Genomic DNA, 111227 nt, shown 5'->3' with positions numbered 1-111227 from the left:
CGCCTACGAATGGCAGCACGTGCTGGTGATGCGCGCCGAGCATCCGCTCGCGCAGCTCGAGCGCATCGACCTCGAGCACCTGGCCGCGCAGCCGCTGGTGTCCTACCACCCCAGCTTCACCGGCCGCACCCGCATCGACCGCGCCTTCGCGCAACGCCAGCTCAAGCCCAACATCGTGCTCGAGGCGATCGACTCCGACGTCATCAAGACCTATGTCCGGCTGGGTCTGGGCGTAGGCATCGTCGCCGAGATGGCCGTGCGCGAAGATCCGCCCGGCGGCGAGCTGGTCTCGCGCCCGCTCGGCCACCTGCTGGGCCAGAACGTCGCCCGCATCGCCTTCAAGCGCGGCGCCTACCTGCGCAACTACGTCTACAGCTTCGCCGAACTACTCTCCGACCGCCTCAACCGCACGCTGCTGCAGCGCGCGATGAGCGGCGAGGCCAGCGACTACGACCTCTGATTTCCGGCGTCGTCCAGCGCCTCCCCCGCACACGACCCGCCCACTCATCGATCTCCGTCGATCCTCATCGATACCGACCATGCGCGTTCACACTCCCCTTCCCGCGAGCCGCCTGCCCCAACTGGGCGTGACGGTATTCAGCGTCATGTCGGCGCTGGCGCAGCAGCACCAGGCGGTCAACCTGGGCCAGGGCTTCCCCGACTTCGAAGGCGATCCGGCGCTGCTGGATGCCGTGGACGCCGCGATGCGCGCCGGACACAACCAGTACCCGCCGATGCCCGGCGTGCCGGCATTGCGCCAGGCGATCGCCGCCAAGATCGAGACGCTCTACGGCCACGCGTACAACCCCGACACGGAGATTACCGTCACCGCCGGCGCGACGCAGGCGATCCTGACGGCGCTCCTCGCGATCGTGCATCCGGGCGACGAGGTGGTGGTGCTCGAGCCCGCCTACGACAGCTACGCGCCCAACATCGCGCTGGCCGGCGGCGTCATGGTGCCGGTGCCGCTGGACCCGTCGAGCTTCCGTCCCGACTTCGACCGCATCCGTGCCGCGCTCACGCCGCGCACCCGCGCGATCATGATCAACAGCCCGCACAACCCCAGCGGCGCGGTGTGGAGCGCGGACGAACTGCGCCAGCTCGCCGAGCTGCTGGACGGCACCGAGGTGCTGGTGATCAGCGACGAGGTCTACGAGCACATGGTCTACGACGGCCAGACGCACCAGAGCGTGTCGCGGCTGCCCGAGCTGGCGGCGCGCAGTTTCGTCGTGTCGAGCTTCGGCAAGACCTACCACGTGACCGGCTGGAAGGTCGGCTACGTGACCGCGCCCGCGCCGCTGATGGCGGAGTTCCGCAAGGTCCACCAGTACAACGTGTTCACCGTGAACTCGGCGATGCAGCACGGCATCGCGGCCTACATGCGCGATCCGGCGCCCTACCTGGGCCTGAGCGACTTCTACCAGCGCAAGCGCGATCGTTTCCGCGCCGGGCTCGCGGGCTCGGCCTTCGTGCTGAGGCCCTGCCCCGGCAGCTACTTCCAGTGCGTCGACTACAGCGCGCTGCCTGCGGCGCAGGCCGCGATGGGCGACATGGAGATCTGCCAGTGGCTGACGCGCGAGATCGGCGTCGCGGCGATCCCGCTGTCGGCGTTCTATACCGGTGGCAGCGACGCCAAGGTCATCCGCTTCTGCTTCGCGAAGAAGGACGAGACGCTGGATCTGGCGCTGGAGCGCCTGAAGAAGATCTGAGTCACTCGCACTCCCCAGGCCCGCGAACAGCGAGTGCTTGTGGGGCCGGAATGAGGCTGGGGGTTCGCGGACGCGATGCCCCCTGCCTCGTGGAGTGCCCGCGCCTGGCCACACGCAGGCCTGACGGCCGACGCCTGACCGCCCGCAATCACGATCACCGCCCTTTGGGTGTACGCGATGTCTCGTCGTCCTCGACGAGCGACAGATCCAGGTCCACCGACTGCGTGAGCGGCGTCCGCGACGGTGCCGGCGACTGCCACACCATGGTCGCCATCTGATCCGTCGGCGCGGTCGCATCCAACGGCAGCACGACGTCGATCGAGTTGCCGTCGATCTCATGCTCGGCGCGGTCGCGCGCCACCGCGTACAGCAGCAGCAGGTCGCGGTAGGCCGGCAGCCCCAGATCGCCGCTGTACTCCTGATGGTTGGACAGCAGATCCTGCAGCAGGCTCATGCTGCCTTCGGGATCGGACCAGGCGGCTTCGAGCCGCTCCATGAGTTCCGCGTGGGTCTCCAGGGCGTCGCCCTCGTTCAGGTCGTCGCTCCACGACGGCGCCCGGGCATGGAACTGCTCGGTAAAACGCGTCCCGATGCGATCGAAGGATTCCCGGTCACCGCGGCGCTGATAGAGCTCCATCAGCTTGAGGAACGGCAGGCCGCTGGCCGCGTCGCGATGATTCAGACGAGAGGACAGCAACTCGATCGCCGCATCGTCCTGGCCCAGCACCATGAAGAAGTCGACCTGCTGCTCGAGGTCGATGAGTTCCTCGACGGTCACGGTGACACCGCCGCCGCCCAGGTCGGCGGACAGCGGCGCCGGCCGCGTGTCGCCGCGTTCGAACTGCAGGGTCAGCGGCTCCAGCGCATCGAGCGCCGCCAGGGCGTCGAGCGCGTCGTCCGCGGCCGTCGTCGGCGCGCGGGCCGGCAGGCGTGTCGCGGGCGGCGCGGGCGGCGTGGCCGACATCAAGGGCGCGGGGCGCGTCGGTTCCTCGTTGAGGCTCAACGGCATCGGGATCGTCGACGGCGCGAGCGACGCCACCGGACCGTCGCTCGACAGGTGCGACATCAGCGGCGCCGGCGAACTGTGCGGATCCGTGGGCGTGAACGGGGACGGCCCGGTCGGCATGGGCGGCAACACCGTCTCGGCACCCTCTCCCTCGTGGCGGGAGTCGCCCAGCCAGTGCTGGCCGGCCTCACGTTTCTGCACGCGGTTGCTGCGCCACAGCAGCAGGCTGCTCGCGGCCAGCGCCAGGCTCAGCAGGCTCAGGCCCAGCACCCAGACCGACGAGGCGCTGCTGCCGTTCGCGGCCTGCTCGCGCGCGGCCTGCAGTTCCTGGCGCAGCGTGGTCATCGCGGCCAGGGTGCGCTTCTGCTCGGCCTGCATCTCGGCCAGCTGCTTCTGCATCGCCAGCATCTGCTGACGCGCGTCTTCAGCGGCACTCGCGGCACTGGCGGCGGCCTCGGCGGCCAGCAGCGCCTGCGCGGGCGCCTGCAGCACCTCCATGGGCTCCAGCGACAGGCGCGGCGTCGGGGCCCGCGTCACCCGGCTCTCGCGGTTCTCGCGCGTCGGGGTCCGGCTCTGGACCTGACGCGTCTCGCGCGACGCGCCGGAGCGGCCACCGTCGGTGCCAGGGCTTGCCTCGACCGTCCGACGCTGCCGTTGGCGCGGCCGCTCCGCGCTGCCGTCGGCAGCGCCGGGCGTGGCCGCGGCGGCGATCGCCAGGTCGTTGCCGGCGCGCGGCGCGGAGGATCGATGGTTCGGCGTCTCCGCCGGGCGCGGCGGCTGCGACTCCTGCAGCGCCTGCAACGCGGGCGACACGGCCGCCGCGGGCGGTGCGCCCGGATCGGCGATCGGCTCGCCGTTCAGGCCGGGCGGATCGATGAACGCGGTGTACTGGCGCGTCAGCCGCGCGGGGCAGCCCACGCTGAGCTGCACCGACACGATCGGCTCGTCGATGCGCTGCGCGCTGCGCAGCCGCACGCCGGTGACGCGTGAACCGTCGCCCTCGACCTGCCAGTGCAGGCCCGACGCGGCCAGCGCGTTCTCGCCGGCGCTCACTTCGGCGCGCACGCACTCGGGCGTGACGGTCTCGCCGGGATTGAGCTGGACGGGGAACAGCAGGTTCAGCGGCTGACCCAATGACGAGGCCGCCTGCGGGCGGCCGACACCAAGGCCCCAGGCCGGCGTCGACATCATGAGGATGGCAAGCACAAGAACGCTGGGCGGCGGCAGTGCGCCGCGCGGGTCGTGAAGATCTCGATCCATTCCCGCTGTTGTTGCTGTTGGTGTGCGTTTCACTCTAGCACGGCGCTTACAGGGACAAACCCGGAAAAGCGCCCTTCCTTCCCCCGGATACGCATCGCCCACGCATCATGCGCGCATCGTCGCGGCACCCGCGGGCACGGCGTGGGTCCCTCACAATAGGCCAGAAATCACCCGGAAGACGCCGCCACGCACGCGGTCTCTCCCCACAATTCAGGAGACGGCTGGCCTGTCACGCCAGCGACAAAGCATGAACAGCTCGGTTCTTACAATTTCCGAACGCAACAGCATCGAGACGGGCCCGTGGTTTTCCAAACTGTCACTGCCGCTGCGCAGCGACATCCTGGCGCGTGCCACCGTGAGACGCCTGTCCGACGGCGCGCTGATGTCGGTGCGCGGCGAACCGGCCGAGGAATGGATCGGCGTGGCCAAGGGCGCGGTGCGGGTGAGTTCGGTCTCGCTGTCGGGCAAGCAGGTCACGCTGACCTATGTCGAGCCGGGCATCTGGTTCGGCGACATCGCCCTCTTCGACGGCCTGCCGCGCACGCACGATGCCAGCGCGCACGGCGAGACCACGCTGCTGGTCATCCGCAAGCCCGACTTCCGCGACCTGCTGCAACGCCACACCGAGCTCTACGAGGCGCTGCTGCGGCTGAACTGCCGGCGGCTGCGGCTGATGTTCGACCAGGTCGAAGACCTCAACACCCGGCCCCTGGCCTCGCGCCTGGCCAAGCAGATCCTGCTGCTGGCGCGCAGCTACGGCGTGTCGCAGGGCGAGGAGGTCCGCATCGGCCTGCAGCTGGCGCAGGAAGACCTGGCGCAGCTGCTGGGCGCCTCGCGGCAGCGCGTGAACCAGGAGCTCAAGGGCTTCGAGCGCGAAGGCGCGGTGCGCGTCGAGCCGACCCGGCTGGTGGTGCTGAGCAAGGAAAAGCTGTTGGCCATCGCCAACCGCTGAGCGTCCCGGGATCGTCGCCGCCTGCGCAGGGCGGCGGGCTCCGGGGACGCGTCGATCACGAATCACGACAACTCCAGGAGACCTTGTGGACGATGCTTTCACCGGCACCCGCGCCCCGTCGCAGACGATGGACGCCGAGGCGCTCGCCGCCTGGCTGGCGCGCGAGATCGAGGGCTTCGCCGGCCCGCTGACGATCGAGCAGTTCAAGGGCGGCCAGTCCAATCCCACCTACAAGCTGATCACGCCGGGCGCGACCTACGTGATGCGCGCCAAGCCGGCGCCGGTGGCCAAGCTGCTGCCGTCGGCGCACGCGATCGAGCGCGAGTTCACCGTGATGCGCGCGCTCAGCAACACCGACGTGCCGGTGCCGCGCATGCTCGCCCTGTGCGAGGACGAATCCATCGTCGGCCGCGCCTTCTACGTCATGGAATTCATCCAGGGCCGGGTCTTGTGGGACCAGACGCTGCCGGGTGCCTCCAACGAGGAACGCACGGCGATCTACGAGGAGATGAACCGCGTCATCGCCGCGCTGCACCGGGTCGACTTCCGCGCGCTGGGGCTGGAGGGTTACGGCAAGCCGGGCAACTACTTCGAGCGCCAGATCGGCCGCTGGAGCAAGCAGTACCAGGCGACGATCACCGGGCCGAACGAGGCGATGGACCGCCTGATCGAGTGGCTGCCGGCGCACATCCCCGACTCGGCGCGCGACGAGCGCGAGGTCGCGATCGTGCACGGCGACTACCGGCTGGACAACCTCGTCTTCCACCCGACCGAACCGCGCGTGCTGGCGGTGCTGGACTGGGAGCTGTCGACGCTGGGCCATCCGCTGGCGGACTTCAGCTACCACTGCATGTCGTGGCACATCCGCAAGAGCGGCGCCGCGCGCGGTCTCGGTGGCGTGGACCTGGCGCCGCTGGGCATCCCGAACGAGCTCGACTACGTGCGCCGCTACTGCGAACGCACCGGCCGCGGCGATGCGGCGACGGTGATGAAGGACTGGAACTTCTACCTCGCCTACAACCTGTTCCGCATCTGCGCGATCCTGCAAGGCATCGCCAAGCGCGTCGAGGACGGCACCGCCTCCAGCCAGCAGGCCCGCGAGGCCGGCGCCGGCGCGAAGCCGATGGCGGAACTGGGCTGGCAGTTCGCGCAGAAGCTGTCAGGCTGAGGCCGGCCGGGCGGCGATCACGGCATCCCAGGGGGACGGTGTCGGGAACACCTCCTCCAGGAAGGCGACGAAGGCCTTCACGCCAGGATTCGCCCGCCGGCTCTCCGGCCAGACGGCGGTGATCGTCGTGCGGTCGACCGCGCATTCGCTCAGGACCGGCACCAGCAGGCCGCGCTCCACGTAGGGCGCCGCGATCCATGAGGCCGCCATGCCGACGCCGCCGCCGGCAGCCAGCACTTCCACCACCGCATCGCTGACATCCAGGACGATGGCCGCCTCGGGGGTGAACTCGACGATGCGTTGTCCGACCTTGAACTGCCAGACCAGCGTCTGGCCCGTGGTCTGGTAGCGGAAGTTCACGCAGTCATGATCGCGCAGGTCCTCGGGCCGGCGCGGCGTGCCCGCGCGGCCAGATAACCCGGTGAGGCGAACGCGCTCAACCGGACCGGCGACAGGCCGCGCGAGATCAAGGTGGAGTCCGGCTGGCTGCCGATGCGGATGGCGACGTCCACCCCCTCCTCGATCAGATTGACGTAGCGGTCGCCGAGGCGCAGGTCGATGTTGAGCTTCGGATGGCGTCGACGGAACTCCGGGAGCGCCGGCGCCAGCAGACGCGTGCCGATCGGCAGCGGCGCGGCGATCTTCAAGGTGCCTGCGGGCTCGGCTTTGGCCGCGACCGCCGACTGCACCACGTCGTCCGCCGCGCGCAGCAGCTCGAGCGCGCGCTGGTGCAGATCCCGCCCCTCCGGCGTCAGCACCAGCGAACGGGTCGTGCGGGTGAACAGGCGCAGGCCGAGCTGCTGCTCCAGCCGCTGGATCGTCTTGCTCACCGCGGACGGCGAGACGGAGAGCGACTGCGCCGCTGCGGTGAAGCTGCCATGGGAGGCGGCCCGCGCGAACGCGACGATGCCGGTCAGGCGCTCCAGGGTGATTTGTTCCGTCATGGCACTTAACAAGTGATCGGTGCCCGGATTATCAAACCGGCGGCGAATATTCACACTGCGACTTCGGGACACCCCAGCGGTGTCGTCCCTCCCCATTCAAGAAGGAAGCAGTGATGACCCAAGACACGATGAAGGCCGTCCGGATCCACGCATTCGGTGGCCCGGAGGTGCTGCGCTACGAAGACGCACCGAGGCCGACGCTCAAGCCCGGCGAGGTGCTGGTCCGCGTCCATGCGGTGGCGCTCAATCCGCCCGACTGGTATCTGCGCGACGGCTACCGGAGCCTCCCCGCGGACTGGCGCCCCCCGGTCGACCTGCCGGTCATCCCCGGGTCGGACGTGTCAGGCGTCGTGGCGGCCGTGGCGGCGGACGTCACGGCGCTGGCCGTCGGCGACGAGGTGTTCGGCATGGTGAAGTTCCCCAGCTTTGGCGAGAGCGCCGCGTATGCCGAGTACGTGGCCGCGCCGGTGACGGACCTGGCGCGCAAGCCCGCCGCGGTCGATCACGCGCACGCGGCCGGCGCGGCGATGGCCGGCCTCACGGCCTGGCAGTTCCTCATCGAGCTGGGCCATGACGAGCCCAACCCCTTCCAGCCTGCGTCCCATCGGCCCGTGCCGCTCTCCGGCCAGCAGGTCCTGATCAATGGCGCGGGCGGCGGCGTGGGCCACCTCGCCATCCAGTTGGCGAAACGGGCCGGCGCGGAGGTCATCGCCGTGGCATCAGGCAGGCATGAGCAGTTCGTGCGCGACCTGGGCGCCGACCGTTTCATCGACTACACGGTCACGCCGCCGGAGACCGTCGCGCGCGATCTCGACCTGGTCCTGGACACCCTCGGCGGGCCGACGACGGCAAGGTTCCTGCGCACGCTCAAGCGGGGCGGCGCCCTCTTCCCGGTGTATCCGCTGGGGTTCGATGGGGCCGATGAAGCAGCGAGACTTGGGATCACCGTGTCATCGACACAGGTGCGATCGAGCGGCTCGCAACTGGAGGCGTTGAGCCGGCTCCTCGCCGAGGGCCGGCTGCGGGTCGCCATCGACACCACGTTCGCGCTGGCGGACGCACGGCAGGCCCATGAGCGCGCGGCACGCGGCGGGATCCAGGGCAAGATCATTCTCAAGGTTGCATGACGTCGGGCGTGACGTCGGGCGTGACGTCGCGCGTGGCGCCGGGACCTACCTGACGGGCAGCCCTTCCGCCTTCAGGGCGGCGCGGACCGCCGGACGCTGCGCCATGCGGTCCATGAACCGCTTGATCGACGGGTAGGCCGACATGTCGATGTTCACGCGCACCGGCCAGCGCAGCACGTTGTACAGGTAGGCGTCGACGACGGAGAACTCGGCGCCCAGCACGTAGTCGCTGCCGGACAGGTGCTGCTCGATGTAGTCGAACCGGCTGGCCAGGTTGCCTTCGGCGAACCGGGTCTTCGACGCCTCGTCCACGAACGGCGAGAACATCACCGCCATGCCCTTGTGCAGGTCGGTCGCGATGTAGTTGAGCCATTGCATGGCGCGATAGCGCTCCCGGGTCCCGAACGCGGGCAGCAGCCTGAACTGCGGATGCTGGTCCGCGATCCATTGCAGGATGACGGCGCCTTCCGTGAGGACCTCGCCGTCATCCAGCCTCAATGCGGGAATCAGCCCCTTCGCGCTGACCTGGAAATAGTCGCCGTCGACCGTCGTCTTGGTGGCGAAATCGACCTTGATCAATTCGACGTCCTGTCCGGCCTCCCGCAATGCGATCTGGGAAGCCAAGGCACAGGAACCGGGAGAGAAATAGAGTTTCATGGCTGAAAGAATCGTCTGGTGAATGAAGGGAGATCACGTGACGAGCAGTCTATGAATGGCAATGCGCGCCACCAATGGCCGCGGAGCGAATTGATCATTCAGCCGGCTGAACAATGAAGGCCTGACAAGGCCCTGTCCAAGGACTTCCTGGACAAGCGACCATCACGCGATCTGCAACGATGACTTGCAGGCCACGGCGTTTCCGCGAATGGGCGTCTTCCCTACGATTCCGTTCGTCAGTTGCCACTCATTCGACTGTCGATTCCGGTCATCACTCAAAGGAACTCCCATGAAAGTCGCCATCTTCATCTTCTCGGACGCCAATGGCGGAGAAGAAGCCCTGGGCCGCCTGTTCAACGGCCTGGCCACCGCCTACGACTTCAAGCAGCGCAAGACGGACGTCGCGATCTACTTCCAGGGCACCGGCACCCGCTGGGCCGGCGTCGTGAAGCAGCCGGACCATCCGGTGCACGGCCTGTTCGCCGCCGTCGAGGACAAGGTCGCCGGCGTGTCCTGCGGCTGCGCGGACGTGTTCGGCGCGCGCGACGCGGCGATCAAGAACGGCTTCGACCTGATCTCCGTCAACCAGGTGCCCGGCACCTCCGGTCTGCCGAGCATCGGCGAGCTGATCGCCGACGGCTACACGGTCCTGACCTTCTGATCGGTCCGTACCCGGTCGTTATCCGGTCGTTATCCGGCCGGGACGCTCACCCGCTCAGCACGACAGCCGCTCCGCGCGCAGTCGCTCCGCCAGCAGTTCGATGAAGTGGCGGACCCTGGATGAGCCGAACCGGGTTTCCCGATGGAGCAGATGGATGGGCACGGTGTCGCCGGCGAAGGCCGTCAGCACCGGCGTGAGCGCGCCGCTCGCCATCTTCTCCTTCAACTGATAGGTCGGCAGGTACACGATGCCCAGACCGAGCTCAGCCGCGGCGATGGCCGCATCGCTGCCGGTGAAGCCGCAGACGGGCTTGAGCTTGACGGCGATCGATGACTGCCGTGATCCGAATTTCCAGACGAGTTGCTGGGCCGAGACGTCGATCGCGAGGGTCCGGTGCTGGTGGAGGTCCGTGGGATGTCGAGGAACACCGTGACGGGACAGGTAGTCGGCGGACGCGCAGGCGGTCCGTCCCACTTCGCCGACCTTGAGGGCCTTCATGCCGGAGTCCGGCAACTGGCCGATGCGGATCGCGAGGTCGAATCCCTCGTCGATCAGGTTGACGGTCCGGTCCACGAAGGTGGCGGACACCGTCATCTCGGGATACCGCCGCAGGTAGTCGGCGATCCCGGGAACGACGAACAGCCGCCCGAAGACGACCGGTGCCGTCACGCGCAGGTGGCCCCGGGTCACCACGTTCGCGTCCGAGGCCCCGGCTTCCGCCTCGGCGATCAGGCGGAGGATGGTGCGCGCGTCCTCCAGGTAGCGCCGGCCAGCCTCGCTCAGCGTCACGCGTCGCGTGTGCCGCACGAGCAACGCCACGCCGCGACGGCGCTCCAGCGTCTGGATCGCCCGCGTCACGGCGGCGGCGGACAGGTCCAGCGTCCGGGCCGCGCCCGCGAAGCTCAGTCCGTCGCAGACGGTGACGAACACCGTCATCAGATGGATGTCGTCCATGCGTGGACCTCCGATTCCCTGGCGCGCCGCCCGGCGGCGCGCCTCCCGTCGATCTCATCGAGGAGCACCCCATGACCGCCGCCCGATTCCATGAAGGCGAACTGATCGCCCAGCGCAAGGCCAACGAATCCGACATCGCCGCCAGGAACGGGGCGACCGTGGGTCCGACCATCGTGCGCGGCGCGTTGCCGTTCGTGCGTCAGCAGAAGACGCTGTATGTCGGCAGCGTCGACCTCGACGGCCGCGTCTGGGCGTCGATCCTGATCGGCGAGCCCGGATTCCTCGAGCCCGGCGACGATGCAGCCACCTTGACCATCGACCTCTCGAGGGTCGCGAGACAGCCACACGATCCGCTGTGGGAGAACCTCCGGCTCGACGCCCGGCTCGGCTTCCTGCTGCTGGACCTGCAGACGCGCAAGCGCCTGAAGGTCAACGGCGACGCCCATCTGCAGGGCGATCGGCTGGTCGTCGACGTGACGGAGTCGGTGCCGATCTGTCCGCGCTACATCCAGCGCCGCACGATCGCGCTGCCCGATCCCGGCCACCAGCCGATGCCGTCGACGATGCGGCAAGGCGGCGACATCGGCGACGCGCAGATCGACCTGATCGCGCGGGCGGACACCTTCTTCCTCGCCTCCGTCCACGAGACGCACGGCGCCGACTGCTCGCATCGCGGCGGGCCGCCGGGATTCGTGCAGGTACTCCCCGGCAACGTGCTGCGTATCCCCGACTACAACGGGAACAGCATGTTCAACAGCTTCGGCAACTTCCTGCTGAATCCGCAGGCGGGCCTGGTCTTCCCCGACTACGAGCAGCGTCGGATGCTGCAGCTGAACGGCACGGTGGCGATGTTCTGGGACCAGCCGGACCCCGACGGATCCACCGGCGGCACCGGCCGGTTCTGGGAATTCACGATCGAACGCTGGATCGAGACCGGGCTTCCCGACGGGCTCGATGCCCGCTTCCTCGACGCCTCCCCTTTTCTTCCCCACGGAGTCTGATCCATGCTGCTGCGCGTCATCCATGCCCAAGCGCTCACCCCGTCCATCCGATCGATCCGGCTGGCCAGCGTCGATGGCACCCTGCTGCCGGGCTTCGAGCCCGGCGCCCATGTCGAGGTGCGCCTGCCGCTGGGCGACGACGTCGTCTTCCGGAAGTATTCGCTGATCTCCGACGGCGCGGACGGCGCGTCCTACGAGATCGCCGTCAAGCGCTCGGACCACGGACGCGGCGGCTCCCTGTTCATGCACGACCGGCTGTCCGTCGGAGACACGTTGGACGTGTCCGCGCCGGTCAACGAATTCAGCATCGCAGCGCAGGGCGCGCATCACGTCCTCATCGCCGGCGGCATCGGCATCACGCCGATGCTCGGCATCGCGGCGCGGCTGAAGCAGTCCGGCGCGTCGTACGAGCTGCACTACGCGAGCCGGAGCGCCGCCGACATGGCCTTCCACGACCGGGTGACGCAGACGCACGCGGCGCAGGCCCAGCTGTACTTCACGCGCGTCGACGGCGCGCGGCGCCTGGACATCGAGGCCCTGCTCGCCCGTCATCGGGATCAGGTCGACACCCACCTGTACGTCTGCGGCCCCGCGCCGTTGATCGACGCGCTGCGTCTGGCCGCGGAAGCGCACGGCGTGAACCGGCGACGGATCCATTTCGAGAGCTTCGGTCCGAGTTGGGCGGCGACGGACGGGACCGTCCGCGTCGCGATGTCGGAGTCCGCGATCGAGCTCGACGTCGCGCCCGGCACCACGCTGCTCGACGCGATGGAGGCGGCCGGCGCGTGGATCCCCTCCGACTGCAAGCGCGGCGAATGCGGCGCGTGCATCGCCAGCTACAGCGGCGGACGGCCGATCCACCGGGACAACTGCCTCACCGAAGCGCAGCGGCAGCATTCGTTCTGCCCCTGCGTGTCCTGGGCCTCGTCCGACGAGGTCCTGACCTTGCAGCTCTGACATCCGGCTCAAGCGGCACCCGATGGCGTCAGGTGCCGCACGAGCAGGTCGACGAAGGCCTGGACCTTGGACGACGTCCCGCCGGCGCCGCCGTGGACCAGCTGGATGGGCCACGGCGCCTCCTCATGGTCGGCGAGCAGGATCTCCAGATGGCCGTCGGCCACCTGCGACGCGACCTGATAGTGGAACAACCGGGTGATGCCCGCGCCCATCGTCGCGGCGGCCACTGCGGCGTCATTGCTCGTGACCGTGAGCGTCGGATTCACCCGCACGCTCAGCGGCCCTGCCGCCGTCCGGAAGGACCAGTCCGGATCGGGCGACACGTTCTGCGCCGTGATGATCGAGTGCCCGGTCAATCCGGCCGGATGAGCCGGACGGCCGCGCGCCGCGAGGTAGTCCGGCGAGGCGCAGAGGACGCGCCGCATCGAGCCCACGGGGATGGCCTGCACCTGCGCCTGTACCTGCGCGAATGGCCCACCGCCGATGCGCACGGCGACATCGATGCCCTCCTCGACCAGGTCGACGACCCGGTCGAGGAAATAGCCGGACACCGTCATCGCCGGGAATTGCGCGAGGTACGCCGCGATGCAGGGCATCACATGCGAGACGCCGAACATCGCCGGCGCCGTCACGTTCAGGTGGCCGCGCAGGTCGGTCGGATGACCGGAGGCCGACTCATGCGCCTCGCTGACCTTGGCCAGGATGAGGCGGACGTCGTCCAGATAGCGATGGCCGACGTCGGTCAGCCGCACGCTGCGGGTCGTCCTCAGCACGAGCTTGACGCCGAGCCGTTCCTCCAGACCCGCGATGGCGCGGGAGATCGTGGCCGGCGAGGTGCCCAGCCGCCGCGCCGCGGCGGCGAAGTGCTGTTCCTCGGCCACCGCCACGAAAGCGTTCATGGCTTGCAGGCGGTCCATGGTCGACGCCTCAGCCGGTGCGACGCGGCCTGGACTGCGCCGGGGGAAGGAAGTTCTCGAGCGCGCGGTGGAAGCGGTCCGGCGATTCGAGGTACGGCAGGTGGCCGCATTCTTCGAGCACGATGGACGAGCAGTCCGGGATCAGGGCCCGCAGCTCGTCGTGGCAATACGCCGGCACCAGCCCGTCCCGGCCGCCGCGGATCAGCAGCGTCGGACTGCGGACCGTCCGGACCTCCTCGCGCTGGTCGGCGTCCATGATCTGCTGGAACAGCGCGCGGATCCAGGGTCCGTCCAGGGTGTCCAGCGAGCGCATGAATCCTCGATGGATCCGGCTGTCGGCCGCAATGGCCATCTGCGCGAGCAATCGCGTGGCCCACGCGATCTTTCCTTCGTCGCCTTGCAACAGCCGGTCGTACAGCTCGAAGCGGGCGGCTTCGTCCGAGGGCGAGAGATGCAGGAACGCGTTGACGGCGATCACCGCGCTCACACGGCCGGGCGATCGCGCGGCAAGCTGGAGTCCGACGCGAGCCCCTTTCGAGAGCCCGCACACGGCGCTTCGATCGATGCCCAGGTGATCGAGCAGTCCCTCGACGACCCGCCCGAAATCGACGAACGCGAGGTCCTGGCCTTCCGACTTGCCGTGCCCCGGCAGATCGAGGCAGATCACACGGCGGCGGGACGCGAAGTGCTGTCGTTGATAGGTCCAGTTGAGCGCATTGCCGCCCAGGCCGTGGAGGAACAGCAGGGCATCGCCCTCGCCGTCGTCGGTGAAATGGATCCGGTGTCCGTCGTGCAGGAAAAACATGGGGGCTCCAGCGTCAATGCATCAGCGGGTGTCCGGCGAGCAGCTCGGCGATCCATTCGACGAACACGCGCACCTTGGCCGACAGGTGCCGGTTCTGCGGGTACACCACCTGGATGGGCAGCGGATCGCTGACCCATTCCTCGAGGACCGGGACGAAGCGTCCCTGCGCGACCAGCGGCGCCATCAGGAAATCCGCCATCTGCACGATCCCCAGCCCGGCCAGCCCCGCTGCCGTGTAGGCGCCGCTGTCGTTCAGCGCGATGACACCGGGCAGCGAGACCTGGAGGCGCTCGCCGCCGCGCGTGAAGTCCCAGTCGAACACCCGGCCCGTGCGCGCGCCGAAGTAGTTCACGCACTGGTGGTGGACCAGCTCGTCGGGATGCTGGGGACGTCCATGACGTTCGAGGTAGGCCGGCGAGGCGCAGGTCATGTACCGCATCAGGCCGATGCGGCGGGCGATCAGGCTGGAGTCGTCGAGGTCCCCGGCCCGCACGGCGCAGTCCACGCCCTCCTCGATCAGATCGACGGAGCGATCGCTGCAGCCCAGCTCCAGCCGGATGTCCGGATAACGCGCATGGAACACCGGCAGCGCGGGGATGATCACCTCGCTGGCCAGCCCGGTGGGTGCATCGATGCGCAGGCGTCCCGAGGGGCTGCGGCGCGTGCGGGTCAGGGCCTCCTCGGCGTCGCGCACGTCCGCGAGGATGCGCAGGCAGTGCTCGTAATACACGGCGCCTTCCGCGGTCACGCTGACCTGGCGGGTCGTCCGGTGCAGCAGCTTGATCGACAGCGCCGATTCCAGCGACTGGATGAGCGTGGACACCCGTCGCCTTGGGCAGCTTCATGTGGTCCGCGGCGCGGGTGAAGGCGCCGGCATCGACCACCTGGACGAACACCTCCATCGCTTGAAACTTGTTCATGCCGCATCGTCCCGCGCGGCGTCGCCGAAGGGAATGCGTGGCTCGCGAAAGACTCAATTTCCAGATCCGGAAAGATCGTCGAAATTCCAGGATAGAATGCAAGGCTCAGTCGGGGCGTAGCGCAGCCTGGTAGCGCATCTGCTTTGGGAGCAGAGGGTCGCGAGTTCGAATCCCGCCGCCCCGACCAACCAACACGAAAGCCGCAAGGAGTCCTGCTCCTTGCGGCTTTTCATTTGGGCTCGCCGCTTTTCATCCGGGCTTGCCGCTCGTCTTGCCGCTTTTCACTTGGGCGAACGCAACTGGCGCGCCGCGCGGTCGATGAACTCCGCGACCTCGCCGGGGTGCGACAGCATCGGCACGTGGCTGGCCGGCAGCGTCAGCGTGCTGGCGTTCAGCCGCTCGACGAACTGGCGCTGCAGCGCCGGCAGGATCATGCGGTCCTCGGTCGCGACGACGTACCAGTTGGGCCGCGTCTTCCACGCCGGCTGACCGGTCGGCGCGCCGAAGGTCGCGCCATGCGTGGGCGTCTGGACCGCGTGCATCAGGCGGCCCTCCTCGGCCGGCAGATCCTGCGCGAAGTTCTCGAGCACGCCCTGCACCGTCATGCTCAGGAAGCCATGGGCGTCCGGCCGGAGTTCAGCCAGTCCCGGCGGCGGCGGGAACTCCTTGCCCAGTTCGCCGACCGCTTCGCCCTCGTCCGGCGCAAACGCGGCGACGTACACGAGGCCGACCACCTTCGCGTCGTTGCCCGCGTTCGTGATCACCGCCCCGCCGTAGGAGTGCCCGACCATCAGCACCGGTCCGTCCACCAGCGCCAGGGCGCGCTGCGTGGCGGCGACGTCGTCGGCGAGCGAGGTCAACGGCAGTTGCACCGCCGTGACGCGAAGGCCCTGGCCGAGCAGGATGGGAATGATCTTGCGCCAGCTGGAGCCGTCGGCCCAGGCGCCGTGGACCAGCAGGAGGTGAGGTGCGCACATGGCGGTGTTCCTTGTTGAGTTGAAGGGAAGTCGTGGAAAGGCTCAGGGACCTCGCGCGATGAACCGGTCCGTGCCCTACTGTCGAAGTTCCGCGTCGCCGGCGAATCCTCCAGAGGGGAGGCGCCGCATTGGCCTTAAGACGGCATCGCCGCTGCCCCCATCGAGCGAGTCGACTGCCCAATGACGACCCGATGACGTCCCATCACGGTCCATCACGGTCCCGCGACGGCCGCTCAGTCCTTGCCCGCGAGTTCAGGATGGCTGCCGATCAGGTGCCGGCGCGTCAGCGTCCGCGCGCGGTGCAGGCGGCTCTTCACGTTCGCGAGCGTCAGCCCGCAGCGCGAGGCGATCTCGGACAGCGCGAATCCCTCGACGTCGCGCAGCAGCAGCACCTCGCGGTAATGCGCGGGCAGCGCGTGGAGCGCCGTGGCCAAAGCTTCGAGCAACGCGTCCCCTCCGTCCGACCGCTCCTGCAAGGATCCGTGCGGCGCGTCATCGTCGTAGACCTCATGGTCCGGCCGCCTGCGGGCGAGGCGACAGCACTCGCGCTTGATCACCCGGATCAGCCAGCCGGAGTAGGCCGCGACGACGCGCAGCGAGGGCAGCTTCCTCGCCACGATCAGCAGCGCTTCCTGCACGGCGTCGTCGACGTCGTTGGCGTGGCAGTGCTGCGTCGCGTAGCGGCGCGCATCGGCGCGCGTCCACCGCAGCAGCCGGTCGAGCGCGTGGCGATCGCCCGCGTGGGCGGCCGTGAGGAGGGTGTGCCATTCAGAGCGACGCATGGTCGTCACCTTAATCGCCGACGCCTGCGCCGGCCCCCGAAACGAGTCTCATGCGACCCGGTTTTCACCACGTTTAACCAGAGCCAACGCCGCGATGCGGCGCGAGGCGATACCTTGGCCGCGCCACGCCGATTCCGATGCGGCGATCGAAAGGACTCCCTCATGCGCGCGATCACGCTCCGCTCTCCTGTTCACCTGTCTCGTCCTCTTTCTCTTCTTCTTTCAGCGGCCCTGCTGCTCGGCACGAGCGTCAGCGCCATCGCGTCGCCACCGACGACCGAGCCGCCCGCTGCCGCTTCCGGCGCCAAGACTGCAGCCCCCACTGCGACTCCCACTGCTGCTTCGTCGATCGTCGTCCGCCACGACTTCGCCGACGTCGACGGACACCGGGTCTTCTACCGGGAAGCCGGTCCAGCCGATGCGCCGGCGATCCTGCTGCTGCACGGTTTTCCCACCTCGTCGCATCTGTTCAGCGCGTTGATCCCCAAGCTCGCGCAGCGCTACCGCGTCATCGCACCGGACATTCCCGGCTACGGCCTGACGGAAGTGAAGGCGGGCGCCCCGTTCGGCTACACCTTCGACGAGCTGACGCAGGTCATCGCCCGCTTCGCCGAGGTCCGGCAACTCAAGCGCTACGCGCTCTACGTCTTCGACATCGGCGCGCCCATCGGCTGGCGCCTGGCGGTCGCGCACCCGGAACAGATCACGGCGATCGTGTCGCAGAACGGCAATGCCTACGAGGAAGGCCTCAGCCCCGGCTGGGCGCCGATGCGCAAGTACTGGGCCGACCCCTCGCCCGCCAACCGCGAGCCGCTGCGCGGGCTCTTCAAGCGGGAGACGACGAAGTGGCAGTACCTCGAAGGCGTGAAGCCGCCCGACCGCGTCGCGCCCGAGCACTACCTGCTGGACCAGTCCTTCCTCGACCGCCCGGGACAGGAGGACATCCAGCTGGCCGTGCTGCTCGACTACCGCTCCAACCTGAAGCAATACCCGGCCCTGCACGACTACTTCCGTCGTCGCCAGCCGCCGCTGCTCGCGATCTGGGGCGCCAACGATCCCTTCTTCCTGCCCGCGGGCGCGAAGGCCTTCCTGAAGGACCTGCCGCGCGCGGAGGTCCATCTGATCGAGGGCGCCGGCCACTTCGCGCTGGTCTCGCATGGCGACGAGGTCGCCAGCCGGATGCTGGACTTCCTCGATCGCCAGGTCCCGCGACCGTCGCCGGCCCCGTCACCGCGATGAGGCGGATCCGACCGGGGCCGGACGCGGGTTCAGCCCTCGCTCACAGCGACGCGAGGAAGCGCAGCAGGTGACCGAAGTACACGGCCTGGTCGTCCCACATCGCGAGGTGGCTGCCGTCCGGGCAGATGGCCGCCTTCGCGTTGGGCATCAGCGTCGCCATGCGACGGATGTCCTCGGGATCCATCGTGTCGTGCCGCGCGCCCAGCAGCAGCGTGCGGGTGCGGATGTCCTTGAGCCGGTCCCACAGCTCCCAGCCCTTCAGGCTGCCGCTGACCTCGAACTCGCTCGGCCCCTGCATCTGCACGTAGATGGCCTTGTTGAGGTGCTTGAAGCTGCGCATCAGCGCGTCGGGCCAGGGATCCAGGCGGCAGATGATCTTCGTGTACAGGTGCTCGAGGATGATCTGCTCGTACTCCGGGTTGTCGAAGTCGCGGGCAGCCTCCAGCGCGTTGAGCCGCGCCAGCAGCGGCGCGGGCAGCAGCGTCTCCTTCAGGTGGTTCACGTGCTTGAGGTAGGCCTGCATGCCCGCGACCATGTTGGAGACGACCAGGCCCTTCAGCACCTTCGGATGCTTCAGCGCGTACTCCATCGCCAGCACGCCGCCCCACGAGTGGCCGAACAGCACGAACTGCTCCAGGCCCAGCGCACGCCGCACCTCTTCCACTTCCTCCAGGTATCGCGGCAGGGTGCAGAGCGTCGGATCTTCCGGCTGATCCGAGTTGTTGACGCCGAGCTGGTCGTAGAAGTAGATCTCGTAGCCCGCCTCCGGCAGGAAGGCCGCCATCGCCTCGAGGTACTCGTGCGAGAACGCCGGGCCGCCGTGCAGCAGCAGGATCTTGGTCTTGCCGCTGCCCACGCGTTTGGTCCACACCTTGTACTTGCCGCCGACGACCGGCACCAGCCGCACGCCGGCCGTGCGCACGCCGACGGGATTGATCCCGTCCGGCACGCGGGCCGCGATGTCGGAGGTGCTCGCCGCGTTTTTGGCCACGCTCTTGCCTGCGCCCGTGGCCGCGTTCGCGCCGGTCGGCGCGAGCAGCGCGCCGGCGGTCGCCGTGGCTGCGGCAGCAGCGGCTGCAGTCGCGGCTGCGGTGGCCGCACCGGCGGCCAGGAAACTTCTTCTGTCAGTCATGAATGTCTTTGCTCCGAGGAAAATTCCTCGGAGCAAAGAGGCGCCGTCGACGCCGAAGGATTCGCGGCCTCGCGTCGACTGTGCGCAGCACGCCCCGGGGCACCGGAGCGCCTCACTCCACGTGAGGGTCCGGCCGCGCGTCGGACGCCGCGCCGCCTGCCTGCAGATCGGCCAGTTGCGCCTTCAGCGCCTGCACCTGCGCGCGAAGCGGCGCCATCTGCGCCTCGATCTCGGCTTCGGTGAATCGGCGCGTGATGTGCTGCGGGCAGTTCCAGTCCCAGCCCTCGATGCGGATGAGGAAGGCGCGCTCCACGTCCGCCGGATAGCGGGGATCGCTCACCGCGTCGATCGCGGCGTCGCCGTGCTCGCTCGCGCCGGCTTCCACGAGCTCCACCCGTCCCAGCAGCTTGAGCCGGCGCCGACGCGCGTAGTCGACGACGATGATCGAGATGCGGTCGTCCCGGCGCAGGTTGCCCACGCTCAGGTACTGCACGTTGCCGCGGAAGTCGGCGAAGGCGATGGTGCGCGCGTCGATGACCTTCAGGAAGCCCGGGGGTCCGCCGCGGTGCTGCACGTAGGGCCAGCCCGTCTCGCTGACGGTGGCCTGGAAGAAGTGGTCGGCGTCCTTGATGAACTGCGCCTCGCGCGGCGTCAGCGTGTCGCCGCGGTCCTGCATCGTGTCGAGGAACTCGTACTGCGCGCGGCTCCCCAGCTCGGTCTGCGTCTCGCGCACGCCGGGCGTGAACATGAGGTCTGAATAGGCGCGGCCCATGGCGGTCTCCGGTGATGGCTGGAAGCGCGCCCGTCGGACGACGCCTCGCGATGACGATCTCAGTTCAGCGATCTCAGTTCAGCGATGCGAGCTCGAAGCGCGGCGAGCGCGTGAACTCGACGATGCCGAGCTCGGCGGCGATGCTGGCGGCCTCGGTCCGCGTGGACGCGGCGAGCTTGCCGAGGATGGCCTTGACGTGGCTCTTGACGGTGCCCGGCGCGATGCCGAGGTTGGTCGCGATGGACTTGTTGCACTGCCCGCGCGCGAGCAGCTGCAGCACCGTCTCCTCGCGCGTGGTCAAGGGCTCGCGCGAGAAGTTCGCGGCCACCCGCTGCGCCACCTCCGCGCACACATAGCTGCGACCGGCCGCCAGCGCGTCCACCGCGAGCAGCAGCTCCGATGCCGTGCAGGACGCCAGCAGCACGCCGCCCAGGCCGCGGCGCAGCGCGGACAGCATCGGCTGCTCGCGCGCCTGCGACGAGACGACCAGCACGCTGGCGGCCCGCGACGGATCGGCCCGGTCCGCGGACAGCCAGCGCATGCCCTGCGACCAGTCGGTCACCAGCACCTGTACCTGCAGCGGAACGCCGAAGGGCGCCTCGTCGTGCCTCACGAGCTGGAGGTGGGGCGCCCGCTGCAGCGCGGCACGCAGGCCCATCGCGAGGAGCGGCTCCTCGTGATCGATGAGGACTCTCGGCAGGGCGGAGGGGACACGAACCATGACTTGCTCCTGAACGTGCACCGGCACGACTGGCGGTCATGGTCCGTCCCGGGCCGATGCGCCGTCGAGTTAGTTCCGGTTAAGAACCATAAGGCGTTGTGCCTCCTCGCGCCAGCCCGGCGGGCCGCCGGTTAATCGTGGTGAAACGGGGTGAGAAGCGGCTGCCGAGCCGCGTCGATCGGGTCCGCGACTTCCATACTCGTCTCACCGCAACGTGCTGGAGCCGCTTCATGGAACAACGCCCGCCCTTCCCGCCCTACACCCTCGAGACCGCGCTGCAGAAGGTGCGCGCCGCCGAGGATGGCTGGAACTCCCGCGACCCCGCGCGCGTCTCGCTCGCCTACACGGTCGACACCGTCTGGCGCAACCGGGCGGAGTTCCCGCGCGGACGCGACCAGGTCCAGGCCTTCCTCACCGCGAAGTGGCAGCGCGAGCTCGACTACCGGCTGATCAAGGAGCTGTGGGCCTTCCACGAGCACCGCATCGCCGTGCGCTTCGCCTACGAATGGCGCGACGTCCACGGCCAGTGGCATCGCAGCTACGGCAACGAGAACTGGGAGTTCGCGCCCAACGGGCTCATGGCCCATCGCCACGCCAGCATCAACGACCTGCCCATCGCCGACAGCGCGCGGCTGTTCCGCTGGGACCTGGGCCGCCGGCCCGACGAACACCCGGGCCTGTCGGAGCTCGGGCTCTGACCCCGCCCCGCCACCGCCACTGGAGAACCGCGATGTCCCTGAGACCCACCGTGATCGAGCTGTCCCACGAGCTGCCGGTCGTCGAAGCGGGGCTTCGACAGATCCTCGGCGCGTGGCCCGACTTCGAGCTGCGGCCGTCGTCCCACGACGACGCGCCGGCGAGGTCGCCGCAATGGCCGCAAGGACTGCAGCCGGCGCCGGACCTGCTCGTCTTCGACCACGACCGCGCGCTGCGGCACGCCTCGTCGCCGCCCGGCAGCCCCGCCAGGCACGCACCGGTCCTGGTCGTCGCGATGGACGACCCGGCACCCGACGTGCGCGCCGCCTTGTCGGCCGGCGTGCGCGGCTACGTGATGGTGAGCTGCGGTCGCGAGGAGATCGTGCGCGCCGTCCGATCCGTCGCGGCGGGCCTGCGTCATCTCTGCGCGGCCGCGTCGCTGCACCTGGCCGACAAGCTCGGGCAGCCGGCGCTGACGCTGCGCGAGGGCGAAGTGCTCGCCCTGGTCCTGCGCGGCCAGAGCAACAAGGAGATGGCGCGCTCGCTGACGATCTCCGAGGGCACGGTGAAGGCCCATCTGCGCACGCTGTTCTCCAAGCTCGGCGCGCGCTGCCGGACCGAGGCGCTGTGGATCGCCTCGGAGCGCGGACTGCTCACGCGGCCCACGCCCGCCGACGGCGCACCTGTCCGAATGGGCGAGCGGCCCATGACCGCAAGTGCGTTGGCGCGGCACCCGCTTGTTCCGAGACTGGGGGCTCGTCACGCAACCCCGACTTTCCCAGAGGAGGCCCCATGCCCATCACCGCCACCGTCCGCCCTGCATCTCGCCTGATCACGCCGACCGACCACACGCTGGTGCTGATCGACTTCCAACCCCAGATGGCTTTCGCCACGCAGTCCATCGACGGCGTGAGCCTGCGCAACAACGCCGCCATCGCGGCCCGCGCCGCGGCCGGGTTCCAGGTCTCCACCCTCCTGACCACCGTCTCGGCGCGCAGCTTCTCCGGCCCGATGTTCGACGAGGTCACCGACGCCTTCCCCCAGCACGAGCTGATCGACCGCAGCACCATGAACTGCTGGGAGGACGCCAACGTCGTCGCCGCCGTCAACGCGATCGGCAAGCCGCGCGTGGTCCTCGCGGGCCTGTGGACCTCGGTGTGCATCGTGGGTCCGGCGCTGTCCGCGCTCGAACAGGGCTACGACGTCTTCGTGCTCACCGATGCCTGCGGCGACATCACCTCGGAAGCTCATGAACGCGCCGTCGCCCGCATGGTGCAGGCGGGCGCGCAGCCGATGACCTCGCTGCAGTACCTGCTCGAGCTACAGCGCGACTGGGGCCGAGCCGACACCTACGAGCTGACCACCGGCATCGCCCGCGACCTGGCCGGCGCCTACGGCGTGGGCATCGCCTACGCCACGGCGATGTTCGGCGCTTCGGAGGGCTGAGGCGCCCCGCCCCTGCCTCCACCCCGCCCTTCCCTTCTTCACCTTTTCACCATGTCCCGCCCCGCTCGCGGGGCTCCTTCCCTTCTTTCCTCCAACCCCAGAAAGGGTTTCCCATGAAGCACTCCGCCTCCGCGTGGGTCCTCGCCTCATCGCTGCTGCTCGCGTTCGCGCCGCACGGCGTGCAGGCCGGTCCCGCCGCCACCCAGGACGCGACGAACGTCGCCAGCACGGCCGCCGTGAGCTACCGCACCGTGAAGGTCGACGGCCTCGACATCTTCTACCGCGAGGCGGGTCCGAAGGACGCGCCCGTGCTGTTGCTGCTGCACGGCTTCCCGACCTCGTCGCAGATGTTCCGCAACCTGATCCCGCGCCTGGCCGACCGCTACCGCGTGATCGCGCCGGACTACCCCGGCTACGGTCGCAGCGAGATGCCTCCGATGGACAAGTTCCAGTACAGCTTCGACAACCTGGCCAAGGTGGTCGACAAGTTCACCGAGGTCGTCGGCGCGAAGAAGTACGCGATGTACGTGCAGGACTACGGCGCGCCCATCGGCTACCGCCTCGCGGCCGCGCATCCCGAGCGCATCACCGCGATCGTGGTCCAGAACGGCAACGCCTACGACGAAGGACTGGACAACGAGTTCTGGGTGCCGGCCAAGGCCTTCTGGGCCGACAAGTCAGTGGCCAACGGCAACAAGCTGCGCCCGCTGTTCGAGCTGCCCGCGACGAAGTGGCAGTACTCGGAGGGCTACCGCGACGCGACCCACATCAGCCCGGACGCGGCGGCCACGGACCAGTTCTACATGGACCGCCCGGGCAACAAGGACATCCAGCTCGAGATGTTCTACAGCTACGGCACCAACCCGCCGCTGTACCCGTCGTGGCAGGCCTACTTCCGCAAGCACCAGCCGCCCATGCTGATCGTCTGGGGCAAGGGCGACAAGATCTTCCCGCCCGCCGGCGCGCACCCCTACCTGCGCGACCTGCCCAAGGCGGAGCTGCACCTGCTCGACACCGGCCACTTCGCGCTCGAAGAGGAGAGCGAGAAGATCGCCGGCCTGATGCGCGGCTTCCTGCAGCGCAACGTCAAGGCGTCGAAGTAGTCGGCATCGTCTACGCGGCCGGCCGGATCGGCCCGGCCGGCCGCGTCGACGGGCCGTCATGGCGGTCAGCACCGTCAATGCCGCCGGCGCTGCCGGGGTCGTCGAGCGCGTCGAGCAGCTCGGCGGCCCCGAGCAGATCCCGGGTCTCGAATCCCTCGGTGAACTCGTCGAGCACGGACCGGAGCAGTCGGCGGGCGTCTTCCGCCTTCATCAGATCCCGCCACAGCGCCGCGAGATCGCAGGCGGCGCGCAGACGCCAGGCCAGGGTACCGGAGGCCAGCGCGAGGGCCATGGACTCGACCAGCAGCGCCTCGGCCGCATCCGTGCGTCCTTGGGCCCACGCGAGGGCCGCCTGGATGCGGACGACCTCCGGCAGGCACCAGCCCTCGTGCTGCGACTGCGCGATCGCGCGCGCGGTCGCGATCGTCGTCGCCGCCTCGTCCAGTCGCCCGCCGTCGAGCAGGGCCTGGGCGAGGACGCTCAGGTAGTACGGCATCCTCGCCAGATGATTGACGGCGCGGAAGTCGTCGATGGCCGCCTCGATCGCGGCCACGGCCTCGACGGACGCGTCGCCTCGCGCGTGCCGGAGCGCGGCCCGGAAGAAGCGGGCCACCGGCCGCCGGGCGACCAGCCCATGCCGGGTCACCTGCTCCTCCAGCATCGACACGCAGCGCTCGCAACGCTCGTGCTGCCCGCTCCAGAAATAGACCGGGCAGAGATAGGACAGCACGTTGTTCAGCGACAGCTCATGCCCCAGCGCCCGCGCGTTGTCGAGCGCGGTCTCGGCCACGCGCATCGCCGTGTCGGCGGCGCCGCCCAGCCAGCGGACCTGACTCAGCACGCTGCGGACCAGGATGACGGGGTCGGACAGGTAGCGCACGCCGTAGGAGCCGAAGTAGCGCAGGTCGCGACGCTCCAGGCACGCCAACCGGCGCCGGGCGCTGGCGATGCGCCCGAGGAAGAGTTCGCCGATGCCGACGTGGACCTCGCCTTCCGGCAGCACCGACGGATCGCATCGCGCGGCCAGCGCCGTGAACTGTTCCAGCGTGCGCAGTCCTGCCTCGTGATCGCCGGTGAACAGCTGGTGGATCCCGATCATCATGAGGCAGCGCAACTGGTAGTCCTCGTCCCCGATCCGCCGCGCGATGTCCAGCGCCCGATGCGACGCGGCCATGGCCTGAGGATGCAGGCCCCGCGTGAACATGGTGGATCCGCCCAGCCACAGCTGGAGCTTCATCTCAGGCGCGGTACCTGCCTGGCCCGCCGCATCCAGCGCCTCGACCGCCATCGACACGTGCCCGCCGCTCTCCGCGGTGAGCGAGAAGTGATTCCAGAGCAGCAGCCCCGAGACCGTCAGGCGGATGTGCAGCGCCCGGTGGGTCTCGTCCGCGGCCAGCCAGGCCAGGGCCGCCCGCAGATCGTCGAGGAAGCGGCCGTAGACCGCGGCCCATTCGTCCGCGGGCCGTCGGGCCCACTCGGCGCCGGCGCGCTCGAGCGTGCCGCACAGGTACCGCGCGTGGCGCCCGCGCACGGCACCGTCCTCCGCCGCGGCGCGCAGTCGTCCGGCACAGTAGCTCCGCGTCGTCTCGAGCAACCGGTAGGTCGCGCCGGACGCATCCAGGTCGGTCGCCAGCAGCGACTTCGCGGCGAGCTGCGACAGCCCTTCGGCCGCCTCCCCGCGCGGCAGCGCCGCGACGGCCGCCGCACCGTCGCTGTCGAAAGTGCCCGCGAACACCGACACGGCCCGCAGCAGCGCGGCCTCGTCCTCCGACAGCAGCCCGTAGCTCCAGTCGAGCGTGGCGGTCAGCGTGCGCTGCCGCTCCGGGCCGGCACGCCGACCGTGCAGCAATCGGAACCGGTCGTCGAGCTGCTGCAGCAGGCCGCCGATGCTGAAGGTGTCGACCCGCGTCGCGGCGAATTCGATCGCCAGCGCCAGGCCGTCCAGCCGGCGGCAGATCTCGGCGACCCGCGGCGCGTCCCCGTCGCTGAGCTCGAACGTTTCCACCCGCTCGGTCGCACGCTCCACGAAGAGCTGGATGGCGGGGAACGCGAGGGACTGCGCCGCGTTCAGACCGGCGGACGCGGCCGGTGCCGCCAGTCCTGGCAGCCGACGCACGCGCTCCCCTTCACCAGGAGGGGCTCGCGGCTCGTGGCCAGGATCTTCACGCCGGCCGCCTCCGCCAGGAGCCGGTTCGCGCAGGTGGCGACCGCGTCGATGACGTGCTCGCAGTTATCGATCACGAGCAGCAGCGACTGGTCGCGCAGGAAGGCGCACAGCGGCGCCAGCATGTGCGCCGAATGCACCGTGAGCCCGATCGCCGTCGCCACCGCATCGGACACCAGGGCCCCGTCCTTGAGCAGCGCGAGGTCGATCAGCCAGACGCCCTGTGCGAAGGCGTCGAGTTCGCGCTCGGCCACCGCGAGCGCGACCGTCGTCTTGCCGATGCCGCCCGGCCCCACGACCGACACGAGCCGCGACGCCTGCAGATCCTGCTGCAAGGCGGCGATGACCTGCGCCCTGCCGACGATGCGTGTGGTCCCGGTCGGCAGGTTATGGCGGCGTGCGGGCCGGCCGCCGTCGGCCGGCGACCCGGCCGGTCCGGTGTGTCCGGCGTCCGACGCCGATCCCGAGAGCCGGACCTCGGCGACGAAGCGATACCCGCGGCCGACGACGGTGGCGATGTACTGCGGATCGCCACCACCACCGCCACCACCGCCGTCCCCGAGCACGCGCCGCAGACCGGCCATGTTGACCTTGAGGTTGCTCTCGTCGACGACGGTGTTCGGCCAGGCGCGGGCCATCAGTGCCCGCTTGCTCACCGTTTCCCCGGGCCGTTCGACCAGCGCCGTGAGCAGGTCGAGCGCCCGTCCGCCGACGCGCAGCGGCGTGCCTTCCTTCAGCAGCAGCTGCCGTTCGGGCAGCAGGGTGAAAGGCCCGAAGGAAAACGCCCTGCGTGGCCACTCCGCAGCATTCATGATCAACTCCTCGGACCGGTGGCCGGAACGGCCCGGTGTGCGGGCACTCTAGGGCGGCGGTGCCGCTCCCACCAGCCGCGACGCAGGGATGGCCGACTCACTCGATCGAGTGAGTGCGCGGCCGTTTTCCTTGACCCCGCCGCGAACGCGGCGTTAACGTTTCCCGCTGCTGCCGAACAGCGCCTCGCGCGCGCCGCCCATGTCCCTGTCCCCCGAGCCTCCGATCCGACTGCTGGTCGTCGACGACCATCCGATGGTCCGCACCGGCATCGGCGCGGTGATCTCGGGGCAGCCGGACATGACGCTGGTCGCCGAGGCGGAGGACGGCCTCGAGGCCGTCGCGATGTTTGAGCGGCACCGGCCGGACGTCACGCTGATGGACCTGCAGATGCCGCGCATGAACGGGATGGTCGCGATGGGCGAGATCCTGCGGCGGTGGCCCTCGGCGCGCATCGTCGTGCTGACCACCTACCGCGGCGACGTGCAGGCCCTGCGCGCGCTCAAGATCGGGGCCTGGGGCTACCTGCTGAAGAACACCCTGCGCAAGGAGCTGGTGAACGCCGTGCGCGAGGTGCATGCCGGCCGCCGCTACGTCGCCGCGGAAGTGGCGCTGGAGCTGTCCCGCCGGGTCGCGGACGAGGCGCTGTCGGCCCGCGAGGTCGAGGTGCTCGCGGAAGTCGCCGCGGGCGGCGCCAACAAGCAGGTCGCGGACCGGCTGGGCGTATCGGAGGAGACGGTCAAGTCCCACATGAAGAACATCCTGGTCAAGCTCGGTGCCAGCGACCGGCTCCAGGCCGTCGTCATCGCGATGCGACGCGGGATCCTCAACGAGGAGCTCTGAGGGACCGGCCGGTCGATCGCGCCTGCGCCTGCGCCTGCGACCGCGACGCGGCACCGGTCAGCCGCTGCAGCCAGCTGCGACGCGGCCGCCGGTAGGCCAGGCGGGCCGGCACCCGCAGGCGCACGGTGGTGCCCCGCGTGCCGGAACGGATCTCCAGCGTCGCCCGCAGCCGGGCCGCTCGTTCGCGCATGCCGACCAGGCCCCAGCGGCCGCTGTGCCTGTGCGCCGTGTCGAAGCCGCGGCCGTCGTCCGACACCTGCAGCGTGAACGCCCGCGACGCGTGGACGATGTCCAGCCGCACCGTCGCGGCCTCGGCGTGGCGGAACGCGTTGTTCAGGGCCTCGGTGGCCAGGCGCTGGCATTCCTGCAGCACGATCGGATCGAGCGCCCTCGCCTCGCCCTGGACCTCAGCCACGAAGGCAATGCCCGTGTCCAAGGACCAGCGTTCGCCGATCAGGTGCAGGTCGGCGGCCAGATCGATCGACTCGTCCGCCGGCTCGCGCAGGTTCAGCACGGCGTCGCGGCCCAGCGCGGTAACCTCGTCGGCGCTGTCCAGCGCCTGCTCCATCAGCCTGCGCGCGGGCTCGTGCGCCGGGATGACCTCCATCGCGGAATGGAAGCGCAGCATCAGGCCCTGCACGGCCTGCAGGAAGGTGTCGTGGAGCTCGCGCGCGATCCGTTCGCGTTCCACCATGCGTTCCTCCAGCCGCAGCCGCAGCCGGTCGTTGACCGCGCGCAGACGCATCACGGACAGCCACCACAGCAGCGCGAGCGCCACCATCACGCACAGCACGAGGAACCATGGCGTCTGCACGAAGGCGGGCGGGATCACGACCTCGACGCCGGCGCCGGCGTCGCTCCACAGGCCATCGTTGTTGGAGGCCCCGACTTCGAACCGGTACCGTCCCGGTGCCAGGTCGCGGAAGTACACCTCGCGGTGATTGCCGATGTCCTGCCAGCCGGCGCTGGCGGCGCTGGCAGCGCTGCCGGTGTCTGCCGCGTCTGGCTGGGCGTCCGCGTCCACCAGGCGATAGCGGAAGCGCACCCGCTCCGGCATCGTGAGGCTGGTCGCGGTGAAGGTGATCTTGAGGTCGCGCGTGCGCAGCGGCAGTCGCGTCGGTGCCTCCGGGGAGAAGGGATAGACCGCGCCGTCCGCGAGGACCGACTTCAGCACCACCGTCGGAGCGACCGTGTTGCGCGGCCGTCGGGAGGGGTCGATCCACACCACGCCGTCCACCGTCGCGAACCAGATCCGCCCGTTGTTGCCCACGGCCGCATCCGGCACGCCGGGCAGTCCGTCCAGGTGATCGAGCAGCTCATGACGAACGCGACGGCCCGGCTCCGCGCGGGCCTCCCGCAACGCGTCGGCGCCCAGGCGGACCGCGCCCTCGACCGTGCTCAGCCACAGGTCGCCCGCGGCGGTCGGCACGATCCCCGTGACGCCGGTGAACGCGCCCTGCAACCCCTCGACGGCATGGAGCGCGCCGGATTCCTCCAGGCGCCACAGACCCTTCTGGCTGCCGATCCAGAGGGTCCGGCCCTGCTGCTCGAACACGGAGACCTCCCCGAGCGCGGGGACCCGCGGCGCAGGGGCGCTGGACGCGCTGGACGCGGTGGATGCGCCGGATGCCGCGGATGCTGCCGGCCCGGCGGCGACTGCGGTCGTGAACCGGTCCCCGTCCAGCACCTGGACCAGCCCGTCGTCGTAGCCGAACCAGACCCGTCCTGCGGGATCGGTGAACAGCGCGGTGACGTTGTGGCGGGGCATGTCGGTGCGTCCACCCCACAGCGTCCACTGATCGCCGATGACGCGGTACACGCCGACCCGCAGCACGGACACCCACATCGCGCCGTGCATGTCCTGCGTCATCGCCTCGATGCTCGAATAGGCGTAGCCGCCCGTGGCCACGGCGGCCGCGCCGCGCACCGACCGGCGCCAGCGCCCGTCGGGCCGTCGCTGCCAGATCGAATCGCCCGCCGCGATCCACAGTGTGCCCGCCGGGTCGGTGTAGACGACGTCGATGCCGATGTCGAAGTGCGGGTCGGTGGCGATGCGTTCCTCGATGCCCGGATGGGCGCGGGCGATGCGACCGGTCGAGGCCCCGATCCAGACGCCGCGATCCCCCGCCGGCGCGAGCGCGAATTCCATGGCCGCGGGCTCGAAGGGCAGCTTGCGCAGCGCGGGCGTGCGGATCCGCTCCAGGCCGCTTCGGGTCGCGAACCAGAGGTTGCCTTCGAGGTCCTCGAGGACCCGGCTGGTGAGCCCCGCGGGCAGCGAAACCGGTTCCGGCTGCTCCAGACGCGTCCCTGAAGGCGCGGTGCCGACCGGCCGCGGCGCCGGCGGGAAGCGCCCGCCGCCCTTGGGACCGCCGAACCACAGCTGCCCCGAGCGGTCGAAGCCGCAGCGGTTGTCGCCGAGGTCGACCGGACGGTCGACCCATGCGGGCACGCCTTGCATCGCCGACGGCGTCAGTGGTGGCGTCAGGGCCTGCACGCGGGCCGCCTGGCAGACCATGGCGGCGCCGTCGGGATGCAGCACCAGGTTGGAGAAGTTGCTCCCGCGTATCGTCACCGGCGACTGCTCGAAACGGCTGACGCCGTGCCGGAGCTGGTAGACGTGGTCGTTGCCCATGACCCACAGCGTGCGGTCGCGGTCCAGCACCATCGCATCCACGGGGTCGGCAGGCACGTTCCAGGCTGTGTTCACCGCCGTCCAGCGTCCGTGGTCGAGCCGGTACAGGCCGCGGGTGGTGCCGGCCCAGGGCACGCCGTCGCCGTCTTCGGCCAACGCGGTGAGGGACGCGCGGGGCAGCCCCTGCTCCGGGCCGTAGTTGACGAGCCGCCCCTGGTGCAGCCGGCTCACGCCGCCGAGGTGGTGCCCGATCCACAGGGCGCCGTCGGCGGTGACGTTCAACGCGTAGATGTCCTGCGACAGGAGCGGGACGCCGCCGGCACCCGTGAAGCGCTCGAACGCCACGCCGTCGAAACGGAACAGTCCGCCCGGCGAGCCCAGCCACAGGAAGCCGTCGGGCGTCTGGACCATGGCGGCGATGCCGGTGGGCACGCCTTCACGGACGGTCCACCGCGTCTGATAGAGCTCGGCGACGCTGTAATCCGCCGGCAGGGCCCAGGCCCCGGCGCAGTGCAGTGACGCCGCCACGACGACGGCGACCGCCTGCATCAGCCGGGTCCAGGCCTGGCTCAGGCGCCAGCCGAATCGTGGGCGGTCTCTGTTCACTCGCTGGTCTGTCGATGGCTGGCCCGTTGTCGGGAAGGACGCTCAAGGAGCGGGCGGATTATGGACGCGCAAGACCTGACCCCGCCGCGGGTCGTTTCGTACTCGTCGCCTTCGCACTCGTCGGCTTTGTGCCCGCCGGTTTCGTGGCTGCCGTCTTTGTGGCTGCCGTCTTCGTGGGCTCCTGCTTCGTCGTTGCCGGCTTCGGACTCGCCAGCTTGGGCGCCATCGCGCCCACGGTCTTGCGCAGGTGCTCCACCACATGCTGCGCGCGCGCCGACAGCGGCCATTCGGCGCGATGGATCATCCAGAGCGTGTCCACCACCGGCGAGCCGCAATCGAGCACCCGGATCTCGTCCTGACGGGGAAGGCGCGACGCGCGTGCTGCGTCAGCACGGTGAACCCCAGTCCGCGCGCCACCGGCTCGAGCAGCAGCCCGATCTGGTTGCTGAAGCCGCGCACCGGCAGGTCGCGCACGCCCGGCGAGCCGGGGAAATGCCGGCTCAGCAGGCGGTTGGCCATCGCCTGGCCGTCGGGGTGATCGATGAAGCCGATGCGGCGCAAGTCGTCCCATGACGCGCATTTCTCCGAGGCAGGCAGCACCAGCTCCAGCGGCTCCTCCAGGAAGGCGCAGCTCGCGAGCCGCGCGTCGTCCGGCCGCAGCGTCACCAAGCCGAGTTCGTAGCGGTTGTCCAGCACCGCCTGCAGCACGTCCGGGTCGGGCGCGAACCGGTGCCGCACCACCAGCCCCGGGCGCTGCGCCTGCAGGTCCAGCAGGTGCGGATACACGAACAAACCGATGCCGCCCGGCGTGATCATGCCGACCTCGCCCTGGCAGGCGTCCTCGTCGGCAAGACGGCCGCGCAGGCGCTGGTCGGCCTCGTCCAGCTCGCGCCAGTAGTCCAGCGTCGCCTGGCCCGCCGGGGTCAGTTCGATCGCGCGCGGGCGCCGGATCAGCAAGGGGCCCAGCGAGCCCTCCAGATGCCGCACGTGCTGGCTGACCGCCGCCTGCGTCAGGTCCAGCGCCTCCGCGGCACGCGTGAAGCTGCCCAGCCGCGCCAGGGTGGCGAAGCTCCGCAGCCATTGGGGATTCAGCATGGACGGCTCCCGTCTTTCATAAGCAAGTCTTATCACGGCAATAAGGCCACATCGCTTTTCATTATGGTCCGCAGTTCCTAGACTGCCGCCTCCGCAGGTCTTTCCCGCCTGCCCTGTCCCCTTCCCTGACCCCCTTCCTTCCCCCTCTCCTCCTCAAGGTCCCCATGTCCAGCTTGTTCTCCCCGTTCACCCTCAAGGACGTCGTCCTGCGCAACCGCATCGCCGTGCCGCCGATGTGCCAGTACAGCGCCACCGACGGCCTGGTCAACGACTGGCACCTGACGCACTACGCCGGCCTGGCGCGCGGCGGCGCGGGACTGGTGATCGTCGAGGCCACCGGCGTCGCCCCCGAAGGCCGCATCACGCCGGCCTGCCTGGGCCTGTGGAACGACGAGCAGGCTGCCGGCCTCGCCCGCGTCGCCGCCGCCATCGCCTCGTTCGGTGCGGTGCCCGGCATCCAGATCGGCCACGCCGGCCGCAAGGCCAGCGCCCACAAGCCCTGGGAGGGCGACGACCACATCGCCGCCGGCGATCCGCGCGGCTGGGCCACGCTGTCGCCGTCGGCCGTGCCCTTCGGCAAGGGCCTGCCGCAGGTGCCCAAGGCGATGGACAAGGACGACATCGCCCGCGTCCAGGCCGACTTCGTCGCCGCCGCGGTGCGCGCCCGCGACGCCGGCTTCCGCTGGCTGGAACTGCACTTCGCCCACGGCTACCTGGCGCAGAGCTTCTTCTCCGTCCACGCCAACCAGCGCGACGACGAGTTCGGCGGCAGCGCCGAGAACCGCGGCCGCTTCCTGCTGGAGACGCTGCGGGCCGTGCGCCAGGTCTGGCCGGAGCACCTGCCGCTGACGGCGCGTTTCGGCGTGATCGAGTACGACGGCCGCGACGAGCAGACGCTCGCCGAAGCCATCGGCCTGACGCGCGCGATGAAGGCCGAGGGACTCGACCTGCTGAGCGTCAGCGTCGGCTTCTCCACGCCCGAGGCGCAGGTGCCCTGGGGCCCGGCCTTCCTCGGCCCGATCGCGCAGCGCGTGCGCCGCGAGACGGGACTGCCGGTCGCGTCCGCCTGGGGCTTCCACACGCCGCAACTGGCGGAACAGGCCGTGGCCGACGGCCAGTTGGACCTGGTGATGATCGGCCGCGCGCTGCTGGCCAATCCGCACTGGCCCTACCAGGCCGCGCAGGAGCTGAAGAAGGACAAGCCGACGTGGGTGCTGCCCGCGCCGTATGCGCACTGGCTGGAGCGTTATCAGCCGCAGCGCGGCTGAAGCCCTCGGGGCACCCCGCCGCCACGCGACGGGGTGCGGTCACAGCGGATACGAATAGCCCTGCTGGATCGCGCGCTCGTAGGTGCAGACCTCGATCGCGTCCCGGCGGCTGTCGAGGTAATCCAGCAGGCCGGTGAACTTCGCGAACTGCGCCGCGTTGCCCGACGGGATCACGTGGAAGACGAAGATCGCCAGCCCCCGGCTGGCTGCCGCGTAGCTGGCGAAGTTGATCAGGTCGGCGCCGGTGTTGACGTTCAGGTCGATGCCCAGCGCCGTCACGTAGTTCGGATCCGCGATCGGGAAGGTTTCCGGCAGCACGACCTTGGCCGTGATGGAGCCGCTCGCGCCGACGTTGAACCCGCGCATCCCCATCGGGAAGTTGGTCCGGCGCGCGGCCTTCCAGTCCAGCGCATTGGGCGAGTTGTTGGAGAAGTAGGACCCCATCCCGCCCCCGTTGACCCCGAGCGCCACCCACAACGCGCGTTGCGAGGCCATCTCCGACATCGCCTGATCGCCGCCGAAGGGCGGGTTCTCCGTCGACCAGGCCTGGGAGGCCACCTGCCAGCCGTGCAGCCGGCAGAGCTTCTGCATCTGCGCGACGCTCATCTGGAACTGGTCCGGACCGGCGCGCAGCATCGCGGCGACCGCGCCCGGGAACAGCGTGCCCGGGAAGCCGCGCTTCGCGAGTTCGAAGGAGGCGTCGGTCCAGGTGTCCGCGCGGCAGTCGTCGAAGGCGATCACCGCGGCCGCGCGGTTCAACTGCTTGGGGCAGACGAAGACGCCGCCCAGCAGGATCTGGGTGCCGACCGACACGCCGCCGAGCCGTGCGCCCGCATGCGTGATCGCCGCGATGTCGCTCAACTGCGCGTTACCGAAGGCCGTGAAGTCCTCGATCGCGAAACCGAGCACCTGCCATTCGAGCGTGGCGTTCCAGTTCACGCGCGTGCATTGCAGGTAGTTCCCGCCGCTCGCATTGACCGTCCCGCCGGTGTAGAGCCGGATGCCCGCGGTGATGCTGCCCGGGCCCGAGGCGCCGCCCGGCAGCACCTTGAAGGCGAGGTAGACGTTGCAACCCGTCAGGTTGAGGGCGGGCAGCGGCGCGCCGGCCGGGATCGCCGTGACGGCGGCGCCCGATCCCAGCGTGATGCGCGGACTCGTGCCCATGTTGGCCGGGTAGGCGCTGGACGCGGTGTTGCCGATGTACGGGTCGGAGGTGTCGTCGGCCTTGGTCGCGCCACCGGTCAGCGCGGTCGGCGTGGCGGCGGCCGTCGTGAACAGGCCCAGGTTGCGACGCTTGGGCCAGAAGGTCGGCGGCGGCGCCGATGGGCCGGAGATCAGCGGCAGGTCGAAGGCGCCGGCGACGACGTCGGGCGGCGTCACCAGGGTCGAGGTCGACACCTCGGGATCTAACGCCGCCGCGTTCGGCGGCTGGAGGGGATCCGGGGTGTCGTCGATCATGGGTCAGTGCCTCGCTACATCCAGCGGCACGGCCGCGGTCTCCACGAAGATCGAGGGACGGAAGCCCTCGGTGGTCTGGCCGCTGGCCGCCTTGCCCGAATCCGAGGCAAGGATCTCGATCGCCAGCGCCGACATCGGCTTCGCGAACAGGTAACCCTGCAGTTCGTCGCAGCCCATCGCGACGAGCTGGTCGCGCTGTGCCGGCGTCTCCACGCCCTCCGCCACGACCTTCAGCTGCAGCACCCGCGCCATCTCGATGACGGCGCGCACGATGGCCTGCGCCTCGACGCTGGTCGCCACGTCGGCGACGAAGCTGCTGTCGATCTTGAGCTCCTGCGCCGGCAGCTGGCGCAGCGAGGCCAGGCTCGAATACCCGGTGCCGAAATCGTCGATCGAGATGTGCACGCCCAAGGCGCCCAGCCGCTTGAACGCGCGTCCGGTGACGGTGGCGTGTTCCATCGCGACGGACTCGGTGATCTCGACGGTGAAGCGCTCGGGCCGCAGGCGGTGTTTCTTCAGGCCCTTCTCGAGCCGGACGATGAAGTCGTCCGACCGCATCTGGTAGCCCGACACGTTGATCGCCACGCGCATGCGCAGGCCCATCTCGCGCCAGCGCGCGGCCTGGGCCAGCGCCGTGTCCGCCACCCAGTCGCCGATCGCGTCGATGACGCCGTAGCGCTCGGCGATCGGGATGAAGCGCGACGGGCTGACCATGCCCAGCGTCGGATGCCGCCAGCGCAGCAGCGCCTCCACGGCGGTGACCTGCAGGGTCTGGGCGTTCATCTTCGGCTGGTAGACCAGCTCGAGTTCCCTGTTCTTGATCGACTCGCGCAGCTCGCGCGCCAGCGTCAGTTCCTCGCGGAGCTCCTCTTCCTGCACCGCGTCGAAGAACGCATGGCCGTTGCCGCCCAGGCGCTTCACCGAGCGCATCGCCGTCTGCGCGCGCCGGATCAGCCGGATCGAGCTGCCGTGTTCGGGCGACATCGCCACGCCCACCGACAGGCCCACGCGCAACGGCGTCGTCCCGATCAAGGCGGCGGCGCCCAGGCTTTCGAGGACCTGGCGCACGAGCGCATCGGTCTGCGCCGGCGGCACTTCGCTCCAGAGGGCGAACTCATCCCCCGCGAGCCGCCCGATGAGGGCCTTCTTGCCGCCGATCTGCCGCAGCCGTTCGGCGGTGCGCACCAGCAGCTGGTCGCCGAACTCCTTGCCGTGTTCGTCGTTGACGAGGCGGAAGCCGTCCAGTCCGATGTACAGCAGGCAGCCCTTGCCTTCGCGGCGTTGGAGCCCGTCCAGCGTGGCGGCGAACTCGTCCTCGAAGCGGCGGGCCAGCAGCAGCCCCGTGAGCCGGTCCCGTTGACGCCGGCGACCGACGCGACCGAACCGCCCCTGGGCCGCCATCAGCAGGCCCAGAGTCAGTGCGACGCCCAGCAGGACGCCCAGCAGAACCCACATCAGCGTCAACAACAACTCCGGAAGCACGGGGAGGAAGTTCACATGCTAGGGGCTGAACGCGCTTTCGTGGGCGCCCGTTCGTCTTCAGCACCGGAATGCGGGGGCAGGTCTGACCAGCGGGCCTCGCGTGGCGTGAAGAACTCGGCGTGACCCGGGCGATCGGCGCCGGAGCACCCCGTCAGGCGAGGCGTGCGCGCGACACCCCACCCTTTGGGGCGATAGGCAAGCGCCGATAGGTGGAAACCCCATGCGCACGGTCATGTCAGCACGATGTCAGGCAGAGACAATGCGCGCTGTTTTTTTGTTTCAAAACTGCGCCTTTTCCTGGTCACGAGCCGGGTGGCGGGCGCGACAACGGACCAACCCGGAAAGATCGAGCACAGCATGGCGCTACAGCATTTGACCGACGAGCAGGTGCAGACCTGGTCGCGCGCGCAGAAGGACGAGTGGTGGTTCAAGAACGTCTTCCGCGGCGACATGGCGCAACTCTCGCTGCGCTCCGGCTTCACCGGCTTCCTGCTGGGCGGCATCCTGGCGGCGACCTCGCTGTACATCGGCGGCAAGACCGGCATCAGCGTCGGCGTGGGGCTGACCTCGGTGATCCTGGCCTTCGCGATGTTCCGCATCTTCGCGACGCTGGGCTGGGCGTCCGACTACACGATCCTGGAGAACAACTGCACCCAGTCGATCGCGACGGCCGCGGGCTACGTGGTCTCGCCGCTGTTCTCGTCGCTGGCGGCCTACATGCTGGTGGTGGACCGCATCGTGCCGTGGTGGCAGATGATCATCTGGATGGTCGTGATCGCCGTGCTGGGCGTGCTGGTGGCCTTCCCGATGAAGCGGCGCTTCATCAACGAGGACCAGCTCCCTTCCCTGAAGGCCGCGCCTGCGGCGTGGTGCTGGACTCGCTGTACACCGGCGAGGGCGGCGAAGGCATCTACAAGGCCAAGCTGCTGGCCAAGGTCGCCGGCGCCGCCGCGCTGTACCAGGCCATCGTGAGCGACGGCTGGATGAAGCTGCTGCAGTTCAAGATCCTGCGCATGGACAAATGGGCCGGCATGACCGAGCCCTGGACCTTCCATGAGCGGCTGGACCAGTACTACTACGGCCTGGCGGCCAAGGCCGAGATCTGGATCCCCAAGATCCTGGGCACCGACATCCGCGCGCTGGGCCTGCGCCTGACGCTGGACGCGGCGATGCTGGGCGTCGGCGGCCTGATGGGCATCGCGGTGGCGACGAGCTGCCTGCTGGGCGCCTTCGTCAACTTCGTGGTGCTGGCGCCGATCATGATCCAGGCCGGCGACATCGTGCAGCGCGTGGGCCCGACCGGCGCGCTGATCCCGATCTCGCGCGTGGAGATCGTCAACCAGTGGTCGATGTGGTGGGGCGTGGCGATGATGGTCGCGGGCTCGCTGACGACGCTGCTGGCCAAGCCCGACCTGTTCCTGGCGGTGTTCAAGGTCTTCAAGAAGAAGCCCGAAGGCAAGAGCGAGGGCAGCGACCTGCTGAACCACATCGAGGTGCCGCTGTGGATCTCCTTCGTGGGCGTGCCGGTCTTCGGCGTGCTGGCGGCGTGGACCTCGCACGCGTTCTTCGGCGTGCCCTTCCTGATGGCGCTGATCTCGCTGCCGCTGATCTTCGTGCTGACGGTGATCTGCACCAACTCGATGGCGCTGACCTCGTGGACGCCCACGGGCGCGCTGTCCAAGATCACGCAGTTCACGATGGGCGCGATCGACCGCTCCAACCCGGCGTCCAACCTGGTGCCGGCGGGGATGACGGCGGAGATCGCGTCGAATGCGGCCAACCTGCTGAGCGACATCAAGCCGGGCTACATGCTGGGCGGCAAGCCGCGCCATCAGGCGATCGGCCATGTGATCGGCATCGTGGCGGGCGTGCTGTTCTGCGTGCCGCTGTTCTTCCTGCTGTTCGTGCCGAAGAACGCCGATGGCGTGCGTTCGACGTCGACCATCCTCTCGGAGCAGTTCTCGATGCCTGCGGCCGTGCAATGGCGCGGTGTGGCGGAGATCATCGCCAACGGCCTGCACAGCCTGCCGGCCTCGGCGCTGATCACGATGGCGATCGCGGCGATCTGCGCGGTGGTGATCGAGGTCATCAAGATGGCGACCAAGGGCAAGTTCCCGCTGTCGTCGGTGGCGATCGGCCTGGGCGTGGTGCTGCCGCCGGAGTCGACCTTCGCGATGTGGGTCGGCGCCATGATGTTCTTCGTCATGGGCAAGCTCTACAAGACGCCGGGCACCAAGGGCTGGAAGCGCTGGGTGGACGGCTGCGAGCCGATCTGCGCGGGCCTGATCTCGGGCGCGGCGCTGATGGGCATCGGCAACGCGATCGTCAACGTGCTGATCTGAGTTTGAGCTTATCGACAGTCGATCGGACAAGGATCGACTTGGAACCTTTCCACGCCCGGCGTTGACGGCGGATCGCGTGGCACAATTCGGGCCCTTCGGCAGGCGTGGGAACGCCTTCCAAGGGCCCGAAGTCTTTTCTGGACGCCGGGCGGTCGTTTACCGATTTCAGTCTGCCCGTAGCTCAACTGGATAGAGCAGCTGCCTTCTAAGCAGCAGGTCGGGGGTTCGAGTCCCTCCGGGCAGGCCACGCCCAGCGCGTCCAGCCGCGCCGATCCGTGCCGGCTCGCGGCCTGCCGCCGCTCACCGCGTGCCGGCGCTGCAGCAGTAGGCCAGCAGGAAGGTGTCCTTGCTGCCGTTGCCGCTGACCGACGCGCGCATCTCCTGGTTCAGCTTGGCCATCGCCGCCGTGACCGGATCGGGATCCGACAGGCCCGCGGTGTTGAAGTCGTGCACGACCAGCTGAACCACCTTGCCGTCCACCGTCTTCGGCTTGGCCAGCGCACGATCCTCGTTGGCGAACTTCTCCTCGCGCGTCGCGACCGCGCCGACCTTGCCGCGGCAGTAGCCGTGCGTGCCGGACATGATGTGGAGGGTGTGCCCCTCCCCGCGCAGCTGCGAGGCGATGGTCTCCAGGGCCTTGGCCACGTCCTTGACGCTGCAGGGATCGTGGAAGCCCCAGATCTGCACGGCGGCGGGCGTGGCGGCGGTGATGTTCACAAGGGTGGGCATCTGTCTCTCCTTTGAAGAGGTGGAAGGAAACGCATCCGGGATGGATGCGCCTTCATTCGATGCCGCCGCCGTCCGGCGCAGAACCGGCGCGGCGCCGAGGCGCACCTTCCAAGTTGCCGAGCCCGCCTCGGCCATTGCCACCCTCGGCTCGCGGCACCGCGCCGCTGCCCCGCGAGGCCTCCTCTGCCGACGATGCGTCCCATGCCGCCGGGCCCCGCAGCCCTCGCGGCGACGCCGGCCGCTCCGGTCCGGACCTTCCTTCGTCGATCCCAACCCCGAGGTGTCACGCCATGGCCGTGTTCAACGATTACCTGCCCACCCTGCTCCGATTCGAGGGCGGCTACGTCAACGACCCCGACGACCCCGGCGGTCCGACCAACATGGGCATCACGCTCAGGAGCTTCGAGTCGATAGGGCCGTCGCTGGGCTTCACCGACACCAGCCTGGAGGCGCTGCGCCGCCTCACGCCCGACGAGGCCGGCCGCTTCTACAAGCCCAAGTACTGGGACGTGGTGGACGCCGATGCGATTCCGCTGCAGGCGCTGGCCGAGATGCTGGTCGACTTCCACGTCAACGCCGGCGGCAACGCGATCCGCGAGCTGCAGCAGCTGCTCAACGAGCACGGCGCGTCGCTGCGCGCCGACGGCGCCTGGGGACCGATGACCGCCGGCGCCCTCGCCCGGCTCGATCCCGTCATCGCCTACCGCGGACTGCGCGCGCGCCGCGTCGCGTACTACGAGCGCCTCGTCGCGCAGCGCCCCGTGCTGGGCAAGTACCTCAAAGGCTGGCTCCGGCGCGTCGACACCTTCCCGGTGCTCTGACGCCTCGCCACAGCCCGCCGATCCCGCCACTCCGCCACACATCCCCCAGGGAAGGACCCTGCCATGAGCTCACGTGTCGACTTGAAAGACCTCATCGAGGCGCTCGCCGGCGCCGTCATCGATGCCCAGGACCGCATCGAGCAGCACCAGATCGCCAAGCTGGGCCAGTACTTCGACGACGACAACCGCCCGCGCACCGTCGTCATGCGGCTGCCGTCGATGCAGCCGGACGCGGCGCCGGGCACCGAGGACCTGTACCGCGCGCCCCTGCTCGGTCTGGTGCCCGCCAACGCGCTGAAGATCAAGGACGTCGAGATGCGCTTCGACGTCGATCTCGGCGTGCTCTCCGACGACGCGTTGCCGGACGCCCGCCCCTCCGCCACCGGCAGCGACTGGCAGGGCGCGTCCGGTCCTGTCCGCAAAAGCGTCCAGGTGCACACCCGAGGCCCGCTGGTGGGCAAGCGCAGCACCGCGCACGTGGTGCTGCGCGTCGAGGGCTGCGAGCCCACCGAGGGCCACGCGCGCCTGGTGGGCCAGCTCAACCAGGTGCAGGGCGTCTTCGACACGCAACAGCCGCAATGACGGCGCGGCCGGCGTCCCGCCGGCCCGCCCACGGATCGGCGGGCGGCACCGCCGATGCCGGCGCCGCAGCGGTTGCGGCGTCGCAATGATCCTGCCGATTCAAGGAGAAACGAATGGCTACCGATCTCATCAACATCGCCGACCAGTACAAGGGCCTGCCCATGGGCGAGCTCATCGGCTCGCCGCTGACGGCCGCCTGCGACGCGCAGATCCGGCTGGCGAAGGCGACCGCGGACTTCATCCAGACGGTGGGCTTCGACCTCGACGCCAGCGGCAACCCCGGCGCCACGCGCCAGGTCAACTTCAACTTCAAGCGGCCGACCGCCAACACCAACACGCCCGACGGCAAGTTCTACGAAGAGCAGGTCGAGCTCAGCGTGCCGCTGCTGGCGATCGTGAAGGTGCCCAACCTGAGCATCACCAAGGTGGACATCGTTTTCGACATGGAAGTGAAGTCGTCCTTCGCGTCCAAGGAGGCCACCTCCGCGCAGGGCAGCATGACCGCCAACGCGAGCGTCGGCTTCGGCCCCTTCAAGGCCTCGGTGACGGTCAGCGGCTCGGTGTCCTCGCACAAGGAGAACACGCGCACGTCGGACAACTCCGCGAAGTACCACGTCGAGGTCCATGCGGTCGACGACGGCATGCCTGAAGGGCTGGCCCGCGTGATGGACATCCTGCAGTCCGCCGTGGCCCCGCGCAAGGTCGGCACGCCGACCGAAGTCACGCCGTGATGCGGCGCGCCTGAGCGTCCAGGAACCGTCGCGCACGGGCCGGCGCCGGCCTGTCCGCGACGTCACGCGGGCCCGTCCGGACGCCGGAACGGGCAGGCCCGCCCCCGCCCTTCGGAGCCGTCATGTTCGATCAAAGCAACGTCAAGTACATCAAGCGCATCGTCGTCGGCAGCGACAACCCCGCGCGGATCTGCACCCGCGAAGAGACCGAGGCGCAGATGGCCGAGCTCAACGACTGCCTGACCGGTGCCGTGCATCCGCGCGGCACGCTGCTCGCGGTGGAGCGCAGCTTCACGCTGGTGCGCATCGGCGAGCACCAGGTCGTGCTGGAGTGGCTGGCCTATCACGTCGGCTTCCCCGCCAACCGCCACCGAAGGCCGCCCGGCCGGCGGCGCCCCTCGCCCGCCGCACACGCCGCGCCCGCGCAGACGTCCCATGAAGCCGGAGCCGGAGCCGGAGCCGGAGCCGGAGCGGACAACGTCGACGCCGCCTCCGGGGTCCGCACCGAGCCAGACGCCGAGGTCATCGACGCTGCCCCTCATCCCAACGTTTCACCCGTGCCGCATTCCGCGGCCTAGGAGTCCTCATGTCCACATCCCTTCTCCATCGCCGTGCCGCCGCGGCCCGCGCCACCGTTGCCGCCACCGTTGCCGCCTCGGGGTCCGCCTTCGCGGCCACGCGGACGGCCTGGCGGTTCGTCCCGCTCGGCGTCTCTCTGATCGGCGCCGCCGTGCTGGTGCTGGCCCCGCTGCTGCCGGCCGACGCCGCGGCACAGACCGGCGCCACCGCCGCCGTCGCGGGCACCTCCGCCGCCGAACCGTTGCCGCCCTCGGTCCGGCTCGCCGGAAAGATGGTGCTGGCAGCCAAGACCGGCACGCCGCCCCGCGTCGTCCCTGTCACCTTGACGCCACGGCCCGGCGGCGCCTACCAGGTGCGCTACGACGAGTCGCTGCGCTGCGACCTGGTGCTGAACTACAACGGCTACGTCGCCGGCACCGGACACCTGTACACACCCGCCTTCGTCAGCGGCGGCTCCGGCGGGATGGCGTCCTACTGCAACTCGGTGGGTGGCAAGCCCCGGACCGTCGTGCTGAACCCGCGCAAGGACGGCCCGGGCTTCGACTACGAGGACTACGCGCCGACCGGTGCGAGGGCGGTGGTGACGCCGTCGGACTCGGCCAAGCCCGCGCCTTGAACGCCAGGCATCGAGCCCGACGCAGGGAAGCCGGAGGACTGACGCCGTGGCCGGATCGCGAGAACCCTCGATGCCGCCGCCCGGGTCCGGCAATGGCGGGCCAGCGGTGCCGCGCGGCACCGCTGTGCTCGATCAGTTGCGCGCGGAGATCGCCGCGATGCTGCGTCATGCGCTGGCGACCGGGCGGGAGGTACCGCCCGTCCTGATGCGCAGGGCGCTCGCCTCGCTGGAGGTCTCCGGCGATCCGGCGATGCTGTCCGCCGTGCACGCGCAGATGGCGGCCCGAGTCGCACCGGCGCGACCCGGCACGCTCTGCTTGATGCAGGCGGCCGGCAATGCAGGCCCGCTCTCACTGCTGGGTCCGGTGCGCAATGTGCGCTGGTTGACGCTGGCCGCCCTGTTCTGCCTGATTGCCTTCATGTTGACCACCCTGTCGCCGCTCATCGACGGCGATGCACTCACGAAAGAACTGTTCGAGCTCGACGGCCTGCAGCAGTTGACAGTGACCACGCTGCTGCTGACCTCGGCGGGGCTGGGCGCGACCTTCCAGGCCCTGTTCACCGCGCAGACCTACATCTCGCGGGCCACCTACGATCCGCTGTACGACGCCTCCTACTGGGTGCGCATCGGTCTGGGCCTGGTGGCCGGCCTGATGCTGGCGATGCTGATCCCGATGGAGAAGGTCGATCACGCCGGCTCGCTCCAGCGCCCGCTGCTGGCGTTGCTGGGCGGCTTCTCGGCGCGGCTGACGCACCGCGTGCTGCAGCGGCTGGTGGACACGGTCGATTCGATGTTCGACAGCGACCGACGGCAGCTCGTGGAGCAGACGCAAGCGCAGTCGCAGTCCGAGGCCCGCCAAACGGCGATGCGCACGCGCATGGCGCTGGCCCGGCAGTTGATGGGCGTGCAGGGCGAGATCCTGGCGGCCGCGCCCGATGACGCGGCGCGGCAGCGGCTGGCGGCGATGCTTGACGACCTGCTGGCGGGGACGCCCCCGCCGGACGATCCGGGCGGGGCGACGCCATCTGGCGAGTCCGTCACGCCCGGCAGCGAGAGCGTCACGCCCGGGCCAGCCCCTCCCTGATGGCGTAGCGGGTGATGTCGGCCACGCCGCGCAGTCCGAGCTTGTGCACCGCGTGCTCGCGGTGGGAGGCCACGGTCTTCTGGCTCACGCCGAGCTGCGCGGCGATGTGCTTGGTCGACAGCCCCTCCGCCAGCAGCTGCACGATCTCGCGCTCCTTCGGCGTCAGCCGGACGAAGGCGCTGGGCGCGGCCGTCGGATGCACGCAGGCGATGACGGCGGCCTCGGTCAGCGACGGGCTCAGGTAGAACTGGCGCCGGCCGAGCGCGCCGATCGCCCGCACCAGTTCGTCGACGCCGCTGTCCTTGGCCAGGATGCCGCTGGCGCCGGCGTCCAGGGCGGCACGCATCCGGTGCGGGGGTTCCTCGTCGGCGAGACACAGGACGCGCGTGACCGGCGACGCCGCCACGATGCGCTGCGTGGTGTCGACGCAATTGAGTCCCGGCAGTTCCATGTCCATCAGGACAACCTCCGGCCGCAGCCGGGTGGCCAGACGCACGGCCTCCTGGCCGTCGCCTGCCTGGGCCACCAGTTCCTGGCCGCCGTGCTCCTGGATCAGGGAGGCCAGTGCCTCCCGCAGCAACTGGTGACGCGCGATCACCATCAGTCGAGTTCTCATGCCTGTTTTCTCCCTGTTGATCGAGCCCCTGCGACAGAGGCTTCATCGACGATTGCAAACAGGAACAGGCGCATCCGCAATCGAGACGATGCCGCGAATGACATCGGCGATTCGCCGAGATCGGTCTCGGATTGCGGTCACTGCGCGGTGCGACGGGCCGGCAAGGCCTGGCACCGCAGGGAATCGGGCGCGCGCAACTGTAATGTCTTGCAGGGCGCGCCGTTGCGATCGCACGACTGCGGCTTGCGAGCCGCCGAAGCGACGTAGGGGCGCAAAGGCCGCGATGTCGTGCAACATGCGGCCATCGATGCGGCGCGTGCCGTTTGTCGAGACAGCGGAGAGCCCAAATGACACCGATTCGATGCTTCACGTTCGCGGCCCTGCTGAGCGTTGCCTTGACCGCTCGTGCAGAGCCCGAGATCCAAGTCGGCTTCTCGCCCGAAGGCTCGGCGCGGCAGCTCGTGCTCGAGACCATAGCCGGCGCGAAGGAGCGCATCCAGATCCTCGCCTACGCCTTCCAGGCGCCCGACATCACGCAGGCGCTCGTCGACGCCAGGCAGCGCGGCGTGCAGGTGCAGGTGGTCGTGGACAAGAAGCGCAACCAGAATAGGCCGAGCAAGCAGGCGATGGACTTCGTGACGAGCAAGGGCGTGGAACTGCGCACCAACGACCATTTCCACATCCACCACGACAAGACGATCATCGTGGACGGCCACACGGTGGAGACGGGCTCGTTCAACTTCGCGCCGTCGGCGGAGACGCTCAACTCGGAGAACGTCGTGGTGATCCGCAACGCGCCGGCGATCGTACGGCAATACCTGGCCCACTGGCAGTCGCGCTGGGACCTCGGCAAGCCCTACGTCTCCGGGTCCCTGCCCGACAAGGCCGCGGCGGCGCCCCTGCCCTGATCCGCAGCGCCGGACCCGTGCCGCACGCGACGGGAGCGCGCGGTCAGCGCGACTCGTCGAGCAGGCGGGACAAGGTGGGCTGCATCGCCTGCGCCCACAGGCGGTAGCCCTTCTCGCTGAGGTGCAGCTGATCCGGCATCACCTCCGGCGAGAGCGAGCCGTCCGCATTCATCAGCGATGCGCCGATGTCGAGGAAGTGGACGCTGCGGCCATCCGCGAACGCGCCGATCCGCGCGTTGATCCGGGTGTTGACCGCGCGCATCGCATCGTCCGGCCGGGCGCCGCGCGGGAAGATCGCCAGCAGCAGGATCTTCGTCGTGGGCAGGCGCAGGCGGATCTCGTCGACCACACGACGCACGCCGGCCGCGGTGACGGCCGGATCGTCCCTGCGGTCGCCGGTGTTGTTGGTGCCGATCATCAGCACTGCCACCTTCGGCGCGATGCCGTCGATCTCGCCCTGCTGCAGGCGCCACAGCACGTTCTCGGTCTTGTCGGCGCTGAAGCCCAGGTTGAGCGCGTCATGGCGCGCGAAGTGCTCCGCCCACACCGGCTGGCCGACGGCCTCCCAGCCCTGCGTGATCGAGTCGCCGATGAACACGAGTTGCGGCGACCTGCCCGCCGCGCGCATCGCGCGGACCTCGGCGAGCTTGGCCTCGTGACGCGGTCGCCACCAGGGCAAGGTCCAGGCGAGCGTCTGCGCCGCGGGGGTTTCGGCGGCGGACCTGTCCGCAGCCGATGCGGCGGGAGCTTCCGCGACGGGCGCGGCCGTCGCCGCCATCGACGTGGCGCCGATCGCGACCGCCATCAGCAGACGCCGGGACTCAAGGAGGAAGGTGGTGCGGTTCATGGGCGACGAGCTTAGCGCGTGGGCGCTGGTCGCGCGTCGCTTCAATCCCTGACCGGCCGAGGCGATGAGTGGATCCGTGGATACTGCCTCCTCGCCTTTCGATCCACGCCCTCCTCGACGTCCTCGATGCTGTTGTCCGCGCTCCGCAAGCTCTTCAAGTTCCTGCTCTTCCTTTTGCTCGCCCTCGCCTTGCTGGCGGTCTGGGGCCTGCTGATCGAGCCGCGTTGGGTCGCCCGCCGCGACATCCCCGTCGAGGTGCCCGGCTGGCGCGGACCGCCGGGACTGAAGGTCGTGGTCGCGTCCGACTGGCACATCACGCACGAGTTCAAGCATGTCATGACGATCGCACGCGCCAACGCCATCGTCGATGAAATCAACGCCGCCAAGCCGGACGTCGTGCTGCTGCCGGGCGACTTCATCTACGGGCGCGGCGAGGACGGCACCACGCCGGAAGACGTCGCGGCCGTGCTCGGCCGGCTGCGCGCGTCGCGCGGCGTCTACGCGGTGCTGGGGAATCACGACTGGTGGACCGACGGCCCGAGGTTCAACCGGGCGCTGGGCGCGGCCGGCGTCAAGGTGCTGCTCAACGAGGCGGTGCCGCTGCCCGGCATCGACGTGTGGGTGGTGGGCATCGGGGACCGGACGTCGATGCAGAGCGACCCGATCCGCGCGGCGCACCAGCTGCCCGCCGGCGCCCAGGCGCTCACGCTCATGCATGACCCGGCCAGCGCGCTGGACATGCGGCCTGCGCCGGGCCTGGCCGTGGCCGCGCACACGCACGGGGGTCAGGTCTGGATCCCCTTCCACGGCTCCGCCGTCGCGCCGCACGGCTGGCCCAAGGACAAGACCCACGGCTGGGTGGACGTCGGCCGCCGGCCGGTCTACATCACCAGCGGCCTGGGCGTCAGCATCTATCCCGTCCGCATCAACATGCGGCCGGAGTGGGTGATGTTCACCATCGGCGCCCCGGCGCATCGGCCCTGACCCAACGACATCCACGATGGACCTCGCCGCGCCCACCCTCGCATCCCTGCTGGCCCTGCTCGCGCTGAACACGTCCGCGCACGCGGCGTGCGACCGCGGCCCGTGGACGGGCACCATCGGTGCCGTTCCGATTTCGCTGGTCTTCGGCGATCCGGAGAACGGTGGTACGACGGCATCGGCCCGCTACTACTACCGCCGATCGCTGAAGGAGCTCTACCTGCGCGCGACAAAGGCGGATCCGAGGACCTGGGAAGAGTCCGATGAGGACGGGAAGATCACGGGCAGCGTCCAGCTGGCGTGCGAGGGCGACAGTCTCAAGGGCACCTGGCACTCGCCCGACCGTCGACGCGCACTGCCGGTGTCCGCGCGCCCGGCGCCGGCCCTGGACGCTTATCACGCCGAGCACCTGAGCGACCTGAAGGTCGACCGCGAAACCGCTCAGGTCTTCGAGGGCCATGCTTACGGAAAGCGCGAGGTCTCGGGCATCCGGTCGGTATCGACGATCGTGCTTCGAGGCGACAACCCGGCCAGCACCACCATCAATGCGCAACTCTGGCATGAGGCGAAGCAGGCATTGGGCGACGCGCTCGACTGCACCGGCGAAGGCCGGATGCGACGCGGACTCAATCACGGCTACGAATACGGCTGGGATCAATCGCCCGTGGCATGGAACGACCGTTACGTCGTCATCATGACCAGCCATGAATACTATTGCGGCGGCGCTCATCCGTTCTGGGGCCGATACGCCACCGCGTACGATCTGACCGGCGGCAAGGCGGTCGACACCGCCCTGTGGCTGATACCCGCCTACCGCAGGGAGATCGACCTCACCTCCCCGTTGGGCCGCCTCCTGACCGGACGCTATCTCTCCGTCGAGGACGGCGAAACCGAGTGCCTCGACAAGGTCGCCGCCAGTGGCGCCTTCATGCATCCCACGCGTGAAGGTCCCGTCTTCAGGATCGCCGCGGGTGCCTATGTCTACAGTCCCTGCATGCGCGACGTGACGGTCCCTTGGGAACAGGCCACACCATTTCTGACGCCGGAGGGTCGCCAGGCTGCGAAGGCCTTTCGCTAAAGACCAGCTTGCCCTGCCTGTGATGCGTTGCTGACCGGTATCGGGATCGGACCGGGGTGACCCCGTGATAGCCTCGCGCCCCATGTCCCAAGAGCGCCAAGAGTCCCAAGGGCCCCTAGAGCCCCCGTCGACGACGCCCCCGCGCGTGCCTCGCTGCCCGAGGTCCTGCTGCTCGCCAGCGTCTTCGTCATCGCCGCCTGCGGCCTGGTCTACGAACTCGCCGCCGGCGCGCTCGCGAGCTACCTGCTCGGCGACTCCGTCCTGCAGTTCTCGACCATCATCGGCGCCTACCTCTTCGCGATGGGCGTGGGCTCCTGGCTGTCGCGCTACATCGACCGGCAACTGGTCGCGCACTTCCTGCGGCTGGAATTGCTGGTCGGCGTCGTCGGCGGCCTGATGCCGGCCGCGCTCTTCACCGCGCACAGCCTGCTGCCGCCCTCCCAGGTCGCCGCCTTCCGCGTGCTGCTGTACGGGCTGGTGCTGCTCGTCGGCACGCTGGTCGGACTCGAGATCCCGCTGGTGATGCGCATCCTCAAGCGCCACTTCCGCCAGCGCTACGCGCTCAAGGAACTGGTGTCGCAGGTGCTGACCTTCGACTACCTCGGCGCGCTGCTGGTCGCCGTCGCCTTTCCGCTGCTACTGGTGCCCAACCTCGGCCTGGTGCGCACCGGCCTGTTCTTCGGGCTGTTGAACGTCGCCGTCGCGGTCTGGGCGCTGTGGCTGTTCCGCGCGGAGCTGCGCGGCTGGCGCTCGCACGCGCTGACCTGCGCGGTCTCGATCGGGATCCTCGCCGCCGCGATGGCCGGTGCCGACCGGCTCAGCACGTGGGCCGAGGACCGCTTCTACGGCGAGCAGATCGTCTTCAAGGAAAGCAGCAACTACCAGCGCATCGTCGTCACGCAGGGGGCGGCGGGCACGCGGCTGTTCCTCAACGGCAACCTGCAGTTCCACTCGCGCGACGAGTACCGCTATCACGAGGCCCTCGTGCACCCCGCGATGGCCGCGCAGGGCGCGCCGCGCAAGGTGCTGGTGCTGGGCGGCGGCGACGGCATAGCCGTGCGCGAGATCCTGCGCTACCCGTCCGTCGAGCAGATCACGCTGGTCGAGCTCGACCCGCACATGACGTCGCTGTTCTCGACGATGCCGCTGCTCAAGGGACTGAACAAGGATTCGCTGCTGAGTCCGAAGCTCCGCATCGTCAACACGGACGCCTTCGGCTGGCTGGAGACGACCGACGAGATCTTCGACGTCATCGTCATCGACTTCCCCGATCCGAGCAATTTCGCGCTCGGCAAGCTGTACACGGCCAGCCTCTACAAGATGGTCGACCAGCACCTGAGCGCGTCCGGCTACGCGGTGATCCAGTCGACCTCGCCGCTGGTCGCGCCGCGCGCGTTCTGGACCGTCGTCAACACGGTGGAGTCGGTCGGCCTCATCGCGACGCCGTACCACGCGCATGTGCCGAGCTTCGGCGAATGGGGCTTCGTGCTGGCGAGCCGGCGCCCGTGGGCCATGCCACGCAAGCTGCCGGACGGTCTGCGTTTCCTGAGCATCGACGGCATGCCCGCGCTGATGAGTTTCCCGCCGGACATGGCGCGGCCGGAGCACCTCGAAGTGAACCGGCTCTCCAACCAGGTGCTGGTCCACGAGTTCGAGCGCGAATGGGGCAAGCTGCATTGAAGCGCCGCGACCTGCTGACGCGCACGCTGGCGGCGTCGCTGTTGCCGATGCTGTCGGCCTGCGGGCGCGAGGCGCGGCCGCTCGCCGACCGGCTGGCGGAACGCATGGCGGAGCTCCCCGGCGGATGGACCGGCGCGAACTGGGAACGCGGCCATCGGCTGCGCGGCGCCCTGCCCGCCTGGTCGGCTGCCACCGGTACGACCCAGCGCGCACAGGTGCTGGTGCTCGGCGCGGGGATCGCGGGACTGGCCTGCGCGCGCCGGCTGCGTCTGCAAGGCGTCGACGTCGCGCTGCTGGATCTGGAGGACCGTCCCGGCGGCAACAGCCGCGGCCATCGCATCGGCGCGGGACCGACGCTCGGCGAGGGCCTGCGCTGCCCGCTCGGCGCGCACTACCTGCCCACGCCGGGACCGGAGGCGGTCGAGGTGCGGGCGCTGCTGGAGGACCTCGGCCTCGCGCGCCAGGAGCACGGCAAGACCGTCTATGAGGAGCGCTGGCTCTGCCACAGCCCGCAGGAGCGGCTCTGGTGGCAGGACCAGTGGGTCGACGGCCTGCTGCCGCCGGCGGAGTCACCGGACGTGCAAGCGCAGTACCGCCGCTTTGGCGAGCTGGTCGATCAGGCGAGGCACGAGGTCGGCTTCGCGATGCCGAGCACGCATCATGCGTGGACACCCGCGCACCAGGCGCTCGACGCGAAGACCTTCGCCGCGTGGCTCGACGAGCACCAATTGACCGCGGCGCCGCTGCGCTGGTACCTCGATTACTGCTGCCGCGACGACTACGGCGCCGATGCGACGCAGGTGTCCGCGTGGGCGGGGCTGCACTACTTCGGCAGCCGTCACGGTTTCATGAGCGGCGAGGAACGCGAGGCCGTGCTGACCTGGCCGCAAGGCAACGGCTGGTTGTCGGAGCGCCTGGCCGCGCCGCTGGCGGACGCGTTCCACGGCGGCCGCATGGCGCTGCGCGTGCGCGAGGAACGCCACGGCGTGCAGGTGCTCGTCTGGAACGACAAGGATCAGGTGGCGGAGCGCTGGGACGCCGATCAGGTCGTGATGGCGATGCCGCTGTTCATCGCATCGCGGCTGCCAGAACAACCGCCGACCGCGTTGACCGAGGCCGCACAAGGCATGCGCTACGCGCCGTGGCTGGTCGCGAACCTGCTGCTCGACGCGCCACCGCTGGAGCGGCTCGGTGTGCCGATGTCCTGGGACAACGTCGCCTACGGCGGCGAGGCGTTGGGTTACGTCAACGCGAACCAGCAGGACCTCGATCCCAGCCGCGGCCCGATGGTGCTGACGGCCTACCGCTCACTGCGCGAATCGCAGCGCAAGGACCTGCTGCAGGACGACTGGCGCGCCTGGAGCGCGCGCGTGCTCGCCGACATGGCACCCCTGCATCCCGATCTGCCGGAGCATCGAGCTCATGCGTTACGGACACGCGATGAGCATCCCGCACCCGGGACTGCGCGGATCGCAGGCGCTGGCCGTGCTGCGCGAGCGCGCGCACGGTCGGCTCCACTTCGCGCATGCGGACCTGACGGGGTACTCGGTGTTCGAAGAGGCCTTCACCCAAGGTGAAGTCGTCGCGGCGCGCCTGCTCGGCAGGAACCGGGGCCGCCCATGAGCACCGCCAACGGTTTCATCGCACCACCGTTCAAGCGCTACACCGCGTTCTTCGTCGATGCGGTCGCGGTGCTGCTGATCTTTGCCATGGTCGTCGTACTCGGCGCTGCGGTGGAGCGCAACCTGCAGCGCTGGGACGTCTTTGCCATCGTCTACGCGCTGTATCAAGGCGGCATGGTTGCGCACCACACCGACCAGACCTTCGGTCGCTACCTGACCGGCGTGACGGTCATGACTCGTGAAGGCGGGCGGCTGCTCGCGGCCCAGTCGTACTACCGCGCGATGGTCCGCGCGATGCCGCTCGCGCTGGTCGAATCCGATGTCCTCCCAGGCGAATGGACCTTCGGCGCCTGGGCCATCCTGATGAGCATCGAGTACCGCCGGATCGCCACCGCGCCGCAACGGCGGACGCTCGCGGACGTCCTGGCACAGACCCTGGTCATCAATCTGCCGCCCCCGCACACGCATCGCGCCCCTGCGGGTCCGATGTTCAGCAAGGAAGACCGGGAGTTCGGCGTGCCGCCCAAGAGTCCACCACGGAATGACGGCGGCTGATCAGGCGGGGGACTGACCGCACCACCCTGTCGCTTCACGGGAACACCGCATCGACACCCCGGTCCTGCATCATGCGCAGCAGCCTGAGCTCCGCACCTTGTGGCTTGCCCAGTCCCTGCTCCCACCGACGCAAGCGCTTGGCGCTCGTGTTGAGCATGCCCGCCAGCGTGTAGACACAATAGCTCGACTGTTCCCGGATGGCCCGGATCTCATCGGGGGTCAGCGGTTCGGGCGGCATCATTCCGGCATGCTCAATCCGCCGAATCGCATCGTCATCGAAGGCACCGCAGGCGTGGAGGTCACGACTCATCTGCAGGAGTTGCTTGATCGTCTCGTTCTTGCGTTTCCGAATCACAAATCACCTCTTTCAATTTTCGCTCGGGGGCCTCGTCGGCCAAGGCATCGGCTGACATGGCGAACAGTTCCCGGGAGGCCACGCGGCACATCTTCAACGTCACGGAATCAATGTTCACCGTGGCGCTCTTCGCAAATCCCATGATGAAGAACCAGGGGCCGCCAGGTCGGTTCGCGACGAGCGCCCGGAACCCGCCTCGCTTGCCTGCCCCAGATCGTGCGATCCGCTTCTTCACGAGTCCACTACCCAGATCTGCGTCTGATCAGTCCCCGTGCCATTTCGGCCACAGCGCGGCACAGGTCGCGCTCGCTCAAGACCTGCTTGCTCATCCATCGGCGAAAGCCTTCCGTCACGTGCACGGGTCCAATCACGTCGACCTCCCGCGAAGCTGCGATGACGATCAGTGCGGCGTCTTGCGCTTGGGAATCTCGTCCTGAAGGTGGCCGTCTGTTGGGGGAGCGAATGGACGCTCCGTGGACACGACTCGCTTGATCCGGTCGTTGAGGTGACAGCGCCGAATTCATTCCGTGCACAGAATGTGGTCACCTTTGCCGTTCAAGGAACCTTCCGATGCCGCACGACCTCGACCAGGCCATCCTCCTCGCCCCCGCCGGCGGACACCGCTTCGCCGGCGCGACGAACCCGGCCTACGCTAACATGGTCGGACCGTTCGGCGGCACGACCGGGGCGGCGATGCTCAACGCCGCGTTGCTGCATTCGGAGCGCATCGGCGAGCCGATCGCGCTGACGATCAACTTCTGCAGCCCGCTCGCCGACGGCGCCTTCGAGGTCGAGGCCCGCCCCGCCCGCACGAACCGGTCGACGCAGCATTGGGTGTTGGAGCTCACGCAGAACGGCGAGGTCGCCGCCACCGGCAGCGCCGTCTTCGCGCAGCGTCGCGAGACCTGGTCCGCGAAGGAAGCCGAGCTGCCGGCGGACGTCCCGCCTGCCTCAGAACTGACGCCGCTACCGAAGGTCGGCTTCCTGCCCGCCTGGGTCTCGCGTTACGACATGCGTTTCCTGCCCGGCTTCGGGCCGGGCCCGTTCGACGGCCAGGAACAGCCGCATTCGATCAGCCGCTACTGGGTCCGCGACGAGCCCGCACGACCGATGGACTTCCCGTCGCTCGCCGCGATCTGCGACAGCTTCTTCCCGCGCATCTTCGTGCGCCGCCGCAAGCCCGGCGCGATCGGCACCGTGACGCTGACCACCTACTTCCATGCGGACTCGGTCCTGCTCGCGCAGCAGGGCGACCGCCACGTGCTGGCGATGGCCAAGGCGCTCAACTTCCGCAACGGCTACTTCGACCAGACCGCCGAAGTCTGGAGCGACGACGGCCACATGCTGGCCAGCACGCACCAGATGGTCTATTTCAAGGAATGAGGGGCGGCAGGCCCGCTGCCGCGCACGTCGCGAGCTTCGGTGCCGGGATCAACCGCCCGTGACCGGCGGGAAGAACGCCACTTCCGCGCCGTCCTCGACAGGCGTGTCCTCGGGCAGGATCTGCTGGTTCAGCGCGCAACGGATCGCGCGGCCGCGCGCCAGCGCCTCCGCGTGCGCCGCGTCGCTGGCGATCAGCGCGTCGCGGATCGAGCCCAGCGTCGCGCCGGCATGGTGCGGGAAACGCTCGTCGGTCCCCAGGGCCTCGCGCAGCGAGGCAAAGTAGCGCACGGTGATCGTCATCTCGGGTCCATTCGTCAGAACAGCGGTCAGAACAGCGGTCAGAACAGCTCGTTGAACGGAATGAAGCGCAAGACCTGACCCGGCGTCACCGTGCTGCCCGGCAGCAGATCGATCAGGCCGTCGGCCCAGGCCGCCGAGCTCATCACGCCGGAACTCTGGTTGCCGAACAGCTGCAGCCCCCGCATCGCTCAGCTTCGCGCGCAGGAACTCGCGGCGCTTGTCGGCCTTCGTCCAGGTGAACTCGGCCGGCAGCGGCAAGGCGCGCGGCGTCAGCTGCGTCGCGCCCTGCATGCGCAGCAGCACCGGCCGCACGAACAGCAGGAAGGTCACGAAGCTCGACACCGGATTCCCCGGCAGTCCGATGAACCAGGTGCGGCCGCCGGTGCTGGTGACTTCGCCGAACGCCAGCGGCTTGCCCGGCTTGATCGCGATCTGCCACAGGTCCAGCCGGCCTTCGTGCTCGAGCGCGGGCTTCAGGTGGTCCTCCTCGCCGACGGACACGCCGCCGGAGCTGAGGATCAGGTCCGTGTCCTTGGCCGCCTCGCGCAGCGCCGCGCGGGTCGCCTCGAGCGTGTCGGGCACGATGCCCAGGTCGCGCACCTCGCAGCCCATCGCCAGCAGCAAGGCGTGCAGCGTCGTGCGGTTGGAGTTGTAGATCTGGCCGGGGCCGAGCGGCTGGCCCGGCAGCACCAGTTCGTCGCCGGTCGAGAAGAGCGCGACGCGCGGCTTCGCCGCCACCGTCAGCGCCGCAGCGCCGGCCGTCGCGGCCAGGCCCAGCGAGGCCGCGTTCAAGCGCATGCCGGCAACCAGCACCGGTTGACCGACGCGCAGGTCCTCGCCGCGCCGGCGGATGTGGAGACCGACCGTCAGCGGCCCGTTGATGCGCACCTGGCCGAGTGCGCCCGCCGTGCCCGTGGCATCGGCGATCGCCTCGCACTGCTCCTGCATCAGCACCGAATCAGCGCCGTCCGGCACCGTCGCGCCGGTGAAGATCCGCGCCGCCGTGCCCGGCTGCAGCGGCTGGGGCACCGATCCCGCGGGCACGCGCTGCGACACCGGCAGCACCGCGCCCTCCCCGCCCAGCGCGGCGACGTCGGCCGCGCGCATCGCGTAGCCGTCCATCGCGCTGTTGTCGTAGGGCGGCACGTCCAGCGGCGACACCAGGTCCTGCGCCAGCACGCGGCCGCGCGCCAGCGGCGTCGTCACCGATTCGGTCCGGCCCAGCGGCCCGACCTGCGAGAGCAGGCGCTCCAGCGCCTCCTCCATCGGCATCATCGGCGCGCGCGGTGCAGCAGCACCCGGAGCGTTTTTCAGGTCAGACATGGTCGACGATGAACTGCTTGACCTGCTCCACCGAAACCGGCATCACGCTGACGCGCTTGGGGCGCGTCTCGAGGTCGGCCAACGCGGCCGGGCGCGGCGGCACGATGCCCAGCGCTTCCTCGATGGTGACGGCGAACTTGGCCGGGAGCGCCGTTTCCAGCACCAGCATGGTCACGCCCGCTTCGCGCTTGGCGAGCGCGACCTTCAGGCCGTCCGCCGTGTGCGTGTCGATCACGACGCCGTACTGCTGATGGCACAGGCGGATCGTCGCCACGCGATCTTCATGCGTGCTGCGGCCGGAAACGAAACCGTAGCGCTCGCCGATGCGGGCGCGTTCCTCGGCGGTGATCTCGAAGAATCCCTTCGAGGCCAGTTCCTCGCCGAACAGCCGCTTCACGCGGTCGCCGTCGCGGTCCAGCAGGTCGAACACGAAGCGCTCGAAGTTGCTCGCCTTGGAGATGTCCATCGACGGGCTGGAAGTCTCCAGCGTGTGCTCGGCGCCGCGCGGGCGGTAGACGCCGGTGCGGAAGAACTCGTCGAGCACGTCGTTCTCGTTGGTCGCCACGACCAGGCGCGCGATGGGCAGGCCCATCATGCGCGCCACATGGCCCGCGCAGACGTTGCCGAAGTTGCCCGACGGCACGGTGAAGCTGACGCGCTCACCCTCGGTCTTCGTCGCCTGGAAGTACGCCGCGAAGTAGTAGACGACCTGCGCCAGCAGCCGCGCCCAGTTGATCGAGTTGACGGTGCCGATGCGGTGGCCGCGCTTGAACGCGAGGTCGTTCGAGACCGCCTTGACGATGTCCTGGCAGTCGTCGAACACGCCCTGCACGGCGATGTTGTGGATGTTGGGATCCTGCAGGCTGAACATCTGCGCCTGCTGGAACGGGCTCATGCGGCCGTGCGGGCTCAGCATGAAGACCTGGATGCCGGCCTTGCCGCGCATCGCGTACTCGGCGGCGCTGCCGGTGTCGCCGGAGGTCGCGCCCAGGATGTTGAGCGTCTCGCCGCGGCGCTGCAGTTCGTACTCGAACAGCTGGCCGAGCAGCTGCATCGCCATGTCCTTGAACGCCAGCGTCGGCCCGTTGGACAGGGCCACCAGCGCAAGACCTGGCTCCAACGGCTTCAGCGGCGTGATCTGCGGCGTGCCGAAGACGGCTTCGGTGTAGGTCCGGTGTGCGATCGCCTTCAGGTCGGCGGCGGGGATGTCGTCGATGTAGAGCGACAGGATCTCGAACGCCAGGTCGGCGTAGGAGAGGCCGCGCCAGCGCGCCAGCGTGGCGCCGTCGATCTGCGGGTACGACGTCGGCAGGTACAGCCCGCCGTCGGGCGCCAGGCCCTCCAGCAGGATGTCGCAGAAGTGGCGCTCGGTCTTGTCGCCGCGGGTGCTCAGGTACTTCACGCCAGCTCTTCCTTGCGCAGCTTCACGATCGGTGCCAGCACCGTCGTCAGCGCCTGCATCTTCGCCAGCGCCTCGCTCATGCGGCCTTCCTGCGTGTCGTGCGTCAGGATGATCAGGTCGGTCTGGCTTTCGCCTTCGGCCGACTCGCGCTGCAGCACCGCGTCGATGCTGATCTCGTGCTCGGCCAGGATGGTCGTGATGCTCGACAGCACGCCCGCCTGGTCCGCCACCCGCAGGCGCAGGTAGAAGGCCGTCTGCACCTGCGCCATCGGCAGGATGGGCGTGTCGTTCATCGCGTCCGGCTGGAAGGCCAGGTGCGGCACGCGGTGGTCCGGATCGGCCGTCGCCAGGCGCGTGATGTCGACCAGGTCGGCGATCACCGCCGAGGCCGTCGGCTCCGCGCCCGCGCCCTTGCCGTAGTACAGCGTCGTGCCGACCGCGTCGGCCTGCACCAGCACCGCGTTCATCGCGCCCTCGACGTTGGCGATCAGGCGTCCCGACGGGATCAGCGTCGGGTGCACGCGCAGCTCGATGCCCTTGTCTCTTCTGCGGGCGATGCCCAGCAGCTTGATGCGGTAGCCGAGCTGCTCCGCGTACTTGATGTCGGTCGCCTGCAGCGCGGTGATGCCCTCGACATGCGCCTGCTCGAACTGCACCGGGATCCCGAACGCGATCGCGCCCATGATCGTCGCCTTGTGCGCGGCGTCCACGCCCTCGATGTCGAAGGTCGGATCGGCCTCGGCATACCCCAGCCGCTGCGCCTCCTTCAGCACCGTCGCGAAGTCCAGCCCCTTGGAGCGCATCTCCGACAGGATGAAGTTGGTCGTGCCGTTGATGATCCCGGCGATCCATTCGATGCGGTTGGCCGTCAGGCCTTCACGCAGCGCCTTGATGATGGGGATGCCGCCGGCCACCGCCGCCTCGAAGGCGACCATCACGCCCTTCTCGCGCGCCGCGGCGAAGATCTCGCTGCCGTGCACCGCCAGCAGCGCCTTGTTGGCCGTCACCACGTGCTTGCCGGCCTTGATCGCGTCCAGCACCAGCGTCCGCGCGATGCCGTAGCCGCCGATCAGCTCGACGACGATGTCGATCTCCGGATTCGCGATCACCTCGCGCGCGTCGGACACCACCGTGCAGGCGTCGCCGACGATGCTGCGGGCGCGTTCGACGTCCAGGTCGGCCACCATCGCGATCTCGATGCCGCGGCCGGCACGGCCGCGGATCTCCGCCTGGTTGCGGCGCAACACCTGGAACGTGCCGCTGCCCACGGTGCCAATGCCCAGCAGGCCAACTTTGATCGGGTTCATCGTCTTGTCTTTCAGGAAGTCGGGAGGTCAGCGTCCGTGGCGTTTGCGGTATTGCGCCAGGAATCGCTCGATGCGGCCGATGGCTTCACGGAGATCGTCCGTGTTGGGCAGGAACACGAGCCGGAAATGATCGGGGGCCTGCCAGTTGAAGCCCGTCCCCTGGACGATCAGCACCTTCTCTTCGGCCAGCAGTTCGTAGGCGAACTGCTGGTCGTCCTCGATCGGGTAGATCTTGGGGTCGAGGCGGGGGAACATGTACAGCGCGGCCTTGGGCTTGACGACGCTCACGCCGGGGATCTGCGTCAGCAGCTCGTACGCGAGGTCGCGCTGGTGGCAGAGCCGGCCGGTCGGCGCGACCAGGTCCTTGATGCTCTGGTAGCCGCCCAGCGCCGTCTGGATCGCGAGCTGGCCCGGCGTGTTGGCGCACAGCCGCAGCGAGGCCAGCATGTTCAGGCCCTCGATGTAGTCGCGGGCATGGCGCTTCTCGCCCGACACCACCATCCAGCCGGCGCGGTAGCCGCAGCTGCGGTAGTTCTTCGACAGGCCGTTGAAGGTCACGAACAGCACGTCGTCGGCCAGGCTGGCCATGCTGGTGTGGGTGTTGCCGTCGTAGAGCGTCTTGTCGTAGATCTCGTCGGCGAAGACGATCAGCTCGTGGCGGCGCGCGATCTCGATGAGGCCCAGCAGCACGTCGTCCGGGTACAGCGCGCCGGTCGGGTTGTTGGGGTTGCAGACCATGATGCCGCGGGTGCGCGGCGTGATCTTGCTTTCGATGTCCGCCAGGTCGGGCAGCCAGCCGCTGCCCTCGTCGCACAGGTAGTGCACCGGTCGGCCGCCCGACAGGCCGACCACCGCCGTGTACAGCGGGAAGTCCGGCGACGGGATCAGGATCTCGTCACCGTCGTTGACCAGCGCGTTGATCGCCATCTGGATCAGCTCGGACGCGCCGTTGCCCAGGTAGACGTCGTCCACCGTGACGCCGCGGATCCCCTTCTCCTGCGTGTAGTGCACCACCGCCTTGCGCGGGGCGAAGAGGCCCTTGCTGTCGGTGTAGCCGCCGGCGTCGGCCAGGTTGCGGATCATGTCCTGGACGATCTCGTCCGGCGGCGTCAGCCCGAACACCGCCGTGTTGCCGATGTTGAGCTTGATGATCTTCTGGCCCTCTTCCTCCATCTGCCGCGCCTTGTCCAGCACGGGCCCGCGGATGTCGTAACTGACACTGGAAAGCTTGCTGGACTTGGCGACGGTTCTCAAGATGACTCCGGGCGAGGTTTCATGGGTTCCACCGGGGGAACGCACAGGGGAAAATCGGGCCATCGATTTAAACACAGGGTTATCGCGGGTAATCCCACGCCCGCGGGGACACACCCTCCGTCGCTGCCAGAATCACCCTCAATGAAATTTCAACCCGACCAGCCGCTCGGCGGCAACATGATTTCGGCCCACGACCTGAACCACGTCTGGGTCAACGGCGTCGAGCAGGCCCACAGCGTGCTGGTGCCGTGGCAGGGCCAGCCGGAGAACTGGGACGTCAGCCGCTTCGAGGACCTCGGCGAGGCCCACTTCGAACGCATCCTGAAGCTCAAGCCGGAGCTGGTGATCTTCGGCAGCGGCTCCAAGCTGCGCTTCGTCCGGCCCGCGCTGTACCGGGGGCTGATCCAGGCCCGCATCGGCATGGAGACCATGGACATCGGCGCCGCCTGCCGCACCTACAACGTGCTGGCGAGCGAAGGCCGCGCGGTGCTGGCGGCCCTGCTGATCGAGGCATGATGTCGACCTGAATGTGGGCCTCAGGCGCCCGCGAACCGCGCCGCGACCGCGCTCCGCCCCCTCTCCCAGGGAGGCTGCTGACTCGTCCATGTCAGAGGGGGCGAGGCACGACCCATTCAACGTATAATCGCTGGCTATGCCCACCCGGGCACATCTCTCTGAAGAACGCCACATGACGCCAGCGCTCAACAAACCCCTCCCGGACATTGAAGCTCTTGCCACGGGAGGCGTGAAGTTCACTCCCAAGGAATTCCTGGGACGGGTCGTGGTGCTGTACTTCTACCCGAAGGACAACACCCCGGGCTGCACGACAGAAGCGATGCAGTTCCGCGATCATCACAAGGAATTCGTCAAGGCCGGTGCCGTCGTGCTGGGAGTCTCCCGCGACAACATGGCCTCGCACGACAAGTTCAAGCAGAACCTGGAACTGCCGTTCGAGCTGATCGCCGACACGGAAGAGAAACTCTGCCACATGTTCGGCGTGGTCAAGAACAAGATCATGTACGGCAAGAAGGTCAAGGGCATCGAGCGCTCGACCTTCCTGATCGACGCCCAGGGCATCCTGCGCGAAGAGTGGCGCGGCCTGAAGGTCGCCGGCCACGTCGAGGAAGTCCTGAAGGCCGTCAAGGCCCTCAAGAAGGAAGCGGCCTGATCCGTCCGATCCGCGCCTGATCTTCTTCTTGCGCCCGTCATGGGCGCGGGCCGGGAGTTGTGCATAATCGGTCGCATGCCCCTGTGCCTGATCGCAGCGAATGACCTCCCGAAGACGAGCCGCACCGGCCCCGGTGCGGCTTTTTGTCTTCTGGGATCCGCACGCGAGTTCGAGGCCACCGATGCCGCCGACACCTCCGGCATCGCCAGCGCCCGTCAGGCCCGGGGCATGACCCCTGGTCCGCATCGACCCAGGCTCACCACGCAAGCCCGTCACCCCCGCACATGCCACTGCCCAAGCCTCCGACCAAGCGCGCCAGCCGCCTAGATTCCGACGCCTTCGCGACCGACCTGTCGCCCAGCAAACGCCCTCCCGCGCTCGAGGCCAGACCGTCCGCCCCCATCGCCGCCCCTCGCGCTGAACCAGCGCTCCGGGCCGATGCGCGCGCGGAGCTGCCAGCCCCGGCCACTTCAACGGCCAGCACGGCCGCCCAGGCGCCGGCGTCCAACGCCCGCCCCCGTAGCGAGCCCGTGGAAGCCCGCGGCGGCCAGTCGCCCTCGCTGGCGCTGGTCTCTCCCGCCCCGTCCAAGGCCCCGGCGAAGAAATCCGCCCCGACCCGCTCGAAGGCGCGCAAGCCGGTGGGCGATCCCAAGCTGTTCGTGCTCGACACCAACGTGCTGATGCATGACCCGATGTCGCTGTTCCGCTTCGAGGAACATGACATCTACCTGCCGATGATCACGCTCGAGGAGCTGGACGGTCACAAGAAGGGCATGACCGAGGTCGCCCGCAACGTGCGCCAGGTCAGCCGCGACCTGGACGCGCTGGCCGGCAGCCTGAAGTCGAGCACCATCGAGGAGATGTCCAAGGGCCTGCCGCTGGACCAGACCGGCCACCGCGAGGCCGGCGGCAAGCTGTTCTTCCAGACCACGCTGTTCGAGACCCCGCTGCCGCAAGGCCTGCCGCAGGGCAAGGCCGACAACCAGATCCTGGGCGTCGTCCAGGCGCTGAAGCAGCAGCAGCCGGGCCGCGAGGTGGTGCTGGTGTCCAAGGACATCAACATGCGCATCAAGGCCCGCGCGCTGGGCCTGCCGGCGGAGGACTACCGCAACGACAAGACGCTGGAAGACTCCGACCTGCTCTACACCGGCGTGCAGGCGTTGCCGGCGGACTTCTGGGAGCGCCACGGCAAGACGATGGAGAGCTGGCAGCAGGGCGGCACCACCTTCTACCGGATCAGCGGCCCGCTGGTGCCGACGCTGCTGGTGAACCAGCTGATCTACCTGGAAGCGCCGGGCGCCGCGCCGCTGTATGCCAAGGTGCAGGAGATCACCGGCAAGACCGCCGTGCTGCGCACGCTGAAGGACTTCGGCCACCAGAAGCATTCGGTCTGGGGCGTCACCGCGCGCAACCGCGAGCAGAACTTCGCGCTGAACCTGCTGATGGATCCGGACTGCGACTTCGTGACGCTGACCGGCTCGGCCGGTACCGGCAAGACGCTGATGACGCTGGCCGCCGGCCTGTCGCAGGTGCTCGACGACCGCCGCTACACCGAGATCATCGTCACCCGCGTGACGGTCCCGGTGGGCGAGGACATCGGCTTCCTGCCCGGCACGGAAGAGGAAAAGATGGGCCCGTGGATGGGCGCGCTCGACGACAACCTGGAAGTGCTGGGCCGCGGCGAGAGCGGCGCCGGCGAATGGGGCCGCGCGGCCACCAACGACCTGGTGCGCAGCAAGATCAAGATCAAGAGCCTGAACTTCATGCGCGGGCGCACCTTCCTGAACAAGTACGTGATCATCGACGAGGCGCAGAACCTGACGCCCAAGCAGATGAAGACGCTGATCACGCGCGCGGGTCCGGGCACGAAGATCGTCTGCCTGGGCAACCTCGCGCAGATCGACACGCCCTACCTCACCGAGGGCAGCTCGGGCCTGACCTTCGCGGTCGACAAGTTCAAGGGCTGGGCCCACAGCGGGCACGTCACGCTGGCGCGCGGCGAGCGTTCGCGGCTCGCGGACTTCGCTTCCGAAGTGCTCTGAGCGTCGGGCCTCCCGGCCTTCCGCGCACTCGCAAAGCCACCCTTCGGGGTGGCTTTTTCGTTGCGGCGCCCCGTTCCGCTTCACCCCCAATTTCGGGCGACAGCGCCCTACTCTTCGGGGGTCAGCTTCGACTGGACGGTTTCCTCGGCGGCGCCCTCGTCGCGGCGCAGCTGGTAGAAGATGAACGCCGCCATGGCGGCCATCGCGCCCAGCGCCAGGTAGGTGCCGTGGAACGCCGGCACGATCGCGGCGCCTTCGGTGCGCGGCAGCCCATGCGAGAACAAGAGCAGGAAGGCGCTGGACGTCGCCACGCCCAGGCTCATCGACAGCTGCATCACCACCGCCAGCAGGCTGTTGCCGGGGCTGGCAGTGCGCTCGTCGAGGTCGCCCAGCGTCAGCGTGTTCATCGCGGTGAACTGCATGCTGTTGACCATGCCGAACAGCCCGAGGTGGATCGCCAGCCACACATGCCCGACGCCGCGCGGGATCAGCGCGAAGCTGGCGATCAGCACGCCCAGCAGCAGCGTGTTGACGATCAGCACGCGGCGGTAGCCGGCGCGCTTGATCAGGCGGATCGCCAGCGTCTTGGTGAACATCGCGCCGAGCACCGACGGGATCATCGACAGCCCCGCCTCGCTCGGCGAGAACCCCAGCCCCACCTGCAGGAACAGCGGCGTCAGGAACGGCGTCGCGCCGCTGCCCAGCCGCGCGAAGACGTTGCCCAGCAACCCGATCCGGAAGGTCGGCACGGCGAAGAGCGCGGGCGTGAAGAGCGGCTCGTCGGTACGGGGCGCATGCAGCCAGTAGGCCATCATGCAGGCCACGCCGGCGATCAGCATCACGAAGCACACGGCGACGCTGACCATGTGCTCGCCGAAGCCCTGCAGCGCCAGCGACATCAGCATCAGCCCGACGCTGAACAGCCCGTAGCCGCCCCAATCGAAGCGCTTGCCGATGGGGCCCTTGATCTCCGGCATGAAGCGCCGGCAGGCGAAGGCGCCGGCCAGGCCCACCGGCAGGTTGATCAGGAAGATCCAGTGCCAGCTGACGAACTCCACCAGCACGCCGCCCAGCGTCGGCCCGAGCAGCGGCCCGAGCAGCCCCGGCAGGCTGATGAAGGTCATCACGGCGAGGAACTCGGCCTTCGGGAAGGCGCGCAGCACGACCAGCCGCCCGACGGGCACCAGCAGCGCGCCGCCGACGCCCTGCACCACCCGCGACGCGACCAGCACATGCAGGCTGGGCGAGACCGCGCAGGCCAGCGACCCGGCGCTGAACAGCCCGATCGCCCACAGGAAGACGGTCCTCGTGCCGAAGCGGTCCGCCAGCCACCCCGAGGCGGGGATCAGCAGGGCCACCGTCAGCAGGTAGGCGACGACGGCGGACTGCATCCGCAGCGGATCCTCGCCGAGGTCCCGCGCCATGCCGGGCAGCGCCGTGTTGAGGATGGTCGTGTCCAGCGTCTGCATGAAGAACGCCAGCGCGACGACCCAGGGCAGCCAGCGGCGCGTGGCATCGTCGAGGATCGGACGGCCGAGCACGTCGAGCGGCGTCGTCGAGGAGGAAGGCATGGGCGGCATCCGGCAAGTATCGGACCCCGGCGGCGTAGGATGTGCGCCTGTCGCGGCACGCGGTGGCGCCCCGCCACCGATCCCCTTCCGCGCGACGCCCAGGACCCATGCGCTTCTACGTTTCCGATCTCGACGGCACCCTGCTCGACCCGCAGGCCCGCCTCTCCGACGCCACCCGCGCCGGCCTCACCGAACTGCTGGCCGAGGGTCTGGCCTTCACCGTCGCCAGCGCGCGGCATGTGGTGTCGATCGCCCGCATCCTCGAGGGCCTGCCCATCTCACTGCCGGTCGTGTCGTCCAACGGCGCCTACATCAGCGACCTGCGCACCGGCCGCCACGAGCTGGTCAACGCGATGGAGCCGGCGTTGGGCCAGGCCATCTTCGCGCTGGTGCGGCGACATGGCCTGATGCCCTTCATCGCGACGCACGGCGCCAAGGGCGACCAGCTCTTCTGGCAGGAGGTGCAGAACGAAGGCCAGCAGCGCTTCGTCACCGAGCGCCAGCGCAACGCCGATCCGCGGCTGCGCCACGTCGACCGCCTCCAGGACCAGCTGGACGATCCGCTGGTCACGCTGCTGGTGGTCGGCCTCGCCGAGCCGCTGGAAGCGCTGCAGGCCGAGATCCTGGCCACCTGCGGCGACCTCGTCACCACGCATCTGGCCGAGGACCTCTACATGCCGGGCTGGCCCTGGCTGAACGTGCACGACCGCCGGGCCAGCAAGGACCAGGCGATCGCCACGCTGGCGCAGCGCTACGCGCTGCACGAGCGCGAACTCGTCGTCTTCGGCGACCAGGTGAACGACCTGACGATGCTGAAGTCCGCGCATCACGCCATCGCGATGGCCAACGCCAGCGACGACGTGAAGCAGGCCGCGCACCGCATCATCGGCTTCCACCATGAGGACGCCGTGGTGCAGTTCATCCGCGACGACTGGCGGGCGACCTACTTGCGCAAGTAGTCGTAGAACGCGTTGGCGTTGGAATCGCGGCCGAGGAAGTCGCGCACCAGCTCCGGCGCCGGCTTCTCCGCGCCGCGCGACAGCACCGCATCGCGATAACGACGGCCGACAGCGGCGTCGAGCTTGTCCGCCGCGAACGGCGTGCGCAGGTCCATCGCGACGACCAGGCTCCACAGGTAGCCGTAGTAGCCCGCGCCGTAGCTGCCCGCGATGTGCGCGAAGCGCGACGGGAACATCGTGCCTTGCACGTGGCCCAGCGGCGTGTCGCCTTCCATCTTCGCCCACAGCGCCAGCGGATCCTGGATCGCCGCGCCGTGCAGCGCGAGGTCATAACTCGCGTACAGATGCTGGCGGCCGAACTTCGTGCCCTTGGCGAAGTCGCGCGCCTCGCGGGCCTTGCCGACGAGCTCCTCCGGCACCGGCTTGCAGGACGGGCAGACCTCGGCCATCAGCTGGAGCACCTTCGGGTCGTAGACCCAGTCCTCGAGCATCTGCGACGGCGCCTCGACGAAGTCGTGCATCACCGCCCACTGCCCCAGCGACACGTCGCGTGTGGTGGCGAGGTTGTTGTGGACCGCATGGCCGAGCTCGTGCAGCAGCGTCTCCAGCTCGTCCAGCGACAGCCCGCCGCGATCGAGGTTCACGACCAGCGCCGCGGCCGGATGGCGACCCAGGCGCGTGCTGCTCGATCGCAGCGGCCAGACCGCCGCGTGGTTGTATTTTCCGTCGCGCGGGAACGGGTCGACGTAGAGCGTGCCGAGCGCCTTGCCCGTGGCCGTGTCGCTGACCACGTAGGCCTTGACGTCGGGATGCCAGAGGCCGGGCTGCGACACCGGCGTGTGGGTCACGCCGAGCAGCCGGTCGACGACGCGCAGCGTGAAGGCCAGGCTCTCCGCAGGCGGGAAGTACGGCCGGAAGGCTTCCTGGTCGACGGTGAAGCGCTGCTTGCGGATGCGCTCCGCGTAGTAGACGCCGTCCCATTGCGTCACCGTGGTGGTCTCGACGGCGGTGCCCAGGTGCGTCGCCTTCGCGCGGCGGAGCTCCTCCAGATCGGCGCGTTCGCCCTGCTGCACGGTGCCCTTGACCTCGGCGAGGAAACGCGTCGCTGTCGCGGCGTCCTTGGCCATCTGGCGGCGCAGGTTGAAGTCGACGTAGTTGTCGTAGCCGAAGAGCCCCGCGTATTCCTTGCGCAGCGTGATGACCTCGGTGAGCAGCCGGAGGTTGCCCTCGCCGCCCTCGTTGGTCTTGGCGCGCCAGATGCGCTCGCGCGCGGCGCCGCTCTCGGCGGTCTGCATCAGCGCGGTGTAGGTCGGGTTGTCGACGCCGAGCAGGTAGCGCCCCTGCTCGTCCTTCGGCTTGTCCTTCCAGACGCCGTCGGGCACGCCGCGCAGTTCCTCGGCGGTGAACGCGACGCGGATGTTGGCGTCACGGATGGCCTTCGAGAACTGCTGGTCGAGCGCGGACAGCCGGTCCAGGATCTGCTTGGCGCGCGCCCGCTTGTCCTTGGACAGGCCGACGCCGCTGTCCTCGAACATCCCCAGCGCGTTGCGCTTGAGTTCGCGGTCGATCGCGTTGGCGGCGGGCGCGGTCTTCAGGCCGCGATAGAGCTTCTCGTTCTGAGTCAGCGCGGTCTGGAAGTCGGTCCAGCGCAGCGCGCACGCCTGGGCGGCATCGCGCACGGACTTGTCGGCGTGCACGTTCTGGACGAAGTCGATCGGGAAGCGCGCGTCCTCGTGATGCGCGATCACCAGGTCGTAGGCCGCGAGCCAGCCCTTGTCGACCTTGCGCTTCGCCAACTGCGCGACCTCGCGATTCAGCACCTTCAGGCCGGCGTCGCAAGCCCGGTCGACGGCCTTGCCGTCGGCGAAGCTGGGGAACGCGGGCGTGGGCAGCGCGGGCGGACGCGCTTCGGATTGAGCGAACGCCGGCGCGGCCAACAGCGCGCAGGCAGCCAGGATCAACGCATTCGCTTGCCTCATCAGGACGTCCCCTTCATCAGGTCGTGGATCTGTTGCAAGGCGGCCGGATCGTCGAGGGTGATCAGGTCGCCGGGATCGCGATGTTCGCAGACGGCCTGGATGGCGCGCCGGAGCAGTTTCCCGGAGCGCGTCTTCGGCAGCAGCGCCACGAAGCGCACCCGCGACGGCCGCGCCACCGCGCCCAGGCGCTGGTCGACGCGCTTCAGGATCTCGCCCTCGAGCGCCAGCGCGTCCTGCGTCGTGGCGGCACGCGCGGGATCCTTCAGCACCGCGAAGGCCATCGCGACCTGACCCTTCAACTGATCCGCGACGCCGACCACGGCCACCTCCGCGACCGCCGGATGGCCGGCGATGCACTCCTCGATCTCGCGCGTCCCGAGCCGGTGACCGGCGACGTTGATGACGTCGTCGCTGCGGCCCAGGATGAAGTAGTAGCCGTCCTCGTCGCGCAAGGCCCAGTCGAAAGTCGAGTACACCTGCCGGCCCGGCACGCTGTCCCAATAAGTGCGGACGAAACGCTCGTCGTCGCGCCAGACGGTCTGCATGCAGCCGGGCGGCAGCGGATAGGCGATCGTGAGCAGGCCCTTCTGGTTGGGCGCCTCCAGCACCTCGCCGGTCCGTTCGTCCAGGAGCTGGACGCGGTATCCGAACATCGCCACGCCGGGCGAGCCGAACTTCGGCTCAGCGGGCTCGACACCGCGCGCCAGCGTCAGGATCGGCCAGCCCGTCTCCGTCTGCCAGTAGTTGTCGACGATGGGCTTGCCGATCGCATCGGCGATCCAGCGCGCGGTCGGCTCGTCCAGCGGCTCGCCGGCGAGGAACAGCGCGCGCAGCGACGACAGGTCGTGCCGCGTCAGGCAGGCGGGGTCCTGCTTCTTCAGCACCCGCACCGCGGTCGGCGCGCTGAACATCACCGCGACACGGTGCCGCTCGACGAGCTTCCACCAGATCGCCGCATCGGGGCTCACCGGCGTGCCCTCGTACATCAGCGTCGCCATGCCCGCGATCAGCGGGCCATAGACGATGTAGCTGTGCCCGACCACCCAGCCGATGTCGCTGGTGGAGAAGAAGGTTTCGCCCGGATGACCGTCGTAGATGTGCTTCATGCTCGCGGCCAGCGCGACCGCGTAGCCTCCGACATCGCGCTGCACGCCCTTGGGCCGGCCCGTCGTGCCGCTGGTATAGAGCGTGTAGCTGATGGCGTCGGACGGCAGCCACTCGCAGGGCACGCGGGTGCCGAGCAGACGCTCGCGCTGAGCGGCATAGTCCAGGTCGCGCCCCTCCACGCGCTCGAACGCGCTGAGCCCGCGGTCGACCATCAACACCTTCGCCGGCTGGTGCGCGGCCAGGCGGATCGCCTTGTCGAGCAGCGGCTTGTAGGGCACGACCTTCCCGTTGCGGCTGCCGGCATCGGCGCTGACGATCAGCACGGGCTCAGCGTCGTCGATGCGGTCGGCCAGCGCATGGCTGGCGAAGCCGCCGAACACCACCGAGTGGATCGCCCCGATCCGCGCGCACGCCAGCATCGCGAAAGCCGCTTCGGGAATCATCGGCAGGTAGATCAGCACACGGTCGCCGACGCCGACGCCCTGCTCGCGCAGCATCGCCGCCATGGCTTCGACCTCCTCCTTCAGCGCAGCGAAGCTGAACACGCGCTCCTGGCCGACCTCGCTCGACACCCAGATCAGCGCCGCATCGTCCGGCCGCGTGGCCGCGTGACGGTCGACCGCGTTGTGGCACAGGTTCGTTCGCCCACCGACGAACCAGCGCGCGAACGGCGGACGGCTCGTGTCGCAGACCTGATCGAACGGCTGCGACCAGTCGATCAGCGCCGCTTGTTCGGTCCAGAAGCCTTCCGGGTCGTCGATCGAACGCCGGTACATCGCCGCATAGCTGTCGGTCATCAGGGTCTCCTTGGATCTCAGGATTGAATGCGCGAATTCCGCACGGATCCTCGCATCGGGTGCTGTTCTGAAACTTTCGTTCACAGCCTCGCGCCCAGGGGCTGTGGTCCAATCCGGGTTTTCCTGGGAAGGGTCTCGTGGCCACGCCCGGACTTTCCCTAGCCAAGCGCGGTCCTGCGGGGATTCGCGCTTGACCGGTACGGAGATGGTGCCTAGTCTCCGCGCCCAAGAACGATGACAACTGCTCGCCCTTCCCGCTCCGCCCCCGACACAAGAAGCTCCAGCGCGCCATGGCCGCACTGGGGCTGATTTGCGTCTTCGCGGGTGGTAGTTGCTGGGCGCAACAGTCGACCTCGTCCACCAACGAGCCGCACGACAAGCCGAAGGCGCAGGCCAAGGCCGCGCCGTCGAAGGCCGCCGCCAAGCCGGCGGCGAAGAAGTCCGCGGACGCGAAGCCGGCGGCAAAGGCCTCGAAGGACGCGAAGTCCTCGAAGCCGGTCGCGGCCAAGGACGCCGGCAAGGACAAGAAGGCCAAGGCCGACGAGGACAAGTCGCCGGCGGCCGAGACCGTCGCCGAGAAGTCCGTGTCCGACAAGGGCGTTGCGGACAAGGGCGCCACCGACAAGACCGTGTCCGACAAGGCGATCGCCGACAAGGTCGCTTCGGTCAAGCCGGAGGCCAAGGCCGCCGACAAGCCGGCGAAGGCCGACGCGAAGGTCGCGGACACCAGGGCCGAGGTCGCGCCGCCTGCCGGCACGATGATGGGCGCCTACGGCCAGAGCCTGATGCGCTCGCCCGCCGGCGCCGCGGCGGTCGCGACGACCGTCGCTGCCGCGGGCACCGCCGCCGCGCTGGTCGCGCCGGCCTCGCCCGCCACGACCACGCCCCCTCGCTGCCGCCGACCGCCCTGATGGGTGCGGCCGCCGGCAACGCGAACGCCAGCGAATCCGTCGCCCGTTTCCTGCAGCAGCGCGGCATCGTCGCGCAGGCTCAGCAGTCGCCGGCCTCGCCGGACGCCGCTGCGCCGGGCCTGCTGAACCGGGTGCGCGACAACGCCTCGGACCTGGTCCTGTCGGCGATGAACTTCCTGGGCGTGCCGTACAAGCGTGGCGGCAACTCGGTCAACAACGGCTTCGACTGCAGCGGCTTCACGCGCCACATCTTCGAGATGAGCGTGGGCCTGGTGCTGCCGCGCCGTGCCGACGAGCAGGCCAAGCTGTCCAGCCTGGTCCCGATCAAGAAGGAAGACCTCAAGCCCGGCGACCTGGTCTTCTTCAACACGATGCGCGCGACCTTCTCGCACGTCGGCATCTACGTCGGCGAAGGCAAGTTCATCCATTCGCCGCGCGTCGGCGGCGCGGTGCGCGTCGAGGACATGCGCGAAGCGTACTGGGCCAAGCGGTTCACCGGCGCGCGTCGCGCCGATCTGAACCAGGCCAATCCGGGCACCTGATCCAGGATCCGGCGCGGGCCACCGAGCCCGCCGACGCCACCCTGCCACGGGCCTCGCACGCCGCACCGATGCGGCCCTCATGAAGACAAGCCCTGACACGGCCGCCGGTTGATCCCGGCTATGCTGCGCCCCAGCGCCGTCCGTCGCGATCTTCCGCGATCCACCTTGTCCGCCGTCCTCGATCCCGCCCAGACACCGCTGCACCGCGCCCCCGACCAGATGGGGCAAGCCCTGCTGCTGGCCGTTCTGCTGCACGTGCTGCTGCTCGTGGCCATCGGCAACGCGCCCGGCGGATCGGCGAAACCCGGCGAAGGCGCCTGGGGCCCGCTGAACGTGAGGCTCCAGGGCGATCGCTACGAGCCCGGCTCCGGCGAACCGGCCGTCGTGCTGCCCGAACGGGGACCGGTCGGCGAGGCGAAACAGCCGCGCTCCGGCGGCGCGGTGCGCGAGCGCCCGCCGACGCCGGAAGAACAGAAGACGCCCGGCGCCGCGCGCCAGGGGCAATGGCGGCAGCAGCCCGGCGACGAGTTGACCGGCGATGCGCCTGCCGATCGCAGCGCGCCACCGGCCGCCGCGACGCCGGCCCCCGCGCCGAATCCCAAGCCAGCGCCGCCTGCGCCGACACCCGTCCTCGCGCCGACGCCGGCACCCACACCGGCGCCGACCGCAGCGCAAACGCCCTCGCCTCTGCCTGCGCCGGCACCCGCCGTCGTGGAGCCAGCGCCGGCAGTCACGACGCTGACCACGCCTGTCGAATCGACAGTGGCAGCGCCGACGCGCATCGCTCCAACCGCTCGCGAGACGGCCCCCGCGCGTCCCACGGTGCCGACGGAGGCCTTGCAGGCGCCGTCGCCGACGCTGCAGTTGCCGGAGCGTCCCGCGCCCCTCCTGAGCGAGACGCCGACGACGGTGAGACGCATCGACCGCTCGCCGATCGAGCGGACGCCGACACCGCCCGTCCCGACGGAACTCAAGGCCCCCGCCGAGCTGCCACCGCTGACCGCGGCGCCCGCGGTGGCCCCTCAACCTGCGCCGACGCCGACACCCGCGCCTCCGGTGGCATCACCTGCCCCCACGCCTGCGCCCAGCCTGGCGCCGACGCCGCCTGCCGCTGCGACACCGGCACCCAGCCCCACGCCTGCGCAGCCTCGGGTCTCCACGACGCCGTCCCCGACGCCGACACCCGCCAATCGGATTTCGCTCGACGGCTCGACGACGCCCACGACGACGCAACCCAGCGTCGGCGCCCCCGACGCGGGCGCGCGCACCGGCCACGACGTGGCCACGCCCGCCTCGACGCCGCCGAACGCACCCAAGCTGAACCTCGACATGAACGCCGCGCGTGGTCCGATGCGGCCCCGCGGGACGCCCTCCGGGGTGATCTCTGCGGTACCCAAGCCGCCCGAGGACAAGGACGCGCTGGCCGAGAAGATGCGCGAGGCCGGTCAGCAGGAATGCCGCAAGGCCTACGCGGACAAGGGTCTGCTGGCGGTGGTGCCGCTGGTGCGCGATGCCGCGCGCGACAAGGGCTGCCGCTGGTGAGTCCGGCACGCGCCGCCGCCGGTGCCAGGTGTTGCGCGAACTCCATGCCCGCCGCCGACTTGGCGTTTGCCGTGAAATCTCTGCTATAGTCGATGTCTTCGTTGGGGGGTAGCTCAGCTGGGAGAGCGTCGCGTTCGCAATGCGAAGGTCGGGAGTTCGATCCTCCTCCTCTCCACCAACAGATCCGGAAGGGGTCGCACCGAAAGGCGCGACCCCTTTCTCTTTGGTGCGCCCTCTTTGGTGCGCCCTCTGGTGCGCCAGCTTCAGGATCCGACCGTTCCCTAGAGAACCGCCGGCGCGCACCGGGCTCGACAGCCGAACTTCCTTTCGCGCACCCGACGCCGCCGGCTCGCGGTAAAGCCCCAATCGCCATCCGGCGCACCGCTCAAGACAATCCACGCCTCCCTGCAGCTGGCGGCGTCCTTGAGTCACACAACATTACAGCGGTCGTACAAAACGCAAGGTTGGCCCTGCCGTGCCACCCGCAAGATGCGACGCATGGTGGCGTTGGCGGTGTTGCCCTGGAGTTGCGCGGTCCTGGCGGCCGGACCGACCGCGCCCGCCCCTTCGGCGGAGGGCGCCGGTGAACTGAACGTGCTGCACTGGTGGACGTCCGCCAGCGAGCGCGCCGCGGCCAACCACGTCGCCGCGCGCATGGCCGAGAACGGCCTGAGGTGGGTCGACGGCGCCGTCGCGGGCGGCGGCGGCGGCCCGGCCATCAAGGTCCTGAACGAACGCATCCTGCGCCGCATGGCGCCCCAGGTGGCCCAGCTCAACGGCGCATCCATGAACGAGTGGGCCGACATGGGCCTGCTGCTGGAACTCGACGGCGTGGCGGCCCGGCGCAACTGGTCCTCGGTCATGTTCCCGCAGGTCATGGCCCAGGTCACCGTGCGCGGCCACATCGTCGCGGCGCCGCTGGGCATCCAGCGCATCAACAACCTCTATCTGAACAAGGCGCTGCTGAAGCGTCACGGCATCGAGCCGCCCAACGACTGGGACGGCCTGGAACGCGCCGCCGCCAGGCTGCGCGCGGCCGGCATCACGCCGGTCGCCTTCAGCGACGAGCCCTGGCAGGTGGCCACCGTCTTCGAGGCCCTGCTGCTCAGCGAGGCCGGCCCGGCGCTGTACCGCCGGATGCTGGAGCAGCGCGACCTCAGCGCCTTCGACGATCCGGCGCTGGAGCGCGCGCTGAAGCGCCTGCGCAACTGGCGCAACCTGGCCCTGCCCGCCAGCGGCGCGGCGCCCGGCGAGCGGCCCTGGACCGAGGTCGTCGCCGACTTCGCCAACGAGCGCTCCGCCATGATGATCATGGGCGACTGGGCCCGCGGCGAGCTGGGCACGATGGGTCTGGAAGGCGAGCGCGACTTCACCTGCAAGGCCGTGCCCGGCACCGCCCAGGTCCATCTCTACAGCATCGACACGCTGGCCATGCTGGCCGGCAACGGCGGCAGCCAGGCCGACCAGGAGAAGATGGCCGAGCTGCTCGGCAGCGCCACGCTGCAGCTGGGCTACAACCGCATCAAGGGCTCCATCCCCGTGCGCCGCGACGTGCCGGTGGACGAGCTGGACCCCTGCGCGCAGGCCTCCTTCCACCTCTTCGCCAACCCCGCCACGCCGCGCGTGCCCAGCCTCGTGCACCGCATGGCCTTCGGCGAGATCGGCAAGAACGCCATCATCGAAACCGTCCACCGCTTCGCGCTGGACCCCAGCCAGACGCCCGCCGCCGCCCAACGCAAGCTGCAGGGCCTGCTGCGCGCGCTGAGCCCCAGGAAAGCCGCCCCATGACCCCGAGAAAAATCCTGATCGTCGACGACGACCAGAAGATCCGCAGCCTGCTGAAGACCTACCTCGAGAAGAACCAGTACGAGGTGCTGCTGGCCCACGACGGCGCCAGTTTCATGGCCGAGTTCGAGCGCCACCGCGACGAGATCAGCCTATGCATCCTCGACGTGATGCTGCCCGACACCGAGGGCTTCACGCTCTGCCAGTCGGTGCGCCGCCGCTCCGAGGTCGCCGTCATCATGCTGACGGCCAGCGCCGACGAGACCGACCGCATCGTCGGCCTGGAGCTGGGCGCCGACGACTACCTCGGCAAGCCCTTCAACCCGCGCGAGCTGCTGGCGCGCATCAAGGCCATCACGCGCCGCACCGGCCAGGAGAAGACCCGGGAGCCGCGCTACTACGCGTTCAACGGTTTCACGCTGGACCTGCTGGAGCGCAGCCTCGTCGACCCCGACGGCACGACCACGGCACTGTCCGGCATGGACTTCCAGCTGCTCAAGCTGCTCGTCGAACACCCCGGCGAGGTGCTGGACCGCAGCCGCCTGGCCGAGGTCACCCGCGGGCGCGACCTGGGGCCGCTGGACCGCTCGCTGGACGTGCAGGTCAGCCGCCTGCGCCAACGCCTCCAGGACGACGGCAAACAGCCCGCGCTGATCAAGACGGTACGAGGCTCCGGCTACGTGTTCTCGACGACCGTGACGCCGCGGCATGCGCCGTGAACCCGTCTGGCAGCGCGCCCGCAAGTTCCTGCTCGACAGCCTGCAGGGCCGCTTCGTGCTGGCCATGCTGGGCGGGCTGGCCCTCGTGCAGCTCACGGTCAACCTCGTCTGGTACAGCCAGATCGAACAGCGCGTGCGGCGCCAGACGGAGCAGGCCGCCCATCACGTGACCAGCGGCGCCATGGGCGCCGTGCGGGCCCTGCGCGAACTGCCCGCCGCCTACCGGCCGCTGCTCATCGAGCAGCTGCGCACCATGGGCGGCACGCGCTTCCAGGTCTTCTTCAACAACGCCGCGGTGACGGTGACGCCGTTGCCCGGCCAGCCCATGGCGCGCCTGCTGGAGCAGCGGGTCACGCAGGAACTGACGGCGCAGCTCCCCCGGGCACGCCGGTCCACGTCGCGCTGGCCTCGCCCATCGGCCTGGCGGTGGCGCCCAGCGGCGCGCTGCTCAGCGACCTGCCGGAGAGCTGGGTGGAGCCCTCGCTGATCGCCGCCGAGCGCCCGGCGCCCTTCCTCGTCATCCAGGCCGAGACCGAGCCCGGGGTGTGGCTCTACCTCAGCAGCACCCTGCCCGATCCCTACTACCTGGAACAGCTGGAGTTCTTCACCTGGCAACGCCTGACCCCGCAGCTGATCGCCCTGGGCCTGGCGGTGCTGCTGACCTTGATCGCCGTGCGCGCGATCACACGGCCGCTGGCGGGCCTGAGCCAGGCGGCCGCGCTCGTGGGCCGGCGCGTGGCGCCCAAGCCGCTGCGCGTCAGCGGCACGCAGGAGGTGCGCCAGGCCATCGAGGCCTTCAACGACATGCAGGAGCGCATCCGCCGCTACATCGGCGACCGCGAGCGCCTGTTCGCCTCCATCTCGCATGACCTGCGCACGCCGATCACGCGCCTGCGGCTGCGCAGCGAACTGCTGGACGACACCGCCGTGCAGGACGAGTTCCATGAGGACCTCGACGAGCTGGACATGATGGTGAAGACCGCGCTACAGATCGTGAAGGACACCGACATCCACGAGAACCGCGCCCCGCTGCGCATCGACCTGATCCTCCAGAAGATGGTGCGGGACGCGCGCATGGGCGGGCACACGATCGAGCTGCAGAACGAGCCGCTGACCGTGTTCGGCAAGCCGCTGGCGCTCAAGCGCGCCCTCGGCAACCTGCTGGACAACGCGATGTTCTACGGCGATGTCGGGCAGGCGGTGGAAGTCAGCGTGGGCAGCGACGAGGCAGGCCTCGTGCTCGTCACCGTGCGTGACCGCGGGCCCGGCGTGCCCGACGGCGCGCTCGCCCTGCTGGGCCAGCCCTACACGCGGCTGGAACACGGCGCCAGCCTTCGCAAGGAAGGCCTGGGGCTGGGGCTGTCCATCGTGCGCGAGATCGTGGCCGACCACGGCGGCACGGTGCGTTTCCGCAATCATCCGTCGGGGGGTTTGAGGTCCGCGTTGCTCTCCCTGCGGGCTGAGCCCTCGCTGCCGCTCGCACCGCCGTACTGCCGCCGCCTCTGGCCCTCACCCCCGCCCTCTCCCGCAAGCGGGAGAGGGAGCAAGGAGGACACCGCGTTCACCAACGCCGGAGGCGGCTGCCGAACAGGGCGTAGAGCAGGATGAGTCCGTACCAGGGCAGCATGACCCAGTAGCCGAGCTGCGGGCTGGTCACATCGGCCAGATGGCCGTAGAGCATGGGGATCAGCGCGCCGCCGGCGATGCCCATGATGAGCAGCGCCGAGCCGGCGGCCGTGTACTTGCCCAGGCCCTCCAGCGCCAGCGGCCAGATCGACGGCCACACCAGCGCGTTGGACAGGCCCAGCATCGCCAGGAAGAAGACCGTGTCGGGCACGGTGGGCACCCCCGCCCAGCCCAGCAGCGCCTGCGAGACGCCGAAGGACGTCGGCGACGACAGGGCGACCCCGAGCACGAACGCGATGCCGCCCGCTCCCGACAGGATGAGCGCGGTGCGCTGGGACATCCACTTCGGGATCAGGGCGACGCCCAGCAGATAACCCAGCACCATGAAGCCCATGGTGTAGGACGTCAGCACCCCGTAATGCGCCACCCCCAGTTCACGACCGTAGAGGCCGATGGTGTCGCCCGCGATCACCTCCACGCCGACGTAGCCGAACAGCGCGATGGCACCGAGCACGACCTGCGGATGCTGGAAGACGCCCCAGCGCTTCACGCCTTCCGGACGCGTACCCGACGGCGCCTCGTCCTCGTCCAGATCGGGCTCGCGCAGCGACGAGAAGTGGATCAGGGCCATGAAGACCAGCAGCCCCGCCGCCATCACCGCGTAGGGCACGACCAGGCGCTGCGACAGCTCGTTGCGCAGCGCCTCGCGGCCGGCGGCATCCAGCGCCGCGAGGGCCGGCTCGGAGAAGCGCTCCATGCCCGACAGGATCAGCGCCGAGAACACCAGCGGCACGACGATGCCGGCGCCCTTGTTGAACAGGCCCATGATCGAGATGCGCATGGCCGCGCTCTCGCGCGCGCCGATGCAGACGATGTAGGGGTTGATCGCCGTCTGCATCAGCGTCATGCCGCTCGCGAGCGTGAACAGCGCGGCCAGGAAGATCGCGTACTGGCCCGAGCGCGCGGCCGGGATGAAGGCCAGCGCGCCGATGGCCATGACGCCCAGGGCGGCCGTCATGCCCTTCTTGTAGCCGATGCGAGCCAGGACGGCCGCCGACGGCAGCGCCATCACCGTGTAGGCGATGTAGAAGGCGAACGCCACCCACAGGGCCTGGAAATTGTTCAGCTCACAGACGATCTTGAGGAAGGGGATCAGCGAGCCGTTCAGCCAGGTGACGAAGCCGAGGATGAAGAACATCAGCCCGATGAAGATCATGGGCAGCAGCACGCCTTGACGTGCCGGGGATGCGAGGGTGGTGGTGTGCATGCGGAGATCGATCCTTAGAACTTGGCCCGGACGCCGACGCTGTAGCGCGCGCCGTTCTCGTACATCCCGATGGGAATGCCGTCCACGGTGTTGGACTTGATGACCTCGTTGTTGATGTTCACCGCGCTGGCGTAGAGCGCGATGTGGCGCGTCACGTCCCAGCTGGCCGACGCGTCCCACTGGCCGTACGCGGCATTGACGACCTGCCCGCCCATCTCCACGTTGCCGTAGCTCTTGGAGCGGTAGTTGTAGGAGACGCGCAGCGTGATCGGTCCCCGCTCGTAGTAGCCGCTGAAGTTGAACTGGTCGCGCGAGTTGCCCAGCACCTTCAGTCGCGGCTGGCCCGCGACGGCGCCGGCCTTGGCGTCGGTGAAGGTGTAGTTCACGACCGTGCCGAAGCCGGTGTTGCCGAAGGGCTGCTGCCACTGCAGTTCGAAGCCCTTGATGTCGGCGCCGTTGTCGGCGTTGTAGGGGCGCTCCACCGTCAGCGTCTCGCCGCCGACCTGCTCGGACTTGGACGCCTTGTAGGTGAAGGTGTCGAGCTTCTTGATGAAGAAGGTGCCCGAGACCAGCGCGGCATCGGCGTAGTACCACTCGGCGCCGATCTCGGCCTGGTTGGCGTGCACCGGCTTGAGCAGCGGGTTGCCGGCATAGCCCTTGGACAGCACGGTGCCGTCGCGACGCAGGCCGGGGCTGAGCAGGTCGAAGGTCTGGCGGGCCATGGCGCGGGAGACCGCGCCGCGCAGGATCACCTGCTTGCTGAGGTCGTAGACGATGTTCAGGCTGGGCAGCGCGTCGGTGTAGTTGTGGTCGACGCTGGTGGGCGAGAAGCCGCCGCTGGCATTGCCCAGATAGCCCTCCGAGGTCTGCTGCGTGCGCACGACGCGCAGGCCGACATCGCCACGGAATTTCGCCACCGAGAAATCGGCCTTGGCATACACGGCGCCGATGCGCTCGTGGATCTTGTAGTTCTCGTTGAGCACGTCCTTGTAGACCATCGCCTGGTCGAACATCGGGATGCCCTTGCTGGCGACGAGCCCGTCGTCATACCAGGCGTACTGCCGCAGCGCGTCGGGCGTGCCCCCGGCCTGGCTCAGCTGCGGCGAGGGACCGGTGGACAGGTCGGCCAGCGAGAACGACTGCCAGCCCGGCGACCCCGGCCCGGCCGTGCCCTGGATGCGGGTGTTCTTCAGCGTGTTGTCGCGCAGCTTGACGCCCACCTTCACCGCCCGGATGACGCTGCCGTCGATGTCGAAGGTGAGGTCCCCCTGCGCGTAGTTCTCCTTGGCGTCCATGCGCCGGATGCGGTCGTCGCCGGACTTGAGCGTCAGCGCCGTGGGGTCCAGCGGGTTGATGTCGAGGTACTTCACGCCGTAGTGGTCCGGCCCCAGCGAGATCGTCGTGCGCGTGTCGCCTTCCATCCAGAAATGGCGGTCATGCTTGCTGCCGCCCGAGCTGTTGGTCGTGCCCACCTGGCCGTGCAACTGCCAGCTGCCGCCTTGATAGGTGCCGTCGAGGTCCGCCACGCGCGACTTGATGTAGCTCTCGCGGTAGATGGGCTCGAAGGACACGCCGGTCTTGGGCCCGAAGGTGCCACCGACCAGCGCCTTGCTGCCGTCCGCCACGGTGATGAACTTCGGGTCGACGGCGCTGATGACGCCGCCCACCGCCAGGCCGCCGGCCTGCCAGAGGTAGTTCTGGTTGTTGTTGTTCATCTTCATGTCCGAATCCATCAGGTTCAGCACGAGATCGGTGGCCGGATTGGGCTGGAACTGCAGCGCGAGGTTGGTGGTCGTGCGCTCGCGCTCCTGGCGGAAGATGGCCGAGCCGCCCCCCAGGAGGCATAGGCGTTGGTGACCGCGCCGTTCTGGTCCTTCACGTCGTATTTGCCGTCGGAGAACTGCTCCAGGCCGTCGCGGCGCATGTGGCGCTTCTGGCTGCTGATGGCCAGCAGCACGCCGAAGGTCTTGTCGTCGTTCTTCCAGTTCAGCAGGCCCGACAGCTGCGGATCGGTCTTGCCCGGCAGCTTGCTGTACATGGCCTCGGCGGCGACCTGCACCGTCAGCGGGTCCTTGAAGGCCAGCGGCTTGCGCGTCTTGACGATGACGAGGCCGCCGATGGAGCCTTCATCCAGGTCGGCCGACGGGCTCTTGTAGACGTCCAGGCTGCCGACGATCTCGGAAGGCAGCACGTCGTAGTTGAAGCTGCGCGTCTGCGGCTCGTTCAGCCACCACTCGGACGAGGCCACGGCCTGGCCGTTGAGCTGTGTCATGTTGAGGTTCTTGTCCGTGCCGCGGACGAAGATGGCCTTGCCCTCCCCCAGATGCGGTCCACCGAGATGCCGGGCACCCGCTGCAGCGAGTCGGCCACGTTCTTGTCGGGGAACTTGCCCACATCCTCGGCGCTGATGCTGTCGACGATGTTCTGCGACTCGCGCTTCTCGGTGAGGTTCTTCTTCAGCGTCGCCCGCACGCCGCGGACCTCGACGGTGTCGAGCTGCTGGTTCGCCTCCTGCGCGTTGGCGGCACCGAACGCCGCGGCGCCCAGCGCCAGCCCGATGAGCTGGGGCAACAGGAGCGGCTTGGGCACCTGCCGGGATTGAGGCTTGCATTGAGCCTGGGGAAGACGCTTGGGGAGAGGCTTGGCCACGTAGATGCTCCTGGGCAACGAGTGCCCGCAATCTAGTGGCGATGCCCCCGCCCGGAGCGCGGCGTTGCGCTTTGCAGGACTTCATTGCACCGACGTTACGTTGGTGCAAGACGGGGTCAGGTCGAGCCCGCTTTGCAACCGCCTTGCAACCTCTTCGCACCGTCTTTGCAAGCGCCTTGTCCCCTCCTCATTCCTTGTCGGACGCGTACGGCACGCCGCACCACGTCGGGCGCGTTCGGAGCACGCCTGGAAGGATTGCGCAACCGGAGCTCCGAATCCCCCGACGAGCGGTGGGACTCCGTCCGACGCGATTGCGGCGTGGCGTCCGACAGGTCTAGTATTGATCGCTCCCACCCGGTGCTTCGGGCCTCGCGCCCGGAGAGCCGGGAGCCCGCCGCGCTGCGGCACCGCCACCAGGAGCACCCCATGCTTGAACTGATCGGCGCGATTCTCGTGGGCGCCTTCGCGCTCACCTTCGGGGTCCTGTGCGTCGGCCCCATGATGCTCAAGCCCGACGACCTCTGAATCCATGACGGGCACAGGGCTTGCCGTTCAGGCAAGTCATGAAATTCACCGTCCTCACCGTCAATCTCCACAAGGGTTTCGGCTTCTTCAACCGCCGCTTCATCCTGCACGAGCTGCGGGAGGCGGTGAGAGCCGTCTCCGCCGACGTCGTCTTCCTCCAGGAAGTGCTCGGCGAGCATGAACTGCACGCGGCCCGGATCGCCGACTGGCCTCGGGGCCCCCACTACGAGTTCCTCGCGGACAGCCTGTGGAGCGACTTCGCGTACGGCCGCAACGCGGTCTATCCGCAGGGTCACCACGGCAACGCCCTGCTGTCCAAGTTCGCGATCACGCGGCACACCAACCACGACGTGTCCATCGAGGGCCCGGAGCGCCGCGGCCTGCTGCACAGCGTGCTCAAGCTCGCCGACGGCCGCGAGCTGCACGCGATCTGCGTGCACCTGGGCCTGCGCGAGTCGCACCGCCAACGCCAGGTCGAGCGCCTGTGCCATGTGATCGACAGCCTGCCGCCGGGTGACCCGGTGATCGTCGCCGGCGACTTCAACGACTGGCGCCAGCGGGCGCACAAGATGCTGAGTGGCTGCGCCGGTCTCGCCGAGGTCTTCGTCAAGTCGTACGGCTCCGCGGCACGGACCTTCCCGTCGCGATTCCCGCTGCTGGCACTGGACCGCATCTACGTGCGCGGCGCGGCGGTGCAGCATCCGATCGTGCTGCCGCGCAAGCCGTGGTCGCACCTGTCCGACCACGCGCCCCTGGCCGCGGAGATCAGCCTGTGAAACGCCCCGACTGGAGTGCCGGCAACGACCTCGACCTGCTCGAGAACGGCGAGGAGTTCTTCCCCGCCGTCTTCGCCGCGATCGAGGGCGCGAAACACGAGGTCCTCATCGAGACCTTCATCCTCTTCGAGGACAAGGTCGGCCTCGCCTTGCGCGAGGTGCTCATCGCCGCCGCGAAGCGCGGCGTGCGCGTGGACATGACGGTGGACGGATTCGGCTCGCCCGAGCTGTCGATGGACTTCGTGACCGGACTCACCGATGCGGGCGTGCGGCTGCACGTCTTCGATCCGCCGCCGAAGCTGTCGCGGCGCCTGAAGCCCTTCCGGCGCCTGCATCGCAAGATCGTCGTCGTCGACGGCGAGACCGGATTCATCGGCGGCATCAACTACTCGGCGGACCACCTGCTCGACTTTGGCCCCGAGGCCAAGCAGGACTACGCGGTGCGCGTGCAGGGGCCCGTCGTTGCGCAACTGCGGCGAGTGACGGGGAGATCCTCGCGACCGCGACACCGCAGACGCCCTCCGCCGGACCGGCCGCACAGCGACGCTGGTGGCCGAGCCGCGCGCAGGAGCCTCGCAAGAGCGATCCGTCCACCGGAGACACGAGGACGTCGTCCGCCGGCCAGGCCAAGGCGGTCATCGTCACGCGCGACAACCACCGCCACCGTGACGACATCGAGCGCATGTACCGGCTCGCGCTGCATGCGTCGCAGCGCGAGGTGATCATCGCCAACGCCTACTTCTTCCCCGGCTTCCTGCTGCTGCGGAGCATGCAGCGCGCCGCGCGCCGCGGCGTGAAGGTCCACCTGATCCTGCAAGGCCAACCCGACATCGCCTGGGCGCGCTGGGCGGCGCAGATGGTCTACGACCAGCTGATGCGCGCCGGCGTCCATATCCACGAGTATTGCGAACGACCGATCCACGCCAAGGTGGCGCTGGTCGACGACCACTGGGCGACGGTGGGTTCCAGCAACCTCGACCCGCTGAGCCTGTCGCTCAACCTCGAGGCCAACGTGATCGTCGAGGACCGCGCGTTCAACCGCGCCTTGCGCGACAAGCTGCTCCCCCTGATGAAGAGCCAGTGCAAGCTGCTGAAGCTCGAACACACCAACGCGCACCGCTGGTGGTGGCGCCTGGGCATGGGTGCGTTCGTCTTCCACGTGATGCGTCATTTCCCGCGCTGGCTGGCGCGACTGCCGCGGCAGACGCAGCCGGTGATGCCGGTCGCCGACACGCCGGTCGTCGTCAGCGCCCCGCAGAAACCGGGCGCGCAGGCCTGGCAGTGGCAGGACGCCCATCGCCTGCAAGACGGCGTGCAAGACGGCGTGCAAGACCGCATGCATGACGCGCAAGGCGGGCCCGGCGCGCCGTGCCTGACCAAGGAGGCCGCCGCGTGAGTGCCACGCCGACGCCGGATGCCGCGGGGCGACGCCCGGCGCACTGGCGTTGGGGACGGTGGCTGAGCGGCGTGTTCGCGGTCGCCGTGGTGGCCCTGCTCGCCTGGGCCGCGCGCCAGGTCGACTGGCACGAGGTCGGCGAGGCGTTGCGGCAGCTGCCGCTGGGCGTGCTGGCCGGCGGCGCGGCGTTGTGCGCGCTCAGCCACCTGATCTACAGCGGCTACGACCTGATCGGCAAGCGCTGGGCGCATCACGCGGTGCCGACGCGGCGGGTGATGCTGATCACCTTCATCAGCTACGCGTTCAACCTGAATCTCGGGTCGCTGGTCGGCGGCGTCGCGATGCGGCTGCGGCTGTATGCGCGCGAGGGGCTGAGGCATCCGATCCCGGCGAAGATCCTCGCGCTGAGCATGGCCTCGAACTGGCTCGGCTACGGCCTGCTCGCGGGCGGCCTGTTCCTCTTCGGCTGGCTCGAGCCGCCGCCCGACTGGCATGTCGGCGATGCCGCGCTGCGCGGGCTGGGCGGGCTGATGTGGGTCGTCGTCGGCGCCTACCTCGCGCTGTGCGCGTTCTCGCCGCGGCGCGAGTTCAGGATCCGCGGCCACGATTTCTTCGTCCCCAGCCTGCGCCTCGCGCTGATGCAGCTGGTCATCTCGTCGGCCAACTGGCTGACGATGGGCGCGGTGCTGTGGGTGCTGCTGCAGCAGGGCGTCGACTACGGCCACACCCTGTCCGTGCTGCTGGTGGCGGCGGTCGCCGGCGTCATCGCGCACGTGCCCGCCGGGCTGGGCGTGCTCGAAGGCGTGTTCGTCGCGTTCCTCGGCCCGGCGCTGGGGCATGGCCAAGTGCTCGCCGCCTTGATCGCGTACCGGGCGCTCTACTACCTCGCGCCGCTGTCGATCGCCGCCGTCGCCTACTTCGTGCTGGAGGCGAAGGCGAGAAGGTAGCCCGGCGCGGACACCCTGCCGGCCGAGTCCCTGCGTGGGACACGCACTCAGCGCAGCACCAGCACGGCCAAGGCCAGTGCGCAGAAGATGCCCACGTTGAGCTTCGGTTCCCAATAGCCCATGAACAGGAAGGTCACGGCCAGCCAGCCCAGTCCCGCCGCGAGGGTCAGGACTTGCACCGGCAGCGCAGTGACGATCTCCAGGGACCGCCACGCGAGGAACAGCCCCAGGAGTCCGAAGGCGACCTGCCCCAGCGCGAAGGCCGTGTTCAGGCCGTAGTACAGCGTCGTCTCCGGGCCCGGCGGGTGTTTCCCCGGAGGACGTGCGACACCACGTCGATCAGGAAGTGCAAGGTGCCGCTCAGCGTGAGCCAGCCGTAGGTGGTGTAGACCAGGGTCTTGTTCATCGTCATGCGGCGTCCATCGCCAGGTGCGGCGTGATGCCGCGCGCCGGAAAGCCCGCGGCCGGTGTCCGTGCCAGCAGGGGCGACCAGGCGCTGCGCCATTGCGCGAGCGCCGCGCCGTCGTCCTTGAACGCGAGGTCCAGGAACGCCAGTCCGAGCTCGGCCGTCGCGAGCTTCACCTTCGGGTTCAACGCCGCGCCGCCAGTCAACGAACGGTCGGTGAAGATGCTGTGCGATCCCGCCTGGAAGACCGCGAGGAGCTTGCGCGGATCCCCGATGGCATCGAAGACCTGGAGCCGGTCCGCCGCTCCCGAGCGGTAGCCGGGAATCTCGATCACGTCCTCGGTCGCGGTGATGTGGACCGTCGGCACCGCCACGTGGCCCAGCACCGCGGCCAGATCGCTTTCGCCATAGAACGGTGGCGCGGAGATCACGATGCCCGCGGAGAAGCGGTCGTCCTGGCAGTTGACCACCCGGCCCTCCCGCACCACCTGCGCGCCGATCGACAGCAGCGTCGTGTTGGCGCCGTACGAGTGGCCGGCGGCCACGAGGCGCCGGCGATCCACCGCCTGTCCCAGCGGACCGGTCTCGTCGGAGAGCATCCGGTCCAGCGCGAACCGCACGTCGGCAGCGCGGGCGATGGCCTCGCTCTCCTGCGCCGCCGCGCGCAGCCGGCCCACGATGCCGAACGGGTTGCCGCGCCAGACGGCCACGTCGCTCCCTGCATGCTGCACATGCAGACTGGCGACGCCCCTCGATGACCAGTGCCTGCCAAGGTAGCTGTAGCCCTGCCGTGATCCGCCGATGCCGTGCGAGAACACCACCAGCGGCACGCCCTCCGCCGATGACGTGCGCGACGGCCAGTACAGCCGGGCGGGCACGGCGCGCGATCGTGCGGCGTCGAACCAGTCGATATCGATCACGCGGAAAGGCGGGCTCGCGGGACCGGCGTCTTCCGCCCGCAACAGCGATGGCATCGGCAGCGCGGAAGCCAGCAACAAGGCGTTCAACTGCCGGCGACGTCCGCTCGCCGGCTCGCGGACATCGGCGCTCAAGCGCTGACCCCGGTGAGGCGGGCCGAGTCGGCCCACAGCCGCGCCGCGTCCGCCCTGTCCAGGGCTTGCGTCGGCACCCGGGCCACGGAGGGATGACCTCGCGTCTCGCCGAGCCGGTCCGGCCCGTAGTAGAGACCGCCCTCGGCCTGTGCCGCCGTGGCCGCGAAGAGCGTCGGCAACGCGCCTTGCGCGGCCGGCTGGAAGAGGAACCAGAGGAAGCGGCGGATCATCGCTTCAGGACTCGACGGCCCGGCGCCGTTGGGCAGCAGATCGGTGCGGGCGATGCCCGGATGCGCGGCGATGCTCTGCACGCCCCAACCCCCGACGTCGCTGCGGCGCTGCAGCTCGAAGGCGAACATCAGGCAGGCCAGCTTGGACTGGCCGTAGGCCGCCATCGGCTTGTAGCGCCGCTCGGACTGCAGATCGTCGAAGTCCAGCACGCCCGAGCGCGCCGCGACACTCGACACGCTGACGACCCGGGGCGACTGTGCCCGGCGCAGCCAGGGCAGCAGCCGTGCGGTCAGCGCGAAATGGCCGAGGTGGTTGGTCCCGAACTGCAGCTCGAAGCCGTCGGCCGTCACCTGGCGCCGCGGCGGCGTCATGACGGCGGCGTTGTTGATCAGCAGGTCGAGGCGATCCAGCGAGCCGCCGAGCCGCTCGGCGAAGGCCTCGATGCTGTCGAGGCTGGCCAGGTCCAGCAGCTCGAAACGGACATCGGCCCGCGCGACGTCCGCGCGGATCCGGTCCACGGCCGCCCCGCCCTTGCGCGGGTTGCGCCCCGCGACGATCACCCGCGCGCCGGCGCGGGCGAGCGCCAGGGCGTCGTGGAACCCCAGGCCGCCGGTGCCGGTGACGACCGCCGTGCGGCCTTTCTGGGAGGGAATGTCCGATGCTGTCCAGGGGGCCATGGTTCCTTGCCTGCAGTAAACTGGATGCACAAATTAATGCACTGAGTGCAATTTATAGCGCACCCGGTGTACGAATACAAGAGCACCCCGCATGCCCCCTCCCCTTCCCGTCGCGGACGATGACGCCGCCGAAGGCGCGCGCGAGCGCAAGCGTCGCGAGACCCGCCACCGCATCGCCGAGACCGCGCTGCGGCTCTTCCTCGCCCATGGCTTCGAGGGCACGACGCTGGACGTGATCGCCGCGGAATCGGACATCTCACGTCGGACCTTCTTCTCCTACTTCAAGTCCAAGGACGACATCCTGCTGTTCTGGCAGGACGTCCACTGGCGCGCCATCTACGACGACCTGCTGAAGACGTCTCCCGACGTGCCGCCGCTGGACGCGGTGCGGGACATCATGGTCCGGCACATGGCCCGCTACACCTCCGAGGAGATGCAGGCCATCGACACGCTGATGCGGTCGAGCCCGACGCTCTACTCGCGCAAGCAGGCCTTCTACGCGGAGCAGGAGCAGGTGCTCTTCACCCGGCTGTGCGAGGTCTGGCGCCAGCCGGAGCGCCGGCCGGCGCTGCGCATGGTGGCCATGGTGGCCATGGGCGCGATGCGGGTGACGACGCAGACCTGGAACGAGCTGCCCACCCCGCGCAAGCCGATGGCCAAGCTGCTGCGGGAGTCGTTCGAGAGCCTGCGGTCGGAGCTATAGCCCGTTACGGGGTGGCGGGCCGGTCCGCGCAGAGGCGCGTGTGGTAGACCTGGAGTTCCATCGCGATCCATTCCTTCAGGTCCCAGTCGGGATGCTGCGCCACCAGGACCGGCGTCAGTTCCCGCTGGATCGTGGCGAAGTCGGCGCCCGCCTCGCATCGTCGCGTGACCTCCCGCTGGACGACGTCCATGTGCGCCGCCAGCGCCTCGACATCCCGGCCCGTCCCCACGCGGCCGTGGCCCGGGATCACGACGGTCGGGTGGTCCTGGCTCACGGACCGCAGCACCTCGCGCCACCCCAGCGGATCCACGTCCGTGTCGTTCAGCTCGGGGAACCACGGCATGATCGGGAACGACCGGGTCTCGAGGAGGTCGCCCAGGATGACGACGCCCTGCGCGGGGATCGAGATCACCTGGTCCCCCAGGGTGTGCGCCGCGCGATCGTGGCGGAGCCTGACGATGCGTCCGCCGAGATCGATCGAGACCTCGTGCTCGTAGACGACATCGGGCATCGTCAGCCTCACGTCGCGCATCGCCGCCGCCACGCCCAGTTTCTCCGCGAACAACGCGCGGTAGGGCTCGCCCTTCTTCAGGAGTTCGTCCCGCTGCGCGCGGTTGTAGACGATGGTGGCCTGGCCCTTGAAGACCTGCGCCCCGAAGCCGTGTTCGGGATGGAAGTGCGTGACGGTCAGGTAGAGCCTGCGCCGACCCGCCAGGCGCTTCGCCGCCTGGAGGACCAGCGCCGCGCTCCGCACGCCGAGGCCCGTGTCCACCACCAGCACCGCATCCCGGCCCGTGATGATCGTGATGTTGGGGACGAGCAGCACCTGCTGCCGGTCCTCGATCACGTGCACGCCGGGACTCACCTCGACCAGGTTGGCGAGCGAGACGGTCTTCTCCCGCGATACGTCCTCGCCCGCGGCGAAGGCTGCAGTGCCCGCCGCCAGCCAGAGCAGCGCGACCTCGCCCATCGCCCTCGCGAAAGTCACGGCGCGGCTCATCGGACGGCGACCACGACTTTGCCGAAGGCGTCGCCGGAAGCCAGGCGTTCGTAGGCGCGCGGCGCCTCGGCGAACGGGAACTCGCCGTCGACCTCGGGCACGAGTCCGGTCGTGTCGATGAAGCGGACCAGGTCCTCGGTCATGCGCCGGCTGCCGACCCTGATGCCCGCCAGGGTCTTGTTGCCGCCGACGAGGGCGCCCGGCAGCAGCTTCGCCTCGCCCCAGCCGCTGAGGCCGCCGATCGTCACGACGCGTCCGCCGAAGCGCACCGCCGCCAGCGAGCGCGTCAGCGTGTCCTGCCCGCCGACCTCGAGCACGAGATCGACGCCCTCCCCGCCGGTCAGGCGCAGCACCTCGTCCTGCCACTCCGGCGTCTCGCGGTAGTTGACGAGGCCCTGCGCGCCGAGCCGCTCCGCGCGCGCCAGCTTGTCGTTGCTGGACGAGGTGACGATCGGGCGCAGGCCGGCGGCCTTGGCGATCTGCAAGGCCCAGAGCGCCACGCTGCCGGTCCCCAGGATCAGGACGGACGCCCCCGGTTGGAGCCGTCCCTGGACGAAGAGCGCATTCCAGGCGGTCACGCCGGCGCAGGCGATGGCCGCCGCCGCGGCGTCGGCCAGCCCCTCGGGCGCCCGCACCAGGGCGCTTTCCGCGGCCACCATCGATTGGGCCAGCGTGCCGTCGAGCTGGGCGCCGAAGGACGCGCTCGTCTTGGCGGGCGAGCTCTCGCCGTCGATCCACGCGGGCCAGAAGCTGGCGATCACGCGATCGCCCACGGCGAAGCGCGTCACCGCGTCGCCCACCTCGACGACCCGGCCCACGCCGTCCGACAAGGGCACGACGGGCTGATCCCCCATGCCGCCGTAATGACCGCGCGCGATCGCGAGGTCGCGGTAGTTCAGCGCCGCGGCGCTCAACGCGACGCGGACTTCCAGCACGTCGAGCGCACGCGGCGGGATGTCGACCTGGCGCAGGCCTTCAATGCCGGCTCCAGCCACGAGACGATAAGCATTCATTCGATGGACCCTTTGAAAATGAAGTCGGGTTCATCGTAGGGAGCGGCCCGTGGCGTCGGTGGCGAATGTTCTTCCGATGATTGACGCCGTGATGTCTACGATCAGGGCGGCCGCCGTCATCGAGCGGCGTCACCAACCGCCGCCACACCGACGGCGCTCATGCGGCCATGGCGATGCGGCCTCGATCACTCCGACACGAAGACCGGCACCTCGGCGATCAGGGCATCGAGCGCCGCCCGCACGCGCGGCGGCGTGTACGGCAGTTGCGGCCACAGCAGGTGGATGTCGAAACCCAGCGTGGGTTGCGCGTCGAGCAGGCGCACCAGTCCGCCCGCGCGGATCCGGTCGCGAACCAGCCAGAGCGGCAGCCACGCGAGTCCATGACCGGCCGCCGCCGCGTCGGCCATCGCCTCCAGGTCGTCGAACTTCAACCGGGACCTGGGCACGTGCTCCAGCGGGGCGCCCTGCTCTGCCGGGAACAGCCAGGTCTGGGCACGTCCGTTGCGCGAGTAGACGATCGCCGGGTAGGCCGACAGGTCCTCGACGGCCTTCACCGTGCCCGCCGCCGCGACCGAGGGCGCGCCGCAGATCACCATCTGCTCGCGCGCGATGCGGCGCGTCATCAGGCCGACGCCCGGTCCCAGCGTGCCCATGCGGATGCTGAGATCGATGCCGTCCTCGATCAGGTCCACGACGCGATCGCTGAACTGCAGTTCGAGCTCCAGATCCGGATGCAGCGCCGCCAGCCGCGTCAGCACCGGCGCGACGCAGAGTCGCCCGAACAGCACCGGCATCGACACGCGCAGGCGGCCGCCGACGGCCTGACGGCCCGCCTCCAGTCGCGCCTTGCCGGCGCCGAGCTCCTCCATCGCGCGCAGGCAGTGCTCGAAGTAGGCCATGCCATCTTCGGTGAGGGTCTGGTGGCGGGTGGTCCGGTGGAAGAGGCGGACGCCCAGTCGCGATTCCAATCGCGCGATGGCCTTGCCCACAGCCGAGCGGGACAGGTTCAAGCGCCGCGCGGCCGCGGCGAATCCATTCGCTTCCACGGCGGCCACGAAGGCCGGGATGTCGTTGAAGGCATCGGTCATGGCCCATTGTAGAAACAAGCTCGCCAATCCACGGACCAGACATCGCCACCAGCCCCCTCTCCCTCTGCCTACGATCACTGCGAACCGGCTCACCGGACGGATTGATTCCGTGAGGTCGCCATGCGTTCAACACCAGTCCACCGATCCGAAGCAGAAAGTCCTCATGACACCGTCCCGTCTTTTCCCGCCCTCCGTGATCCTGTCCGCGCTGCTCCTCGCCGTGCCCGCATGGAGTGCCGCGTCTCGGACACCGACGCCCCCGGCCGCGAAGACCGGCGTCTGGACCTACGCCGGCACCGGCACGGTGAACACCTACTGGGTGGAGACGCCGGGCGGCGGTCTGGTGGTGATCGACACGCAGCGCGACCTCCGTCATGCGGCGCAGGCCGTCGCGGCGCTGCGCGCCGTCGGCAAGCCGGTCCGGGCGATCCTCATTACCCACGCGCATCCCGACCACTACACCGGCATCGGCCTGTTCAAGGAGGCCTTCCCCGAGGCGACCGTGTACGCCTCGGCCTCGACCATCGCCGCGATCCGCGACGACACCTACGGCTACAACGCGGTCACGCAACAGGCCGCGCCGGACGTCACTCCGAAGGTCTTCGTGCCGCCCGACCAGGCCTTCGACGACAACGCGACGCTGCGCATCGACGGCCTGAGCATCGTCACGCGCGAACTGGGGCCGGGCGAGGCGCATGACACCACCGCCTACTACCTCCCGGCCTCCGGCGATCTCTACGTCGGCGACGTGATCCTGAACCGCCTGCACGGGCCGCTGGAGGAAAGCGCGAGCGGTCCCTGGCTGGGTATCCTGGACAAGTTCGACGCGATGTACCCGAACGTGCGTGTCGTGCATCCGGGCCACGGCCCGTCGGGTCCGAAGCAGCCGATGTTCGACGACCAGCGCAACTATCTGCGCACCTGCCGGGCGATCGCCGCCGAGGAGATCGCGCGCGCCGGCTTCACCGACGACGCCAGGCGGGCGACCATCCGACGCATCAACGCACGCTTCCGCTACGTCAATCCCACGGGGATCCCCGACATCGTCGAGGACAGCATCAACGGGCTGTTCAAGGAGTTCTCGACGGCGTCGATGACGCCGGTGAAGTGAACATCCCGGTCATGTGAACGCCAGGGCGCCCGACATCGACCGACCCCGGCCGCCATCGGTCGTCACCGGAGGATCTCTTTGGCGCGATCTGATTTGTCGCGCCACAGGCGGCTCCCTATGCTGGCGCCATGCCTCCCGACACCTTCTCCGTGCCCGCGCACCTCCTCGACAAGCTCGGTCTGTCGCTGGAGCGGCTGTGCGCCCGCGCCGGGGTCGCGCCCACGACGGCCTGGCGCACCGATGACTTCTTCCGCCTCTGGGCCGCCCTCGACGAGGAGCTCGTCGACCGCGCCGCCGGACTGCGCTTCGGCACCGAAGGCATCAGCCGCGGCTACGGCGTCGCGGCGATCGTGGCGCTGCATGCGCCGGACTTCCGTGGCGCGCTGGCGGCCCTGTCCCGCTACAAGCGGCTGACCTGCCCCGAACTGGTCGAGGTCGAGACCGCCGGCGACGAGGTCGTCGTGCGCTACCGATGGCTCCAGGCGAGCGGCGACGTGCCGCGCCTGCTGATCGACACGACCCTGGCGTCGCTGAAGGAACTGGCCCGGCAAGGCACGGCGGGTCAGGTCTTGCCGACCCGCGTCGAGCTGACGCGGCGCGCGATGGACGGCCCGCTGCTGCGGCGCCACTTCGACTGCCCCGTCGTGTTCGGCGCGGCGCACAACGCGATGGTGTTCCCTCGCGCATCGCTCGATGTGGCGTTCGTCACCGCCGACGGCGGCGCCTTTGCGCGCGTGCTGGCCGGTCTTGAGCGGGCGCTCGTCGAGGGTGAGGGTTTCACCGCGCTGGTGGGCCAGGTGCGCGTGGCCATCGCACAGCAGCTGAGCGCCGGCCACGCGCCTGCCGCCGCCGCCGTGGCCCGCCGCCTCGCCACCAGCAGCCGCACGCTGCAGCGCCGCCTGGCCGACTGCGGCACCAGCTTCCAGCAGCAGCTCGCCGCCGTGCGGCGGATCCTCGCCGGCCGGCTCCTGGCCAACACCGATCTCGACACCGTCGCGATCGCGATGCTGCTCGGCTTCGAAGAACCCAATTCGTTTGCCCGGGCCTTCCGTGGCTGGGAGCAGACGACGCCCTTGCGCTGGCGCGAGCGCCTGGCCTCGACACCCTCTCTCCCTCACACAGGATCCCCGACATGAGTTCAACGCCCGTCCTGGTCACCGGCGGCTCCGGCTTCATCGCCGGACATTGCATCCTTCAGCTGCTGGCACAGGGACACGCGGTCCGCGCGACCCTCCGGTCATTGACGCAGGAGAACGCCGTGCGGGCCGCGCTCGAACGGTCCGGCCTGGTCCATGGCGAAAGGCTGAGCTTCGTGGCCGCCGACCTGATGAGCGACGCGGGCTGGGCAGAGGCCGTCGATGGCGTGGACATCGTGCTGCACGTCGCCTCGCCGGTGCAGCCCGGCCACGTCGCCGACGAGGACGACCTGATCCGCCCGGCGCGCGAGGGCACGCTGCGCGTGCTCCGTGCCGCGCGGGACGCCGGCGTGAAGCGGGTCGTGCTGACCTCGGCCTTCCACGCGGTGAGCTGGGGATGGCCGCGCGGCGACCACACGTTCACCGAGGAGGACTGGACCGTCCTCGACGGCCCCGGCGTCGATGCCTACGGCAGGAGCAAGACGCTGGCCGAGCGCGCGGCCTGGGACTTCATCGCCGCGGAGGGCGGCGGCATGGCACTCGTGACGATGCTGCCCGTCGCCGTCATGGGGCCCATCATGGGCACGGCCATCTCCGGCTCGAACCACCTGGTCCAGCGCCTGCTCGAAGGCGCGATGCCGGGACTGCCCAACCTCTTCCTCCCCATCGTCGACGTCCGCGACGTCGCGAGCGCCCACCTCCTCGCGATGACCGCGCCCGAGGCCGGCGGGAAACGCTTCCTGCTGTCGAACGGCCAGGCGATCGCGATGACGGAGGTCGCCGCCCTCCTCCAGGCCGACCTCGGCGATCTGGCCAGGCGCGTGCCCTCGCGCCGCATCCCCGACCTCGTGCTCCGCGTCATGGCGCTGTTCAAGGCCGAGTTGCGGAGCGTCGTCCATGACCTCGGCCGCGCCAAGCGCACCTCCAACGCGAGGGCCGCCGCGCTGCTCGGCTGGCATCCCCGCCCCGCCGACGAGGCGATCGTCGCCGCGGCCAGGAGCATGGTGGCCGGCGGCGTCCTGAAGGGCTGACGGCCGGCGGCCGGGTCATCCCGGACCCGGGCATCCTGATTGCTGAGCCCTCCGCGAGCATCCGCACCGGATGCGCCGTTCGGCCCAACAAGGACGTCGCCATGCCCCACCTCCGCTTCCAGGTCGCCGCGCTGAGCGCGCTGCTGTTCACCCTCCCCTTCGTGCACGCCGCCGACGACGCCGGCAAGGGCACGGGCAACGAGCAGCCCGGCAAGGTCAAGACCGCCATCGCCAAGACCTTGGGAAAGATCCGGCTCGACGGCGACATGCTCGCCGTGCTGAAGGCGCATGAGAACCTGCGGCCGAAGGCGATCGAGAAGATCGACGTGCCGGCCGCGCGCGCGAATCCCACCATCGCCGATGCCGTCAACGCGCTGCTGCGCCAGAACGGCCGCAGCACCGATCCCGCGCAGCTCGTGCCCGGCGTGACCAGCATCGACGGCACCGTGCAGGGCGGCGCGGGCATGATCCCGGCGCGCTTCTACACGCCGGCCGGCCCGGGGCCCTTCCCCGTCGTCGTCTACTTCCACGGCGGCGGCTGGGTCATCGCCGACAAGCAGGTCTACGACGCCAGCGCACGCGGCATCGCCAAGCAGGCACAGGCCGTGGTGGTCTCCGTCGATTACCGCCAGGCGCCGGAGAACAAGTTCCCCGCCGCCTGGGACGACGCGCTGGCCGCCTACAAGTGGACCGTCGCCAATGCGGCCAGCTTCAAGGGCGACGTCAGCCGCGTCGCGCTGGCGGGAGAAAGCGCCGGCGGCAACCTCGCGCTGGCGACCGCGATTTCGGCGCGCGACGCCAATCTCCAGAAGCCGGCGCACGTGCTGGCCATCTACCCGGTCACGCAGAGCAGCCTCAACACCGAGTCCTACCTCGAGAACGCGGCCGCCCAGCCGCTCAACCGCGCGATGGTGGAATGGTTCATCGACAAGCTGCTCGACAACAAGGAACAGCTCAAGGACTGGCGCCTGAACCTGATCGACGCGAAGCTCGCCGGCCTGTCCTCGGTGACGCTGATCAGCGCCCGCGTCGATCCGCTGCGCTCGGACAGCGCCAAGATGGAAGAGGCGCTGAAGAAGGCCGACGTGCTCGTCGAGCGCCGCGACTACGAAGGCGTCACCCACGAGTTCTTCGGCGCCGCGGCCGTCGTCGAGAAGGCCCGCAATGCGCAGGCCTTCGCCGGCGAGCGGCTGCGCAAGGCGTTCGGGAACTGAGGGCGTGGCGGTGGCGGATCAGCCGCCGTTCGGCAGCAGGCTGGTGATCAACGGGGCGACCAGTTCGCGCAGCAGCACGCCCAGACCGCCCGCCATCGCGATGGCCACCATGGCGAGCGCCAGGCGCGCGATCAGTCGCCGATGGCCGGTCTTCACGATGAACGACAGGCTGAAGGCCAGGCTGGTCAGCGAAGCCAGCACCGCGCCGTTGGCCGCGACGTCGAAACCGATCGCGCCCTGCGCCGCCATGCTCGCCGCCGCGGCCACGGCGCTCGCGCTGGACAGCAGCCCGCCGATCACCGTGACGAGGTAGAAGCCGCCCTCGCCGAACTCGCGTTGCATCAGCCGTCCCACGACATGCAGCGCCAGGAACAGCACGCCGTAGCGCAGCGCCACGGGCAGCGAGAACGGCAGCTCCAGCTTGATGTCGGTGACGTCCTCGACGGCCGCGCCGTTGCGGCGCGCCAGCAGGCTCAACACCACGAAGCCCGCCGCCGACAGCACCATGAAGCCGAAGGCCGCCGCCGCGTTGACGAAGGCCAGCGGCGTGAGGATCAGCAGCAGCACCGCGTTGCGCGTCACCATCGCGGCAACGGCGACCAGCACCGCGCGGTAGGCGCCTTCGGCGAAGCGGCCGGAGGTCTCGCGCACCCGGGTCGCCATCTCCACCACCGTGAAGTTGTTGTTGACCAGTCCGCCGAAGAACGCGGACAACTCCGCGCCCTTGGAGCCGTAGAGCTTCCACAGGATGTAGTTCACGAAGCCGATGCTGGCGATCAGGATCACCGTCACCCAGGCGGCGCGCGGTTCGATCAGGTGCCACGGTCCGATCGGTCCGGCCGGCAGTGCGGGATAGATGACGATCGCCAGGATCGCGAGCAGCAGCGCGGAACGCACCTCGCCCTCGGTCAGGCCCATCGACAGGCCGGAGAGCCGCTCCTTCCACGCCAGCAGCGCGGTCGTGCTGACCATCACCGCCGCCGGCGTCACGGTGTGCCCCAGGCCGCACAGGATGCCCGCCATGCAGGTCACCAGCATGGCCGCGGAGGTGGTCAGTTCCGGCCCGTGTCCGCCCCGCATCGTGTGGACGTTGAGCGGCACCGCCAGGCCCGCCGCGAGCAGCAAGCTCAGCAGCGCGTAGTGCTCGCCGAGCGAGCCGCCCAGCGCGCCCAGCAGCGCGATGAAGCCGAAGGTCCGCAGGCCGGCCTCCTTGCCGCGACGCTCCCGCTCAAGACCGAGCAACAGCCCCAGGGAGAGGGCCAGCGCCAGACGGATCAGGATCTCGAGATAGGGCCACTCGGCATTGGGGAGTGGCGTCGATGTCGGGAGTACCGGAGTCATCCGCCCCAGCGTACCTCACCTCGCCGGGCTCGCGAAGTGCGCGGCCACTGCTTTGGGTGCGCGGCTAGGCGCGAACCGGAGCCATAGCATCGCTATGGCGAGGATTCGCAACGACGCAGCGCGCCCAAATCAGTGGCCGCGCGGGGCCGTTGGTGTGGAGGGCCCCCGGCCCCTCAATCATCAACGGCCCGCGCTGCGCCCTTACACCGCCCAGCGCAACATCGGCGCTGCAACGGAAAGTGGGACGGGGTCGTGTGCGGGTTCCGGCTCGCGGCCCGGCGTGCTGAGCACGCGGTCGAGCAGCCGCTGCTCCAGCGCCGCGAAGGACGCGTCGCGTCGACGCGGACGCGGCAGGTCGACGCGCAGGTCGAGCGCCAGCCGGCCGTCCTCGATCAGCAGCACGCGGTCCGCGAGCGCGACGGCTTCGGCCACATCGTGCGTCACCAGCAGCGCGGTGAAGCGATGCCGCGTCCACAGCGATTCGATCAGCGCCTGCATGTCGATGCGGGTCAGCGCGTCCAGCGCGCCGAGCGGCTCGTCGAGCAGCAGCAGCTTGGGCGCATGCACCAGCGCACGCCCCAGTGCGACGCGCTGCCGCTGGCCGCCAGACAGGCGCGCGGGCCATTCACCAGCGCGGTCCGCGAGGCCGACCTGCGCCAGCGCCTGACGGGCGCGGTCGCGCGCATCGGCGCCTTCCAGTCCGAGCGCCACGTTGTCCAGCACCCGCGCCCACGGCAGCAGCCGCGCGTCCTGGAACATGAAGCGCGTGTCCTCCGACTCGCCCGCCTCGAGCGTGCCGGCGCTCGGCGTCTCCAGGCCCGCGAGCAGGCGCAGCAAGGTGCTCTTGCCGCAGCCGCTGCGACCGATGATGGCGACGAACTCGCCGGGCGCGATGTCCAGGTCGATGTCGTGCAAGACCTGGCGCTCGCCGAAGGCCTTGCCCAAGCCGGACAACGCCACCGGCTGGCCGCCGACGGGCGGGGTCGGCGTCGTGCCCGCGTCGCGACGGAGGGTCGCCGACGCCGGCGTGGGCGCATTGCGCGATGTCGCCGTGGCCGGCAGCGCCGCGGGCTGCGAGTCCTGCCATTCCGTCAGGACGTCGATCTCTGTCACGCTCATCATGTCTTGCCCGTCCTGTCTGCGGTGATGTCGGCGCTCATGCCTGATACCCCGGATGCCAGCGCAGCCACGCCCGTTCCAGCGCCTGCGCCGCGACGTCGGCCAGCTTGCCCAGCAGTGCATAGATCAGGATGCCGACCAGCACCACGTCCGTCTGCAGGAACTCGCGCGCGTTCATCGTCATGTAGCCGATGCCGCTCTGCGCCGAGATCGTCTCTGCCACGATCAGCAGCACCCACATCAATCCCAGCGAGAAGCGCAGCCCCACCAGGATGGACGCCACCGCCCCGGGCAGGATCACCTGCCGGTACAGCGGCCAGCCGCTCAATCCGTACGAGCGCGCCATCTCGATCAGGTCGCGGTCCACGCCGCGGATGCCGTGGAAGGTGTTCAGGTAGACCGGGAAGAACACGCCCAGCGCCACCAGGAACAGCTTGGCCGTCTCGTCGATCCCGAACCACAGGATCACCAGCGGGATCAGCGCCAGCGGCGGGATGTTGCGCAGCATCTGCAGCGTCGTGTCGAGCGCGGTCTCGGCCCAGCGCTGCGAACCGGTCAGCAGGCCCAGCAGCAGGCCGAGCCCGCCGCCGATCGTGAAGCCGATGAAGGCGCGGCCGGTGCTCACGGCCAGATGCCGCCACAACTCGCCCGACACCGCCAGTTCCCAGGCGGCCTTGGCCACCGACGAGGGCGCCGGCAGCACGCGCGTCGACAGCCAGCCCGCCTGCGCGCTCAGCTGCCACAGCGCCAGCACCGCCAGCGGCACGAGCCAGGGCACCAGGCCCTTGAGCGCGCCGAGGCCGCGGCCCGATGTCGCCTGGAATCTGGCCTGGGCCTTGGGTTCAGCCTGGGCCTGGGCCCGGGCCTTGATCGCGACGGTGCTCATCTCAGCTCGCCGCGGCCAGCTTGGCCGGACCGGGGACGAAGTTGTTGGCGACGATCTCGCCGAAGGGGCCGGTCAGCTTCGGCGCGCTGAGCTTCTCGCGCACGTCCAGCGGCAGCAGCGGGAACACCAGCTCGGCGAAACGGTAGGCCTCCTCCAGATGCGGGTAGCCGCTGAGCACGAAGTACTCGAGGCCCAGCGCCGCGTACTCCTGGATGCGATCGGCCACCTGCTGCGGATTGCCGACCAGTGCCGTGCCCGCGCCACCGCGCACCAGGCCCACGCCGGCCCACAGGTTGGGCGAAATCTCCAGGCCCGCGCGGATGTCGTTCTTGTCGAAGCGGCCGCCGTGCAGCTCCGCCATGCGGCGCTGCCCGACCGAATCCATCGAGGCGAACTTGGCCTGCGCCGCGGCGATCACGTCGTCATCGAGATGCTTGACCAGATCGCCAGCGGCCGCCCAGGCCTCCTCTTCGGTCTCGCGCACGATGACGTGCAGGCGGATGCCGTACTCGAGCTTGCGGCCCTTCGCTTCAGCGGCAGCGCGCACTTCGCCGATCTTCTCGGCGACGGCCTGGGGCGGCTCGCCCCAGGTCAGGTAGGTGTCGACCTGCTCGGCGGCGAGGTCGATCGCCGGTCCCGAAGAACCGCCGAAGAACACCGGCGGATACGGCTTGTTGATCGGCGGGTACAGCAGCTTGCCGCCCTTGACGCGCAGTTGCTCCCCGTCGAAGTCGATGGCCTCGCCCTCATGGCTGGCGCGCAGCACGTCGCGCCACACGGTCAGGAACTCGGTCGACAGCGCGTAGCGCTCCTCGTGCGGCAGGAACAGGCCGTCGCCGGCGAGTTCATCGGGGTCGCCGCCGGTGACCAGGTTGACCAGCAGCCGCCCGCCGGACAGGCGGTCCAGCGTCGCCGCCATGCGCGCCGACTGCACCGGCTGCACCAGCCCCGGCCGCAGCGCGACCAGGAACTTCAGCCGACGCGTCGCGTCGATGAGGCTGGCCGCGACGATCCAGCTGTCCTCGCAGCTGCGGCCGGTGGGCAGCAGCACGCCTTCGTAGCCGAGGCTGTCGGCCGCGATCGCGATCTGGCGGTAGTAGTCGAAGTCCGCGACGCGGGCGCCCTTGGAGGTGCCGAGGTAGCGCGAATCGCCGTGGGTGGGGATGAACCAGAGGATCTTCATGGGGGAAGCTCGTGTGAGGCGCCGCGAGATCGCGGCAATGGGCTTGCGGCGGTGGGCTGGCGGCGCCTACTTGGCGGCCGTGGTGATCGACTTCGGCAGCGCGTCGGCGATGCGGATCGGCTTGGGGATCAGCTTCAGCGCGTGGAAGGCGTCGGCGATCTTCTGCTGCTCGGCGGCGATGGCCGGCGTGATCGGCTGGATGCCGTAGGCGAAACGCGCGGCGGCGATTTCCGTCGTCGCGAGGTCCAGTCCGATCTGCGGCGCGAGCAGTGCGGCGACGGCGGCGCTGTTGTTCTCGGACCAGCGGTCGAGCTTCGCGAGTTCCTCGATGATGGCCTGGACCACCTGCGGGTACTTGTCCGCGTAGCCGCGCTCGGCCAGGTAGAACTGGTGGTTGGCGACGACACCCTTGCCGTCGGCCACCACACGTGCGCCGAGCTGGCGTTCCGCCGCGGCCAGGAACGGATCCCAGATCACCCACGCGTCGACGGCGCCGCGTTCGAACGCGGCGCGCGCATCGGCCGGCGGCAGGTAGACGACGGTGATGTCGGTGTACTTCAGGCCCTGCTTCTCCAGCAGTTTCACCAGCAGGTAGTGGACGTTGGAGCCCTTGTTCAGGACGACCTTCTTGCCCTTCAGGTCAGCGAGCGTCCTGATCGGCGAGTCCTTCGGCACGATCAGCGCTTCCGCGGTCGGCGCGGGCGGCTGGTTGGCGACATAGACCAGGTCCGCGCCGGCGGCCTGCGCGAAGATCGGCGGCGCCTCGCCGACGGTGCCGAAGTCGATGGAGCCGACGTTCAGGCCTTCCAGCAGCTGCGGGCCGGCGGGGAATTCGGTCCACTTCACGGCGATGCCCTGCGCGCTCAGGCGCTTGTCCAGATCGCCCTTGGCCTTCAGCACCGTGAGCGTGCCGTACTTCTGGAAGCCGATGCGGACCTCCGTCGGCTTGGGCGTCGTCTGCGCGCTGGCGACGCCCGAGAACAGGCTCAGCGAGGTGGTCAGCGCGGCGGCGAATGCCAGCGCGCCGCGGCGGTCGAGGAAGAACGGCATGGTCGTGGTCCTGGAAGGTGAGGATTCAGTAGGGAGCGGCTCAGAGCACCAGCGCGGGCCGCGAGACCGGCGCGGCCGGCTGAGGCGCCGGCACGCGGTCCAGCACCTGCGACGCCCCGGCGAGCAGGCGGCGGGCGATGTCGTCGTTGATGCGGTACTCGCCGGCGGCGTCCTTGGCGATCTGCGCGTCGCAGGCGTAGACGCCGTCGACATGCGAGCGCGCGCCGAGTGCGGACAGCACCGGCAGCAGGCCGTAGTCCAGCGCCAGCAGATGCGCCATGCTGCCGCCGGTGGCCAGCGTCCACACGCTCTTGCCCGCGAGGCCGTCCTGCGGCAGCAGGTCGAGGAAGACCTTCAGCAGGCCGCTGTACGCGGCCTTGTAGATGGGGGTCGCGAGCACGACGACGCGCGCTTCGGCGACGGCGGCCAGGGCCGCGCGGATCTCGGCGTCCTCGAAGTCGGCATGCAGCAGCGGCTGGGCCGGCAGGTCGCGGATCCGCAGCGTGCGGGTCGACAGGCCGTGATGTTGAAGCCGCTCCGCGGCGGCGCCGAGCAAGGCGCTCGACCGCGACTTCACGCTGGGGCTCGCGGCGATGAGCAGGACGGGCGAGCCCGGAAGGTCGGCGGTCGAGGCGGAGGCGGTGGCGGTCATGGCGGGGGAGGAAGCAGGAACCGCCTCATTCTGCGAACCGCCCCTCCCTCGCCGAACGAAGGAGATCGCCGATGCTTAGGCGCTTTGCGGCTATGGCCGCCCGCTTCACCCGATCCGCCGCGACTGCCGCGCGAGCGGACCTCCGATGTTCACCCCCGAGGGTCAGCCCTTGTTCCGCTTGCGAGCGGGTGTCGCCGGCTTCTCCGCCGGTGCGAGCGCCGCCAGGATCTCCTCGCGGCAGGTGCCCAGGATCTCATCCGCCAGCGGCGAGTCGTCCGGGCAGGCGCGTGACATGACGATCGCGCCGACCGCGCACGCGAACAGGCTGAGCCCCTTGGCGCGCACCTCGTCGGCGTTCGCGTTCTCCAGGACGGTGCCCTCGAGGTTCAGAGCGGCCAGCAGGCGCTCGATGCCCTCGGCGAAGGTGGTGCGCACGGCCTCGGGCTGACGCGAGGCATCGCCCCCGAGCGCCGCCATCGTGCATCCCATCGCCGGCATGTCGCGGTGCTCGCGCGACAGATAGAAGCGGGCGAAGTCCGCCGCCGTCATGCCGGCGGTCTGCTCCGCGGTCTGCGCGATGCCGCAGGCCGCCGACTCCGCCATCAGCTCGGCCTTGGACTGGAACTGCTTGTAGAAGCCGCCATGCGTGAAGCCGGCCGCGGCCATCAGGTCGACGACGCCGACGCCGTCGTACCCGCGCTCACGAAACACGCTGGACGCCGTCCGGACCACGTGTTCCCGGTTGGCCTGCGCCTGTGCCTTGCTGACTTTCATCTGTCGCCGTGCCTGTGGATGCGTGCGAGACGGTCACTATACATAGATGCCGATCATCATTTAAACGTTGACTTTTTGGATGACAAACATAATCATTGAAGTCCAAAGACAGGAGACAGACGAATGAAGTTGCTCGAGGTCCATGCCCGCTCGCTGCTCGTGCTGGTGACAGGTCTTGCCTGCGCCGGCATCGGCCACGCCGCGGCCTTCAAGCTCAAGGAGCAGAGCGCCGCCGGCCAGGGACGCGCCTTCGCGGGATCGATCAGCGAAGGCGGGGATGCCTCGGTGATCGCCAACAACCCCGCGGCCATGACCCTGCTCGATGGACGGCTGATCCAGGCGGATGCGGCCGTGGTGACCTATTCGGCGAAGTTCGACGGCTCGGGCCGGGATGCGCTGGGCCGCCCCTTGTCGGGCGGCAACGGTGGCGATGCGGGGCAGACCGCGGTGATCCCCTCGCTGTACTTCCACACGCCGGTGACGGACCGGATCCATCTGGGCTTCTCCGTGACCGCCCCGTTCGGATTCAAGACCGAATACGACGACGGATGGGTCGGCCGCTACCAGGGCGTCAAGACCTCGCTGAAGGTGATCGATGCCGGCGTGTCCGGCGCCTACAAGGTCAATGAGGTCCTGTCGCTGGGCGCCTCGGTGTTCGCGGAACGCCTGGACGTCAAGCTGCGCAATGCCGTCGACTTCGGCGCGCAACTCGCCGCTGCGCGGGTGCCGGGCTTCCTGCCCACCAGCGCGGACGGCAGCCTCGATGTCGAAGGCGACAACACGGAGGTCGGCTACACCCTGGGCGCCCTGCTGCGCCCCGCCGACGGCACGACGGTGGGCCTGGCCTACCGCTCCGAGGTGAGGCACAAGGCGAAGGGCGCGGACGTGCGCTTCTCGATTCCCACTGCGGCCAACGCGGTGCTGTCGGTGGCGGCGCCCAACACCTTCGTGAACACGACGGCGGACACCGAACTGACGATGCCGGCGTCGTGGACGCTCAGCGTCAGCCAGCGGCTGAGTCCGCAATGGACGGTGATGGCGGACTACTCGCGCACCTCGTGGAGCAAGTTCGACAAGGTGGTCCTGGACTTCGCCTCGAACCTGCCCAACCAGACGCTGGACTTCGGCTATCGCGATTCGTCGTTCTACTCGGTGGGCACGGAGTACCGGATGAACGACGCCTGGACTTTCCGCGGCGGCTTCGCCTACGACCAGACGCCGGTCACCGACGCGGTGCGCGACGTGCGCGTTCCCGACGTCAGCCGCCGCTGGCTGTCGCTCGGCGCGACCTGGCGCGCCAGCAAGCAATTCGCCTACAGCGTGGGGTACACGCACCTGTTCATCAAGGACACCAGCGTCAACCTGACATCGCCCTCCGCGAGCACCCTGCAGGGTTCGTACAAGGTGGGCAGCGACATCCTGGCGGTCTCCGCCCAATACAGCTTCTAGGCGGGCCGCCGACCGCGGCGCTCGCTCCGGTTCGCGCTGGTCTCGCCAGCGCGAATCACGATCCAGGGGTTGTCGTGCGTTCGGCACACGACCCATTCGCCTCGGACGGCAACGTCCGGGGCGTTTTTTATCGCCTGCAGACTCGGGGACTTCGGGGACTTCGGGGACCGCGGCCCGCGCTACTGCGTTGCCTGCGGCAGATGCCCGAGCGGCATCTCCGTCTGCGCCTTGACCGTGGCGATCGCGAAGTTGCTGCGGATGTCGCTGACGCCGGGCAGCTTGAGCAGCACGCCGAGCAGGAACTGCTCGTAAGCCGGCAGGTCGGTCACCACCACCTGCAGCAGGAAGTCCGATTCGCCCGAGACGAGGTGGCAGGAGACCACCTCCGGCAACTGCGCGACGGCCTCGCGGAAAGCCGTCGAGGTCACGTCCTGATGGCGCTCCACCCGCACGCCGACGAACACCGTCAGGCCCAACCCGACCCCGGCCCGGTCCAGGTTGGCGTGATAGCCGCGGATGACGCCGGCCTCCTCGAGCAGGCGCACGCGGCGCAGGCAGGGCGACGGCGACAGGCCGACCTCCTCCGCCAGTTGCACGTTGGTCAGGCGGGCGTCCCGCTGGAGCGCGGCGAGGATCCGTCGATCCAGGTTGTCGAGTTTCAACATTGGCACGAAATCAATCCGGCGAAGTCATTTCCAGCAGAGTATGCCAATAGCAGCGAGATCGACGACGCACTTCGCAATGCATCCGTGGTCGAGCCTCGATAAAGTTCCGGCGTTGCTCAACTTCACGGCGAACGGCTCGGCGGCTCACGGTCATGGCGAATCTCGGAGTTTTCATCGGCGCGCTGGTCGCCGTCTATCTGGTCCCCGGGCCGGACATGGTCCTGGTGCTGCAGACCGCCAGCACGCAAGGCCGCCGGCAGGCGCTGGCGACCGCCATCGGCCTGGGCGCCGCCCGCGCCGCCCACGTCACCTTGGCCGCCATCGGTCTGGCCGCACTGCTCAAGGCGGTGCCCTGGGCCTTCGAACTCGTGCGCATCGTCGGCGTGGTCTACCTGGTGTGGCTGGGCCTCAAGCTCGCGCGGGCCTCGAGCCTGACGGCCGACATGGACGACAACACGGTCGCGTCGTCTTCCCGCGCCTACCGCGCCGCCATGTGGCGCGGCCTGCTGACCAACATCACCAATCCCAAGGCCCTGCTGTTCTGCTCGGTGCTGCTGCCGCAGTTCGTGGACGCCGGCGTCGGGCCCGTGGGCATGCAGTTCCTCGTGCTGGGCGTCGTGCTGGTGGCACTCGGCCTGGCGTTCGACATCCTGTATGCGTTCGTGGGCGGCGCCATGCGGCAGTGGATGCAGCGACGGCCCTTCGCGGAGACGCTGCAGCGCTGGACCTTCGCCGCCATGCTCATCGGATTCGGCGCGCGGCTGGCGGTCGCGGCGCGGCCGTAGCAGGACCCGGGACCGGGATCAGCGCAGAGATCAGCGCAAAGGTCAGGACAGGCGTTCCAGTTCCCGCAGCACCTCGCCGCGCAGGTCCGCCACCGCCGCGCTCCCGCGCCCGCGCGGATGCACCAGCGGCACCTCGATGCGCCGCACGATGCGGCCCGGCGCTGCGCCCAGCACGAGCACACGGTCGGCCAGCAGCACCGCCTCCTCCACGTCGTGCGTGACCAGGATCAGGCTGGTGCCATGTCTTGCCGCGACCTCGCGCACGAGGTCCTGCAGCCGCATGCGCGTGAATGCGTCCAGCGCGGAGAACGGCTCGTCGAGCAGCAGCACGCGCGGACGCGTGTAGAGCGCCCGGGCGATCGCCGCGCGCTGCGCCTGGCCGCCGGAGAGCTGGCGCGGCAGCGCCTCGCCGAGTTCGCCCAGGCCGACCTCGCGCAGCAGCGTCTCCACCCAGGCTTCGTCGTGGCCCTGGCCGAGGTCGAAGCCGACGTTCTCCGCCACCGTCAGCCACGGGAACAGCCGCGGCTCCTGGAACACGACGCCGATGTCGCGGTCCGGTCCGCGCCGCGTGCGACCGTCGAGCCGGACCTCACCGTCGAAGTCCGGATCCAGCCCCGCCGCGATGCGCAGCAGCGTGCTCTTGCCGCAACCGCTCGCACCGACGAGGCCGAGCACCTCACCCGCGCCGAGGTCGAAGTGGACGTCCTGCAGGACAGGCAGCCGTCCGCCGCCGTCGCCGCCCTCGTTGTTGCGGGCGAAGCGCTTGGCGCGCACGGACACGGTCAACAGGCTCATGCGTGGCCTCCGAAGCTGTCGCGCCAGTGCAGCGCGCGTTGTTCCACCGCGGCCATCAGGCTGTCGGTCAGTTTTCCGAGCAGCGCCAGCAGCACGATCGCCGCCATCACCAGGTCCGCACGGCCGGTCTCGCGGCCGTCGGTCAGCAGGTAGCCCAGACCGCGGCTGGCCGCGATCAGTTCGGCGGCGACCATGAACATCCACGCAAGGCTGAGCCCGTTGCGCAGGCCGGTAAGCAACGCCGGCAGCGCCGCCGGCAGCAGCACGCGGCGCGCGAGCGCCACGCGGCCGAGTCCGCGCAGGCGCGCGACCTCCACCAGCTTGCGGTCCACGTCGCGGAAGCCTGAGGACACGCCCATGTAGACGGGGAAGAAGGCGCCGATCGCGATCAACGCGATCTTGGAGGCCTCGTCGATGCCGAGCCAGAGCAGCAGCAGCGGGACCCACGCAAGCGAGGGAATGGCCCGCAGTGCCTGGAAGCTCGGCGTCAGCACCGCCGCGGCCAGGCCCGACAGGCCGACCAGCGCGCCGAACAGCACCGCCAGCACCGCGCCCAGCGCGAAGCCGCCCGCCACGCGCAAGGTGCTCGCGAGGACGTGTTGCGTCAGTTGCCCGTCGCGCAGCATCTGCGCCAGCGCCGCGGCGACGTCGCTCGGCGCCGGCAGCAGGTTGGGCGCGATCCAGCCGAATCGCACTGCGGCTTCCGCCAACGCAAGCACCGCCACCGGAGGCAACGCGCCGAGTAGCCACGTCGGCCACTGCCACGCAGTCTGCGGGCGCACCGATCGCTTCGCGCCACCCGCCTCCGGCAGGTCAACGCCGCCGCCAGCCGATGGCCTGCGAGTCGCCGTCGCCGATTGTTCCGGCAGAACCGGACCGAGCGACGAGACGGCGCGTGCGATGAGGTCGGGATCGGCGCTCACGGCTCTGGTCTCCGTCATGGTCGCTGCGGGGTCAGGTCTTGATCAGGCCGTTGGCGAAGCGCGTGTCGACCAGCTCCGCGATCGTGCGGTTCAGGTCCACGCCGGGCTTCACGAGCTGCTCCGCCGTCAGGATCGGCGCGGCGGCCTGCAGCGCCTTCACATGCTCGTCCGACGGCTGCGGGTGCGAGAAGTCGCTGCGCAGCTTCACCTGCAGCAGGGCCACCGGCAGGCTGACCTTGGCCTCTTCGGACAGGATCTTGGCGGCATCCGACGGATTCGCGATCGTCCAGGCACGCGCCCGCTCGTAGGCCGCGATCACGCGCTTCACCGTCTGCGGACTGCGATTCAGGAACTCCTCGCGGACATTCAGGAAACCGTAGGTGTTGAAGCCGACGTTGCGGTACAGCAGCTTCGATCCGGCATCGAGCTCGCTTGCCGCCATCAGTGGGTCGAGTCCGGCCCACGCATCGACGCGTCCCTGCTCCAGCGCCGCGCGGCCGTCGGCATGCTGGAGCGCGACATGCTCGATGTCGCCGCGCTTCAGCCCGACCGTGTGCAGCGCGCGCAGCAGGAAGAGGTAGGGATCGGTGCCCTTGGTCGCCGCGATCTTCCTGCCCTTCAGATCCGCGAGCGAGCGGATGCCCGAGTCCGGACGCACCACCAACGCGGTCCATTCGGGGCGCGAGAAGATGTAGGGCGCGCGGATCGGATTGCCGTTGGCGCGCGCCAGCAGCGCGGCCAGGCCGGCCGTGGAGCCGATGTCGATGCTGCCGGCGTTGAGGTACTCCAGCGCCCGGTTGCTGCCGGCGCTCAGCACCCAGCGGACCGCCGTGCCGTCCTTCGCGAGGTCTTCCTCCAGCCAGCCGAAGCGGCGCAGCACCAGGCTGGTCGGCGAGTAGTAGGCGTAGTCGAGCTTCAGCTCCTTCGGCGCGGCGGCGCCTTGGGCGCGCAGCGGGCCGGCAGCCAGTCCGGCCGCGAGGCCGGCGCCGATCACCAGTGCGTCGCGCCGCGTGGGATGGTTGTTCTTCGAATCAGTCTTGCGGGTCATGCGACGGGCTCCGTCAGGGGAATGTCCAGGGAGGTGAGCGTGGGACCGCGGCCGTCGGGGGACGTCGACGCCGCGGAGGAGGCGGAGGCCGGGTGGACGTCGTCGTCGGCGTCGGCAACCGGCTCGCCGAGGCGGACGCGCCGTCCGGCATGCGTGGGCTTGAGGCCATCTCCGTCGCCGAACAGGCGCGCACGCAAGGTCTTCGGCGCGGCGGCGATGTCGGCGCCCTCGCCCACCTCGGGCCGGTAGCGGCCCCGTCGGCGCAGTTCGGGCACCACGAGATCGACGACATCGCGGAAGGTCTCGTGCGCCAGCGCGAAGGCCAGGTTGAAACCGTCGAGGCCGGTGGCGTCCTGCCAGGCGATGAGTTGATCGGCGATCTCCGAGGGATCGCCGACGAAGACAGGCCCTCGCCCGCCCAGGCCGATGAAGGCGGCCGCTTCGCCGACCGTCCAGCGCCGCGTCGGATCCGCACTGCTGAACGAGGCCAGCGCCGTGCGGCCCGCCTGCGTGTCGAGGTAGTCGATCGTGGCGTCCAGCGGATAACGGCTGAAGTCGACGCCGGTCCAGCCCGAGAGCAAGGCCAGCGCGGCCTCGATGTCGATGTGGGACTTCAGGTCCTCATGCTTCGCATGGGCCTCGGCGCGGGTCGGCGCGGTGATGATCAGCGCCTGGCCGTAGATCAGCACGTCGTCGCACGAGCGGCCCGACCCGGCGACCGCGTCGCGCAGGCCGTTCACGTAGCCCTTCACGACGGACGTGCTGGGACCGCTCACGAAGACGCACTCCGCATGCCGGCCGGCGAAGGCGCGACCACGGCTCGACGTGCCGGCCTGGAACAGCACCGGCGTGCGCTGCGGCGACGGCTCGCAGAGATGCACGCCGGGCACGCGGTAATGCTCGCCGCGGTGGTGGATCGCATGGACCTTGGCCGGGTCCGTGAACACGCGGCCCGCCTTGTCGCGCTTGACCGCGCCGTCCTCCCAGCTGAGTTCCCAGAGCTTGTAGACGACGTCGAGGTACTCGTCGGCCAGGTCGTAGCGCTCGTCGTGCGCGCGCTGCCCCGTGTGACCGAGGTTGCGCGCCGCGCTGTCGAGGTAGCCGGTGACGATGTTCCAGCCGATGCGGCCGCGCGTCAGGTGATCGAGCGTCGAGATGCGCCGCGCGAAGCTGTACGGCGGCTCGTAAGTCAGCGCCACCGTGACGCCGAAGCCGAGGTGCTTCGTCACCGACGCCATCAGCGGCACCAGCGCCAGCGGGTCGTTGAGCGGCACCTGCACCGCGTGACGCAGGGCCGCGTCAGGCGATCCTCCGTGCACGTCGTACACGCCCAGCACGTCGGCCAGGAACACGCTGTCGAAGCCGCCGCGCTCCAGCAGCCGCGCCAGCTCGACCCAGTACTCCGGCTCGGTGTAGCGATGTGACTCGTCGCGTGGGTGCGTCCACAGCCCGGGCGACTGGTGCCCCACCGTGTTCATCGCGAAGGCGTTGAAGCGCACGGGCTTCGCCGCCACGTTGCCGTTCGCCGCGCTCAAGCCGTCCGCCGCAGTTGCCGCGTCGGATCGCGGGTCGCCCGCGCTCATTGCAGGAACGCCGGCCGCGCGTAGCCGGGGAACTTCTGCACCAGCACCGCCTTGAACTCCGGTGCGCGGAAGGCATCCGTCAGCGCCAGGGTCCACGGCGCCTGCTTGTCCTTGGCCTTGACCGCCAGCACCAGCATGTAGTGGTCGGGCGTCTTCTCCAGCAGCAGCGCGTCGGTCAGCTTCAGCCCGCTGGAGATCGCGAAGTTGCCGTTGACGATCGCGTACTCCGCGTCGTCCAGCGTGCGCGGGATCTGCGCCGCCTCGATCGGCTGCAGCTTGAGGTTGAGCGGGTTGCTGGCGATGTCCTTCTCCGTCACGCGGATCGGATCGGCGCCGGGCTTGAGCGTCAGCAGCTTCTGGTCGGCCAGCAGCGCCAGGCCGTGCGCCAGGTTGGCCGGATCGTTGGCCAGCGTGATGCGGTCGCCCGGCTTCACGTCGGCCAGGCTCTTGCGCTTCTTCGAGTAGATCCCGAACGGCGCCATCGGACCCTGCACCACGTCCACGATGTCCAGCTTGCGGTCCTCACGGAAGCGGTTGAGGTAGGTGATGTGCTGGAAGAAGTTGGCGTCGAGAGCGCCCTGCGCCAGCGCGATGTTGGGCTGCACGTAGTCGTTGAACTCCACCAGCTTGACCGTGTAGCCGCGCTTCTCCAGCAGCGGCTTGATGCCCTGGCGCAGCACCTCGATGTTGGAGCCGGCGGTCGCGCCGATGGTGATCTCCTTCTTGTCCTGCGCGTGGACGACGGGCGCGAGGAAGGCGGCGGCGGAGGCGGTGAGCGCGAGGGCCAGCAGCGTGCGGCGGGCGAGTGTCATCGGGAAGTCCTTGGAGGTCCGGGAGGTAGGGGAATACAACGGATGGAACGGCGGGAAGCCCAGGAGGCGCGGGCGATGTGGACGGTTTGGGCGCAGCTCAGCGCTTGTCGAGCCGCCGCGCCACGCGCTGCCCGGTGAACTGGATCAGCTGCACGAGCACGACGAGGATCGCGACCGTCAGCACCATGACGTCGGTCTGGAAGCGGTAGTAGCCGTAGCGGATCGCGAGGTCGCCGATGCCGCCGCCGCCGACCACGCCGGCCACCGCCGAGTACGACAGGAAGCTGATCGCCAGCACCGTCAGCGCGCCCACCAGGCCGGCACGCGCCTCGCGCACCAGCACGCGCAACACGATCTGCGTCTCGGACGCGCCCATCGCGTGCGCCGCCTCGATCACGCCGCGCGGCACCTCGCGCAGGCACTGCTCGACCAGGCGCGCGAAGTACGGGATCGCCGCGAAGGACAGCGGCACCGCCGCGGCCAGCGGACCGATGGAGGTCCCCGCGACCACGCGCGTGATCGGCACCAGCGCGACCAGCAGGATGATGAAGGGGAAGCTGCGCACGGTGTTCACCACCGCGTTGATCAGCCGATGCAGCAGGCCCGCGCCGCGATGGCCCGACAACGACTGGCCCGGACTGAGCAGGAACAGCAGCACGCCCAGCGGGCCGCCGAACAGTACCGCCGCGCCCAGACCGATGGCGAGCATCAGGCCCGTCTGGCCCAGTGCGACCCAGATCTCGGGCAGCAGCCCGACGAGGTTCTCAAACATGGCGGACCTCCCGGCGTCCGATCGCCGCGATGACCTCGGACGTGGCCAGCGCCGAGGCCTCCAGCGCGGCGAGGTTCGCCGCCTGGCGCTGCAGTCGCGCGAGCTCCAGGCCCAGCGGCGAGCTCGCGACACGCACCGCGTCGACGACGTCGAACTGCTCGACCAGCCGGCCGTCCGCGATGACTGCCGCGCGCCGGCACAGCGCCTGCACGACCTCGAGTTCATGCGTGACGATCACGATCGTGACGCCCAGGCGCGCGTTGATGTCGGCCAGCGTGGCGAGCAGCTCGCGCGTGGTCTCGGCGTCGAGCGCCGAGGTGGGTTCGTCGCACAGCAGCACGTCGGGCTGCGGCGCCAGCGCCCGCGCGATCGCGACGCGCTGCTTCTGCCCGCCGCTGAGTTGCGCCGGGTACTGGTCGGCCTTGTCGGTCAGGCCGACCAGCGCCAGGCATTCGGCGACGCGGTCGGCGATCTCGCGGCGGGAGCGGCCGGCATGCAGTTGCAGCGGGAAGGCGACGTTCTCCGCCGCGGTCGCGTTCTGCAGCAGGTTGAACTGCTGGAAGATCATCCCGAGCCGTTGCCGCTCGCGGCGGAGCGCCGCTGACTTCAGCGCGGTCAGCTCGCGACCGGCGACATGCACCCGGCCCGCTTCAGGACGCTCGAGCAGGTTGATCAGCCGCAGCAGCGTGGACTTTCCCGCGCCGCTCTTGCCGATCAGGCCGAGGATCTCGCCGGAGCGCACCGACAGGCTCACGTCGCGCACGGCCTCGAAGCGCCGCCCGTCGGGCAGCGCGAAGGATTTCGACACGCCGTCGAGGCGGATCAACGGATCGGCCTTCGGATCGGCCTTCAGGTCAGTCTTCGGGTCGATGTTCGGATCGTCGGTCGGGTCGCTCATGGGCCGCTCCCCGATCAGGAGTAAGCGGTCGGATCGGGGATCCGGCCATCGAGGAAGAAGCGGCCCAGGTCGCGCAGCTTGTAGTCGACCGGGTCGTGCAAGGTGTGCACGCGCGCATTGCGCCAGAAGCGGTCGAGCCCGAACTCGGCGGACGTGCTGCGCG

At 69.6% G+C, this 111227-nt stretch carries 105 protein-coding genes, 3 tRNA genes and 4 pseudogenes (2 of these 112 cut by a window edge); 54 read left to right on the top strand and 58 right to left on the bottom strand.

The features are described from left to right. On the top strand, positions 1–460 hold the 3' end of the coding sequence (locus ACQ859_RS13925; protein WP_088408215.1) for a CysB family HTH-type transcriptional regulator. The gene continues 485 nt to the left of window position 1, outside the view; the window shows 460 of its 945 coding nt (coding positions 486–945); its start codon lies beyond the left edge, outside the window; the stop codon is at positions 458–460. A 79-nt stretch (positions 461–539) separates the two neighbouring features. After that, positions 540–1709, top strand: a complete 1170-nt coding sequence (locus ACQ859_RS13920) for a pyridoxal phosphate-dependent aminotransferase (protein WP_431266273.1) — start codon at positions 540–542, stop codon at positions 1707–1709. A 154-nt stretch (positions 1710–1863) separates the two neighbouring features. On the opposite strand, the gene ACQ859_RS13915 is transcribed toward ACQ859_RS13920, so the two are convergent. Then, positions 1864–3975 carry a hypothetical protein gene (locus ACQ859_RS13915; RefSeq protein ID WP_431266272.1) on the bottom strand — a complete coding sequence of 704 codons (2112 nt, stop codon included), beginning with the start codon at positions 3973–3975 and terminating at the stop codon, positions 1864–1866. Positions 3976–4222: 247 nt separating this feature from the next. Here ACQ859_RS13915 and ACQ859_RS13910 point away from each other — a divergent pair, with 247 nt between their 5' ends. Beyond that, a complete protein-coding gene (locus ACQ859_RS13910) occupies positions 4223–4927 on the top strand; it encodes a Crp/Fnr family transcriptional regulator (RefSeq protein WP_431258030.1) in 705 nt (234 codons plus the stop codon). 127 nt (positions 4928–5054) lie between these two features. Next, positions 5055–6095 carry a phosphotransferase gene (locus ACQ859_RS13905; RefSeq protein WP_431266546.1) on the top strand — a complete coding sequence of 347 codons (1041 nt, stop codon included), beginning with the start codon at positions 5055–5057 and terminating at the stop codon, positions 6093–6095. Here ACQ859_RS13905 and ACQ859_RS13900 read toward each other — a convergent pair. Both ACQ859_RS13900 and ACQ859_RS13895 read right to left on the bottom strand, forming a co-directional pair. Then, positions 6087–6455, bottom strand: coding sequence for a LysR substrate-binding domain-containing protein (locus ACQ859_RS13900; RefSeq protein WP_431266271.1), 369 nt, complete (start codon positions 6453–6455; stop codon positions 6087–6089). The genes ACQ859_RS13905 and ACQ859_RS13900 overlap by 9 nt on opposite strands. Next, a complete protein-coding gene (locus tag ACQ859_RS13895; protein ID WP_431266270.1) occupies positions 6452–7039 on the bottom strand; it encodes a LysR family transcriptional regulator in 588 nt (195 codons plus the stop codon). The genes ACQ859_RS13900 and ACQ859_RS13895 overlap by 4 nt, the downstream gene beginning before the upstream one ends. Before the next feature lie 113 nt (positions 7040–7152). On the opposite strand from ACQ859_RS13895, the gene ACQ859_RS13890 reads away from it, so the two are divergent. Then, complete coding sequence (locus ACQ859_RS13890; RefSeq protein WP_431266269.1) at positions 7153–8166, top strand: NADP-dependent oxidoreductase; 1014 nt, start codon at positions 7153–7155, stop codon at positions 8164–8166. A 45-nt stretch (positions 8167–8211) separates the two neighbouring features. Here the strand turns inward: ACQ859_RS13890 and gstA are convergent, their stop codons facing one another. Further along, positions 8212–8823 (bottom strand): glutathione transferase GstA, encoded by a 612-nt coding sequence (gene gstA / locus ACQ859_RS13885; protein ID WP_431266268.1) that lies wholly within the window; start codon positions 8821–8823, stop codon positions 8212–8214. A gap of 289 nt (positions 8824–9112) precedes the next feature. Between gstA and ACQ859_RS13880 the strand changes: the two genes are divergently transcribed. Next, on the top strand, positions 9113–9484 hold the full coding sequence (locus ACQ859_RS13880; RefSeq protein WP_431258034.1) for a DsrE family protein: 372 nt from the start codon (positions 9113–9115) through the stop codon (positions 9482–9484). 54 nt (positions 9485–9538) lie between these two features. Here ACQ859_RS13880 and ACQ859_RS13875 read toward each other — a convergent pair whose 3' ends face one another. Beyond that, the gene (locus ACQ859_RS13875; protein WP_431266267.1) at positions 9539–10438 is read right to left on the bottom strand and encodes a LysR family transcriptional regulator; all 900 of its coding nucleotides are present in this window, start codon (positions 10436–10438) and stop codon (positions 9539–9541) included. Positions 10439–10509: 71 nt separating this feature from the next. On the opposite strand from ACQ859_RS13875, the gene ACQ859_RS13870 reads away from it, so the two are divergent. After that, positions 10510–11439 carry a pyridoxamine 5'-phosphate oxidase family protein gene (locus ACQ859_RS13870; protein WP_431266266.1) on the top strand — a complete coding sequence of 310 codons (930 nt, stop codon included), beginning with the start codon at positions 10510–10512 and terminating at the stop codon, positions 11437–11439. Positions 11440–11442: 3 nt separating this feature from the next. Next, a complete protein-coding gene (locus tag ACQ859_RS13865) occupies positions 11443–12396 on the top strand; it encodes a PDR/VanB family oxidoreductase (RefSeq protein ID WP_431266265.1) in 954 nt (317 codons plus the stop codon). Between the two features lie 8 nt (positions 12397–12404). On the opposite strand, the gene ACQ859_RS13860 is transcribed toward ACQ859_RS13865, so the two are convergent. Genes ACQ859_RS13860 through ACQ859_RS13850 form a run of 3 tightly spaced genes read right to left on the bottom strand, consistent with a single transcriptional unit; the run spans position 12405 to position 14941 of the window. Further along, entirely contained in the window at positions 12405–13295 is an 891-nt protein-coding gene (locus ACQ859_RS13860) for a LysR family transcriptional regulator (protein ID WP_431266264.1), read from the bottom strand. Positions 13296–13323: 28 nt separating this feature from the next. Further along, complete coding sequence (locus ACQ859_RS13855) at positions 13324–14118, bottom strand: alpha/beta fold hydrolase (protein ID WP_431266263.1); 795 nt, start codon at positions 14116–14118, stop codon at positions 13324–13326. Positions 14119–14131: 13 nt separating this feature from the next. Next, positions 14132–14941, bottom strand: a complete 810-nt coding sequence (locus tag ACQ859_RS13850; protein ID WP_431266262.1) for a LysR substrate-binding domain-containing protein — start codon at positions 14939–14941, stop codon at positions 14132–14134. 207 nt (positions 14942–15148) lie between these two features. Between ACQ859_RS13850 and ACQ859_RS13845 the strand changes: the two genes are divergently transcribed. Then, positions 15149–15225: transfer RNA gene (locus ACQ859_RS13845), tRNA-Pro, on the top strand. Positions 15226–15319: 94 nt separating this feature from the next. Here the strand turns inward: ACQ859_RS13845 and ACQ859_RS13840 are convergent. Both ACQ859_RS13840 and ACQ859_RS13835 read right to left on the bottom strand, forming a co-directional pair. Further along, positions 15320–16015 carry an alpha/beta fold hydrolase gene (locus tag ACQ859_RS13840; protein WP_431266261.1) on the bottom strand — a complete coding sequence of 232 codons (696 nt, stop codon included), beginning with the start codon at positions 16013–16015 and terminating at the stop codon, positions 15320–15322. Positions 16016–16248: 233 nt separating this feature from the next. Further along, positions 16249–16797 carry an RNA polymerase sigma factor gene (locus ACQ859_RS13835; protein ID WP_431266260.1) on the bottom strand — a complete coding sequence of 183 codons (549 nt, stop codon included), beginning with the start codon at positions 16795–16797 and terminating at the stop codon, positions 16249–16251. Between the two features lie 162 nt (positions 16798–16959). On the opposite strand from ACQ859_RS13835, the gene ACQ859_RS13830 reads away from it, so the two are divergent. After that, positions 16960–18036 carry an alpha/beta fold hydrolase gene (locus ACQ859_RS13830; RefSeq protein ID WP_431266259.1) on the top strand — a complete coding sequence of 359 codons (1077 nt, stop codon included), beginning with the start codon at positions 16960–16962 and terminating at the stop codon, positions 18034–18036. A gap of 40 nt (positions 18037–18076) precedes the next feature. Here the strand turns inward: ACQ859_RS13830 and ACQ859_RS13825 are convergent, their stop codons facing one another. The 3 genes from ACQ859_RS13825 to ACQ859_RS13815 all read right to left on the bottom strand — a co-directional run bounded on the left by ACQ859_RS13825 (position 18077) and on the right by ACQ859_RS13815 (position 20661). Next, positions 18077–19168 carry a proline iminopeptidase-family hydrolase gene (locus ACQ859_RS13825; RefSeq protein WP_431266258.1) on the bottom strand — a complete coding sequence of 364 codons (1092 nt, stop codon included), beginning with the start codon at positions 19166–19168 and terminating at the stop codon, positions 18077–18079. Between the two features lie 112 nt (positions 19169–19280). Further along, on the bottom strand, positions 19281–19940 hold the full coding sequence (locus tag ACQ859_RS13820) for a pyridoxamine 5'-phosphate oxidase family protein (RefSeq protein ID WP_431266257.1): 660 nt from the start codon (positions 19938–19940) through the stop codon (positions 19281–19283). 73 nt (positions 19941–20013) lie between these two features. After that, positions 20014–20661, bottom strand: a complete 648-nt coding sequence (locus ACQ859_RS13815) for a response regulator transcription factor (RefSeq protein WP_431266256.1) — start codon at positions 20659–20661, stop codon at positions 20014–20016. A gap of 230 nt (positions 20662–20891) precedes the next feature. On the opposite strand from ACQ859_RS13815, the gene ACQ859_RS13810 reads away from it, so the two are divergent. The 4 genes from ACQ859_RS13810 (at position 20892) to ACQ859_RS13795 (ending at position 23906) form a co-directional block, all read left to right on the top strand. Continuing rightward, positions 20892–21359: a DUF1348 family protein gene (locus ACQ859_RS13810; RefSeq protein ID WP_431266255.1), complete on the top strand. Its 468-nt coding sequence runs from the start codon at positions 20892–20894 to the stop codon at positions 21357–21359. Between the two features lie 32 nt (positions 21360–21391). Further along, positions 21392–22189 (top strand): LuxR C-terminal-related transcriptional regulator, encoded by a 798-nt coding sequence (locus ACQ859_RS13805; RefSeq protein WP_431266254.1) that lies wholly within the window; start codon positions 21392–21394, stop codon positions 22187–22189. Continuing rightward, positions 22150–22803: an isochorismatase family protein gene (locus tag ACQ859_RS13800; RefSeq protein WP_431266253.1), complete on the top strand. Its 654-nt coding sequence runs from the start codon at positions 22150–22152 to the stop codon at positions 22801–22803. The genes ACQ859_RS13805 and ACQ859_RS13800 overlap by 40 nt, the downstream gene beginning before the upstream one ends. A 113-nt stretch (positions 22804–22916) precedes the next feature. Continuing rightward, positions 22917–23906 (top strand): alpha/beta fold hydrolase, encoded by a 990-nt coding sequence (locus ACQ859_RS13795; RefSeq protein WP_421036379.1) that lies wholly within the window; start codon positions 22917–22919, stop codon positions 23904–23906. A 10-nt stretch (positions 23907–23916) separates the two neighbouring features. On the opposite strand, the gene ACQ859_RS13790 is transcribed toward ACQ859_RS13795, so the two are convergent. Together ACQ859_RS13790 and ACQ859_RS13785 are read right to left on the bottom strand one after the other, a co-directional pair. After that, positions 23917–26022 carry an ATP-binding protein gene (locus tag ACQ859_RS13790; RefSeq protein WP_431266252.1) on the bottom strand — a complete coding sequence of 702 codons (2106 nt, stop codon included), beginning with the start codon at positions 26020–26022 and terminating at the stop codon, positions 23917–23919. Beyond that, the gene (locus ACQ859_RS13785) at positions 25974–26882 is read right to left on the bottom strand and encodes a winged helix-turn-helix domain-containing protein (protein ID WP_431266251.1); all 909 of its coding nucleotides are present in this window, start codon (positions 26880–26882) and stop codon (positions 25974–25976) included. The genes ACQ859_RS13790 and ACQ859_RS13785 overlap by 49 nt, the downstream gene beginning before the upstream one ends. Before the next feature lie 199 nt (positions 26883–27081). Between ACQ859_RS13785 and ACQ859_RS13780 the strand changes: the two genes are divergently transcribed. Next, positions 27082–27723, top strand: a complete 642-nt coding sequence (locus tag ACQ859_RS13780; protein ID WP_431266250.1) for a response regulator transcription factor — start codon at positions 27082–27084, stop codon at positions 27721–27723. Here the strand turns inward: ACQ859_RS13780 and ACQ859_RS13775 are convergent. Together ACQ859_RS13775 and ACQ859_RS13770 are read right to left on the bottom strand one after the other, a co-directional pair. Continuing rightward, entirely contained in the window at positions 27707–30961 is a 3255-nt protein-coding gene (locus tag ACQ859_RS13775) for a histidine kinase (RefSeq protein WP_431266249.1), read from the bottom strand. The genes ACQ859_RS13780 and ACQ859_RS13775 overlap by 17 nt on opposite strands. Positions 30962–31261: 300 nt before the next feature. Then, positions 31262–32056: a LysR family transcriptional regulator gene (locus tag ACQ859_RS13770; protein WP_431266248.1), complete on the bottom strand. Its 795-nt coding sequence runs from the start codon at positions 32054–32056 to the stop codon at positions 31262–31264. Positions 32057–32220: 164 nt separating this feature from the next. On the opposite strand from ACQ859_RS13770, the gene ACQ859_RS13765 reads away from it, so the two are divergent. Next, the gene (locus tag ACQ859_RS13765; RefSeq protein ID WP_431266247.1) at positions 32221–33324 is read left to right on the top strand and encodes an NADH:flavin oxidoreductase/NADH oxidase; all 1104 of its coding nucleotides are present in this window, start codon (positions 32221–32223) and stop codon (positions 33322–33324) included. A gap of 39 nt (positions 33325–33363) precedes the next feature. Here the strand turns inward: ACQ859_RS13765 and ACQ859_RS13760 are convergent, their stop codons facing one another. Continuing rightward, positions 33364–34782 (bottom strand): hypothetical protein, encoded by a 1419-nt coding sequence (locus ACQ859_RS13760; protein WP_431266246.1) that lies wholly within the window; start codon positions 34780–34782, stop codon positions 33364–33366. Positions 34783–34785: 3 nt separating this feature from the next. Continuing rightward, complete coding sequence (locus ACQ859_RS13755; RefSeq protein ID WP_431266545.1) at positions 34786–36237, bottom strand: putative bifunctional diguanylate cyclase/phosphodiesterase; 1452 nt, start codon at positions 36235–36237, stop codon at positions 34786–34788. A gap of 270 nt (positions 36238–36507) precedes the next feature. Between ACQ859_RS13755 and ACQ859_RS13750 the strand changes: the two are divergent. After that, positions 36508–38606 (top strand): annotated as a pseudogene (locus ACQ859_RS13750) (OPT family oligopeptide transporter). 170 nt (positions 38607–38776) lie between these two features. After that, positions 38777–38853: transfer RNA gene (locus tag ACQ859_RS13745), tRNA-Arg, on the top strand. 53 nt (positions 38854–38906) lie between these two features. Here the strand turns inward: ACQ859_RS13745 and ACQ859_RS13740 are convergent. Further along, the gene (locus ACQ859_RS13740; protein ID WP_431266245.1) at positions 38907–39335 is read right to left on the bottom strand and encodes a hypothetical protein; all 429 of its coding nucleotides are present in this window, start codon (positions 39333–39335) and stop codon (positions 38907–38909) included. A gap of 290 nt (positions 39336–39625) precedes the next feature. Here ACQ859_RS13740 and ACQ859_RS13735 point away from each other — a divergent pair, with 290 nt between their 5' ends. From ACQ859_RS13735 to ACQ859_RS13710, 6 genes are all read left to right on the top strand, one after another. Next, the gene (locus ACQ859_RS13735; RefSeq protein WP_431266244.1) at positions 39626–40156 is read left to right on the top strand and encodes a glycoside hydrolase family 108 protein; all 531 of its coding nucleotides are present in this window, start codon (positions 39626–39628) and stop codon (positions 40154–40156) included. 63 nt (positions 40157–40219) lie between these two features. Further along, the gene (locus ACQ859_RS13730; RefSeq protein WP_431266243.1) at positions 40220–40738 is read left to right on the top strand and encodes a DUF2589 domain-containing protein; all 519 of its coding nucleotides are present in this window, start codon (positions 40220–40222) and stop codon (positions 40736–40738) included. Between the two features lie 113 nt (positions 40739–40851). After that, positions 40852–41469: a DUF2589 domain-containing protein gene (locus ACQ859_RS13725; RefSeq protein WP_431266242.1), complete on the top strand. Its 618-nt coding sequence runs from the start codon at positions 40852–40854 to the stop codon at positions 41467–41469. A 122-nt stretch (positions 41470–41591) separates the two neighbouring features. Continuing rightward, entirely contained in the window at positions 41592–42047 is a 456-nt protein-coding gene (locus ACQ859_RS13720; protein WP_431266241.1) for a hypothetical protein, read from the top strand. Positions 42048–42055: 8 nt separating this feature from the next. Beyond that, positions 42056–42664, top strand: a complete 609-nt coding sequence (locus ACQ859_RS13715; protein ID WP_431266240.1) for a hypothetical protein — start codon at positions 42056–42058, stop codon at positions 42662–42664. Between the two features lie 46 nt (positions 42665–42710). Then, positions 42711–43748 (top strand): hypothetical protein, encoded by a 1038-nt coding sequence (locus ACQ859_RS13710; RefSeq protein WP_431266239.1) that lies wholly within the window; start codon positions 42711–42713, stop codon positions 43746–43748. Here the strand turns inward: ACQ859_RS13710 and ACQ859_RS13705 are convergent. Further along, on the bottom strand, positions 43723–44364 hold the full coding sequence (locus tag ACQ859_RS13705) for a response regulator (RefSeq protein ID WP_431266238.1): 642 nt from the start codon (positions 44362–44364) through the stop codon (positions 43723–43725). The genes ACQ859_RS13710 and ACQ859_RS13705 overlap by 26 nt on opposite strands. A 395-nt stretch (positions 44365–44759) precedes the next feature. On the opposite strand from ACQ859_RS13705, the gene ACQ859_RS13700 reads away from it, so the two are divergent. Next, the gene (locus tag ACQ859_RS13700; protein WP_431266237.1) at positions 44760–45272 is read left to right on the top strand and encodes a phospholipase D family protein; all 513 of its coding nucleotides are present in this window, start codon (positions 44760–44762) and stop codon (positions 45270–45272) included. A gap of 43 nt (positions 45273–45315) precedes the next feature. Here ACQ859_RS13700 and ACQ859_RS13695 read toward each other — a convergent pair whose 3' ends face one another. Then, the gene (locus tag ACQ859_RS13695; protein WP_431266236.1) at positions 45316–46119 is read right to left on the bottom strand and encodes a platelet-activating factor acetylhydrolase IB subunit; all 804 of its coding nucleotides are present in this window, start codon (positions 46117–46119) and stop codon (positions 45316–45318) included. Positions 46120–46245: 126 nt separating this feature from the next. Between ACQ859_RS13695 and ACQ859_RS13690 the strand changes: the two genes are divergently transcribed. From ACQ859_RS13690 to ACQ859_RS13670, 5 genes are all read left to right on the top strand, one after another. Further along, positions 46246–47103: a metallophosphoesterase gene (locus ACQ859_RS13690; RefSeq protein ID WP_431266235.1), complete on the top strand. Its 858-nt coding sequence runs from the start codon at positions 46246–46248 to the stop codon at positions 47101–47103. A 16-nt stretch (positions 47104–47119) separates the two neighbouring features. Further along, a complete protein-coding gene (locus ACQ859_RS13685) occupies positions 47120–48178 on the top strand; it encodes a hypothetical protein (RefSeq protein WP_431266234.1) in 1059 nt (352 codons plus the stop codon). Positions 48179–48331: 153 nt separating this feature from the next. Beyond that, positions 48332–49858 (top strand): polyamine aminopropyltransferase, encoded by a 1527-nt coding sequence (locus ACQ859_RS13680; RefSeq protein WP_431266544.1) that lies wholly within the window; start codon positions 48332–48334, stop codon positions 49856–49858. Then, the gene (locus tag ACQ859_RS13675) at positions 49840–51435 is read left to right on the top strand and encodes a flavin monoamine oxidase family protein (RefSeq protein WP_431266233.1); all 1596 of its coding nucleotides are present in this window, start codon (positions 49840–49842) and stop codon (positions 51433–51435) included. The genes ACQ859_RS13680 and ACQ859_RS13675 overlap by 19 nt, the downstream gene beginning before the upstream one ends. Positions 51436–51477: 42 nt before the next feature. Further along, a complete protein-coding gene (locus ACQ859_RS13670; RefSeq protein ID WP_431266232.1) occupies positions 51478–52035 on the top strand; it encodes an RDD family protein in 558 nt (185 codons plus the stop codon). Between the two features lie 34 nt (positions 52036–52069). Here ACQ859_RS13670 and ACQ859_RS13665 read toward each other — a convergent pair whose 3' ends face one another. Both ACQ859_RS13665 and ACQ859_RS13660 read right to left on the bottom strand, forming a co-directional pair. Further along, on the bottom strand, positions 52070–52345 hold the full coding sequence (locus tag ACQ859_RS13665) for a helix-turn-helix domain-containing protein (RefSeq protein WP_431266231.1): 276 nt from the start codon (positions 52343–52345) through the stop codon (positions 52070–52072). Then, positions 52335–52640, bottom strand: coding sequence for a type II toxin-antitoxin system RelE/ParE family toxin (locus ACQ859_RS13660; RefSeq protein ID WP_431266543.1), 306 nt, complete (start codon positions 52638–52640; stop codon positions 52335–52337). Before ACQ859_RS13660 ends, ACQ859_RS13665 begins: the two co-directional genes overlap by 11 nt. A 320-nt stretch (positions 52641–52960) precedes the next feature. Between ACQ859_RS13660 and ACQ859_RS13655 the strand changes: the two genes are divergently transcribed. Then, on the top strand, positions 52961–53773 hold the full coding sequence (locus ACQ859_RS13655) for an acyl-CoA thioesterase (RefSeq protein ID WP_431266230.1): 813 nt from the start codon (positions 52961–52963) through the stop codon (positions 53771–53773). A 48-nt stretch (positions 53774–53821) separates the two neighbouring features. On the opposite strand, the gene ACQ859_RS13650 is transcribed toward ACQ859_RS13655, so the two are convergent. From ACQ859_RS13650 to ACQ859_RS13630, 5 genes and pseudogenes are all read right to left on the bottom strand, one after another. Next, positions 53822–54073 carry a MoaD/ThiS family protein gene (locus ACQ859_RS13650; RefSeq protein ID WP_088408244.1) on the bottom strand — a complete coding sequence of 84 codons (252 nt, stop codon included), beginning with the start codon at positions 54071–54073 and terminating at the stop codon, positions 53822–53824. A gap of 38 nt (positions 54074–54111) precedes the next feature. Further along, positions 54112–55348: pseudogene (locus ACQ859_RS13645) on the bottom strand (molybdopterin molybdotransferase MoeA). A 40-nt stretch (positions 55349–55388) separates the two neighbouring features. Beyond that, positions 55389–56798, bottom strand: a complete 1410-nt coding sequence (gene thrC, locus ACQ859_RS13640) for a threonine synthase (protein ID WP_431266229.1) — start codon at positions 56796–56798, stop codon at positions 55389–55391. Continuing rightward, positions 56795–58105, bottom strand: a complete 1311-nt coding sequence (locus ACQ859_RS13635; protein ID WP_431266228.1) for a homoserine dehydrogenase — start codon at positions 58103–58105, stop codon at positions 56795–56797. The genes thrC and ACQ859_RS13635 overlap by 4 nt, the downstream gene beginning before the upstream one ends. 27 nt (positions 58106–58132) lie before the next feature. Then, positions 58133–59359 (bottom strand): pyridoxal phosphate-dependent aminotransferase, encoded by a 1227-nt coding sequence (locus ACQ859_RS13630; RefSeq protein WP_431266227.1) that lies wholly within the window; start codon positions 59357–59359, stop codon positions 58133–58135. Between the two features lie 141 nt (positions 59360–59500). On the opposite strand from ACQ859_RS13630, the gene ACQ859_RS13625 reads away from it, so the two are divergent. The 3 genes from ACQ859_RS13625 (at position 59501) to ACQ859_RS13615 (ending at position 62569) form a co-directional block, all read left to right on the top strand. After that, the gene (locus ACQ859_RS13625; protein WP_431266226.1) at positions 59501–59875 is read left to right on the top strand and encodes an Mth938-like domain-containing protein; all 375 of its coding nucleotides are present in this window, start codon (positions 59501–59503) and stop codon (positions 59873–59875) included. Between the two features lie 172 nt (positions 59876–60047). Continuing rightward, positions 60048–60527 (top strand): peroxiredoxin, encoded by a 480-nt coding sequence (locus tag ACQ859_RS13620; protein WP_067270239.1) that lies wholly within the window; start codon positions 60048–60050, stop codon positions 60525–60527. Positions 60528–60811: 284 nt separating this feature from the next. Next, entirely contained in the window at positions 60812–62569 is a 1758-nt protein-coding gene (locus ACQ859_RS13615) for a PhoH family protein (protein WP_431266225.1), read from the top strand. 107 nt (positions 62570–62676) lie between these two features. On the opposite strand, the gene mdtD is transcribed toward ACQ859_RS13615, so the two are convergent. Beyond that, a complete protein-coding gene (gene mdtD / locus ACQ859_RS13610) occupies positions 62677–64140 on the bottom strand; it encodes a multidrug transporter subunit MdtD (RefSeq protein ID WP_431266224.1) in 1464 nt (487 codons plus the stop codon). 107 nt (positions 64141–64247) lie between these two features. Between mdtD and ACQ859_RS13605 the strand changes: the two genes are divergently transcribed. Then, positions 64248–65099, top strand: coding sequence for an HAD family hydrolase (locus ACQ859_RS13605; RefSeq protein ID WP_431266223.1), 852 nt, complete (start codon positions 64248–64250; stop codon positions 65097–65099). Here ACQ859_RS13605 and ACQ859_RS13600 read toward each other — a convergent pair. Next, positions 65084–67078, bottom strand: a complete 1995-nt coding sequence (locus ACQ859_RS13600; protein WP_431266222.1) for a M3 family metallopeptidase — start codon at positions 67076–67078, stop codon at positions 65084–65086. The genes ACQ859_RS13605 and ACQ859_RS13600 overlap by 16 nt on opposite strands. Then, complete coding sequence (locus ACQ859_RS13595; RefSeq protein WP_431266542.1) at positions 67078–68985, bottom strand: propionate--CoA ligase; 1908 nt, start codon at positions 68983–68985, stop codon at positions 67078–67080. Before ACQ859_RS13595 ends, ACQ859_RS13600 begins: the two co-directional genes overlap by 1 nt. 287 nt (positions 68986–69272) lie before the next feature. Here ACQ859_RS13595 and ACQ859_RS13590 point away from each other — a divergent pair, with 287 nt between their 5' ends. From ACQ859_RS13590 to ACQ859_RS13555, 8 genes are all read left to right on the top strand, one after another. Beyond that, positions 69273–69893, top strand: coding sequence for a hypothetical protein (locus ACQ859_RS13590; protein ID WP_431266221.1), 621 nt, complete (start codon positions 69273–69275; stop codon positions 69891–69893). Further along, complete coding sequence (locus tag ACQ859_RS13585; protein WP_431266220.1) at positions 69893–70435, top strand: C40 family peptidase; 543 nt, start codon at positions 69893–69895, stop codon at positions 70433–70435. The genes ACQ859_RS13590 and ACQ859_RS13585 overlap by 1 nt, the downstream gene beginning before the upstream one ends. A 165-nt stretch (positions 70436–70600) precedes the next feature. Continuing rightward, a complete protein-coding gene (locus ACQ859_RS13580; protein WP_431266219.1) occupies positions 70601–71977 on the top strand; it encodes a hypothetical protein in 1377 nt (458 codons plus the stop codon). A 103-nt stretch (positions 71978–72080) separates the two neighbouring features. Further along, positions 72081–72155, top strand: a tRNA-Ala gene (locus ACQ859_RS13575). A gap of 311 nt (positions 72156–72466) precedes the next feature. After that, on the top strand, positions 72467–73765 hold the full coding sequence (locus tag ACQ859_RS13570) for an ABC transporter substrate-binding protein (protein WP_431266218.1): 1299 nt from the start codon (positions 72467–72469) through the stop codon (positions 73763–73765). Continuing rightward, positions 73762–74481: a response regulator gene (locus ACQ859_RS13565; protein ID WP_431266217.1), complete on the top strand. Its 720-nt coding sequence runs from the start codon at positions 73762–73764 to the stop codon at positions 74479–74481. Before ACQ859_RS13570 ends, ACQ859_RS13565 begins: the two co-directional genes overlap by 4 nt. Next, positions 74471–74968: a hypothetical protein gene (locus tag ACQ859_RS13560; protein WP_431266216.1), complete on the top strand. Its 498-nt coding sequence runs from the start codon at positions 74471–74473 to the stop codon at positions 74966–74968. The genes ACQ859_RS13565 and ACQ859_RS13560 overlap by 11 nt, the downstream gene beginning before the upstream one ends. Next, the gene (locus tag ACQ859_RS13555) at positions 74908–76089 is read left to right on the top strand and encodes an ATP-binding protein (protein WP_431266215.1); all 1182 of its coding nucleotides are present in this window, start codon (positions 74908–74910) and stop codon (positions 76087–76089) included. The genes ACQ859_RS13560 and ACQ859_RS13555 overlap by 61 nt, the downstream gene beginning before the upstream one ends. On the opposite strand, the gene ACQ859_RS13550 is transcribed toward ACQ859_RS13555, so the two are convergent. The 3 genes and pseudogenes from ACQ859_RS13550 to ACQ859_RS13540 form a co-directional block, all read right to left on the bottom strand. Next, positions 76043–77374, bottom strand: a complete 1332-nt coding sequence (locus ACQ859_RS13550; RefSeq protein ID WP_431266214.1) for a sugar MFS transporter — start codon at positions 77372–77374, stop codon at positions 76043–76045. The genes ACQ859_RS13555 and ACQ859_RS13550 overlap by 47 nt on opposite strands. 14 nt (positions 77375–77388) lie before the next feature. Then, positions 77389–79152, bottom strand: coding sequence for a TonB-dependent receptor (locus ACQ859_RS13545; RefSeq protein ID WP_431266541.1), 1764 nt, complete (start codon positions 79150–79152; stop codon positions 77389–77391). Then, positions 79113–79744, bottom strand: a pseudogene (locus ACQ859_RS13540) (TonB-dependent receptor plug domain-containing protein). The gene ACQ859_RS13545 and the pseudogene ACQ859_RS13540 overlap by 40 nt, the downstream one beginning before the upstream one ends. Positions 79745–80586: 842 nt before the next feature. On the opposite strand from ACQ859_RS13540, the gene ACQ859_RS13535 reads away from it, so the two are divergent. From ACQ859_RS13535 to ACQ859_RS13520, 4 genes and pseudogenes are all read left to right on the top strand, one after another. Continuing rightward, positions 80587–81324, top strand: coding sequence for an endonuclease/exonuclease/phosphatase family protein (locus ACQ859_RS13535; protein WP_067270223.1), 738 nt, complete (start codon positions 80587–80589; stop codon positions 81322–81324). Continuing rightward, positions 81273–81731: pseudogene (locus tag ACQ859_RS13530) on the top strand (phospholipase D-like domain-containing protein); the annotation flags it as partial. The gene ACQ859_RS13535 and the pseudogene ACQ859_RS13530, both read left to right, overlap by 52 nt. Further along, complete coding sequence (gene clsB / locus ACQ859_RS13525) at positions 81692–82720, top strand: cardiolipin synthase ClsB (RefSeq protein WP_431266540.1); 1029 nt, start codon at positions 81692–81694, stop codon at positions 82718–82720. The pseudogene ACQ859_RS13530 and the gene clsB, both read left to right, overlap by 40 nt. Then, on the top strand, positions 82717–83667 hold the full coding sequence (locus ACQ859_RS13520; RefSeq protein WP_431266213.1) for a lysylphosphatidylglycerol synthase domain-containing protein: 951 nt from the start codon (positions 82717–82719) through the stop codon (positions 83665–83667). The genes clsB and ACQ859_RS13520 overlap by 4 nt, the downstream gene beginning before the upstream one ends. 47 nt (positions 83668–83714) lie before the next feature. Here the strand turns inward: ACQ859_RS13520 and ACQ859_RS13515 are convergent, their stop codons facing one another. The 4 genes from ACQ859_RS13515 to ACQ859_RS13500 all read right to left on the bottom strand — a co-directional run bounded on the left by ACQ859_RS13515 (position 83715) and on the right by ACQ859_RS13500 (position 86033). Next, positions 83715–83846, bottom strand: a complete 132-nt coding sequence (locus ACQ859_RS13515) for a hypothetical protein (RefSeq protein ID WP_431266212.1) — start codon at positions 83844–83846, stop codon at positions 83715–83717. An 89-nt stretch (positions 83847–83935) separates the two neighbouring features. After that, on the bottom strand, positions 83936–84073 hold the full coding sequence (locus ACQ859_RS13510; protein WP_431266211.1) for a hypothetical protein: 138 nt from the start codon (positions 84071–84073) through the stop codon (positions 83936–83938). A gap of 2 nt (positions 84074–84075) precedes the next feature. Then, positions 84076–85125 (bottom strand): alpha/beta hydrolase family protein, encoded by a 1050-nt coding sequence (locus ACQ859_RS13505; protein WP_431266210.1) that lies wholly within the window; start codon positions 85123–85125, stop codon positions 84076–84078. Continuing rightward, positions 85122–86033 carry an oxidoreductase gene (locus ACQ859_RS13500; RefSeq protein WP_431266209.1) on the bottom strand — a complete coding sequence of 304 codons (912 nt, stop codon included), beginning with the start codon at positions 86031–86033 and terminating at the stop codon, positions 85122–85124. The genes ACQ859_RS13505 and ACQ859_RS13500 overlap by 4 nt, the downstream gene beginning before the upstream one ends. A 91-nt stretch (positions 86034–86124) precedes the next feature. Between ACQ859_RS13500 and ACQ859_RS13495 the strand changes: the two genes are divergently transcribed. Then, positions 86125–86736, top strand: coding sequence for a TetR/AcrR family transcriptional regulator (locus tag ACQ859_RS13495; RefSeq protein ID WP_431266208.1), 612 nt, complete (start codon positions 86125–86127; stop codon positions 86734–86736). Between the two features lie 4 nt (positions 86737–86740). On the opposite strand, the gene ACQ859_RS13490 is transcribed toward ACQ859_RS13495, so the two are convergent. The 3 genes from ACQ859_RS13490 to ACQ859_RS13480 form a co-directional block, all read right to left on the bottom strand. Further along, a complete protein-coding gene (locus tag ACQ859_RS13490) occupies positions 86741–87724 on the bottom strand; it encodes an MBL fold metallo-hydrolase (RefSeq protein WP_431266207.1) in 984 nt (327 codons plus the stop codon). Between the two features lie 8 nt (positions 87725–87732). Then, a complete protein-coding gene (locus ACQ859_RS13485) occupies positions 87733–88749 on the bottom strand; it encodes a zinc-dependent alcohol dehydrogenase family protein (protein ID WP_431266206.1) in 1017 nt (338 codons plus the stop codon). A 185-nt stretch (positions 88750–88934) separates the two neighbouring features. Continuing rightward, entirely contained in the window at positions 88935–89837 is a 903-nt protein-coding gene (locus tag ACQ859_RS13480; RefSeq protein WP_431266205.1) for a LysR family transcriptional regulator, read from the bottom strand. Between the two features lie 163 nt (positions 89838–90000). Between ACQ859_RS13480 and ACQ859_RS13475 the strand changes: the two genes are divergently transcribed. The 4 genes from ACQ859_RS13475 (at position 90001) to ACQ859_RS13460 (ending at position 94329) form a co-directional block, all read left to right on the top strand. Next, positions 90001–90948, top strand: a complete 948-nt coding sequence (locus ACQ859_RS13475; protein WP_431266204.1) for an MBL fold metallo-hydrolase — start codon at positions 90001–90003, stop codon at positions 90946–90948. Positions 90949–91076: 128 nt separating this feature from the next. Next, entirely contained in the window at positions 91077–92084 is a 1008-nt protein-coding gene (locus tag ACQ859_RS13470; RefSeq protein WP_431266203.1) for an AraC family transcriptional regulator ligand-binding domain-containing protein, read from the top strand. Continuing rightward, positions 92081–93115: an SDR family oxidoreductase gene (locus tag ACQ859_RS13465; protein ID WP_431266202.1), complete on the top strand. Its 1035-nt coding sequence runs from the start codon at positions 92081–92083 to the stop codon at positions 93113–93115. Before ACQ859_RS13470 ends, ACQ859_RS13465 begins: the two co-directional genes overlap by 4 nt. Before the next feature lie 101 nt (positions 93116–93216). Next, positions 93217–94329, top strand: a complete 1113-nt coding sequence (locus ACQ859_RS13460) for an alpha/beta hydrolase (RefSeq protein ID WP_431266201.1) — start codon at positions 93217–93219, stop codon at positions 94327–94329. An 18-nt stretch (positions 94330–94347) separates the two neighbouring features. On the opposite strand, the gene ACQ859_RS13455 is transcribed toward ACQ859_RS13460, so the two are convergent. The 7 genes from ACQ859_RS13455 to ACQ859_RS13425 all read right to left on the bottom strand — a co-directional run bounded on the left by ACQ859_RS13455 (position 94348) and on the right by ACQ859_RS13425 (position 101334). Further along, positions 94348–95670 carry an MgtC/SapB family protein gene (locus ACQ859_RS13455; protein WP_431266200.1) on the bottom strand — a complete coding sequence of 441 codons (1323 nt, stop codon included), beginning with the start codon at positions 95668–95670 and terminating at the stop codon, positions 94348–94350. 201 nt (positions 95671–95871) lie between these two features. Then, on the bottom strand, positions 95872–96792 hold the full coding sequence (locus ACQ859_RS13450; RefSeq protein WP_431266199.1) for an ATP-binding cassette domain-containing protein: 921 nt from the start codon (positions 96790–96792) through the stop codon (positions 95872–95874). Between the two features lie 34 nt (positions 96793–96826). Next, on the bottom strand, positions 96827–97675 hold the full coding sequence (gene ssuC / locus ACQ859_RS13445; RefSeq protein WP_431266198.1) for an aliphatic sulfonate ABC transporter permease SsuC: 849 nt from the start codon (positions 97673–97675) through the stop codon (positions 96827–96829). A gap of 1 nt (position 97676) precedes the next feature. Further along, positions 97677–98858 carry an FMNH2-dependent alkanesulfonate monooxygenase gene (gene ssuD / locus ACQ859_RS13440; protein ID WP_431266197.1) on the bottom strand — a complete coding sequence of 394 codons (1182 nt, stop codon included), beginning with the start codon at positions 98856–98858 and terminating at the stop codon, positions 97677–97679. 66 nt (positions 98859–98924) lie between these two features. Continuing rightward, positions 98925–99908 carry a sulfonate ABC transporter substrate-binding protein gene (locus tag ACQ859_RS13435; protein WP_431266196.1) on the bottom strand — a complete coding sequence of 328 codons (984 nt, stop codon included), beginning with the start codon at positions 99906–99908 and terminating at the stop codon, positions 98925–98927. A gap of 40 nt (positions 99909–99948) precedes the next feature. After that, positions 99949–100560 carry an NADPH-dependent FMN reductase gene (gene ssuE / locus ACQ859_RS13430; RefSeq protein WP_431266195.1) on the bottom strand — a complete coding sequence of 204 codons (612 nt, stop codon included), beginning with the start codon at positions 100558–100560 and terminating at the stop codon, positions 99949–99951. Positions 100561–100722: 162 nt separating this feature from the next. Continuing rightward, the gene (locus tag ACQ859_RS13425; protein WP_431266194.1) at positions 100723–101334 is read right to left on the bottom strand and encodes a TetR/AcrR family transcriptional regulator; all 612 of its coding nucleotides are present in this window, start codon (positions 101332–101334) and stop codon (positions 100723–100725) included. A 123-nt stretch (positions 101335–101457) separates the two neighbouring features. Here ACQ859_RS13425 and ACQ859_RS13420 point away from each other — a divergent pair, with 123 nt between their 5' ends. Then, positions 101458–102783: an outer membrane protein transport protein gene (locus ACQ859_RS13420; RefSeq protein ID WP_431266193.1), complete on the top strand. Its 1326-nt coding sequence runs from the start codon at positions 101458–101460 to the stop codon at positions 102781–102783. Between the two features lie 179 nt (positions 102784–102962). On the opposite strand, the gene ACQ859_RS13415 is transcribed toward ACQ859_RS13420, so the two are convergent. Further along, positions 102963–103454, bottom strand: coding sequence for an Lrp/AsnC family transcriptional regulator (locus ACQ859_RS13415; protein ID WP_331613542.1), 492 nt, complete (start codon positions 103452–103454; stop codon positions 102963–102965). 146 nt (positions 103455–103600) lie between these two features. Here ACQ859_RS13415 and ACQ859_RS13410 point away from each other — a divergent pair, with 146 nt between their 5' ends. Beyond that, positions 103601–104233, top strand: a complete 633-nt coding sequence (locus ACQ859_RS13410; protein WP_431266192.1) for a LysE family translocator — start codon at positions 103601–103603, stop codon at positions 104231–104233. A gap of 42 nt (positions 104234–104275) precedes the next feature. Here ACQ859_RS13410 and ACQ859_RS13405 read toward each other — a convergent pair whose 3' ends face one another. The 8 genes from ACQ859_RS13405 to ACQ859_RS13370 form a co-directional block, all read right to left on the bottom strand. After that, positions 104276–105028: an ABC transporter ATP-binding protein gene (locus ACQ859_RS13405; RefSeq protein WP_431266191.1), complete on the bottom strand. Its 753-nt coding sequence runs from the start codon at positions 105026–105028 to the stop codon at positions 104276–104278. Beyond that, positions 105025–105969: an ABC transporter permease gene (locus ACQ859_RS13400; protein ID WP_431266190.1), complete on the bottom strand. Its 945-nt coding sequence runs from the start codon at positions 105967–105969 to the stop codon at positions 105025–105027. Before ACQ859_RS13400 ends, ACQ859_RS13405 begins: the two co-directional genes overlap by 4 nt. Positions 105970–105982: 13 nt before the next feature. Then, entirely contained in the window at positions 105983–106999 is a 1017-nt protein-coding gene (locus tag ACQ859_RS13395; protein ID WP_431266189.1) for an aliphatic sulfonate ABC transporter substrate-binding protein, read from the bottom strand. Further along, positions 106996–108582 (bottom strand): LLM class flavin-dependent oxidoreductase, encoded by a 1587-nt coding sequence (locus ACQ859_RS13390; protein ID WP_431266188.1) that lies wholly within the window; start codon positions 108580–108582, stop codon positions 106996–106998. Before ACQ859_RS13390 ends, ACQ859_RS13395 begins: the two co-directional genes overlap by 4 nt. Next, complete coding sequence (locus ACQ859_RS13385) at positions 108579–109394, bottom strand: MetQ/NlpA family ABC transporter substrate-binding protein (RefSeq protein WP_431266187.1); 816 nt, start codon at positions 109392–109394, stop codon at positions 108579–108581. The genes ACQ859_RS13390 and ACQ859_RS13385 overlap by 4 nt, the downstream gene beginning before the upstream one ends. Before the next feature lie 97 nt (positions 109395–109491). Next, entirely contained in the window at positions 109492–110166 is a 675-nt protein-coding gene (locus tag ACQ859_RS13380) for a methionine ABC transporter permease (RefSeq protein WP_431266186.1), read from the bottom strand. Then, complete coding sequence (locus tag ACQ859_RS13375; RefSeq protein WP_431266185.1) at positions 110159–111064, bottom strand: methionine ABC transporter ATP-binding protein; 906 nt, start codon at positions 111062–111064, stop codon at positions 110159–110161. The genes ACQ859_RS13380 and ACQ859_RS13375 overlap by 8 nt, the downstream gene beginning before the upstream one ends. Before the next feature lie 14 nt (positions 111065–111078). Next, positions 111079–111227, bottom strand: the end of a protein-coding gene (locus ACQ859_RS13370; protein ID WP_431266184.1) for an acyl-CoA dehydrogenase family protein. Its footprint extends 1114 nt past the window's final position; 149 of the gene's 1263 nt are visible here — the last part of the coding sequence; the start codon falls outside the window, past its right edge; it ends in the stop codon at positions 111079–111081.

Origin of the sequence: Roseateles chitinivorans, from assembly GCF_050632235.1 — a bacterium.
Lineage (GTDB): Bacteria > Pseudomonadota > Gammaproteobacteria > Burkholderiales > Burkholderiaceae_C > Roseateles > Roseateles chitinivorans_A.
This window is presented reverse-complemented; position numbering and strand designations above follow the sequence as displayed.

Excerpts from the sequence above, each read along its gene's own strand:
- ACQ859_RS13920 (WP_431266273.1), top strand. The coding sequence starts at position 540 with ATGCGCGTTCACACTCCCCTTCCCGCGAGCCGCCTGCCCCAACTGGGC.
- ACQ859_RS13915 (WP_431266272.1), bottom strand. The coding sequence starts at position 3,975 with ATGGATCGAGATCTTCACGACCCGCGCGGCGCACTGCCGCCGCCCAGC.
- ACQ859_RS13910 (WP_431258030.1), top strand. The coding sequence starts at position 4,223 with ATGAACAGCTCGGTTCTTACAATTTCCGAACGCAACAGCATCGAGACG.
- ACQ859_RS13905 (WP_431266546.1), top strand. The coding sequence starts at position 5,055 with ATGGACGCCGAGGCGCTCGCCGCCTGGCTGGCGCGCGAGATCGAGGGC.
- ACQ859_RS13895 (WP_431266270.1), bottom strand. The coding sequence starts at position 7,039 with ATGACGGAACAAATCACCCTGGAGCGCCTGACCGGCATCGTCGCGTTC.
- ACQ859_RS13890 (WP_431266269.1), top strand. The coding sequence starts at position 7,153 with ATGACCCAAGACACGATGAAGGCCGTCCGGATCCACGCATTCGGTGGC.
- gstA (WP_431266268.1), bottom strand. The coding sequence starts at position 8,823 with ATGAAACTCTATTTCTCTCCCGGTTCCTGTGCCTTGGCTTCCCAGATC.
- ACQ859_RS13880 (WP_431258034.1), top strand. The coding sequence starts at position 9,113 with ATGAAAGTCGCCATCTTCATCTTCTCGGACGCCAATGGCGGAGAAGAA.
- ACQ859_RS13875 (WP_431266267.1), bottom strand. The coding sequence starts at position 10,438 with ATGGACGACATCCATCTGATGACGGTGTTCGTCACCGTCTGCGACGGA.
- ACQ859_RS13870 (WP_431266266.1), top strand. The coding sequence starts at position 10,510 with ATGACCGCCGCCCGATTCCATGAAGGCGAACTGATCGCCCAGCGCAAG.
- ACQ859_RS13865 (WP_431266265.1), top strand. The coding sequence starts at position 11,443 with ATGCTGCTGCGCGTCATCCATGCCCAAGCGCTCACCCCGTCCATCCGA.
- ACQ859_RS13860 (WP_431266264.1), bottom strand. The coding sequence starts at position 13,295 with ATGAACGCTTTCGTGGCGGTGGCCGAGGAACAGCACTTCGCCGCCGCG.
- ACQ859_RS13855 (WP_431266263.1), bottom strand. The coding sequence starts at position 14,118 with ATGTTTTTCCTGCACGACGGACACCGGATCCATTTCACCGACGACGGC.
- ACQ859_RS13840 (WP_431266261.1), bottom strand. The coding sequence starts at position 16,015 with ATGTGCGCACCTCACCTCCTGCTGGTCCACGGCGCCTGGGCCGACGGC.
- ACQ859_RS13835 (WP_431266260.1), bottom strand. The coding sequence starts at position 16,797 with ATGCGTCGCTCTGAATGGCACACCCTCCTCACGGCCGCCCACGCGGGC.
- ACQ859_RS13830 (WP_431266259.1), top strand. The coding sequence starts at position 16,960 with ATGCGCGCGATCACGCTCCGCTCTCCTGTTCACCTGTCTCGTCCTCTT.
- ACQ859_RS13825 (WP_431266258.1), bottom strand. The coding sequence starts at position 19,168 with ATGACTGACAGAAGAAGTTTCCTGGCCGCCGGTGCGGCCACCGCAGCC.
- ACQ859_RS13820 (WP_431266257.1), bottom strand. The coding sequence starts at position 19,940 with ATGGGCCGCGCCTATTCAGACCTCATGTTCACGCCCGGCGTGCGCGAG.
- ACQ859_RS13815 (WP_431266256.1), bottom strand. The coding sequence starts at position 20,661 with ATGGTTCGTGTCCCCTCCGCCCTGCCGAGAGTCCTCATCGATCACGAG.
- ACQ859_RS13810 (WP_431266255.1), top strand. The coding sequence starts at position 20,892 with ATGGAACAACGCCCGCCCTTCCCGCCCTACACCCTCGAGACCGCGCTG.
- ACQ859_RS13805 (WP_431266254.1), top strand. The coding sequence starts at position 21,392 with ATGTCCCTGAGACCCACCGTGATCGAGCTGTCCCACGAGCTGCCGGTC.
- ACQ859_RS13800 (WP_431266253.1), top strand. The coding sequence starts at position 22,150 with ATGCCCATCACCGCCACCGTCCGCCCTGCATCTCGCCTGATCACGCCG.
- ACQ859_RS13795 (WP_421036379.1), top strand. The coding sequence starts at position 22,917 with ATGAAGCACTCCGCCTCCGCGTGGGTCCTCGCCTCATCGCTGCTGCTC.
- ACQ859_RS13785 (WP_431266251.1), bottom strand. The coding sequence starts at position 26,882 with ATGAATGCTGCGGAGTGGCCACGCAGGGCGTTTTCCTTCGGGCCTTTC.
- ACQ859_RS13780 (WP_431266250.1), top strand. The coding sequence starts at position 27,082 with ATGTCCCTGTCCCCCGAGCCTCCGATCCGACTGCTGGTCGTCGACGAC.
- ACQ859_RS13770 (WP_431266248.1), bottom strand. The coding sequence starts at position 32,056 with ATGCTGAATCCCCAATGGCTGCGGAGCTTCGCCACCCTGGCGCGGCTG.
- ACQ859_RS13765 (WP_431266247.1), top strand. The coding sequence starts at position 32,221 with ATGTCCAGCTTGTTCTCCCCGTTCACCCTCAAGGACGTCGTCCTGCGC.
- ACQ859_RS13760 (WP_431266246.1), bottom strand. The coding sequence starts at position 34,782 with ATGATCGACGACACCCCGGATCCCCTCCAGCCGCCGAACGCGGCGGCG.
- ACQ859_RS13755 (WP_431266545.1), bottom strand. The coding sequence starts at position 36,237 with ATGTGGGTTCTGCTGGGCGTCCTGCTGGGCGTCGCACTGACTCTGGGC.
- ACQ859_RS13740 (WP_431266245.1), bottom strand. The coding sequence starts at position 39,335 with ATGCCCACCCTTGTGAACATCACCGCCGCCACGCCCGCCGCCGTGCAG.
- ACQ859_RS13735 (WP_431266244.1), top strand. The coding sequence starts at position 39,626 with ATGGCCGTGTTCAACGATTACCTGCCCACCCTGCTCCGATTCGAGGGC.
- ACQ859_RS13730 (WP_431266243.1), top strand. The coding sequence starts at position 40,220 with ATGAGCTCACGTGTCGACTTGAAAGACCTCATCGAGGCGCTCGCCGGC.
- ACQ859_RS13725 (WP_431266242.1), top strand. The coding sequence starts at position 40,852 with ATGGCTACCGATCTCATCAACATCGCCGACCAGTACAAGGGCCTGCCC.
- ACQ859_RS13720 (WP_431266241.1), top strand. The coding sequence starts at position 41,592 with ATGTTCGATCAAAGCAACGTCAAGTACATCAAGCGCATCGTCGTCGGC.
- ACQ859_RS13715 (WP_431266240.1), top strand. The coding sequence starts at position 42,056 with ATGTCCACATCCCTTCTCCATCGCCGTGCCGCCGCGGCCCGCGCCACC.
- ACQ859_RS13705 (WP_431266238.1), bottom strand. The coding sequence starts at position 44,364 with ATGAGAACTCGACTGATGGTGATCGCGCGTCACCAGTTGCTGCGGGAG.
- ACQ859_RS13695 (WP_431266236.1), bottom strand. The coding sequence starts at position 46,119 with ATGAACCGCACCACCTTCCTCCTTGAGTCCCGGCGTCTGCTGATGGCG.
- ACQ859_RS13690 (WP_431266235.1), top strand. The coding sequence starts at position 46,246 with ATGCTGTTGTCCGCGCTCCGCAAGCTCTTCAAGTTCCTGCTCTTCCTT.
- ACQ859_RS13685 (WP_431266234.1), top strand. The coding sequence starts at position 47,120 with ATGGACCTCGCCGCGCCCACCCTCGCATCCCTGCTGGCCCTGCTCGCG.
- ACQ859_RS13675 (WP_431266233.1), top strand. The coding sequence starts at position 49,840 with ATGGGGCAAGCTGCATTGAAGCGCCGCGACCTGCTGACGCGCACGCTG.
- ACQ859_RS13670 (WP_431266232.1), top strand. The coding sequence starts at position 51,478 with ATGAGCACCGCCAACGGTTTCATCGCACCACCGTTCAAGCGCTACACC.
- ACQ859_RS13665 (WP_431266231.1), bottom strand. The coding sequence starts at position 52,345 with ATGAGTCGTGACCTCCACGCCTGCGGTGCCTTCGATGACGATGCGATT.
- ACQ859_RS13655 (WP_431266230.1), top strand. The coding sequence starts at position 52,961 with ATGCCGCACGACCTCGACCAGGCCATCCTCCTCGCCCCCGCCGGCGGA.
- ACQ859_RS13650 (WP_088408244.1), bottom strand. The coding sequence starts at position 54,073 with ATGACGATCACCGTGCGCTACTTTGCCTCGCTGCGCGAGGCCCTGGGG.
- ACQ859_RS13635 (WP_431266228.1), bottom strand. The coding sequence starts at position 58,105 with ATGAACCCGATCAAAGTTGGCCTGCTGGGCATTGGCACCGTGGGCAGC.
- ACQ859_RS13625 (WP_431266226.1), top strand. The coding sequence starts at position 59,501 with ATGAAATTTCAACCCGACCAGCCGCTCGGCGGCAACATGATTTCGGCC.
- ACQ859_RS13620 (WP_067270239.1), top strand. The coding sequence starts at position 60,048 with ATGACGCCAGCGCTCAACAAACCCCTCCCGGACATTGAAGCTCTTGCC.
- ACQ859_RS13615 (WP_431266225.1), top strand. The coding sequence starts at position 60,812 with ATGCCACTGCCCAAGCCTCCGACCAAGCGCGCCAGCCGCCTAGATTCC.
- mdtD (WP_431266224.1), bottom strand. The coding sequence starts at position 64,140 with ATGCCTTCCTCCTCGACGACGCCGCTCGACGTGCTCGGCCGTCCGATC.
- ACQ859_RS13605 (WP_431266223.1), top strand. The coding sequence starts at position 64,248 with ATGCGCTTCTACGTTTCCGATCTCGACGGCACCCTGCTCGACCCGCAG.
- ACQ859_RS13600 (WP_431266222.1), bottom strand. The coding sequence starts at position 67,078 with ATGAGGCAAGCGAATGCGTTGATCCTGGCTGCCTGCGCGCTGTTGGCC.
- ACQ859_RS13590 (WP_431266221.1), top strand. The coding sequence starts at position 69,273 with ATGGCCGCACTGGGGCTGATTTGCGTCTTCGCGGGTGGTAGTTGCTGG.
- ACQ859_RS13585 (WP_431266220.1), top strand. The coding sequence starts at position 69,893 with ATGGGTGCGGCCGCCGGCAACGCGAACGCCAGCGAATCCGTCGCCCGT.
- ACQ859_RS13570 (WP_431266218.1), top strand. The coding sequence starts at position 72,467 with ATGCGACGCATGGTGGCGTTGGCGGTGTTGCCCTGGAGTTGCGCGGTC.
- ACQ859_RS13565 (WP_431266217.1), top strand. The coding sequence starts at position 73,762 with ATGACCCCGAGAAAAATCCTGATCGTCGACGACGACCAGAAGATCCGC.
- ACQ859_RS13560 (WP_431266216.1), top strand. The coding sequence starts at position 74,471 with ATGCGCCGTGAACCCGTCTGGCAGCGCGCCCGCAAGTTCCTGCTCGAC.
- ACQ859_RS13550 (WP_431266214.1), bottom strand. The coding sequence starts at position 77,374 with ATGCACACCACCACCCTCGCATCCCCGGCACGTCAAGGCGTGCTGCTG.
- ACQ859_RS13535 (WP_067270223.1), top strand. The coding sequence starts at position 80,587 with ATGAAATTCACCGTCCTCACCGTCAATCTCCACAAGGGTTTCGGCTTC.
- ACQ859_RS13510 (WP_431266211.1), bottom strand. The coding sequence starts at position 84,073 with ATGAACAAGACCCTGGTCTACACCACCTACGGCTGGCTCACGCTGAGC.
- ACQ859_RS13500 (WP_431266209.1), bottom strand. The coding sequence starts at position 86,033 with ATGGCCCCCTGGACAGCATCGGACATTCCCTCCCAGAAAGGCCGCACG.
- ACQ859_RS13495 (WP_431266208.1), top strand. The coding sequence starts at position 86,125 with ATGCCCCCTCCCCTTCCCGTCGCGGACGATGACGCCGCCGAAGGCGCG.
- ACQ859_RS13485 (WP_431266206.1), bottom strand. The coding sequence starts at position 88,749 with ATGAATGCTTATCGTCTCGTGGCTGGAGCCGGCATTGAAGGCCTGCGC.
- ACQ859_RS13480 (WP_431266205.1), bottom strand. The coding sequence starts at position 89,837 with ATGACCGATGCCTTCAACGACATCCCGGCCTTCGTGGCCGCCGTGGAA.
- ACQ859_RS13475 (WP_431266204.1), top strand. The coding sequence starts at position 90,001 with ATGACACCGTCCCGTCTTTTCCCGCCCTCCGTGATCCTGTCCGCGCTG.
- ACQ859_RS13470 (WP_431266203.1), top strand. The coding sequence starts at position 91,077 with ATGCCTCCCGACACCTTCTCCGTGCCCGCGCACCTCCTCGACAAGCTC.
- ACQ859_RS13465 (WP_431266202.1), top strand. The coding sequence starts at position 92,081 with ATGAGTTCAACGCCCGTCCTGGTCACCGGCGGCTCCGGCTTCATCGCC.
- ACQ859_RS13460 (WP_431266201.1), top strand. The coding sequence starts at position 93,217 with ATGCCCCACCTCCGCTTCCAGGTCGCCGCGCTGAGCGCGCTGCTGTTC.
- ACQ859_RS13455 (WP_431266200.1), bottom strand. The coding sequence starts at position 95,670 with ATGACTCCGGTACTCCCGACATCGACGCCACTCCCCAATGCCGAGTGG.
- ACQ859_RS13450 (WP_431266199.1), bottom strand. The coding sequence starts at position 96,792 with ATGATGAGCGTGACAGAGATCGACGTCCTGACGGAATGGCAGGACTCG.
- ssuC (WP_431266198.1), bottom strand. The coding sequence starts at position 97,675 with ATGAGCACCGTCGCGATCAAGGCCCGGGCCCAGGCCCAGGCTGAACCC.
- ssuD (WP_431266197.1), bottom strand. The coding sequence starts at position 98,858 with ATGAAGATCCTCTGGTTCATCCCCACCCACGGCGATTCGCGCTACCTC.
- ACQ859_RS13435 (WP_431266196.1), bottom strand. The coding sequence starts at position 99,908 with ATGCCGTTCTTCCTCGACCGCCGCGGCGCGCTGGCATTCGCCGCCGCG.
- ssuE (WP_431266195.1), bottom strand. The coding sequence starts at position 100,560 with ATGACCGCCACCGCCTCCGCCTCGACCGCCGACCTTCCGGGCTCGCCC.
- ACQ859_RS13425 (WP_431266194.1), bottom strand. The coding sequence starts at position 101,334 with ATGAAAGTCAGCAAGGCACAGGCGCAGGCCAACCGGGAACACGTGGTC.
- ACQ859_RS13420 (WP_431266193.1), top strand. The coding sequence starts at position 101,458 with ATGAAGTTGCTCGAGGTCCATGCCCGCTCGCTGCTCGTGCTGGTGACA.
- ACQ859_RS13410 (WP_431266192.1), top strand. The coding sequence starts at position 103,601 with ATGGCGAATCTCGGAGTTTTCATCGGCGCGCTGGTCGCCGTCTATCTG.
- ACQ859_RS13405 (WP_431266191.1), bottom strand. The coding sequence starts at position 105,028 with ATGAGCCTGTTGACCGTGTCCGTGCGCGCCAAGCGCTTCGCCCGCAAC.
- ACQ859_RS13400 (WP_431266190.1), bottom strand. The coding sequence starts at position 105,969 with ATGACGGAGACCAGAGCCGTGAGCGCCGATCCCGACCTCATCGCACGC.
- ACQ859_RS13395 (WP_431266189.1), bottom strand. The coding sequence starts at position 106,999 with ATGACCCGCAAGACTGATTCGAAGAACAACCATCCCACGCGGCGCGAC.
- ACQ859_RS13390 (WP_431266188.1), bottom strand. The coding sequence starts at position 108,582 with ATGAGCGCGGGCGACCCGCGATCCGACGCGGCAACTGCGGCGGACGGC.
- ACQ859_RS13385 (WP_431266187.1), bottom strand. The coding sequence starts at position 109,394 with ATGACACTCGCCCGCCGCACGCTGCTGGCCCTCGCGCTCACCGCCTCC.
- ACQ859_RS13380 (WP_431266186.1), bottom strand. The coding sequence starts at position 110,166 with ATGTTTGAGAACCTCGTCGGGCTGCTGCCCGAGATCTGGGTCGCACTG.
- ACQ859_RS13375 (WP_431266185.1), bottom strand. The coding sequence starts at position 111,064 with ATGAGCGACCCGACCGACGATCCGAACATCGACCCGAAGACTGACCTG.